This is a genomic window from Aliarcobacter vitoriensis (assembly GCF_003316695.1).
GTDB lineage: Bacteria > Campylobacterota > Campylobacteria > Campylobacterales > Arcobacteraceae > Aliarcobacter > Aliarcobacter vitoriensis.
Window position 1 is genome coordinate 1 of record NZ_PDKB01000007.1, and the last position, 115,343, is coordinate 115,343.

A 115,343-nucleotide genomic window follows, 5' to 3' on the forward strand; every position below is an offset into this window, starting at 1 on the left:
AACAAAATGCAATGGTAGCAAGTCAAACACATGATATTGCAATAGTAACAGATGAAATTGCAAAATTGATAGTAAGTGATGCTAATGAGAAAGAGTTTATTGGTAAAGATGAAGTTAAAGCTAAAAGATTAGAAAGTAATAAAGGAAATAATAAAATAGAAGAAACTTCGAAAGTAAAATCTATAAAAACTACTTCAAATACAAAATCAAAAATAGAAGTTGTAAAAGAAAGTAAAACTGATAAGTGGGAAAGCTTTTAGCTTTCTCACTTCATATTCTGAATATAGTAATAAATAGCCTCTATTTCTTCTTCAACCATAAAATATGTTGGCATAACATTTGCTTTATATATTAATTTATCGCAAACTTGATGTTTTTCAAATTTTAAATTCTCATTTTTCTTAGAATTAACCTTTTTTGAAAAATTGTTATATTCTATATATTTAATATCAGGTGCAATGATTGAACAAATATACTCTTCATCATTTTGAGTATGCTTAAAATCTACAATTTTTGCCCCTCTAGCATCATCTCCATGACAGTTGTTACATCCTATTCCTCTTGGATTATTGTATAACATTTTCCCATATTCATATTTGGTAATAAAAGAGTTATTTATATCTAAATCATCTTTTGTAATATTCTCATCAGCAAATAAACCTAAAGCAATAAATATAATAAAAAATCTCATTTAAAACCCAAAATTATTTTGATTTTTTAAAAACCAATAAAGACTAAAAATAAGTCCTGGCGTTTTTGCTTTATTCTCATCAAAAATAAACTCATCACATTTTTCAACAGGAAGGAAAAATAGTTCTATTTGTTCATCATTTACTCCTCCACCACTATGAATTTTTTGATTTTCATTTATATTCGCAAAAAACAAGTGCTGTTTTGCTCCACTTATACCTACATTTGTAAAAAAAGATGTGATTTTTTGTAAAGAATTTATATCAACTTTATATCCACACTCTTCATCTATTTCTTCAATTGCAATCTCTTCAATAGTTTTATCTTTATCGACAAGTCCAGCACAAAGCTCATAAGTATATTTAATACTATTGTCATTTAAATAAACAGGCATTCTAAACTGTTTTACAAGTAAAAAAGATTTTTTTTCTTCATGATATAACAAAATAGATACACTATCATGACTTCTTACTGCTTCCCAACTTTTTTTAATTCCATTTAAAGTAAACCTTACACTAATTGGTTTTATGTATCTAGTCTCTTTTAGCTCTTCAATTTTTAAATCTTCAATATTGTTTTTCATAAACTTCCTATTTGAAATTATCAAATACCAATGGAGCTTTTAAATCAAGACCTCTTAAATGCTTCATAACTATTTGTAAATCATCAATATTTTTACTAGTCAATCTTATAGTATCACCTTGATTCACAGCAGTTACTTTTAGTTTTAGATTTTTAATCTCTGTTTGAATTCTTTTTGCTTCATCTTTTTCTATACTATCAATAATTTTATAAATATATTTTCTATTTCCACCACTACTATCTTCTTTTTTTACTTCTTCAAGTGAATTTATAGATATTCCTCTTTTATTCATCTTTGAAATCATAATATCTAGCATTGCATCTATTTTATTATCACTCGAAGATACTAAAGTAATAGTTTTTGCACCAATATTTAAATCTATTTCTTTACTAATACCTTTAAAATCATATCTATTGTCTATCTCTTTTTGTGCTTGAATTACAGCATTCTTCATCTCTTGCATATCAAGTTTTGCTGAAATATCTAGTGAATGTTCTTTTACTGCCATTTTTTATCCTTTTTATTTTAATTACTTATTCTGATTTTAATATACCATAAGATAAAGTTAAATATCCAATTATAAGCAATGTTCCACCAATAGGAGTAATCGCTCCAAGAACTGGAATATTTAAAATTGTTAAAAAATATAAAGATATACTAAAAATTAATGTTCCAATAGTAATTAAATAAATTGATAATAAAATTTTTCTTGCATAAGGACGCAACATATACAAAAATGTTGCTATAAACAATCCAAATGTATTGTAAAATTGATAGGTAACTCCTGTATTATAAACCTTTAGCATATTTTCATCTAAAATAGATTTTAATCCATGAGCACCAAAAGCTCCCAAAGCTACTGCACTCGCTAATAAAAAACTAGCAAATGCTAAAAATCTTTTTGCTTTTATATCCATAACCATTTTAAACTCCTTTTATTTTATATCAACTTCCCAAAAAAATTCAATCCAACAATTAGCTTCTTTTACATAAAAATCTGGCTTTATTAAAGCACTTTTTTTATAAAACAAAGTTGCTAATTTAAACTCAATATTTGGGTATTTATTCTTTAAAATCTCCAAAATTAGCTTCATTGTATTTCCACTATCTATAATATCATCTATAATTAATACTTTTTTTGAATTACTTAAATCTGGAATATTAAAAACATCATGACTATTTTTTTGAGTCTTTCTATCATAAGATATTGAGTTTATTATAAATAGATTTCTTTGATTTAGTGCTTGAGCCATTAGATGAGAAAGAGTTAATCCACCTCTTGCAATACTTAAAAAAGTATCGGCTTCAAAATTCCTACATAAATTTACTAGATTTTGTGTATCTTCTTTAAAAATTTCATAGCTATAATATAATTTATTCAAAAATATCCTTAATTTAAAAAAGATATATTATCAAGTTATAGCTTATTTTGTTTTTTAATAGAAAAATTTGTAAGAAGTTAGTACTTCTTACAAACTATTTAATTATCTTGAAGTTAAAAGAATAGATAAATCTTCAGCACTTACTTGGTGGAAATTTAGATATTTATAAACTCCATCTTTATTGCTTTCATTGATTTTTTTAGCAACTATGTCTAAATATTCTTGAACAGATGGTAATCTTCCTAAAAGTGCAGCAACAGCGGCAACTTCAGCAGAACCTAAATAAACTTTAGAATTTTTACCAAGTCTATTATCAAAGTTTCTTGTACTTGTACTAAATACTGTTGAACCTTCACTAACTTGTGCTTGGTTACCCATACATAATGAACAACCTGGAATCTCTATTCTAGCACCTGCTGCTGCAAATGCTGCATAGTATCCCTCTTGTGTTAATTGAGCTTCATCCATTTTTGTTGGAGGAGCAATCCATAGTTTTGCTTTAGCAACACCCTCACCTTTTAATACTTCTCCTAAAGCTCTGAATAATCCTATATTTGTCATACAAGAACCTACGAATACTTCATCAATATTTTTTGGTCTATTGTCATCAGCTAAGATTTCACTTAATGTAGCAACATCATCTGGATCATTTGGACAAGCTAAAATTGGTTCTTTAATATCATCAAGGTTAATTTCAATTGTTGCTAAATATTCAGCATCAGCATCTGGCTCTAATAATTGAGGGTTTTTAATCCACTCTTTCATTTTATCAGCTCTTCTTTGTAAAGTTTTAGCGTCTTCATAACCTTCTTCAATCATTTTTTCAATTAAAGCAATGTTTGAAGATAAATATTCAATAATTGGTTCTTTATTTAATTGAACAGAACAAGCTGCAGCTGATCTTTCAGCAGATGCATCAGATAATTCAAATGCTTGCTCAACTTTTAAGTCTGGTAAACCTTGAATTTCAACGATTGTTCCAGCAAAAATATTCTTTTTATTTTTCTTAGGAACTGTTAATAATCCTTGTTTAATTGCATAATATGGAATTGCATTTACTAAATCTCTTAAAGTAATACCCGGTTGCATTTTTCCAGAGAATTTAACTAAAACAGATTCTGGCATAGTTAAAGGCATCATACCTGTAACACCTGCGAATGCTATAAGACCTGAACCAGCTGGGAACGAAATACCAATTGGGAATCTTGTATGAGAATCTCCACCAGTTCCTACTGTATCTGGTAAACATAATCTATTTAACCATGAGTGAATAACACCATCACCTGGCTTAAGTGTAACTCCACCTCTTGAGTTGATGAAGTCTGGTAAAGTGTGTCTTAATTTAATGTCTGCTGGTTTTGGATAAGCAGCTGTATGACAGAATGATTGCATAACCATATCAGCACCAAAAGATAATGCTGCAAGTTCTTTAATCTCATCTCTTGTCATTGGTCCAGTTGTATCTTGTGATCCAACAGTAGTTGCAATTGGTTCAACATACATACCAGGTTTAACACCTTCAACACCACAAGCTTTTCCAACCATTTTTTGTGCTTGAGTATAACCTTTACCATTGTTAGCTGGTTGTTCAGGAGCAATAAATATAGTTGAAGCACCTAATCCTAATGCTGCTCTAGCTTTTGCAGTTAAACCTTTTCCAATAATTAAAGGAATTCTTCCACCTGCTCTCATTTCATCTGTTAATGTGTTTGGAGCTAATTTAAATTCTGAAACAACTTTTCCATCTTTTTCAATAACACCAGCATACGGTTTTAACACAATTACATCACCAGTATCAATAGCATCAACATTTGCTTGAATTGGTAAACATCCTGAATCTTCAGCAGTGTTAAAGAAAATTGGAGCAATTATTGAACCTATTACAACACCACCTGTTCTTTTATTTGGAACACCAGGAATATCTCTTCCCATATGCCATTGAACAGAGTTAATTCCCGATTTTCTAGAACTTCCCGTTCCAACAACATCACCAATGTAAGCTAATGGATGACCTTTTTGTTTTAATTCAATCATTTTTTCTAATGGTTTTTCCATTCTTGATTGTAACATTGCAGTTGCATGTAATGGAATATCAGCTCTTGTAAATGCAACAGTTGCAGGAGATAAATCATCTGTATTTGTTTCACCAGGAATTTTATATACAGTTAATGTAATTTCTTCTTCAAGTGCAGGTTTATTTGTAAACCATTCAGCATTTGCCCAAGACTCAATAACTTCTTTAGCTTTAGCATTTCCAGAATCCATCAATGCTTTTACATCATTAAATGAGTTATAAACTAAGATTGTATTTTTTAATTGTTCTGCAGCCGCATCAGCAACTTCAGCAATTTTTAAAGCTTCAACTAATGGTGGTACATTGTATCCTCCCATCATAGTTCCTAAAATTTCAATAGCTTCAACTTTTGAAATCACAGAACATGCTACTTTACCTTGAACAACATCATTTAAAAATGCAGCTTTAACATAAGCAGCATCATCAACACCTGGATTAATTTTATTTTTAAATAGATTCAATGCATAATCAGCATCTTCAACTTTACTAGCCTTTAATAACTCTACTAAATCAGCAGTTTGTTGAGCTGTCAAAGCTAATGGTGGTAATCCACCTTGTGAAGCTCTTTCACTCTCGTGTGCTTTATAGTCTTGTAATAAACTCATATTATCTCCTATTAAATTTTAAGAATTTGGCTAAATTATATCACAAAGCTTTAAATAAATATGTACAATTATTGTTTATAGTTGTACAAATTTATTTTTTGTAAATAAAAGTTACACTATTTTTTAAATTTGGAATTTATTATTTAAGCAACATATAAATCATAAGTTAGTTTACAAATGAGATTTTAAATTAAAATTAAAAGGCAATATATACATTGTACAATTTTTGTACAAAACAGCTTTATTTTATCGTTTTTTATATATAGTTTTTGTTAGAATTTACATAAAAAATTAAAAAGGAAAAAGATGAATAAAACAAAAAGTATTATTTTGATAATTTTAACAGCTTTTCTATTTTCAGCTTGTACACATAAAGCTCCTTATACAAATCGTTCGCAGATGATATTTATGTCATCTTCAGAAGAGATGGCTTTAGGAGAAAAATCATATAAAGAAGCCTTAACTGATGTGAAAGTTATAAACAATACAAAAGATTCTCAAAGAGTTAAAAATATAGGGCAAAAAATTGCACAAGTTGCACAAAGAAATGATTTTAAATGGGAATTTAATTTAGTAGATGATAAACAAGCTAATGCTTTTTGTTTACCTGGAGGTAAAGTTGTAGTTTATACTGGAATTTTAAAATATGCTAAAAATGATGATCAACTTGCAACTGTAATATCTCATGAAATTGCTCATGCACTTGCGCGACATGGAGCAGAAAGAGTTAGCCATAATATGATTCAACAAGGTGTTGGAATAGTTGGAAATGTTGTTTTAGGAGCATCAGCTCCACAATATCAAAATGCATTTAATCAAGCTTATGGTCTTGGTACTAACTTGGGAGTTATGCTTCCTTATGGAAGAATGCAAGAGAGTGAAGCTGATGAAATAGGAATTTATCTAATGCACAAAGCTGGTTATAATGTATATGAAGCTATAAACTTTTGGCAAAATATGAGCGAAGGAAAAGAAGGTGGTAATGATTTCTTTTCAACACATCCAAGCTCGTCTAAAAGAGTGGAAGATATAAGAAAAACTATTGAAAAATTAGATTCTAAAAAATAGTTTACTAGGTAGATTATAAGTTTATTAGACTTAGAATCTATCTATTTTTTTTTAAATACATCTCTTTATCAGCTGTTTCAAGTAGAGTCTTAGCATCTTCTCCATCCTTTGGATATATACTTGTTCCAAAACTAAATGATAATTCAATAATTAAATCTTTATTATAGTGAAATGGCATTTTTCCAGAAACTTCTTGTATCCTAGAAATAGTTTTTTCTAAATATTCTACGGATTCTAAGCTTTCCAATAAAACAACAAATTCATCTCCACCGAGCCTTGCAACTGTATCTTCTTCTCTTACAGTATGTTTTAAAACTTCTCCAATATGTTTTAATAACATATCACCAACATGGTGTCCATAAGTATCATTTACTGCTTTAAATTTATTTAAATCAATAAAACATAAAGCAAAGAATAAATTATTCTCTATAGATTTTTCTATATTTTCATCTATTTTTTTAGTCAAATACAATCTATTTGGAAGTCCAGTTAAACTATCGTGATTAACTGCATATTCAAGTTCGCTCTCTATCTTTTTTAGATATGTAATATCTTGACAAACTATAATTTTGTCAGATGATATGTCATTATTAATATTTATAATCTCAGCATGAAAAAATATCTCTATATTATCTTTATTTTCTGCTCTTAAGATATTACTATGACTATTTAAGTCAATTTTTTTATTTCTTGAAAAAAAGTATTCTGAAAGATGTTTATTTATCAATTCTTTTTCTTCTAATCCTAGAAATGAAGTACAAGCACTATTTGCATTTTTTATAAATCCATCATTGTCTATTTGAAAGCTTATAAGTTTTTCATTGATTTTATTGAAAGTTTTTTTAGTATTATAATTGTGAAGATTTGTTTCATTCATTTTTTGAATATTTTTGAAATATTCCATAAGATTATTCTGCTGTTTCGTAAACATTGCTATAAAATATTTTTTATTTTCTATAAAACAAATTTCAACATTAATGTCATAATATATATTATTTCTAAATATCATGGGAAGATGTAAATACTCTTTTTTATCTTCATATAAGTCATTTAAACTATCTTCTAGTCCTACAAATTCCCAAAAAACTTCTCTTAAATCTGATTTCTCAGATATTTTTAAATCAGATTCAATAAAATCACTCATATTTTCAACAAAATCAATAATGGCTAAATCTTTATCAAAAAGAACATAAGCTATCTTATATTTACTACAAACTATTGGTAAAATTAAATCAGTTTTCATTTAATCAAATTTCCAACAACAGTAAAATTCAAAATTTCAAATATATCATTTACACAAGTTTCATCTTTTGCTGATGTTTTAAAAACTTTAATAACATTTGAAGATAAAGATTTTATACTATTCAAATCTATCTCTTCATGTTGCAAATCACTTTTATTTAAAGCAATAAAAATAGGAGCTGTTCCAACACTTTTTTGGCAAAGTAAAATATGTTCATTGATTGAATCAAGACTCTCTTTTCTTGTTACATCAGCAACTATAATAAAAGCTTTTGAACCCATAAGATGATGAGCAAAAATTGGTTGAAAATCAGTTTTTCCTTCAATATCCCAAATCATCATAATTGATTTATGTTCTATACTATTAATATTAGAAATTAGCTCTTTTTTCGATATAGCAACACCAATACTACTTTTGTACTCTTCACTAAAGCTATTGTCCACAAATCTTCTTATAAGACTTGTTTTTCCTGTACCATAATCTCCAACTAAAACTATTTTATAACTAAACATAAAAAACCTTTACTCTTTCCATTTGAAAATAACTCTTCTACCCTGCTCTTGATAATCTTCTTCTATTCCTTCTGGAATTTCATTACGACCTAAATTAACAAGTTTTTGAGATACATTTCCTTTTAGCTTCAAATATCTCATAACATTTAAAGCTCTTTGATTTACTAAAATTTCATTTCTTTCTATTGAACCTGTATGATCTCTAAATCCATAAACTTCTAAAACCAAATCATCATCTAATTTATGTAGTAAACTAATAATGTTTATAAGTTTATACTCTTGATTTGGTAAAATTTCAGAAGAGTTTAAATCAAAATGTATAACATCACTTATTTGTGGTGGGACTATTTTTATATCAAATTCCAACTTTTCTAAGCCCTCAACCAAAGAAAATTGACTTTCAACATATTTTTTCTCGTTTTTACTAATAACAGAACCTGTAACTTTAAGATTTGGATAATCATAAATATAGCCTATCTTATTACCATCTTTTTGATTCAATGCCATTCTTAAATATGTTATTTTGTCATAAATATCTTTTGGATTATTTATATAATCAATAACTTGAATATTATTTTCTAATTTATTTACATTTGGTAACTCTTTTAAAGAGTTAAAAGCAATATCTTTATAAAAAGTATTTGGAACAACACCATTTATAAAAATATCTCTATTTTTTACACTAACTTCTAATCTATAAATAGTAAGTTCTGGATTTTTATACAAAATATCATTTGCTTTTTTCTCTAAATTAGTATCAATAATGTATAAATATATAAAATATCCAATAGCTGATAGTATAGATAATGGAACAATATAAATTATAGGATGAATACTTTTGTGTTCTTCTATATACTCTTCATAATTCATTAATGGTAATAAAATTTCATTTATTTTATCTATTGGTAGATTGGCTAAATTTCCATCAAATTCTCTTATTTTTGAACCATATTTTGATACAACTAAAGCTAAAGATTCATCAAGTTTTCTATATACATCTTTTGTTACAACACCATCAACAATAGCTGCTAAATAGCAACTCGTACTACTTTCTATTACAATTTTACTTCCACCGTAATCAATAGTATTTAACTCTTTATTTTCATCATTTTTTTCAACCCAATCATTCACAAAACTTCTAATAGCTGTAAGCATAGAAGCAACCATTTCTGGTTCAGTTATATTGCTATTTTTGTTTTCCAAAGTTGTCAAAACAACTCCACTATTTTTGTCTATTAAAAAAAGTGTTTTTATATAGGCTTTTGTACTCTCTTTTATCAAAAGTTCAGTTTCACTAACACCTTTTGCTTTTGCTCGTATCTTTCTACTTATTGCTTTAAAAGAAAATCTATTTCTGATTTGATTATTGATAGAATTTATCATATCTTCAAAAGTTCTAGTTACATATTTCGTAAGCATATTTCCTATAATTGGATATAAACTATCTACAACATCATCTCTTGAAGATTTAATATTATCTTTTATGGCTGTTGTTACAACAGGAGATATTTTTTGTTTGATATGTTCACTACTATTTGATTCAAATTCAAGCTTCTCAATCTGTTTTTTAAGTTCATCAAAATCTTCAAGCTCTTTTTTTAATAAAAGCTCTTTCAATCGTTGTAGTTCATTCATATCTTAACTTATTCTTTTGGTTCTTCTATTAAGTTTAACTGGCTTTGAATGTTATTCCCTTTTATTCTTAAAGCTGCTTCCATCATAATTTCAGCAGCATCATCTCTTGAAAGTTTAATATTATTCATTTGAGCCAATTTATCTTCAATAAATTCAAAAACTTCAAGTTTCAAAAAGTTTAACTCTTCACTTAAAGATTTTTTACTATCGCTTTGGTCTTTTGTAAGTTGTTCTATTTTTACACCTATTTCTTCATTTAATAGATCTATATTGTGTTGAATTCTTTTTTCTTGTTTTAAATTACCATCTTTTATATCTGCAAACTCATCTTGCTGAGTTGTTGTTAGGTTTTTAATTCTTTTTGATATTAATTCAACTTCATTTTCAAGTTTTTGATTAAACTCTTTTTGGCTAAACTCAATTTTTGACTTTAAATCATCAAAAGATCTTTTAATATCAACTTCAAGCTTTTCAAATCTTTTATTTAGTTCTCTTGATTGAGAACCAAATAAAATTTCTCTTATTTGGTCAACATTTCCTAATTCACCAGTAGTTTCACCTATATTTTTTTGATTTTCATTCATTTTCATCTCCTAAAATAGCTTACGCAATATTTGTATAAACAGCTTGAACATCATCGTCATCTTCAAGTTTTTCTATTAGTTTTCCTATATCTTCTTGTTGTTCTTCACTAAACTCTTGAGGATTATTTGGAATTCTTTTTAATTCAGCTTTTGTTAAAGCAATACCAAGTTCTTCAAACTTATTATTCATATTTCCAAAGTCTGTATAGTTTGCATAAGCCAAACATAAACCATCTTCTTCTTCAAGCTCTTCAAGTCCAGCATCTATTAATTCCATTTCCAAATCTTCAAGCTCATAATTTTCTGGTTTATTAAACTCAAAAATAGCTTTTCTATCAAAGAAAAACTCTAAAGAACCAGTAGGTACAACTTGTCCTTGTGTTTTATTAAAATACATTTTTACATTTGCTACTGTTCTAGTATTATTATCTGTTGCTGTTTCAACAAAAATCAAAACTCCATGAGGACCTTTTCCTTCAAAGTTTACTTCACTAAAATTTGCTGCATCTTTTCCAGTTGCTCTTTTTATAGCTGCATCAATATTTGCTTTTGGCATATTTTCAGCTTTAGCATTTAAAATCGCTGTTCTTAAAGCTGAATTCATCTCTGGATCTGGAACTCCTGTTTTTGCTGCTACTTCTATTGCTCTTGCCAATTTTGGGAAAACTCTTGACATATTTCCCCATCTTTTCATTTTAGCTGCTTTTCTATACTCAAAGGCTCTACCCATAAATTACTCCAAAATCTATTTTTTAAAATTTAATTCTATTATATCTTTTTTAAAATTATTATATACTAAACCAGAGAAAAAAAAGCATCATTAAAGTTATCTTCTATTAAATTTCTATATAATATCGCTTTATTTTAAAGGATATGGTATGAAAAAACTAATTCTTATAATGTTTTTTACACTATTAAGTTTTGCAAATGAGCCAATAAACAATGATTTTCCAGAAGAATTTGATTCTGAATTTTCTTCAAAAACTGAAGATATTTTTGACCCATTAAGTGGTTATAATAGAACTATGACTTCTTTTAACGATGGATTTTACTCTTATGTTTTAACTCCTGTTTCAAAAGGTTACGCATATGTTGTACCAAAACCTGCAAGAACGGGTATAAACAACTTTTTTACAAATTTAATGTTCCCCGTAAGATTTATAAATAATCTTTTACAATTTAAATTTCAAAATGCTTCAGAAGAAATGGGAAGATTTTTTATAAATACAATTTGGGGAATTGGTGGATTTATGGACCCAGCAACAGATGTAATAGGTATGAAAATCCATAGAGAAGATTTTGGGCAAACACTTGGATATTGGGGGATCGGAGATGGCTTTCCAGTTGTTTTACCATTTATAGGTCCTTCAAATCTAAGAGATATGGTTGGATTAACAGGAGATTTTATAGTAGCACCTACAAGTCAACTAGGTCATAATACTTTAGATTATAAAATTCCACAAAACACTCTTCAAGAGTTAGGTATAGATACTGTTTATAAAGTAAATGAGTATTCATTTAACCCTAATTTTTATGAAATAATAAAAAAAGATGCTTTAGATTTATATCCATATTTAAGAGATGTTTATAAGCAAAAAAGAACTAAAGAGATAGAGGAATAGAATGATGAAAAAATATTTTTTGAAAATTGCACTTATAACAATAATTATATCTTCAAATGCTTTTGCATTAAAAAAAGATGATATACAAGAAGAGATGTCGAAAAAAATCGATAGTGTTTTAGTAGTATTAAAAAATAAAGATTTAAATTTTGAAGATAAAAAAACAGAAATTATAAATATAGTTGATGATGCTTTTGATTTTGAACTTATGGCAAAAATTGCATTAGGCAAAGATGCTTGGGAAAGTATAGATGAACAAAAACAAGATGCTTTTGTTAAAGTTTTTGAAGAAAAGCTAAAAAAATCTTATAGTGAAAAACTTGAACTTTACAATGACCAAAAAGTAAAAATCATATCTTTAGAACCATATAATAAGACGAGACTTCAATTAAAAACTCAGCTTGTTGGTAAAGATGGAAATTATGATGTAAATTACAATTTTTATGAAAAAGATAAAGAGTGGTATATTTATGACATTGACTTGGTTGGTGTAAGTATCATTCAAACTTATAGACAACAGTTTGCAGGATTGTTAAAAGAGAAATCTTTTGATGAAATGTTTGAACAATTTAAAAACCAATAGTTCTTATGGTAAAAAGGCTTTACGATACCTTTATTTTTAGGTATCCTTTTTTAGTTTTACTTCTTGTAGCTTCTTTTATTGCAACGTTAGGATACTATTCTAGTAAAGTACAAATAGATGCAAGTGCGGAAACACTTTTACTTGAAGATGATGAAGATTTAAGATTTTTTAGAGAAGTTTATAAAAAATATGAAAATTCAAATTTTCTAATAGTAACTTTCTCTCCAAACGATGACCTTTTAAGTGAAAAATCTTTAGATACTATTAAAAAAATATCTTCAGATTTTGAACAAGTTGATAATATTACAAAAGTTGATTCAATATTAACCGTTCCTCTTTTACAATCTCCAATTCGCCCTATTTCTGATTTAGTTGCTGGTGTTGATAACTTACAAACAGGAGAATTTGATAAAAATCTTGTAAAAAATGAGTTTTTAACTTCACCTTTATATAAAAATGCTCTTGTAAGTTCTGATTTTAAAACAACTGCAATTATTTTAAATCTAAAAGATGATAATAAATATTTTGAATTTTTAGATAAAAGAAATGCTCTTTTAGAGAAACAAAAAAATGGAACTATAACAAAAAATGAAGAAAAAGAGTTGGAAACAACTATTGTTGAATTCAAAAAATTTAGAGATATTTTAAGACAAAATGACAAAAAAAATATCGAACAAATAAGAGAAATTATTAAAAATTATGATAATGAAGCAAAAATATTCCTTGGTGGAGTAAATATGATATCTTCGGATGTTATAGGATTTGTTAAAAGTGATTTACTTATTTATGGTTTGAGCCTTATCATAATATTTATTTTTATTCTTTGGTATATTTTTAGAAGAGCAAGATGGGTTTTCATACCACTTTTAATATGTTTTATATCTATCATCTCAACTGGTGGTGTCTTAGGATTTTTTGATTGGGAAGTTACAGTAATATCTTCAAACTTTGTAGCACTTCAGCTAATAATTACTATGTCGATAGTTATTCATCTAATAGAAAGATATAGAGAGTTATTTTTCAAATATAAAAAAGCGAATCAATATAAACTTGTAATGAACACCGTTTTATCAAAATTAATTCCTTGTTCTTTAGCTATTATTACAACTGTTGTAGGTTTTGGTTCTCTTGTATTATCAAATATAGAACCAGTTATAAATCTTGGACTTATGATGAGCTTAGGGATAGTTATATCATTGATTATATCTTTTATTGTTTTTCCAATTATTTTAATTCTTATTGGTAAAAAAGATGAATTTGACAAATCTGATAGAAAATTCTCTTTTATAAATAAATGTTCAAAAATAGTTGAGAATAATGGAAAAGCTATCATAGTTGTAAGTATTATAACTGTTGTTTTTTCTATTGTAGGGGCTTCAAAACTTTTTATTGAAAATAGTTTTATAAACTACTTTAAAAAATCAACTGAAATTTATAAAGGAATGATAGTTATAGATGAAAATTTGGGCGGAACTACTCCACTTGATATAATTATCAAATTTAAAAATGATGAAATACAAGAAAAAATAATTGTTAATAATAGTGATTTTGATGACTTTGAAAATGAATTTATCTTATCAAAAGAGGATAAACAATACTGGTTTACTCAAGATAAAATGGAAACTATTATGGCTGTACATAACTATTTAGAATCAATTCCTGAAATAGGCAAAGTACAATCTTTAGCAACATTACTAAAAATTGGTAAAACTCTAAATAATAATCAAGATTTAGACGGTATAACTTTAGCTTTAATTTACAATCAACTTCCAGAAGAATATAAACAACTAATATTATCTCCTTATGTAAATATAGATGCAAACGAAGCAAGAGTTACGATGAGAATTATAGACTCAAATCCAGATCTAAGAAGAGATGAATTACTACATAAAATAAATAAAGATTTGGAAAATATAATAACAAATAAAGAAACGACATATAGATTATCAAATCTTATGGTTTTGTATAACAATATGTTACAATCACTTTTTGAGTCGCAAGCTTCAACTTTTGGTGCTTCACTATTTGTTTTATCAATTATGTTCTTTTTGATTTTTAGATTATCAAAAGTTGTTTTTATAGCAATAGTATCAAATCTTATACCTATTTCATTGGTTTTTGGTATTATGGGATGGCTAGGAATTCCTCTTGATATTATGACTATTACAATAGCAGCTATTGCTTTGGGAATAGCAGTTGATGATACAATTCACTTTATTCATCGATTTGAAGTTGAGTACAAATTTGACCATAACTATATGAACGCTATAAAAAGAGCTCATGAAGGAATTGGACATGCAATGTACTATACAACTATTATTATAGTAATAGGTTTTTCTATTTTAACACTTTCAAATCTTATTCCTACAATATACTTTGGTCTTCTAACAGGAATTGTAATGATTAGCGTTTTAGTTGCTGATTTATTGTTATTACCAAAAATGTTACTAATGTTAAAACCATATAATAAAAAGGAGAAAAAATAATGAATCTAGCAATTTATTGTGGTTCTGCATTTGGAAATAGCAAAATTTATGAAGAACAAGCTATTCTTCTTGCAAAAAAATTATCCAAAAATAATATTAATATTGTTTATGGTGGAAGTAAACAAGGAATTATGGGAATCATATCAAATGAATCTTTGAAACTAAATAATAATGTTATTGGCGTTATAACTTTTGATTTAGCATCAAAAGAGTTAGAAAATGAAAATTTATCAACTATTTTTAAAGTTGAAACAATAAATCAAAGAAAAGCAAAAATGGAAGAGTTAAGCGATGGATTTATAGCACTTCCAGGAGGATATGGAACTTTTGATGAAATATTCGATGTAATAAGTTCTGCACAAATTGGTTATCATAAAAAACCATGTGCATTTTTAAATATAAATGGTTATTATGACAAACTAAAAGAGTTTTTAGAAAATTGTGCAAAAGAAGGTTTTATCAAACAAGAACATGTTGATATGCTAATATTTAGTGATAATATTGATGATTTATTAAAACAAATTTTAGATTATAAAGCTCCAAAAGCAAAATGGGAAAAGTAAAATAGGATAAAAGTTATCTTATTTACTTTTTATTAATAGTTTATTTAGGAAGAGTTAATTGTGGATGGTTATAATTCTTTCATAAGTTAATAAATTTAACTTTTTTCTCCTCCTATAACAGAAAAAGGAAGCTTTTAAAGCTTCCTTTTTTTATACTCAAATTTATGGAAATTAGATGAAAAAATATATTCTTTTTGATAACGATGGTGTTTTAGTTGAAACAGAAAAATGGTATTTTGAAGCAAATAAAAAATCTCTTGCTATTTTAGGATTAAATCTTGAAATGGATTTTTATCAAGATATTATGACAAAAGGTGGAAGTGCTTTTGAATTAGCAAAACTTAACAATATTGATAAAGATACAATAGCAAAGCATAGAAACATAAGAGATAGATTCTATCAAGAATTTTTACAAACAAAAGATATTAAAATACCAAAAGTAAAAAGAACATTAAATAATCTATCAAAAAAATATAAAATGGCAATTATTACAACATCAAGAAGAGTTGATTTTGAACTAATTCACAAAAATAGTGGAATTGTAGATTTTATGGATTTTGTTCTTTGTGTAGAAGATTATAAAAAAGCAAAACCAAATCCAGAACCATATTTAAAAGGCTTAGAAAAATTTGCTGCTAAAGATTATGAAGCAATTGTAGTTGAAGATTCACAAAGAGGTTTACAAAGTGCTAAAGATGCAAATATAGACTGCATTATTGTAAAAAATGAATTCACAGCTTCTCAGGACTTTTCACAAGCAAAATATTTTATAAATACTTTAGAAGAAATAAAAAATATATTATAAGGTATCATTTACCAAATATTCGTTCATTAAAACCTTTTTTGAACTGAACTTTTTTATCTATATCTTCATCTTTTTTTTCTTCTGTTAAATAATATAAAAAATTTCCTTTTTGAACTTTTCCCAATAACATCAAGGAAGAGAATAAAACAAATAATATAGTCACAATAAATATAAAAAGTTTTTTACTTATACTATCTTTTTTTTCAATTTTAAAAAATATTTTATCTATTTGCATTTTTAAATCTTTGAGTATATTTTTTGGTAAATTATTTATATCAAAAAGTTCTACTCTTTCATCTGTTAAACTCTGTGCTTTATTTATATCATTTTCTTCTAAAATAGCAAAGAAATATGTCAAATCTATTCCATTAGGCAATAATAGACTATCTAATTCTTTCCAATTTATAATATCTAATCCGATTTTGTCCTTGCAATCTTTTATTATAGTTTGTAATGGAGTTGATTCTAATTCAACTTTTCCACCAACTGCATTGTATAAACCTTTTTGCCAATCTGGATTATTCTTTTTTAACAATAAAACTTTTTTACCATCAGTTATTATACCTACAACATATCTCATTTTATATTCATTTCTTATTGTTTTACAATAAAATAATTTTTTTAGATTATGCCATAATATATTTTAATTACTAAAATAATTAAGAATAGTAGTTTAATAATTGATTTTTTATTTGAAGTTTTTTATAAATTGAGAACTAAAATTTAGTTCTCAATTGCAATTTTTATATATTTTTCTAACTCTTCTTTTGGTGCATTTCCTATAAATTTATGCACAAATTTACCATCTTTTGAAAATAAAAACATCTCAGGAATTTTTCTAACATTTAACTCTTGAGCTAATTTATCATTTTCTTCACCCATTGTAATTGGATAATTTATTTGATACTCTTTTATAAATTCTTGTATCTCTTCAACTGTTTTTTCATCTTGAAATAAAACAGAAACTATTTCTAAGTCATCTTTATACTTCTCTTTAATTTCTCTAAGTTTTGGTATAGCTTCAATACAAGGAGGACACCAAGTTGCAAAAACATCTATAATAACAGCTTTTTTACCTTTAAACTCATCGAAATCAAGTCCATTTGCTGTACTTTTAAATCCAATAATTTTTTCATCAGTTGTTAATAAAAGAAAAGATTGAGAGATAAACTCTTTATTGTCCTCTTCAATTTTTTTCTTTGCTAATGATTTTGAATCAATTGTTGAACCACCATCACAACCAATAAATAAAAATGCTAAAACAGCAAATAAACTAACTAATACATTTTTCATTCTTGCTCCATTTTTGATAACTCTTCTAAAATAATTTTTACTTCATATTTTTCAAAAAAGATATTCATAGACAATTCTTGATTCACTTTCTTTAAAAACTCTATTTTATTTCTTGTTTGTAAATCTTTATCTTCATTATGTTCTTTTAAAATCTCTAAAAGAGCATTTTTATATTGATTTATTATATTTAACTTTGTTTGTGCTTTTTTTACTACATTTTTACTATTAAAATATATAAACAAAACAACTAAAATAGCAGTTAAAATAAAAGTAGCTAAAATTTCCATTATTTATAAATCTCTTTTTCAACTAAGTCAAAAAGTGCTTTATCCGATAATCTTTCTAATAAAACTCCATTTACATAAAGTGTTGGAGTTCCTCTTACACCTAAAGTTTCTGCATCTTTTCTATCTTGAGCAATAATTTCATCAATTTTTGGATTTTTCATATCCTCTTTTAATTTTTCAATATCTAAAGAAGGAATCTCTTTTAAAAATTGCCATAAAAGTTCTGGTTTATCAACACTTGAATAATGAGAAGCCCATAGTGGGTGTTTTTCAAACATCATATTTAAAACATCTTCATATTTTCCTTGAACTCTTGCGGCTTCAAGCATTTGTATAGTTAGTCTTGAATTTTTATGATTATCTAAATACTTTACAACAATTTGAATATCTTTGTAATACTCTCTATAAAGCTTTTTTACAACTTGACTATAAATAGCACACGACTCACACTCTGGATCTAAAAATTCAACAACACTAATATTTTTTGTATTATCACCCATTCTAAAAGAATAATCTCTTACAAGTAATGAATTCACATCTTCTACTTTTGCTGTTTGCTCACTTTTTTGTTCATTTTGATAAAAAAATGTAAACCCAATAAAAAGCACTAAAATCGCTAGTAAAGAACCAAAAACCAATTTTTTATTTTGCATCAAATTTCCTTTTCTAATTTTTTCAAAACTCTAACGAAAAAAAGATAACAAACAATTAAGAAACCCTTTTTTTATAGGCAACTAAAAGAATAAAGATTATGAAAAATGCAACAAAAGATAATAGTGGAATAGTTATAAATCCAAAATAGTTTAAATAATCAACACTACAAGGAACTCCACTAACACAAGGAGACAATGTTTCAGGAATTATTCCTACAATAAGTAAATTATGATAAATAGCTATTCCCATACCAACTATAACCAAAGGAAAACTATATTTAAATATATTATTGTCTGGATATAAAAGATTTAATAAAAATATTAAAACCAATGGATACATAAATATTCTTTGATACCAACACAAACTGCAAGGAACAAAATACATAATTTCCGAAAAAAACAAACTTCCTAAAGTTGCAACTAAAGAAGTTAAAAAAGCTAAAAAAATAAAATTCAAAACAATTCCTTCACAAAATTCTAATAAGTTTCATTGTAACAAAATAATGTTAATATTCCCATCATATTTCGTAGAAGGATTTTTTTTGAGATACATCATCTTAGGTCTTATAATGGCTGGACTTTTTCAAGTCTTTTTTTGGTTGTCAAGAGACAATTTAGTAACATTAAATGAAAGCTCTTTTGATAAGATTGAATCTTTATCATACTCACCTTTTGAAGGGTACGATAAAAAAATATTATCTAGTGAACAAATTTCTTATGATGTTAATATGCTAGAAAATTTTACAAATAAATTAAGAACTTATGGAACATTAGAAGCTTATAAAATTTTAGAATCTAGTAAAGATTCAAAATTACCTATTGATTTAGGACTTTGGATAGGAGGCGATTTAGAAGACAACAATCTTGAAATACAACGAGCAATAAAAATAATACAAGAGTATCCACATAGAATTGACTCTGTTATAGTAGGGAATGAGGTACTTCTGAGAAAAGATATAGAACCTTTAGAACTATACGCCTATATAGATTTTTTAAGAGATGTTACAGATAAACCAGTAACAACAGCCGAAACTTGGGATCAATGGGAAAAACATCCTGAACTTGCAAGTCATGTTGATTTTTTAACTATTCACATTTTACCTTATTGGGAAAAAGTGCCAATAGATAGATACAATGAATTTATAATTGAAAAATATAGTGTAGTTGAACAACTATTCCCAAATAGAAAAATAGTTATCGGGGAAACTGGTTGGCCAAGCCACGGGTACAACAACAATAGTGCTGTTCCAAATATTAAAAACCAAGCACAAGCAATTCGTGGATTTGTAAACTTAGCACACGAAAAAGGTTGGCACTACAATATTATCGAAGCATTTGATCAACCTTGGAAAGGATATGATGAAGGAAATGTTGGACAATATTGGGGAATTTTTACTACAAACCGTGCTTTAAAATTCCAATTATCTGGAGAAGTTGAATTAAATCAATATTGGTTATATCAGATGATTGCTGCTATTATAATCGGAGCTTTATTAACTATTTTTGGACTTAAAAACCAAAGAGTAAATATTAGTCATGCTTTTGCCTATGCTATTGCTGCTCAAGGTATGGCATTTGGTATTGTAATGGCTGCTATTTATCCATTTATCAACTATATGAATTTTGGTATGTGGGTCATGTGGGGAATGGGAACATTTTTGATGATTCCACTTGTGATTATAACTCTAGCAAAAGCAAATGAGCTATTTAGAAGTTCTATTGGTGTTCCACCATCAAGATTAGTTCCACTTGATCTAAAATCACAAAATGCACCTTTAGTATCTATTCACGTTCCAGCATACAAAGAAGAACCTCATGTTTTAGCTGAAACATTAACAAGTTTATCAAAACTTACATATCCAAATTATGAAGTTTTAGTTATCATAAACAATACTCCAGAAGATTATTACAAAGCACCTATCAAAGAATTGTGTGAAAAACTAGGAGAAAAATTTAAATATCTTGATATTACTTGTACTGGTTTCAAAGCAGGAGCACTAAACACTGCTTTAGAATATACAGATAAAAATGCTGAAATAGTAGCTGTTATTGATGCAGATTATAAAGTTGAATCTCCTTGGCTTGTTGATTTAGTACCACTTTTTGATGATCCAAAAGTTGCTATTGTTCAAGCACCTCAAGACCATAGAGATGGAAATGAAAGTATAATTAAAGCTGCTATGAATGCTGAATATGCAGGTTTCTTTGATATTGGAATGGTTGATAGAAATGAAGAAAATGCCATAGTTGTTCATGGAACAATGGTTATGGTAAGACTTAGTTCTATGATGGAAGTTGGTGGTTGGGGAACTGATACAATTGTTGAGGATAGTGAATTAGGTCTTAGACTATTTGAAGCTGGATATACAGCTCACTATACAAACAGAAGATATGGATATGGACTTCTTCCTGATACAGTTGAAGCATTTAAAACTCAAAGACATAGATGGGCTTATGGAGCTATACAAATTCTTAAAAAACACTGGCGAGAATTTAAACCTAGTTCAAAAAAATTGTCTCCAAGACAAAAAAATAAATTTGTTACTGGTTGGTTTTTCTGGTTAAGTGATGCTATGGGTCCAATAATGGCTATTATGAATATTATTTGGGTGCCAGTTATTATATTTGTTGGAGTTACTATTCCGACTATTCCTTTAACTATTCCTATTATTACAGCATTTATAGTAAATATTTTACATACATTTATATTGTATAGAACAAAAGTAAAAGCAACTTTTAAAGAAATTTTCTTAAGTTCTATTGCTTCTATGAGTTTACAACTAATAATATTTAAAGCTGTATTTGATGGATTTATAAAAGATGGTTTACCATTTAAAAGAACTCAAAAAGGTGGAAAAGCTAAAAAAGGTTCAAGCCCTATCAAATACGAAATGATTTTAGCAATTTTACTTACAACTGCATTTATATCTTTAATATATACAAATGATACTGGAATTATAGAAATTTATGTATTTGCAGCAACTATTTTTATTCAAACTATTCCTTATATCTCTGCTATTATTATGAGAATATTGGAACTTTACTCTCTAAAAAGTCAGAAATCTTAATAGATTTCTGATTTAACCTTAAGTTTTTACTAATCATTTTATGATTACAATTATAGATTTTAAAACTAAGATAAAGATAGATTAATCAAATGTTAAATTATTATAAAGAACTTTTGTTATATGTTAGAAATAAGGTTTCAGACAAAGACCTAGCACAAGATATAGTCCAAGAAACTTTTGAAAAAGCACTCATCATTCAAAATAGCCAAAAAGTAGATAATCCAAGAGCTTTATTGTATAGAGTATGTAAAAATATTATTGTTGATGCAGTAAGAAAAAATAAAGATTTTCAAGAAATAGAGTTTGATGAAGAGTTTATTGTCTTAGAACAAGAAACTCCAGAAGATATATTGATTGAACAAAACAATCAAGAAGTTCTAATGAAAGAGTTAAGAAAACTTCCACCAAAAATGAAAGAGGCTTTTGTACTTTATGTTTTAGAAGATTATACAAAACAAGAGATTGCAGAAATTATGAATATCTCTTTTGTAGCAGTAGAAAAACATTTGTCAAGAGCAAAATTTGAATTAAAAGAAAAATTAAGAAGAAAAGAAGAATACTAATGCCAAATGAAAGTATTGAAGATAAAGAACTAATAAGACAAGTAAAATCTCTACCTAAAGATTTTTTAGATGAATTAAGAAATGAAGTAAAACAAAATAGAGAACAAATAAATAAAAGAAAAAGATTTTTTAAAATAGTTACTCTACTAGCTGCTGCCTGTATCGTGGCTATATTTTATGTATCATTTTTTGTTGAATTTGCAAATTATTCAAAATTTTATCAAGCATCAAATAAAATCCAAAACAACATTTTACTTCCTGATAACTCTAAAATATCTTTAGATGCAAATACTTCAATAGATGTAAAGTATTACAAAACTAAAAGAGTAGTAGAATTATCGACAGGAAAAGCAATATTTGATGTAACTTCAAATAAAGAACAACCCTTTATAATAAATGCAAATAAAATAAATATCGAAGTTTTAGGTACAAAATTTGAAGTTATAAATTTTGATGAACAAATAGTAGTAAATGTTTTGGAAGGTAGAGTAAAAGTATCAGCAAAAGATGGTAAAGAAATATCTATTGTTACAACAAATCAGTCTTTAAATCTTGATAAACATGCAAATAAAATAAGCCTAAAAGATGAAAATATAAATGATAAACTACTATGGATACAAGGGAAATATAACTTTAATCAAACTAGATTAGATAAAGTTCTTGATGAATTCTCAAAACATTTGGATATAAATATAGTATTTGAATCACAAAAAGCAAAATATTATCCAATAAGTGGTAGTTTTGATGTAAAACATTTTGATAATTTTTTAAAAGTTTTACCTAAAATCCATAGAGTTAAAGTTGTAAAACAAGATAATATGATTGTTATAAAATAGTATAATTCTTAGATATTTATATACTAACAATAGTTTTATCATATTTTGAATAATATGTTATAATTTCCAAATATCTATAAAATTTATCCAAAAAATAGGAGTTCAAATGATTTCAATTCAGATAGAAGATAAACAAATAGAAAACCTTTTATATAAAGAATTCAAATCAACAGAAAATATAAAAGAGTATCTTTATAAATTGGTTCTTGAAGATTTAAAACCAAACAACTTTCCAGAACAACTTACTTTAACAAAAGAAGAAGCCAAGCAAAAAGTAGAAACAGCTATAAATAATATATCAAAAAATAATGGCTTAGATTTAGATAATGCATTTGAGAAAGTTTTTTTATGACGATGAAGAAACAAGAGATTTGATTTTTAAAGGATATACAATAGTTTTTAAAATAAACACTTCAACAATTTATATCTTAACAATTTTTAGACAAAGAAATCACTAATTTAACAAATTTCAAAATTTGATATGTTTTATTTGTGATATAATTTTTGAGTGGTAGTATTGTTATAAAATAAGAATTATTTATTATTTATTTGAGTTAAAATTTCAAATATTGTATTTTTAAAAACATTAAAATCTTCATCTAATGTATCCCACAAAATTTTATCATCAACTCCAAAGTAATGATGAGTTAAGATATCTCTCATTTTTGCTATTTCACTCCAAGGGATATCTGGATATTTTGATGTAACATCTTTAGGTATTTGTTTTACAGCTTCTCCAATATTTTCAAAAGCTTTTGCTACAGCATAAACTTTTTCTAAATTATTTGTAAACTCTTCATAAGTTACATTTAATATAAATTTTTCAATATTTAAACACTCTTTATAAATATCTTTAACATATAATGTCCAATCTCTATTAGTACTAAACATAAATTAAATCTTTTCTTATATATGGTTTCATATCATCTTTTATAGCTGCTTCTCTTACTAAATCAACTTTTATTTTAAGATTATCTTCTAAGTATTTATTTAATTTAAGATACTGAAACATTGAAAATTTTTTATCTTTCTCTACTTCAAAAAGAATATCTATATCACTTGAGTCCTTATTTTCATTCCTTGCAAAAGATCCAAAAAGTCCAATTTTATTTAGCCCAAAAGTATTAAATATATATTGTTTATGATTTTTAAGGTAATTCAATACTTGATCTTTATCCATAAATGCTCCTATAGATTGCATACAACTATTATATATGTAATTTATATATAAATAGATTAATAATTAAATTTTTGGATGTTTTTTATAAGCAAAAAAATTAAATTTTAACAAATTTCAAAATTTGATGTCAGGAATGTCAAACTTTTTCGTCTTCTTATATAGGGAATGTAATTCTCAAAATTAAACTTAAGAAAATGGAGAAAAAGATGTTTTACAAAAAAACAATAATCGCACCTAGTTTAGCCCTACTTTTGGCTACAAATCTTTATGCTGCTTCATATACAGTTGAAGATACAAATGCTATAAAAGCTATTGAGAAAATATCAAAGCTTTCAAACATACCTTTTATAGGGGATACAAGTATATTAAACAATATCAAAACAAACAAAATAGAAGATGTGGAAAATATAGATGAAGCTTTAAAACAAATGTTTGAAGGAACAGGAATTGAAGCAACGATTGAACACGAAACTATTATCATAAAAAAGTTATCTTCTGTAAAAGTGATAAATGGAACTTATATCTTAGATGATGTTTCGGTAAATACTGGTAGAAATGGAAGTGCAGAATCAGGCTACCTTGTAGAAGAAACAAAAGGAATAGGTATTTGGAATGAAAGAAAACTACAAGACACTCCATACTCAATGAGTATAATCTCAAAAGACTTAATTGAAAATGTTCAAGCAAAAGATATGAACCAGATTTTTAAAATGAACTCAACTACTCAAGAAACTGGACAAGCTCTTACTGGTTTAGGAGATGCTCAATGGGTAACTATTCGTGGATTTGAAGTAAATAATCCAATTATTAATGGTATTCCATATGCGACTAAATGGGCAAGTGCACCAATGATGCAAGATATAGAAAGGGTAGAAATTATAAATGGTGCAACAGGATTTTTATATGGTGGGGGAAGAGTTGGAGGAGCAGTTAATTATATAACAAAAAAACCAACAACAGAAGATTTAAGAAATATCTCAATAGGTAGTTATGGAAAAGAGTCTTATTATGGACATATTGACTTAGGTGGACAATTTAATGAAGATAATACTTTTGGATATAGAATAAATGGATTTTATCAAAATGGAGAACTTCCAAATGAATCTGATAAAGAAGAGAAAGCTATTAGTCTAGTTTTTGATTGGAAACCAACAGATAATTTTTATACAGATATAAAATACTCTTATAAAAATTCTTTAGAAAAAGCAGGAAATTTTTATTTTAATAATGTTTCAGACCGTAAAGCAATTGATAAAAGTAAAGGTTTTAGCCCAGATTGGATACAAGATGAATTAAAATTAAATAAAGTAGAGAATAATACAAATTGGAATATAAATGATACCTTTACATTGAGAACTAATTTAATGTATGAAAAATCAAAGTCAAGAGGAAGTGATATAACGGCTAGTGTTGAAGACAATACTGTTATATCTAGTTTATCAAGTTGGGATACATATATTTGGAAAGGAGCTTGGCAAGAAACAGAAAATTATGGTGGAAATATATTTTTAGATTCAAATTTTGATACTTTAAATATAAATCATAATTTAACTATTGGTTATTCTATGAATACAAGAAAACATTCTCTAAGAGCAGACCAAGGTCATTTTTATAGATTTGATGGAAATGTTTCTTTAAATAATATAAAAAATTTATCAGAACCTGATTGGAGTAGTTTTGGTACAATAGGAACAAAATCATTAAAACCTTCTACTAAATCTGAATATAAAAATATTTTAATTGGAGATGATATAACTTTTAATGATCAATGGAGTGCTTTAGTTGGAGTAAATTATGCAACAGTTATAAGCAAAACTTACTCTAATATTGCAGTTAATTCAACTAATACAAAATATGATGAATCAGAATTAACTCCTACTTTATCTCTTATATATAAACCATTTGAAAACATTACAACTTATGCTACATATATAGAAAGTTTAGAAGATGGAACAATAGTTGGAGATTATTATAAAAATGAAGGTGAAATTTTAAATCCATATAAAAGTAAACAATATGAGATTGGTGGAAAGTATAGTATGCTAGATGAAAAAGCACTTTTAACGGCTTCATTATTCCGAATAGAAAAGGCAAATCAATATGAAGATAAAACAACAACACCAAAACCAACTTTAACACAAGATGGAGAACAGATACATCAAGGAATAGAAGTTGGACTTACTGGAAAAGTTACAGATAATCTTACACTTATGGGTGGGGTAACATTTATGGATTTAAGTGTTGAAAAAGCAACAGATCCAACACTTGAAGGTAAAAAGCCTACAAATGCGACTACAAAAATGGCAAAAATTTTTGCAGAATATAATATTCCTTATGTAAATGGTTTATCTATAAATGCAGGAGCTTACTATACTGGTAAAAGCTATGCAAATGAAGCAAATACTGATAAAATACCATCATATACACTTTATGATGCTGGGCTTAGATATAAAACAAAACTAGATAAATACCCAACAACTTTTAATCTAAATATACAAAACCTAACTAATGAAGTTTACTGGACAAGAAGTAATATGTTAGGCGATCCAAGAGCTGTTGCATTTTCTATGAAAATGGAATTTTAAAATAAAGAGAGTTTTTACTCTCTTTGTACTTTTAGGTGTTGGTTTCAAAGTATTTATTTAATTTTGAGATTAAAATTTCGATAAAAAATATACTTTCCTTTTTACTTTGGAACTCATACTTAAGGGTATAAAACTACATTATGATACTTGTTATAGAAATCTAAATTTGTGTTATAATCTTATGATAATTTATAGGGAGATTATTATGAATTTAGTATTGGAAGATATAAATAGTAAGATTTATACTATTCGTGGATTACAAGTTATGCTAGATGAAGATTTAGCAAAACTATATGATGTTGAGACAAAAGTATTTAACCAAGCAGTAAAAAGAAATATTGAGAGATTTCCTGATAATTTTCGTTTTCAATTAACTAAAATTGAGTATGAAAACTTGAGGTCACAATTTGTGACCTCAAGACAACACGGTGGTAGAAGAATACAACCTTATGCTTTTACAGAACAAGGTGTTTCTATGCTAAGTGCTATTTTGAAAAGCGATACAGCCATACAAACAAGCATTATGATAATAAATAGTTTTGTAAAAATGAGAAAGTTTTTACTGGATAATGCTTCTATTTTTCAAAGATTTACTCAAATTGAACAAAAATTAACAACTCACGATGAGAATTTTAATAAGCTATTTAGTGCTTTAGAAGATAAAAATTTGAAACCATCAGAAGGTATATTTTATGATGGACAAATATATGACTCTTACAGTTTTATAAATGATTTACTAAAGTTACCAAAAAACGAAATAATTTTAATAGATAACTATATAGATGATACAGTTTTTACTCTTTTTAGTAAATATCCAAATATAAACTTTACTATTTATACAAACAATATTTCAAAACAACTAAATTTAGATTTTGAGAAATATCAAAAACAATATAAAAATATATCTTTGAAAACTTTTAAAAATTCACATGATAGATTTTTAATACTTGATAAAAAAGAGATATATCATTTGGGTGCTAGTTTGAAGGATTTGGGTAAAAAATGGTTCGCTTTTTCTAAAATAAACTTGAATATAGATGAGATTTTAAGATTGTTATCATAGGGATATAAAATGGAAGAATTATCAAATTTAGTAGTTTACAATGATGGTGAACTAGAACTAAAAGTTTCAGTAGATAGCCAAACAGTTTGGCTAAGTGCAGATGAAATTGCATATATTTTCAATGTAAATAGACCAGCTATTGTAAAACACATTGGCAATATTTATAAAGATGAAGAATTGGATCAAAATTCAACTTGTTCCATTTTGGAACGGGTTGCAAAAGATGGAAAGCTAAGAAAAATAAATTTTTATAATCTTGATATAATAATCTCTGTTGGATATAGGGTGAATTCTAAAAAAGCTACCAAGTTTAGAAAATGGGCTACAACAATACTCAAAGATTATATAAATGATGGATATGTTTTAAATGTACATAAATTAACTGAACAAAGATTATTATCATTAGAAAATGATGTAAAGATTTTAAAATCTAAGATAAAAGAAAATAAACTAGAAACTAATCAAGGAATATTTTATGATGGACAAATATATGATTCATACAAATTTATAAATGATTTACTAAAGTTACCAAAAAACGAAATAATTTTAATAGATAACTATATAGATGATACAGTTTTTACTCTTTTTAGTAAATATCCAAATATAAACTTTACTATTTACACAAACAACATTTCAAAACAACTAAATTTAGATTTTGAAAAGTATCAAAAACAATATAAAAATATAACACTAAAAACTTTTAAAAATTCACATGATAGATTTTTAATACTTGATAAAAAAGAGATATATCATTTGGGTGCAAGTCTGAAGGATTTGGGTAAAAAATGGTTTGCCTTTTCTAAAATGAGTTTAGATATAGATGAGATTTTAGAAAAATTAGAATAGTGTTAAAAATTTAATCTAAAATAAAAATAAGCTAAACATAAAGATAACTTAATCTCTCTTTATATTTAACTAAAAAAATTTATTCTCTTACATATTTAAAAATCTTACCTTTATAAGGTTCATCTAAATAGTCAGTGTTTTCTGGTTCAAAAGAGATACAAGAAAAACCATATTCTTGCATTTTAGCAGTAAATTTTGCTTGATGTCCTCTATTTGGATTAACCAAAATAACTTTACAATTTGAATTTGCATGAGCATTTATAAAAGAAGATAGTAATTCAACATGACCTCTTTCATATAATAGATCACTTCCAATTATTAAATCAAATTTCCCAAGTTTTTCAGAGTATATTTTATTCCAATCTACTCTTACAAAAGGTATTTCTTCATCGTTATTAAGTCCAGTATTTACATCTAAAAAGTTTTCAGCTTCAGGGTGATAATCTGTTGCAGTTATATCTGCATGTAATTTGTTTAAAATAAGGCTAGAAAGTCCAATTCCACATCCAACTTCTAGTATTCTTTTATTTTTAAAGTCATAATCTTGAATATAGTTTGCCAATACTTCAGCTGAAGGCCAAACTACTCCAAATAAAGGCCAAGTAGCACTAGATATTCCTAAGTTTTCTGCTACATTATCGGTATCACTAAATTGTTGAGTATCTTTTAGTGTTCTAATATGGATATCTTCTTCCCCAAACTCTATGGTTTGATATTTAAATCTAATACCTTTCATAACGCTGGTAAAGTTCCAATATTTTTTCTAAATTTAACCATTTAGTAGGTGCTGTATTTTGATTTGTCATCACAATTCCTTAGATTATTTTGGCAGAGTATAAAGTAAATTATTGTAGTAGTAAATAAGATAAAATAATATATTGTAGACCTTTATATCGCCTTTAAATTCATTCTATCTAAAAAAAGATATTAAAGCAAACTTATCTTGAGATATTATTTTTTGAAATAAGAAGAACAATATAAAGAGAGAAAACTCCCTTTGTATGTAAATTATTTAGTACTTAAATATTTTTTAGCAAATTCTACAGATAATCCTGATTTTGAACTTGCATCAATTATATTTTCTCCACTATCTAAAAGTTTTATTAAAACTAATTGTTTTATTTTTGTACTAATATACGTTATCGACATTTATATCCTTACTTATTCTATTTTGTTAGATAGCACTAACATTTTTTGCTTGAGGACCTTTATCGTTTTTACCAATTTCAAAAGATACCTTTTGACCATCACTTAATGATGATCTTCCATAACCTGAAGAGTTAATTTCACTATGATGAACAAAAAACTCATCTGTTGAATTTTCTAATTGGATAAATCCAAAACCTTTGTCAGTGTTGAACCATTTTACTGTTCCGATATTTTGATTTGCCATAGCAATTCCTTAATTAAATTATTTACTTCAATTGAAGTATTTTATAAAGTGTAATATTGAGTTATTATTTTATTAGGTGTTAGTATTAATTTTGTGAGTATCAATAAAAGCAAACTAAAGATGTGATTAAACTCTAAATCATCTTTAACGAGTACATTCTATCTTAAAAAATATATAATAGCAAGGATATGTTACAAAAATACTTTCCTTATAAAAATATAACACTAAAAACTTTTAAAAATTCACATGATAGATTTTTGATTTTGGATAAAAAAGAGATATATCATTTGGGAGCTAGTTTGAAGGATTTGGGTAAAAAATGGTTTGCTTTTTCTAAAATAAACTTGAATATAAATGAGATTTTAGAAAAATTAGAATAGTGTTAAAAATTTAAAATAAAATAAAAATAAGCTAAATATGTTACAAATATACACTCTCAATTGAAAATTTCTAAATTTTTTGATATTTATTGTCAGTTTTTTTATATTTTTCCGTCTTATATATAGAGGGTAATTTTTAAAACAAAGGATTAAGAGTAATATGGCAAAAAAATATTTAAAAAATAAAAAGAAATTTGGGTTTTTAATTGGCTTGATTTTTATATCTTTTTTAATTTGGTTTAATTTTTTTCGTGCAGTTGAAGAAATTAAAAGTGAAGAGATAAAAAAAGGTGATATACAAAATGTTGTATCTTCTTTGGGAGTTTTACAACCACATAATTATGTTGATATTGGCGCACAAGTTTCAGGACAAATCGAAAAAATTTATGTAAAAGCTGGAGATACTGTAAAAAAAGGGGATTTGTTGGTTGAAATAGACCCAAGCTTACAAAGTGCAACAGTAGAAGAAAACCGAGCAACTTTAGAAAACTTAAATGCACAGCTAATAGAACAAGAAGCATCTTTAGAACTATCTAATTTTCAAGCTTTAAGACAAGAACAACTTTTTAAAAATAATGCTACAAAACTTGAAGATGTACAAATAGCTCAAGCAAATTTCAAAATGGCAAAAGCAAAGATAAAAAGTTTAAAAGCACAAATAAAAGGTGCAAAATCAAATCTACAAGGGAATGAAGCACTTTTAGGATATACAAAAATATATGCTTCTATGGATGGAACTGTTGTATCACTAAATGCAAAAGAGGGACAAACTTTAAATGCCACTTATGAAACGCCAAAGCTTTTAAGAATAGCTGACCTATCAAAAATGACTGTTTGGACGGAAGTTTCTGAAGCTGATGTGGGAAAACTTAAAGTTGGAATGGATTTATATTTTACAACTTTAGGACTAAGAGATACAAATGGAGAACTTCGTAAGTGGGAAGCAAAATTACAACAAATCTTACCTGCACCTGTAAATCAAGAGGATGAAGTAAAAGCATCTAGTACAAAAGCCGTAGCTTATACAGCACTTTTTGATATAGAAAATAACGACAATGTTTTAATGAGTCAAATGTCTGCACAGGTATTTTTTATAGAATCTTTTGCAAAAAATGTAGTTGTTGTACCACTTTATACATTAGATATACAAGAAAATGGAACTTATTTAGCAAAAGTTTTAGTTGATGATAAAATTGAAGATAGAGTTGTAAAAATAGGAATGAAAGATAGGATTTTTGGTGAAGTTATAGATGGGTTAAAGGAAGGTGAACAAATCATAACAAAGATTGAAAACAATAAAGATTCTAAGAGATTACAATGGTAGAAACTCCACTAATTGAACTTAAAAATATTTATAAATCTTATGGTGGGAAAGATGGAGCACCTATTCATACAGTTTTACATGGTATTGATTTATCTATTTATACTGGTGAATTTGTAGCAATAGTTGGAGCTTCTGGTTCTGGAAAATCTACTTTAATGAATATCTTGGGTTGTTTAGATAAATCAAGTAGTGGAGAATACCTTTTTGCTGGGAAAGATATATCAAATTTTAATGCAGATGAGTTAGCATATTTAAGAAGAGAAGCTTTTGGATTTGTATTTCAAGGGTATCACCTCATCCCTACTTTAGATACAAATCACAATATTCAAGTTCCTTCTATTTATAAAGGAACTGATTTTGAAGATAGAGAAAACAGAACGAATGAGTTATTAAATCGTTTAGGTTTAGAAACAAAAAAAGATTATTATCCAAACCAACTTTCAGGTGGACAACAACAAAGAGTTTCTATTGCAAGAGCTTTGATGAATGGTGGATATATTATATTAGCTGATGAACCAACTGGGGCTTTAGATAGTAAAAGTGGTATTGAAGTTATGAAACTACTAAAAGAGTTAGCAACAATTGGTCATACTATAATATTAATTACTCATGATTTAGAAGTAGCTTCTCAAGCACAAAGAGTAGTTCGTATCAGTGATGGGCTTATAATAGAAGATAGTAAAAATAGCACTTATAAGGAAATAAATTCTAAAAACTCTTTTGAAAATATAGACTTTATAGGTCAAATGAAAATAGGAATAAAACAAGATAGTTCAATAATTGAAGATATAAGTGAAGCATTTTCTACTGCTTGGAAAACACTTTGGGTAAATAGATTTAGAACTTTACTTACACTTTTAGGAATTATTATAGGAGTTTCTGCTGTAATTGTTCTTATGGGAGTAGGACTTGCTACAAGTGAAAAAGCTTTAAAACAAATGGAAGTTTTTGGTGGAGTCAATCGTGTTTCTATTTGGCCAAAGCATGATGATATTACTAAATATATGGGAACCCTTAATTCTAAAGATATTGAAATAATAGAACAATTGGATAATATCGAACTTATAACTCCTACACAAGGAACTGATGTAGCTGTAAAATATGGCAATCAAAGTATAGGTGCTTTTATTTTAATGACTAATGAACTTGGTTTAAAGATTTTTAACTGGGAAATAGAAAATGGAGAATTTTTCACTAAAGAAGATGAAGAAAATTTGGAAAGAGTAGCTGTTTTAGGAAAAGTTATAAAAGATAAGCTTTTTGAAAATGAATCTTCAATAGGTAAATATATTTTAATAGAAAACATACCATTTAGGGTTATTGGTGAGTTGTCTGATATGTCAGTTTATAGTGGAGATAAGGATGATGATCAAATGGTAGTTTTACCTTTTACTGTTGGAGCTACACAACTACTAAATACTTTAGATTCTGAAGCTATTCAAACATATCTACAAGATTATAATATTGCAGAAGAAACTGTAGAAAATATGACAAATACTCTAAAAAACAGTAGAGATACTGATGATTTTCGTATATATAATAATCCTTCAAGGATTCAAGCACAAAAACAAGCAAATCAAGACCAAAGTATAATGATAGCTTTGATTGGTGGTATTTCTTTAGTAGTTGGTGGTATAGGTATTATGAATATAATGCTTATGGCTGTAAAAGAAAGAACAAAAGAGATAGGTATTCGTATGGCAACTGGAGCTAGACAAAGTGATATAAAAAGACAGTTTTTAACAGAAGCTATCTTGGTTTCTTTTATAGGTGGGATTGCAGGAGTAATAGTTGCAATATTGATAGGTTCTATTTTAATATATTTCAATATAGAGTTGATTTTTTCAATCAAAGCTATTCTTATAGCATTTTCTAGTGCTGTTATTACTGGGCTTATTTTTGGATATATTCCAGCAAGTAAAGCTTCAAAACTAGATCCTGTTGTAGCACTAAATGGAGAGTAATAAAATGAAAAAATATTTTTATATAACAATTTTGCCTTTTTTAATTTTTGGTTGTAGTTCTAAAGATGATTTAATAGTAAAAAAAGAGATTGAATTACCACAGAATTGGGATAATAACTTTGAAAATAATAAAGAAGAGATTAATCAAAATTGGTGGGAAAGTTTTGGAAGCCATGAATTAAATGGTTTAATAACACAGGCAAAGAATGATAGTTTAGATTTAAAAGTAGCAATAAATAAAGTACTTCAAGCAAAAGCAAATGCAAAAATATCTGGAGCAGATTTATATCCACAAATAAGTGCAGGATTAAATGCTTCAAGAGATGGAAGATTAAATCACAATGGAAATACAAATAGTTATAGTTCAGCTTTAAATATAAGCTATGAGATAGATTTTTGGGGTAAAAACAGAGCTTTTTATGAAAGTGCTAAAGAAAATCTAAAAGCTACAATATTTCAAAAAGATGCAGTAGAATTAACTATTGTTTCAAATGTTGCAAAAGTATATTTAAATATCTTATCACTAAATGATAAAATAGAAATAGCAAAACAAAATTTAAAAATTGCAAAAGAGTTATTTGAACTTATAAATACAAAATACAATCTTGGAGCAACAACAAAACTAGAACTCACTCAGCAAGAGATAATACTTTTACAACAAGAAAGAGTTTTAATAGAGTTAGAAAAAGATTTGAAACAAGAAAACAAAACACTAAGTATTCTTTTAGCAAAAACTGAAAATTTAGATTTTAAACAAATATCTTTAAATGATATAGAGATTCCTAAAATATCTTTAGTAATTCCATCTGAATTGTTATTAAGACGTCCAGATATTGCACAAGCTGAAGCTTTAATGAAAAGTGCAAATGCAAATATACAAGTTGCAAGAGCTAATTTTTTACCTAGTTTTAATTTAGGGGCTAGTTTAGGTACAAGTACAGAAAAATTCTCAAATATATTTGATAAACCAATATATACATTGCTATCAGCTTTAAGTATTCCTATTTTTTATGGTGGTAAACTTGATGCAAACTATGATTTGACAAAAGCTAGATATGAAGAAATGTTGATAAACTATCATCAAACAATCATAAATGCTTTTTGGGAAGTACAAATAGCTTTAAATAATATAGAAAATATCGACAAACAAATAAGCTTACAAAATAAAGAATTAGAACAATCTCAACTAGCATTTAATCTAGCAAAATCTCAATATGAAGCTGGTGCAAAGACACTATCTGATTTACTTGATACGCAAAGAGATTTATATAGTGCAAAAGATATATCTATTCAATTCAAATATGCAAGATTACTTTTGAGTATTGAACTTTATAAAGCTTTAGGTGGAGGGTGGAAAATATAATAGAAGATTATTTGTAGTACAATCATAAATCAAAATTATAAAGGATTTTTATGGATATTTTATCAAATAAATCAAATTTAAAGAAAGCTTTAAAGCAACAACAAAATGAGATAAATGATTATACTATTTATAAATCTTTAGCATTTCATCAAAAAGATGAGAATAACAAAAAAATATTTGAAAAAATTGCCAATGAAGAGAAAAATCATTATGATTTTTGGGTAAAAATCACAAATCAACAATTAAAAGCACAAAAGTTTATTGTGCTTTTTTATATATTTCTTGTAAAAATATTTGGAACTTCTTTTGCTTTAAAAACCCTAGAAAAAAGAGAAGCTGGAGCAGAAGAGTTTTATAAAGAACTTTTTGACATTTATCCAGAATCAAAAAATATTTATAAGCAAGAAACAGAACATGAATTTATTTTGATTGATATGTTACACGATAAAAAACTTATTTATGCAGGAGCAATAGTTTTAGGTATGAATGATGCTTTAGTAGAACTAACTGGAACTTTAAGTGGTCTTGCATTTGCTTTTGATAAAAGTATAGTTGTTGGGATTACTGGGCTTATTATGGGTATTGCAGCATCACTATCAATGGCTGGTTCAGCATATCTTGAAGCTAAAGAAAATCCTAGTGAACTTATCAAACCTTTGACATACTCTACTTATACTGGTATTGCTTATATACTTACAACTGCTATTTTAGTATCACCATTTTTTATTTTTGATTCTATTATAGAATCAATTATTTTGATGTTTATTTGTGCATTTATAGCTATTGTTTCATATAATTTTTATATAAGTGTTGCAAAAGATTTAAGTTTTACAAAAAGAGTTTTACAAATGTCAGCTATAACTTTTGGAGTTGCTATAATATCTTTTTTAATCGGCTATTTAGTAAAACACTATTTTGGAATAGATATATAATCAGAAATCTTAAATGATCTCTGATTTATATTTAATCCACAGGTATAACTGGATTTAAGCTAGAAGTATTATTTAAAAAGTGTCTATGCTTTTCAAATTGATCTATAATATCTGTAATTATTGCATCTACATCATATCCATAAATATCATAAGCTTTATTTCCATCTTGTAAAAACACTTCAGCTCTAGCATACTTTTTTTGTTCTTTTGTAGGATTTACACTATCTGGATAGGCATAAGGTGGTGTGTCGTAATTTCTTGCACGAACTTCATATATAAAATCAAAGTCATTTGAGTGCTCAACTCTTAGCTTTGATATAGCTTTTTCTTTATCATTTGAAACTTCAACTACCCAAGAGTATTTTTCAAGTTCTGTTTCAACTGTATTCATAGCTTCTATTATGTCTTCATTTATAAACCTTTTTGTTTCAGCAACTTTTGGAAACTCTATAATTCTACTAAGTCTTGAATTCCAAGTTCCACTTATTTTCCCATGTCTTCCTGCATTCATATGGTGCTTTAAGCTTTCACTTCTAATAAGTTCCAAATTCAAAGCTTTAAAAACTCCCCAACAAGAAACAAGCATAACAAGAGCAAAAGGTAAAGCTATAATAATAGAAGCGGATTGTAAAGCTTCCAATCCACCAGCAAGAAGCATTGCAATTGCAACAACTCCTTGTGAAATTGCCCAAAATACTCTTTGCCAAACTGGATTATTTATTTTTCCTCCACTTGAAATTGTATCAACTACTAAAGAACCACTATCTGAAGATGTTATAAAAAATACAGCAACTAAAACTATTGCAAAAATAGATGTTATTGTAGAAAAAGGATATAGTTCTAAAAACTTAAAAAGCGCAATAGAAACATCATTTGAAACAGCTGTTGCCAAAATAGTATATCCTTCATTTAAAATAGAATATAAAGCACTATTTCCAAAAACAGTCATCCACAAAAAAGTAAATCCAGCAGGTAAAAATAAAACTCCAATGATAAACTCTCTTATAGTCCTTCCTCTTGAAACTCTAGCTATAAACATTCCTACAAATGGTGCCCAAGATATCCACCAAGCCCAATAAAATAGTGTCCAAGAACTCATCCACGATGATTTTTCTTCATAAGTATATAAATTGAAAGTTTTTTCAACAATACTTGATAAGTATGTTCCAATATTTTGAATAAAAGCATCAAAAAGATAAAATGTAGGACCAGCAACAAATACAAATAAAAGTAAAAATCCAGCTAAATATACATTTAAAATAGATAGTTTTTTTATTCCACTATCAAGCCCAGATATAACTGAAGCTAAAGCTATTGCACAAATAAGAACAATTAAAATAATTTGTGTATTTATTCCAACTTCTACATCAAAAACATAGTTTAATCCAGAGTTTATTTGTAAAACTCCAAATCCTAAAGTTGTAGCAACACCAAAAATTGTTCCTAAAACTGCAATAGTATCAACACTATGACCTATTTTTCCATATATTTTATCTCCAATTAGTGGATAAAGTGCTGATCGAATAGTCAAAGGTAAGCCATGTCTAAATGAAAAATATGCTAAAACCAATCCAACTATTGCATATATTGACCAAGCGTTTAATCCCCAGTGAAAAAAGACTATTCCCATAGCATCTTTTGCAGATTGAATACTTTGTTCTCCAATAGGAGGATTTGCATAATGAACAATAGGTTCAGCAACTCCCCAGAACATTATTCCTATACCCATTCCAGCAGAAAATAGCATAGAAAACCAAGAAAAATTTGAATAGTCAGGTTTTGATTGATCTGGACCTAATTTGAATTTACCATAAGGAGAAAAAGCTAAAAAAAGAGCAAAGATAGTAAAAATAGAAACACTTAACATATAAAGCCAACCAAATTTATCAGCTATAAAATTTTTGGTGGTAGTGAAAATATCCTTGGATAGAGCAGGATTAATAAAAGTAAATATCACCAATAAGGTAATAAAGACGACCGCAGGTATAAAAACAGGCTTTAGAACTGTTGATTTCATAGTTTTCCTTTTGTATAAGATGTGTACTAAAATAACAAAGCTTTTCTTAATAATGAGTTATGAAAGAGTACAAATATAGTCTTTAATACGTTCAAAACACTTACTTCATAATGCTTTTGCAAATTTAAGAATTTAATTATAAGATGAAATATATTTACTATTTACATTTTTAGAATAAAAGGATATTCTAATAAATCTAATTAATAAAGAAAATATATGCTACTAAAATCAAAATATAATGTTGTAATACTAATCACTGTTTTACTAATATTTTTTTCTATCGTTCTTTCTATTATCAACTATGTTGTATCTTTAAATACTGCACAAAATCAGTTAAAAGAACAAGCTTTACCACTCTCTTTGGATAATATTTATACGGATATTCAAAAAGGTATTATTGAACCTTATTTAGTATCTTCAATGATGGCGAATGATACTTTTGTACAAGATTGGCTTGTGAATGAAGAAATAAATGATAAAAAGATAATAAGATATCTTGAAGCAATTAAAAATAAATATGATATGTTCAACACTTTTTTAGTATCTGATACAACAAAGAATTACTATACACAAAATGGATTTATAGAGAAAATAGATGAAAATAATGAAGAAAATAAGTGGTATTTTAATTTTAAAAATATCCAAAATAAACATGAAATAAATTTAGATTTCAATGAACATTTATCAAATAATATGATTATGTTTATAAACTACAAAATTTTTGACAAAGATTACCATTTTTTAGGAGCTACTGGAGTTGCTATAAAAATTTCATATATTGGTGATTTATTACAATCTTTTAGATTAAAACACAAATTTATTGTTACTTTTTTCAATAAAGATGGAAAAGTTATCCTATCAGAAAGGCAAATAAACTCAAAAACAAGTTTAGATGAATATCAAATTTTGAAAAATTATAAGGATTTGATTTTATCAAAAAAAACAAATACAATCGAATATAATTCAAAGAATGGGGATAAACATATATTAAACACAAAATATATTCCTGAACTTGACTTATATTTAACGATTGAAGCAAATTTAAACGATTTTACAAAAGATGTACATAATATATTTTATCTCAACTTGATTCTTTCAATTTTTGTTACTTTTATTATCTCAATTTTGGTATTTCTAATAATAAAAAATTATAGTAAAAAATTGGAATATCTTCTAGTTTTTGATGCTTTAACAGATATACCAAATAGAAGAGATTTTGAAGAAAAATTAAAAAATCATATATTATTAAAAAGAAGAAAAGATATTCAACTAAGTCTTATATTCTTAGATGTAGATGACTTTAAAAGTATAAATGACAAATTAGGTCATCAAAAAGGGGATTTAGTTTTAAAAAGAGTTGCTAGTATCTTAGAATCTGGGATTAGACAAACTGATTTAATTGCAAGATGGGGAGGAGAAGAGTTTATCATAGCTTTAATAGATTCTTCTTTGGAAAATTCTAAAATAATTTGTGAAAACTTAAGAAAGAGTATTGAACAAGATATACAATTAGAAGAAATTTGTTCATATAATGTTACAGCTAGTTTTGGTTTGACTATGATACAAGAATTAGAGACTAAAGAGAGTGCTTTATTAAGAGTTGATGAAGCAATGTATCTGTCAAAAAATAGTGGGAAAAACAGAATAACTATTCTTTAAAAACCTATTCTATTTCCAACTCAAAGTTGGAAATAGATAATAAATTAATCATATTTATATGATTTTATATCACAACTATTTGTTGCTTCTTCAACAAGTGATTTTCCTATTTGAGCATAGGCGTGTATAAATTTTTTTATTTTTAGATCACTTAAAAGTTGTTTCTCGTCCAAAGATTCATATTTTAAAATAATATTTGCAGTTGGACAATATTTCATTATTGCATCACAAATAAGTATTTTATCTTGAGTTTCATTTATAGTCATAATAATACTTGAAGATTTTTCAACTTTTAAAGCCTCTAAAACTGACTCTTTTTCTAAATTCCCAAAAAATGCTTTATATCCTAGTTTTGTAGCTAATTGAACTTGTCTTAAGTCATTTGAAACAATAACAAAAGTAAGTTTTCTATCTTCCAAATCTTTTGCTACAACTCTACCTAAAATTGAAAATCCACAAACAATAATATGGTTTTTATCATTGATGGTTTCTATTTTATCACTTTCATATAAATCTTTTGCCAAAGCTCCTGATATTTTATATATATTGTTCAAGAAAAATGGAGTTAAAATCATAGACATTACAGATATTAAAACTAAGAAATTAGCTGTTTCTTGTGGTATTACACCTTGATTTGAAGCCAAAGTAAATATAGCAAAAGAGAACTCCCCTACTTGACAAAGAGCAATCGCTGTTTTTATAGCTGTATTTTTATCTGATTTTCTTCTAATTATCATATATACAGCTATTGCTTTTAATAACATTACAAGTAAAAACAGACCAATTACAATATGTATATTTTGTAAAAAATATACAATATCTATTTTTACTCCAACAGTAAAAAAGAATGTACCTAAAAGTAAATCTTTCAAATTTACGATATCTGATTCAACTTTAATTCTAAATTTTGTATCAGCTATTATCATTCCAGCTAAAAAAGCCCCCAAAGAGTAAGTAAATCCCAAATATTCAGCTAAAAGAGATGCACCTATAACTATCGATAAAACTGCACCTATAAAAAGTTCTTCCATTCTAGTATCTGCTGAAAATCTAAGCAACCAAGTGATTATTTTTTTACCAAAAATAAACATAAAAAATAAAATTATAGCTGCACTAATAGCAGTTTTTATAAGAACTTCTGAAATTGACAAAGTATCATTTGTCAAAAAAGATATTAAAAGTAAAATAGGAATTACAGCTAAATCTTGAAAAATCAATATAGCTGTACTTCTTTCGCCATAAGGTGTATAAATATCTCTTGATTGTTTTAAATATGGTAGAACAATAGCTGTTGAAGACAATGAAAAAGCTAATGCAACTATTAAAGATATTTCAATACTCAAATGAAAAATAAGATATGCCACAAAAAATATTAAAATAGCACTTATTGCAACTTGTAAAAAACCATTTAAAAGTAAAATTTCTTTCATCTTTTTTATTTTTTCAATACTTATTTCAAGTCCAATAGTAAACATTAAAAATACAATACCAAATTCAGCTATAGCATCAAGAGAGTCCATATTTGCACCCTTGAAATGAAAACCATAAGATATGATAATACCAGTTAAAATATAACCTATAATTTGAGATATACCAAATTTTTTTAAAATTATATTTAAAACTGTTGCTAGAAAAATAGCTAAAAATAGCGTTGTTAAGAAGTGTTCCATGATAATTCTTTTTTGTAAAATGCGGGATTATATCAATATTTTTTTAAAAAAACTAAACTTTTTAAAGAATTTTCTTCATTATTTGTTATAAATTCAAAAGAATTTTCCAACTTTTCTACAAACTGAAAATCTTTTGCATTGATTTTAAATAGCTCAATCAAAAAATCACTACTTAAAAATGGATCATTTAAACAAGCAAGTACAATAGAGCCTTTTTTTGTAAGTAAGTCTAACTTTTTTATGATTTTCTCATAATCTTTTGAAGCTACAAATGAGTTTTTTTGAAAAGAAGGTGGATCAATAATAACTATATCAAATGGTGAATCTTTTCTAATTGTAGAGATAGATTTTAATATGTTATATGGTAGAAATTTTACCTTTTTTGTATCAAGATTATTTATTCTATGATTTTCTCTTCCCATACTCAAACTTGGTTTTGACATATCTACATTTATAACCGTTGAAGCTCCTCCAGCTATTGCAGATACACTAAAAGCACAAGTATATGAAAATAGATTCAATACACTTTTATCTTTTGATATAGATTTTATATATTCTCTTCCTTTTTTCATATCAAAAAATAGTCCAATATTTCTATTTTTAAAGTTGATTTTATATTTTAAACCATTTTCAATAGCTGTAAAATCATCTAAAATTCCACCAAATATTACCTCATAAAAATCATCTGATTTATATTTTCTTTGTACTATAAAATTTGAAAAATTATTGTTTTTTGCAGTATCCTCTAAAATTAAAATAATATTTTTCTCTTTTTGGTTACTTTCATAAAAACTAGCAAATAATGTATCATTTATGCTATCAACTGTCAAATGAGAAAAATCTTCATAAAAATTCCCACGACCATGAAAAACTCTTTTTATCTCTTCATTTTTATCTTTTAAATTGTCTAATATTATATTTTTTAAATCATTTTCATTCATAAGGCGAATTATACACAATTTTTTTACAATCATTACACGATTATTATATAAATTTCCACGATTTTTTCACATTTAAAAAAGGTTTTCACAGTGCTTTTTAATTCATATGAATTTTTATTTATATTTTTACCATTAACTTTAATTTTATATTTTTATTTAAATTCATTAAAATTGATCACTTTGAGTAAAACAATGCTTGTATTTGCTAGTTTATTTTTCTACTCTTGGTGGAATATCATATATCTTCCTTTGATTTTAGGAAGTATGATTTTCAATTTTTACATAGGGAAATCTTTAGGAAAAAAAGCAAACAAATCTATGCTAACTTTTGGAATTGTAGGAAATGTTGCACTTTTAGGATATTTTAAATATGCTGATTTTTTCATTGAAAATTTTAACTGGGCATTTAACTCTCAAACTCCCCTACTTCATTTAGCTCTACCTTTAGCAATCAGCTATTTTACTTTTCAACAAATTGCATTTTTAGTTGATAATTATAAAGGTGAAGTAAAAGAGTTTAGCTTTTTAAATTACTCACTTTTTATCACATTTTTTCCACAACTTTTAATGGGTCCAATTGTTCATCACAAAGAGATGATGCCACAATTTGCTCTAAAATGGAGAAGTTATATAAGATGGGAAAATATATCTTTAGGACTTTTTATATTTGCAATAGGACTTGCAAAGAAGTGTTTAATAGGTGACCCTCTCACAGATTATGCCCAATATGGCTTTGATAATGCTCAAAAACTCACAATGATAGAAGCTTGGTATGCTTCAACTTCTTATGTTTTATCATACTATTTTGACCTATCAGGATATGCTGATATGGCTATTGGAATAGCAAAAATGTTTAATATCGATTTACCAAAAAATTTTAATAGTCCATATAAAGCTAGAAATTTCGCTGATTATTGGAGAAGATGGCATATAACTTTGAGTAGATTTTTAGGTGATTATATATATAAAAGTTTAGGTGGAAATAAAAATGTAGTTTGGATTATTTATCTAAATATTATGATTACTTTTTTTGTATCTGGATTTTGGCATGGTGCAGGATGGACTTTTATAGTTTGGGGACTTTTAAATGGACTTTTTGTAGTTTTTGCACATATGATGAAAAAAGCAAATTTAGAAATGAATTTTTATCTAGCTTGGTTTTTAATGTTTATTGGATTAATCATCACTAGAACACTATTTGTAGCAAACGATTTTAGTGATGCTTGGTATGTAACTTATACTTTATTTAATATTACAAATCTAAAATTTCAAGAGTTATATCATATAGATGCAGTTTTCCAAAGCTTTTACATAGTTTTAGCTCTTGTTTTAGCTCTTGGATTTAAAAATAGTGGTGAAATAGCTCTTAATTTCAAACCAAATTTAAAATATTCTTTATATACGGCTATTTTAATATCAGCTTCTTTATTCACTTTTTCAAGTGCAAAAGAGTTTTTATATTTCCAATTTTAAGGTAAAAAATGAAAAAACAAAAAAAATTTATACTTTTAACTCTACTTTTTATTTTTATTTTTTTCTCTATTGGAGTATTTATAAGATATATTATAGACCCAGTTGGAATAAATAACAAATTTGATATAGGACTTAGAAAAGATACAGCTTTAGCATATAGAACACAAAAATATGTAGAATTAAATGAACTACAACCAAATACAATTCTTTTAGGTGGAAGTAGAGTTCACTATTTAAACCCAAAAGACATAGAAAAATATACAAACGACAAGGTTTATAATCTTGGTCTTCAATTTGCAACTTTGGAAGAGCAATACTATTTTTTAAAACACTCACTAGAAAATTTAAAAATAAATACTGTTATTATAGGGCTTAATTTCTATACATTTAATGACAATTTAAAAGAGAATAGCAGTGATTTTAATAAAAATATTTTTGATTATGGATTTAATCTATTTTACCAAGTAAAACACTATTTGGAAGTACCTATATTTAAATATTTAAAATATGTTATTCCAAACAATGATAGAAATCTTTTTTATGAAAATGGTGCAATAACTCTATATCATCAAGAAAAAGTTATAAAAAATAACAACAAAGAACATATGTGGCAAGGAACACTAAACTACTATCAAAAAGTATATAAAGATTTTAATATTTTAGGAGAAAAAAACTTTGATTATTACAAAAAAATGGTAGATTTATGTAAACAACATAATGTTAAATTAAAAGTATTTACAACAGCAATTCATACTTCACAATTAAAGCTTATAGAAGAAGAAAATAAACTAGATATTTTTGATAGATGGAAAAATGAAATAGCTCAAATATTTCCTTATTGGGATTTTATGAATGAAAATAGCATAACTGAAGATGAAGAAAATTTTATAGACTCTTCACATATCAAACAAGATTTTGGTTATTTGTACTTTGCAAAAATATTTGAAGATTTTGATATAGATATTCCAGAAGATTTTGGAATTTTTATAGAGTAATTAGGGCAAAAGCCCTAATATTATTTTGCTAGTTTATCTACAAATTTACTAACAGGAGTTACAAGTCTTTGTAACAACATACTTACTAAAATAAATGCTATAAGCCATGCAATAACAGCAGCCCAAGCAGGTAAATAAACAAAGAAAATATCATATTTTGCCATAAGTGGCCAGTGGATTAAGTAAACTTCGTAAGAGTAAACTCCATAAATAGTTAAAAATTTACTTTCAACTTTTTTAAGTACAAATATCACAATAAATGCCAACATTATAACAATTGACATAACTTGCTCTACAAAGAAACCTTGCCCTAAAATATCTTTTAAAGTTGGCCAAGAGTTTGCTCCAGTTCTTTGAGATACATAAAAAACTATAACAAACATAATAGCCATAACAATGTATTTCATATCTTTTGAATTATCTCTAAAGTTTTTTACATAACTAACAAATTTGTTTTCTTGACCATCTTTTATTTGAACCAACCAAGCTGCAATAATCCCTAAAGAAAATGCTACTGTGTGAAGTCTATGAAGCCAATTACTTCCTAAATCAAAAATATTAAATGTACCAATAATTGTAGCAATAACAGCTAGTATAATTGCAGTTAGCCAAGGTTTATTTTTGAAAAATACTAAAGGAAATAACAGATAAAACATTATCATCCATGTAATATACCAAAATGGAGAGTTTACATCACCAAATCCATCTGCTGTTGGGAAAAAACCTAACATCGATTTTATCATATATCCAATAGAGTAAGTTTTATCCATAAATACAGCATCGGCTATAAACATTATAATCAAAGCTATCCAAAATGGAATAAATATTTTTATAACTCTTTTTTTATAGAAATCAGCAACTTTCATCGGTTTTTTTAGTATTCCAACAGTTAAACCAAATCCTGACATAAATAAAAACAGATCAACCCCAACTCCAGCAATTATAGAAAGTGGAAATAAAAATTCACTATTTGTAACTTTCATATATGCAAAGTGAGCAAAAACAACAGTTAAAATACCTAAACCTTTTAGCTCATTTGTAACAGGTATTGGAAAAACATCTGTGTGATTTGAATCTTTTAAAGTTGTAAATAAAACTAATATCGCAAAAGCAATAACAACAAAAGTAGATAGTTGAAGACTTGTAAAAGTAACAATATCATTTGTAAGTGTAATAGGACCTATACTCAAGCAAATACCCCTAAAATTTAAATTAAACTCTTTAAGTTTGGGCGATTTTATCTAAAAATTAATTAATAAAAAGTTAATAATATTTAATAATTTTATCTAACACAAAGATTTTTTATGTTATTTTTTTGAAATTTTATCTTAGGAATATATAATGAAAAAATTATTTATTATTTTATTTATGTTTTCAACAATGCTTTTCGCAAATATAGGAACTATAACTTTACTTGAAGGAGAGGCATACGTTCAAAGAAAAGCTGATACATTTAAGTTAAATTTTGGGGATAAAATAAACGAAAAAGATAGAATAGAGACAAAAGTAAACTCTAAAATTCAAATAACCTTTATAGATAATACTATTATTACAATTGGAAAAGAGTCAAGTTTAGATGTAGAAGAGTACCTATTTTCAAATAATCAAAATGCAAGTAGCAACTTTAGCGTTACAAAAGGTGCATTCCATGTAATAACAGGGCAAATAGGAAAGGTAAATCCATCTAAATTTAAACTAAAAACAAAAAATGCCTCTATTGGTATTAGAGGAACAGAGTTTTTAGGAGATCAAACTAGAGTATTTTGTGCAAGTGGAGCAATTTTTGTAGAGTCTTTTGGTGAAATAAGAGAGGTAACAAATGGGAACTATATAAATACTTTTGAAAATCAAATTCCTAGCCAATCAATGCCAACTGATACAAAAGAGTTTGAAGAGGTAGACTCTCAATTAAACACAAACTCTTTGAGTAATAATCAAACTCCAAACTTTAATACAGACCAAAGTAGCCCATTAGCTTTAAATAATAATCCAGCAAATAACGATAATCCTATTTTAGTAAATATAGATAGCCATGAAACTTGGGGATATTGGAATAATTCTATTAGTGATGAAAAAAATCTTGCAACTTTAGATAAAGGTATAGTTGAAAAAATTTCTAAAAATAATAGTAGTTCAGATCCAAATCCATCAGATCCAAATCCATCAGATCCATCAGATCCATCAGATCCAAATCCATCAGATCCAAATCCATCAGATCCAAATCCATCAGATCCAAATCCATCAGATCCAAATCCATCAGATCCAAATCCATCAGATCCAAATCCATCAGATCCAAATCCATCAGATCCAGCAAGTACATTAACAGATTTAACATATATACAAAATTTACTAAATGGTAGCTCTACTACTACCTTAAATTATCTAGGAAGTTTCTTTGGAGAGAATATAACTAATGTTGGTTCTATTGAATTATATTTCGATATAGGTGGGCACACAAACTTTTTATATGGAAGTTATAGTTTTGAACATAGTAACAACGAATATAATGGAGAAATTTTTAATAGTGGTAGTGCATTAAATTTAGATAGTAGAGATAATACAATGTTCTTTGAGTCTATGAGTGGAGATACAAGAGTTTATGGACAATTTTATGGTTCCAATATGGATAGTGTAAAAGGGAATATTAGTAATTTTGATCCAACTAATATTTATGAATCTGTTAATTTTAGTGCGAACAAACAGCCATAAGGACAAAAATGAAAAAATCTATTATATTATCAACTCTATTATTTTCAAACATAGCTTTTGCAAATCAAAACTATTCAAATGAACACTTTTCTAAAGCTATTGAAAGTTACAATAATAGAATATTTCAAGATAGTTATATACTTCTTCAAAAATATGTGAAAGAGAATAAATTAAATAAGGATACAACTTTTGTTCTGGCACGAAGTGCCTATGAGATAGGTAGATTTGATGAAGCTTTGGTTTTATACCAAAATATTTTAAAAAATGATCCAAATAACAATAGAGTAAAACTAGAACTTGCTCAAACTTATTTTCAAATAAAAGATTTTGATCAAGCAAGAGTTTTATACAATGAAGTTTTACAAGATAATAAACTTCCAATAAATGTAAGAAAAAATATAGAACTAACTTTAAACTCTTTAGATAAAAAATCTCAAAGAAACTTTTTAAAAACAACTTTGAGTCTTGGTTATGGATATGATTCAAATACGGACAATAACTCAAATGATGATTTTGTAAATTGGGGAAATATACCTTTATCTATTCCAGATAAAAGAAGTGACCATGTTGCAGAGTATATTTTAGCTTTAAATCATACTTTTAAAATCAAAGATAATTTAACTATGGATAATAAATTTGTAGGATATATGCAAAAATATAATCACGACCAGGATAATGACCTAAGCCTTGCAGTTTTTGGAACTGGACTTTCATACTATACTTTAAAATCAAAACTATCTTTAGCTTTTGATTATAACTATGTTTGGCTAGATGATAATACATATTTATTTAACTATATTTTAACTCCTACTTTTGAGTATCAAATAGATAAAAATATTATCTATAAATCAAGATTAAAACTTATAAAAAAAGATTTTAAACAACAAGAATATGGGTATAGAGACTCTATGTATTATGAATTATCAAATAGTTTAGTTTTATTGACTGAAAATTTTGGTATGAATACTTTTTCTATTCTTTTTGGAACTGATAATAAAGATAAAGGTGAAGCTTGGAATGTAGATTACAATTTCGCAAGTATAAGATATGAAAATTTATATCCACTTACAGAATCAACTATTCTTACAAGTGGAGTTGAACTATATTCAGATAGATATAAAAAAGAGGAAAAAGTTTTATATAATAACAAAAAAAGAGATGATAAAATTATTTTTGATCTAGGTATTTTGCAATCTCTAAATAAAAACTTATCTTTAGGTGCAACTTTTAGATATATAAACAATGACTCAAATCAGAATATCTATGAATACGATAAATATATAGTAAAATCAAATATTTACTACTCTTTTTAACCTTTTGTCATATGCTCATAAACACCATCAAAATCTTTTGGTGGTGTTTGTATAAACTCTTTACATCTAGCTATATACATCTTGTAAATATTTTTATTGGTTTTATTTACATCATTTTCTAAATCTTCAAATATCTCTAAAGCCGTCTCAAAATCACTATTTTTATAAAATTCTATTGCTTTATTATAAGAATTTAACTCTTCTTTTAAACTCTCTTTTGCTTCACCTTTTCCTATAACTTGCCAAATTTCAACTGGTTCATTTTTTCCTTTTACTTTTACTAAATCTAAAAACCTAAATATATAATCATCTTTTAACTTCTCTTTTGTATAGTTTGTAATATTTAACTTTGAACCATAAAATTTACATAAACTTTCAACTCTTGAACCGAGATTTATTGTATCTCCAATAACTGTATAATCACTTCTTAAACTACTTCCCATCTCTCCAACGATAACAGTTCCTGTATTTAAACCTATTCCAATATCTATTTTAGGTAAATTTTCTTTTTCAAGTTCAATATTTAATTTTTCTAATACTTCAAGTTGTTCAAGACTTGCTTTTAAAGCCAAATCACTATGATTTTTTATATCAATTGGAGCATTCCAATAAGCCATAATCGCATCACCAATAAATTTATCAATAGTTCCTTGATATTTAATAATAATCTCACTCATAGGTTCCATATATCTATTTAAAAAACTTATTAGCTCTTTTGCATCAAGTTTTTCTGAAATATTTGTAAATCCTCTAATATCACTAAAAAATATAGTTACTTCTTTGCTCTTTGCACTAAATTCATCTTTATCTATATTTTTCAAAATATCATCCATAACATTTTTTGAAACTTTTGAAGCAAATTTTACTTTTATAGCTTTTTCACTTCTAATATTATAGAAATAGTCAAAAATTAAAGATAAAACAGAAGCTAAAACTATTGTTAAAAGAGGAAAAACTATATTCAGAATAACTCCAAAATCAAAAAGAAGCTTATAACTCAATATAATAAAAGATAATATAAAAATAAAAAAAATAATAGGCTTTAAATAAAAATGGCTATAAGTTATTAATATAACAACAATAAAAGACAATAAAGATATAATAATAATATTTAAACCATCTAAATATGAAGCTTTGTGTATAAAATCACCATCCAAAATATTATCTATAATATTTGCATGTACTTCAACACCGGGGAAAACAGAATCAAATGGAGTAGCTCTTAAATCAAACAATCCAGCAGCACTTGTACCAAAAAGTACTATTTTTTCTTTAACATCTTCAATTTGAAAATTATTTTCATATACATCTTTTGCACTAATATATTTGAAACTTTTTTCTGCTCCACGATAATTTATAAACATTCTTCCAAATCTATCAGTAGGAATTATAATATCATCAATGACAATATTTGAAATACCAGTTTCATCATAGTTTATAAAAACTCTTTGAGTATCATTTAAAACTCTAATCATCTCTAATGCTAAAGATGGATATAAAATATCATCAAAAGAGATAAAAAGTGGAACACTTCGTATAATTCCACTTTCATCTGGAATAATATTAAAAAAACCACTAGAATATGAACTATTTTGTAAAATTGGAAGATTTAAAACTGTTCCTTTAGCTTCTATCATAAAGTTTTGATTATTTTGTTTATTCTTCTCAACAAAAACTGCTGGAATAGATGGAGTTTCTTTACTGCTATTATCATTTGATAAATCAAAACTATATCCTAAAATTACTGGAGAATTTTCAATAATTGTTGCAAATTCTAAATCATAATCTTCTAAATTACCTTTAATATTTAATTTCTTAGCTATCTGTTTTGGTGAAGTTCTATCCTCTTCTGCAAAAACAATATCCATTCCAACAACAGCAACATTTGCTAATGTTAAATTTTCAATAATTTTTGATAGTTTATCTCTACTCCAAGGCCATTGCCCAAAATTCTTTATCGAAGCTTCATCTATATCTACTATTATAACATTTTGACTTGTAGGTATCTCTCCTCTAAATAAAAAATATGAATCTCTTATTCTATTATCAAAAGAATCCAATAAATTTGGGAAATATATATAAATAAAAGTTAGAAAAATAGATATAAAAATAGATAAAGAAGTGTAGATGAAAGATTTTTTAATATTTCTTTTAAACATCTAACTGCTCTGGCAAAAGTTCAACTTTGCAGTACTCTTTTAAAGCATCACTGTTTTTAAAAAACTCCAATAAATTTCCATCAATTTCTCCATCCCTTACCATAAAATCTAATATTTTAAATACTTCTGAAAGTTTTTTTGTTTGTTTGTATGGTCTATCATTTGATGTTAAGGCTTCAAAAATATCTGCCAAAATCATAATTCTATCTTCTAAAACTAAATCTTTTTCACTTAGTCCTCTTGGATAACCTTTTCCATTTAGTTTTTCATGATGATTTACTGCTATATGCATTACATTTTCATATTTTTTAGGGAAAGGTAGAACTGATAACATATCGTAAGATAATTGTGCATGAGAATTCATCTTATCTTTTTCTTCATTCGTTAAAGTACCTTTTTGAATAGATAAATTATATTTTTCTCTATCATCTATTAAAGAAGTTAAGTTACCATTTTTATAATATTTATAATTAGATATTCTTTCAATTCTTTCAATATCTTCTTTTTTCATAAATTCTGAGCCAATATTTGCTTTCTCAATAAATCTAAAATCATCTTCTAAATTAGATATTTTAGTTTTATATTCCTCTTGTGTAATAATATTTTTCAAATACTCTATTTCAAAATCTCTTTTTAGAATTTCCACTTTCTCTTTTATTATTTCTATTCCATCAACCATATGTTGTAGTTTTGTAGCTTTATCTATAATCCACTCTGGCATTGAAATTTTTCCAATATCATGAAGTTTTGCTGCTAATTCTATCTCTTTTAAATTATTTTTTGAGTACTTTATATCTTTATAAATAGTTTCATCTTGAGAGATTGATTGAGCAATTAATGGTGCTAATCTTGACATTTTTGTAATATGATTTAAAGTATGTTTTGATTTTGCATCTATTGCACTTGCTATTGTAGAGACAAAAGATTCTAAAAACTTCTCTAAACTAAGTATTAATTGACTATTTGTTAAAGCCATAGCTGCTTGAGAAGATAAAGCTTTTATAATTTTTTCATCATATTCATTATAAGATACTGTTTCTATACGACTTATATTTTTATTTATTAGTTGAATTACTCCTATTACATCTTTTTCATGATTTATTAAAGGGATAACCAACATCGATTTTGAACAATAGCCAGTTGATTTATCAAAACTTTTTGTTCCTTCAAAATTATAGTTTTCACACTCATAAACATCTGGAATGTTAATAATTCTATTTTCCAAGGCAGAAACAACTGCAACCATAGATTTATTTTCTTCACCATTTTCTAAATATAATGGTAAAGAGTTCCAAGAGATTTTTTCTTTTCCTCCCAAATATATATTTAAACTATCATTTTGAACTATTTTAAAATCTAAATATTTTTTATCATCAGATTTTATATATAAAGTTCCTCCATCACTATGAGTTAATTCTCTTGTTAAAGTTAAAATCATCTCATACAACTTATCTTTATCTAATTGACTTGATAACTGTAAGTTTATATCCATTATTCTTTCAAATATTTTATGATCAAGTAATTCGTAATCTACTTTTCCACTATTGATATGAATAATATCTCCATCTTCAAGTATCTTACCACCATTATTAAATACTTTAATTTCGTCTAACTGTGTTCTCATCTCATCTAAGTAAATATGTTTAATATGATAAATAAATACTTGTATATCTCTATTTAACTTATCTATCATCATCTTTAGTGTTTTTGGAGTTAGATGTTTACTATCAAAGGCTAATTTTTCTAATTTATTTGGAAAAGAACATTCAATAAATAGTAATTTTATCTTATCATTTTTATTTATTTCTTCAACTATTTTATCATTTATATATGTATCACCACTTATGATATAAGATTCTTCTTGATTTTTTGTTATAACAAATCCAAATGAACCTTCTATGTGTAAAGCACCTATAACTTTGATTGAATAATTATCTATTATTATTTCTTCATTTTCATATATTTCTTTAAAAGCTAGAGACTTTTTATCACTTCCTATTAAATTTATTTGTGAAAAATCTGGCCAAATTTTACCATTAAAAACATTCTCTTTTAAAATTTCAATAGTTTGCTTTGAAGCATAAATAGTAAGTGTTTCTTTTCTTCTTTCAAAATAACCATCTATTAAAAAAGGTAAATCTACAATATGATCTGAATGAGAATGAGTTAAAAATATATCATTTATTAATGCTGATTTATCACCCAAAATATTTATAATATTTCCAGCATCGATAACGATATTTTTTGATATTTGAAAAGAAGTTGTACCGCTAGTTTTAGATTTACTACCACTACTTCCCAGTACTTTAATGTAGTTCATAAGAAATTTCCTTATTGTGTTATTAAAAAATAATAACACAATAAAGCTGTAAGTTCATAAAATTATTTTTCTACAAACTCTTTAATTCTATTTATTCCATCTACAATTGCTTCCATGCTTGTAGCAAAAGACAATCTTACATATCCTTCCATACCAAAAGCAAGTCCTGGAACAAGTGCAACACCAGTTTGTTCCATTAAATCAGCACAAAATTTCATAGAGTCATTGCTAAATTTTTTAATATTTATAAATAGATAAAAAGCACCATCAGGGTCATAACAAGATAGATTTTTTATCTCATTTATAGTTTTTACTGCATAATCTTTTCTTTTTTCAAATTCAACTCTCATCATCTCAATATCTTTATTGGCTTCACCTTCTAAAGCTGGTATTGCTGCATATTGAGTTATAGAATTGATATTTGAAGTTGCTTGTCCTTGAAGTTTTGACATAGCTTTTGCAAGTTTTGAATCAGGACAAGCAACATAACCAAATCTCCATCCAGTCATAGCTACTGCTTTACTCAAACCATTTATTGTTACAGTTCTATTGTACATATCAGGACTCACAGAAGCCGTTGCTGTAAATTTTTTACCTTTATAGATAAGTTTTTCATACATCTCATCAGATAAAACTACAATATCAGTACCTTTTAAAACTTCCCCTATTTCCAATAACTCTTCTTTTGAATAAATTGAACCAGTTGGATTTGATGGAGAGTTCAACATCAAAATTTTTGTTTTTGGTGTAATTGCATCTTTTAACTGTTTTGCTGTTATTTTAAATTCTGTTGCTTCATCTGTTTCTATAAAAATAGGTTTTCCACCACTATAAATAACTAATTCTGGATAAGTAACCCAATATGGAGAAGGTATTATAACCTCATCACCATCATCAATTAAAGCTTGACAAAGATTAAAAAGTGAATGTTTTGCTCCATTACTTATAACAATCCCATCTAGCTTATAATCCAAATCATGGTCTTTTTTCAACTTATTAATAATTGCTTGTTTAGTAGGTTTTATACCCTCAACAGCGGTATATTTTGTTTTTCCTTCATTTATTGCCTTAATAGCTGCATCTTTTACAACTTTTGGCGTATCAAAATCAGGTTCACCTGCACTAAAACTTAATATATCTTTACCTTGTGCTTTTAGTTCATTTGCTAAAGCTGTTATTGACAAAGTAAGTGAAGGAGATAGTTTCTCCATTCTATTTGCAATTTTCATAATAGTTTTCCTAGAATTTTATTATCATTATACTTGTGGTATAATCCGTGGATTTTATCGAATATTTACTTAAAGGTTTTGATTGAATTTTGAAATAGAGTTAAATAACACAATCATAAAAGTTGAGCTAGAAAACAGAAAAAACATAAAGCACTGTTACTTAAGAATTTTAAAACAAAATCTTATACAAATTAGAGCAAATAGATATTTTACTATAAATGATGCAAAAATATTGATACAAAATAGAAAAAAATGGCTAGAAGAGAATATACAAAAAGTTAAAGAAAAAGCTTTAAATGAAGATGAGTTTTTATTATTTGGAAGAAAAGAAAATATAAGTGAATTTAATATTAAAAATCTTGATAATTTTTATAAAAATGAGATAAAAAAATATATTCCAGATTTGGTTGAAAAATACTCAAATCTTATGAAATTATATCCTACAAAAATATCTTATAGAAAAAATAAAAGAACATGGGGTTCTTGTAACTACAAAAATGAATTAAATTTTAATATATTACTTATGAAATATCCTCTTTTCATAGCTGAATATATAGTTGTTCACGAACTTGCACATATTAAACATAAAAATCACTCAAAAGATTTTTGGAATTTAGTAGAAAAATACTCTCCAAACTATAAAGAAATAGAAAAAATATTTAAGAGCCTTTTATAATTGCTCTGATATCTTCAAATTTTTTAAAAAGTTTTTCATCTTTTACCCTATTTTCAAATATTCCATAAGCTCTTTCATCATATTTTTCAACACTTTCTTCAGTTCCTTTTTTAACTCTTTCTACACTGTTTGATACAAAAAAAGATAGTTTAGTAATATTTTTAAAATTTGAACTCTTTATTAAAGCCAAAATATCGTTTTTTGCATACTCAAACTCAACTTTATATATTTGATGAATTAGTACAAAAACTAAGGTATCGTTTTTTAAATATGCAAATTTTATTCCACTTTTTAATTTTAAAGGTAGTATATTTACAAATCTTTTTATTTCTAAAAAGGTGTTAATTTTATCAAAACTAGGAGTATTTTGGATATGAGTAAGTATTTCATTAATTTTTTTCATTCGCTTATTATAGCAGGTGTTTTATTTAGTTTTAATGGTTGCGGGTATAAAGCTGATCCAGTTTATTCTCCAAATGATAAACAAGAAACAAAACAACAATGATTTATGACTATATTATAATAGGAGCTGGAATTGCTGGTTTAAATGCTGCAAGATTAATACCAAAAGACAAAAGAGTATTAATTCTTTGCAAAATGTCCACTTGGAATTCAAATACATTTTGGGCACAAGGTGGAATAGCTAGTGCTGTTGATGAAAATGATATACCTCTACATATAAAAGATACACTCGAAGCTGGTGCAAACTACAATGACAAAAGTGCTGTTGAACTTTTAAGTCGTACATCAATTCCAGCAATAAAAGAGCTTATAAATGCTGGTATGAAATTTGATTTGAACAAAGATGGTTCTTTAGCATACACAAAAGAAGCAGCTCATAGCAGAAATAGAATATTACACTCTTGTGGAGATGCAACAGGAAGAGAAATACATCTTTTTTTACTTGAACATTGCCCTCATGAAATTATAACTTCTGCTGTTGCTTGTGATTTATTGATAAAAGATAATATTTGCTATGGAGTTCAATACTTTATAAAAAATGAACAAAAAGCACTATTTGCACATAATATCATAATTGCAAGTGGTGGATTTGGTTCAATTTATAAATATCACACAAATTCAACTGCAAATGCAGGTGAAATGCAAGGCTTAGCTGTACTTAAAAATCTTCCATTGAAAGATATGGAGATGACACAATTTCACCCAACAGTTTTAAAGGGTACAACATTTGCTAGAAAACCACTTTTAAGTGAGGCTTTAAGAGGTGAAGGTGCTTTTATAGTTGATGAAAACAATAAAAGATTTTTATTTGATTATCATAAAGATGGAGAACTTGCTCCTAGAGATATTGTAAGCCGTTCGATATTTGATTATCATAAAAAAACTGGTTTACAAGTATATTTATCTTTTGAAAATTTTGAGAAAAAAGCTTTTAAACAAAGATTTCCAAATATTTATGAAAATATAAAAGATTTAGGATACGATTTGCCTTTTGAAAATGTTCCTATAAGTCCAGCATTTCACTATGCTATGGGTGGAATACAAACAGAACAAAATGGATTAGTAAAAGGTTTTAAGAATCTTTATGCAATAGGTGAAGTTGCTTGTACAGGAGTTCATGGAGCAAATAGACTAGCTTCAAATTCACTTTTAGAAGGCTTGGTTTTTTCAAAAATTGCAGTTGAAACATCTTTAGAAAACAACTTTAAAATAGATATAAAAAATTATGATAAAGAGATTTTAAACTATACAAGAACTACTGAAATTGATAAAGAGATTAAAGATGGTTTAAGAAGAGTTATGTGGAACAGTGCTGGAATTGTACGAGAAAAATCTGAATTAAAAAAAGCTTTAGAGCAAATTGATGAATTTTTAAAAAAAGATATTGGAAGGCTTGTATATTTAAGACTTTTATGTGCAAAAGAGGTTTTAAAATCTGCATTAAAAAGAGAAAAATCATTAGGTGCACATTTTATAAAAGAAGATTAAAAAGAGTTTTTAGATAAAATGCACCATTAAAAAGTGTAAAAGAAAGGTTAAATTTATATGAAACATGTACCAATAGTAGTGTTAGATTTTGGTAGTCAATACACACAAATTATTGCTAGAAAACTAAGAGAAAGTGGAGTTTATTCTGAAATAGTTCCTTATAGCGAACCAATTGGTGAGATTATGGCAAGAACTCCAAAAGGAATTATCCTTTCAGGTGGACCTGCATCTGTTTATGCTGTTGATTCTTATCATCCTGATACTACAATTTTTGATTTAGGTTTACCAATTTTGGGAATTTGTTATGGAATGCAACTAATTGCTCAACACTTTGGTGGAAGTGTAATTCCAGCATCAAGCCACGAATATGGAAAAGCTAAATTAGATTTTGTAGAAGAAAACCCAATATTTAAAGATACTCCTAATGGACAAATTGTTTGGATGAGCCACGGAGATAGAGTTGAATCAATTCCTCAAGGTTTTGAAAAAATAGCAACAAGTGAAAACTCTCCATATGCAGCTATAGCTGATACAAATAGAAATATTTATGCATTCCAATTTCATCCTGAAGTTTATCATTCACAAGAAGGAAGCAAACTTCTTAAAAACTTTGCAAAACATATTTGTGGTTGTGAAAGTACATGGAATATGGGAAGTTTTGCAAAAGAGCAAATAAAACAAATCCAAGATAAAGTTGGAAATAAAAAAGTTTTATGTGCAGTTTCAGGAGGAGTTGATAGTTCAGTTGTTGCAACACTTTTATCTGAGGCTATTGGAAATCAAGTAATCCCAGTATTTGTTGATAACGGTCTTTTAAGAGCAAATGAAAGAGAACAAGTTGAAACTATCTTTAAATCAAGAGGAATAGATTTAATAACTGTTGATGCCAGTGAAACTTTCTTATCAAAACTTGCTGGCGTTACAGACCCAGAGAAAAAAAGAAAAATTATAGGTGAAACATTTATAGAAGTATTTGATGTAGAATCTAAAAAACACTCTGGAATTGAGTTTTTAGCACAAGGAACTTTATATACAGATGTTATTGAATCAGTTTCAGTTAAAGGTCCAAGTAAAACTATCAAATCTCACCACAATGTTGGTGGACTTCCTGATTGGATGAAGTTTGAACTAATTGAACCTTTAAGAGAGATTTTTAAAGATGAAGTTAGAGCTTTAGGATTAGAACTTGGACTTCCAAAAAATATGATAAACAGACATCCATTTCCTGGTCCTGGACTTGCAATAAGAGTTATGGGAGATGTAAATAAACCTGATTTAGAACTTCTTAGAAAAGCTGATGTTATTTTACTCGATGTTTTACACTCAACTGGTTACTATGAAAAAACTTGGCAAGCATTTACAGTTTTATTAAATGTAAAATCTGTTGGTGTTATGGGTGATAATAGAACTTATGATAATACAGTTTGTGTAAGAATAGTAGATGCAACAGATGGTATGACAGCAACTTTTGCACATATTCCACATGAAATACTTGAAACTATCTCAAGAAGAATTATCAATGAAGTTGATGGAATCAATAGAGTAGTTTATGATATTTCATCAAAACCACCAGCAACTATTGAGTGGGAATAATAGAAAAAGATTATCTTTTTCAAATCTAATTGTTGTACTCAAAATTTACTCAGTCACTTATGACTGAGTAAGCTCCTTTCGTAAATTTTTATTCTACCTTGATAATCTAACTTTTTATTTTTTGTATTAAGATTCTTTCTTGTAGAATTAAATAAATTTTATATAAAGATTAATATTATGGCAAATAATTGGAATATTCCTTTATGGTTAGAGGAAGAAGTACGACAAAGAGATATAATTTGTGTTTATTGTAGTGTAAAATTTACTTCTACAAAAGTTTCAAAAAAAACTGCTGCAAGTTGGGAACATATAATTAATGATGCAAAAATTATAACACGAGAAAATATCGCTTTGTGTTGTTGTGGTTGTAATGCAAGTAAAGGACAAAAGCAACTTTCAATTTGGCTTCAATCAAAATATTGTAAAGAAAAAAATATTACTTTTGAAAATGTAGCAGAAATTATAAAAAATGCTATCAAAAATGGGCAATGAAAAAGTATTAATTTTTCATTACCACTACTTGATTTTATAATTTAATCTCTTCTACGATGAACAACTCACATGCGATATACCAGCTATTCCAAAAAAATCTGTTGGTTTTTTTGTATAGTATTTCTCTTCTATCTCTTTTGTTTGTTCTTCGTATGGTTTTGTCATTATCTCTTGCAGTTCATTTACTGGTAGATAATTTCCATTTTGTGCTTCTTGATAAGCCCAAACTAGATGCCACTCTCTTAAAGTATATCTTGGATTAGTTAGTTTCATTTGCTTTGAAAGTTTTTGCTTAGATTCTTCATCATTTACATTTATTTGTAATTTCCAATTTTCAAGCCAACTATTCCATCTTAATTTGATATTTTCATCTTTCAAATTTCCATAAAAACTTTTTTCAAGACTACTCATATCATCAGGGATATTTGATAATTCTCTAAAAAATATTGTATAGTCAACTTTAGTATCTATCATAAGATTTATAAGATTTTCAAACAACTCAACATCAAACTTTTCAATTCCTAGTTTTTTAGCCCACATATTTTCCATCTTTTCTTGCATAACTTTACTAAAATTATTTTCTATCTTTTCAAGTTCTTCTAAAGCTTCTTTATTTGAACTAAGTAGAGGTTTTAAAGCACTACAAAATGATTTAAAGTTTTTTTGTGCTGCAACTGGTTGATTGAAAAATGAAAAATGCATTCCTCCACCAGTCCAAGATTGATATTTTGGGTCAAACATTTCTATAAATCCAAATGGTCCATAATCAAGTGTAAAACCACCAACTGCACAGTTATCACTGTTGAAATTTCCTTGACAATATCCAACTCTTATCCAGTTAGCTACTAATGAAGTAAGACGATTTTGAAACTCATTTGCTAGTAATATTATCTTTTCTTCTAAACTCAAATCTTGATTGATTACTTCACTATATTCTCTATCAATCAAGTGTAAAACAATCATTTCTAACTCTTTTAAAGCATTTTCATGTTCATTTTTTCTAGCTCGTCTTCCAAAAAGTTCTATTTGTCCAACACGCAAAAATGAAGATGCAACTCGTGTAGTAATAGCAACATCTTCTTCAATCATAACTTCAGGCTCTGTTGAATATGAATTATCTTTAAACCAAGGTCTAGTTACTTGCTCTTTTTTAGATGTAAACAAAGTTAAAGACCTTGAAGTAGCAATTCCAAGTGAGTGCATATGTTCTTGAGCTAAAAATTCTCTTATACTTGACCTTAAAACTGCTCTTCCATCAGCACCTCTGCAATATGGCGTTCTTCCTGCACCTTTTAGTTGAAACTCCCATCTTTTACCATTTATAACTGCTTCAAAAACTGAAATAGCTCTACCATCACCATATCCATTTCCTGTTTGAAAAGGACATTGAGCATAATATTCTGTACCGTAAATAGATAGTGCATATCCAGTTGCCCAACCTATATTTTGCTTTAAATTAGAAATATTTTCCATATCTCCTGAAAATAGTTTGATAAAATCATCAGAGTTTATTAGAGTTTCACTAAAGCCTAACTCTTTAAAAAAGTTTTTGCTATGAGAAATATATATTGGATCTTTTATAGCAGTTGGACTTACAGGAACATAATGTCCGCTAAAAACTTCTCTTGGAAATTTATTATCACCATTGTATTTTGCATCAGGGTCACTATTTAGATTTTCTATAAAAGAGTAATCACTTAAACTACTGAGTTCATCAAATGTTTCTATATTTTTTTTATTATTTTCATTCATTATTATATTTATCCATATTTTTATTTATTTTAGATTTTAATATAGTAAATTTATACTTAAATATAACATTAATTCATATCTAAAAACTATTTAGATATTATACAAACCATTTTTTAATAATTTTAAAACTTTAGGAGAGATATGAAGTTTTTTACTCTTATTCTATTTTTAATAACATCTATTTATGCAAACACAAACAAAGATTTTACCATTTATAAAAAAGAAGGTAATGAAAAAAGTCATACACTTTTAGTTATTGGTGGAATACATGGAGATGAACCTGGAGGTTATTTTGCACCAGCCTTTTTAGAAAAATATTATAAAATCAAAAAAGGTTCACTTTGGATAGCACCTAGTGTGAATATCGATAGTATGATTGCAAATCAAAGAGGTATTTATAAAGATATGAATAGAAAATTTAGCAATATAGACAAATCTGATCCAGACTATAAAAATGTTCAAAAGATAAAAGAGATAATCCTAGATAAAAAAGTAGATTTAGTATTAAATCTACATGATGGGCATGGATTTTATAGGCAAACTTATGAAAATGCCATCTTCAATCCAAGAGCATGGGGACAAGCAACAATCATTGACCAAGAGAAAATACACTCTTTAGATAAATTTGGAAATTTGGATGAAATAGCTTCAATGGTAAGAGATAATTTGAATAAAAATATGCTTTTCAAAGATTATCACTCTTTTGGAGTAAAAAATACTGAAACGCAATATAAAGATGAACAACAACAATTATCGCTTACTTTTTTTGCAGTTACAAACGATAAACCAGCTTTTGCGATAGAAACAAGTAAAAATATCTCTGATTTAACAGAAAAAGTTGTATATCAACTAAAATCTATTGAAGAATTTATGAAAATTATGGATATAGAGTTTGAAAGAGATTTTGATATAAATAGCTATGAAGATGTAAAAAAACTTGTTTTTGATTTTGGAACAGTTAGCATAAATAACAATATAAAACTTGATTTAAGTGATATTAGAAAAGTTTTAAGATTTGTTCCTATGCAAAAAGATAACAATGATTTTACATTCAATCACACTTTAGCAAATATGAAATATGTAAATGGTTCATACCAAATATATGTTGGAAATATACTAGTCACTACACTTTTTCCACAATATTTTGATATAAAAAATTCAACTGAAACTATAAAAATAGAAGTTGATAATAACAAAGCGATCGATACAACTTTTGGAAATATTGTAGAAGTTACAGATAGCTTTAAAATATTAAAAAGTGATTTTAGAGTAAATGTTATCGGATTTAGCAAAACTGGAGTTGATAGCGAAGATGGAATATTACTTAAAAAATCTGATATGGTAGATAGCTTTTCAATAGACAACAACAAACAATACTATAGAGTTGAATTTTACAAAGACAATAACTTCTATGGAATGATAACTATAAAATTCAAAAAGTAAGAAAACTTACTTTTGAATTTTTGGTGTACATTTTTTACTAATAATACAAACTGGACAAAAATCAACTAATCCCACAAGCAGTGGAATAATCCCTAAATAAAACCATACAATACCTGTAAATATTCCTATTGCTATTAAAATAATCCCTATAACTATTCTAAATGGTCTACAAAATGCTCTTATTTTATCAAATGTATTCATTTTAAACTCCTTTTTGAAATTATTATATAAGATAACTTAATTTAATATAAATAAGCATAACTTATTATATTCCGTAATATATCTTTCTAAGATGAGTTTATATAAAATAATTGTTTATAATAAGGAGATTATATGAAAAAGGAAAAGATATATTTTATTCCAGGGCTTATGACAGATATTAGACTTTGGAAAAAAGTAATACCACTTTTAGAAAATAGATTTGAAATAATCCACACTCCAATACCAAATTCTACAAATTTTGATGAAATTGTAGAGATATTAAGCAACAACTTCAAAGAAGAGAAAATAAATATTTTAGGATTTTCATTAGGCGGTTATATAGCCTCTTATTTTACTTGTAAATTTCCACAAAAAGTAAAAAAACTTTTTACAGTTTCAGCAACTCCAGGAACGACTTCAAAAGAAGAGTTAGCAAGAAGAGAGTTAAAAATAGAAGCTTTTAAAAACTCTCATGAGTTTGGCTTAGATAGAGAAAAAGCTATTAGTCTAGTAGAAGTTCAAAATCAAAATGATGATGATTTAATTCAAACTATCATGGATATGTTCAATGAACTTGGAAGGGATGTATTTTTAACTCAATTAACAAGTACTTTTAATAGAATTGATTTATTTGAAAGCCTTAATAAACTTAATATTCCTATATATATGTTCTACAGTAGTGAAGATAGACTTTTAGATAAAGATAGTTTAAACAAGCTAGAAAATGAAAATCATAATATCAAATTATTTAAAAGAATAGGAACAAGTCATAATATACCTTTAGAGTTTCCAAAAGATCTAGTAAAACATATAGAAAATTGGATAAAAGAATAAGTATTAATTTTATAAAGCTTTTGATAAAATATAGTTTTAAATTAAATAAAGGATAAATTATGAAATATGATGTGATTATTATAGGGGCTGGTGCAGCTGGATTTGGTTGTGCTTTAAACTTAGGAAGTGCAAATGATAAGTTTGATTGGGCGAAAGATAAAAAATATTTAATGCTTGATGACAATAAGAGTGATTTAAATGTTGGAAGATATTGCAATGTTGCTGGTGTTGAATTTGGTATAAATGGTGTTGATTTATTGGTAAAAATGAAAAATCAAATAAAAAACTATCCTGCAATTGAGTTAAAAGAAGAAAAGGCTACAAAAATAGAAAAAATTGGAAATACTTTCAAAGTAACAACTGAAAATAGTACATTTGAATCTGAGATAGTGGTTCTTGCTACTGGATTACATAAATTTGATATAGAAGTTGATGGTGTTGTAGTAAAAGATAATATTTTTGTTCCAAAACCAAATCTTATTTATTTAGAAAATAAAAATAATGTGATTGCACCAAATTTATATGTAGCTGGACTTGCTAGTGGAGTTCCTACAATGTTTGCTTGTGCAAGTGGTGATGGAACTAAAGTTGCTTGCGATATTTTTACTCAATGGAGTGGAAAAGTTGCTGTTGTTCACGACGTTAAAGCATAAAATACTGTAAGATTGAGATTTTTCTCAATCTCACTTTGATTACTCTTGTTCAGTTTTTTCTGATTTTGGGTTTTTTAAAGATTCTATTTTAGCATCTATTAAAGCTAAAGTTCGCTCTTGAGTTTTATATGAAATTTCAGGAAGTTCTCCACCAAACATTTTTTCTGCCTCTTCAAAACCTTTTACGATTCCTTCTCTAACTTTTGCAAGATTATCTAAATTATCTCCAGCTATACCAATAGAAAACCCAGCAACTCTATCTGAAGTCTGTTTTATACCAAAGAAACCATTTTCACCAACCAAATTAGTTGCTTCTTCTTTAGTCAATTCTAAAATAGGTTTTCCTTTATATCCAATATCTGATAAGCTCATATTGTCTATTTTACCAGTTCCACCTAAAAAATCTAAAACTCCTTGTTGAGCTTTTGTTGCTGTTAATTGTCCAAAAGCATTATCTTTTGTCATTTTAGATGCATTCATCTCAAATAAAATATATTGAGCATTCATAGATATAGCAACTTTTGCTGCTGAATTATTGATGATTTCATCTACTGATTTTTCTTGTTCATTTTGTTTTTGAACTTGACTATTTTGCGTATTTTCGACCTTTGAACTTGCATTTTGTTGAAAAGCGTTTAGAGCTTGGTTTGTACTACTTGAAATTTGCATAATAACTCCTTGTTTATTTACAGTAATTATACATTTCTTAAAATTAATTTAAACTAAAATTAATTTCTAAGAATTCAATTTATGATCAAATTCTGGAACAATCTCTTTTAATTTTACTATTTTATCTTCACAAATAAGAAGTTCTTCTATTTTTTTATTTAATTCATTTATATCAAATTTTGTTGAACTTGCAACTGTAATAGACTCATATTGTGTTTTTGTATCGCTATCATTTATAAGTAGTTCTTCATATAGTTTTTCCCCTATTCTTAATCCACAAAATTCTATTTGAATCTCATTTCTTCCACTTAATTCAATCATTTTTTTAGCTAAATCGACTATTTTGATAGGTTCACCCATATCTAGAATAAATATCTCCCCTCCTTTGCCAATACTTGCAGCTTGAAGCACAAGTTCACAAGCTTCTGGAATAAGCATAAAATATCTTGTTATATCAGGATGAGTTACTGTGATATTTTTTCCAGCTTCTATTTGTGATTTAAATTTAGGAATTACACTTCCACTACTTCCTAAAACATTTCCAAATCTAACAGCTATTATTTCTGTATTTTTTGCTTCTACATTTTGTGCATAAAGTTCACAAATTCGTTTTGTTGTACCCATAACATTTGTTGGACGAACCGCTTTATCTGTTGATATAAGAACAAACTTTTCTACACCATATTGTATAGATAAATCTATACAATTTTTTGTTCCAATTATATTATTTGTAATACCTTCTAAAATATTGTGTTCAACTAAAGGTACATGTTTATAAGCAGCTGCATGAATAACAATTTCTGGATTATATTTTTCAAAAGTTTTTTCTAAAGTTTTTAGATCTCTTACACTTTGCATAATAGGGACTACATTTTTATCTCTTAATTCTTCTAAAATTGAGTAAAGATTAAATTCACTATGATCAAGTAATATAAGCTGTTTTGCTCCATAAACTTTACATTGTCTTGCTATTTCACTTCCTATACTTCCACCAGCTCCAGTTATAAGAACTATTTTATCTTTTATAAAATTTTGAATGGCATTTTTATCTAAATCTTTAGGTTTTCTAGCAAGTAAATCTTCTACTCCGATATCTTTAAGTTGTTTAGAAAACTCCTCTTTTTTTAGAATATTATTCATAGAAGGTAGAATTTTTATTTTATCAAATTTATCTTGCATAGATTCATATATAGTTTTAATCTGTTCTTGCGAAGCTGATGGCATAGCAATTACTATCAAATCAAATTTTTCTTTTTCAAAATAATCGTTATATTTTTCTTTTGAATAAATAGAAATACCATCTATACTTCTGTGATGTAAAATTTCATCATCATCTATAAAACAAATAAGTTTGTATTCACTACTTAAGAACTCTCTTTGAAGCTGAAGCCCAGCTTTTCCCGCTCCATATATTACTAAATTTTTTGTCTTCTTATTTTTTCCAACAGAGTGATAATATTTATAGACATAAACCAAAATATTTATAATAAATGTGTAAAAAATCAAATCAATAAATAAAAGATTAAAAGAAATATGATAAAAATAATACAAAATAGGTGTATACACAATAAAACTAATCAATGCAAGTATAATTTTCATCAATCCTGTTTTTGTAGAAGCTTTTGACCAAGATAGTTTATAGTCATCAAAAAGTAAAAATGAAAACAGTATTCTAGTTGAAATTATGCTACTTAAAGCAAGTAATGAAAACTCTTTATGTATTAAAAAAGTCACTAAATAAAAAGTAAATATAGATACGATAATATTTACTATAATCCCTAAAAATCGTTTATCCCCTATATAACTCATTTGTTTTACCTTCTAATAATAATTTTTATTGTACATAAATGGTGATTTTGTATCTTTAAAAGCTAATAAATTTTTATCAGCTTCAGAAACAATGACTGATTTTTTTTTTATTTTCCAATCAATATTCAAATTTTCATCATCATATCTTACACCAATGCTCTCGCCTTGTGCAAAATATCTATCAATTTTTATCATAACCAAAGCATCTTCACTTAAAACTGAAAATCCATGCAAAAAACCTCTAGGAACAAAAAGTTGTTTATTTTCTTCACTATTTAACTCTATACTTATAGATTTACCAAAAGTTGGACTTCCTACTCTAAAATCAACTGCAACATCTAAAATTTTACCTTTTAATACACTTACTAACTTTGACTGTGCATAATCTAAGCTGTTTGTGTGAAGTCCCCTTATAACTCCATATTTACTATATGAAATATTATCTTGACAAAAATCAACATTAAATCCTAAGAAGTTATCAAAACTCTCTTTTTTAAATGATTCAAAAACAAATCCACGATTATCTTTATGAAAAGTTGGCTCACAAAGTATTAACTCAGGTATTTCAAGTCTTTTATAGTTCATTATTCAAATCTTTTTTTATTATCTACAAATTTCATACTTAAAACTAAAATTATCAAAGCTATCATAAAAGCTACAAAAATATTTGGTATAAAATAAACTATAATAAATAAAACTAAATTTAATCCTATAGAATAATTTGTAACTTTATAATGACTCCATCCTGATTGAGTTAATCTTTGATAAGCATGTTTTTTATGTGCTTGAGATAGCTTTTCTTTATTTAATTTTCTTCGTATTAAAGTCAAAGTTGCATCAAACCAATAAACACTAAATAATATAATCCATATCCAAAAATTGGCTGATTCTTGATTTGAATAATATATAGTAAAAATAGCTACATTATATCCTAAAAGTGTACTTCCTACATCTCCCATAAATATCTTAGCTTTATTCCAATTCCAATATAAAAATCCTAAAACTGCCACAAGTAAAACTAAAAAATGATTCCCACTAAATAAAATAAATCCAGCAAAACTTAAAAAAACTGCTTCACTTCCTGCATAGCCATTTATACCATCTAAAAAGTTATAAAGATTTATAAACCAAATAATCATAAAAAAAGCAAAAATATTTGTAAAAATAGGATTTTGTATATCAAAAATACCAAAAGTTAAAGTTTCAAATCCACCTAAAAAATACAATCCTCCAATAGCAACAATAGCTTGAACTATAAGTCTTAATTTCGGGCTTAGTTCATAAATATCATCAAAAAAACTAACTACTGAAATAACTGCTCCAAAAAGTAAAGCATAAAATAGATTTAGATCTATTTGATTTGAAAAATAAAGATAAAATAATCCTATAAACCAAGTAATGGCAAGTGCTATTCCTCCACCATGAGGAGTTGGAACTGTATGAGAACTTCTTTCATTTACACTTGCCACAAATGATTTTTTTATCATATAATTTTTTATAAAATATGTAATGGAAAAAGATATAAAAAATAAAAGTATATAAATCAAAGTTAAATCCTTTCAAATCTCTGACAAAGTATTTGTAAAATCTTTTCTTGTGTTTTAATACTTGAGATTGAAGCTAGTTTTTTTATAAGTCTATTTTTAGAAATAGTTCTTATTTGTTGGCATAAAAGTATTGAAGATTTTTCTAACTCTTTTTTTAATAAAAATTCATTTGGATATATTTTTCTTTCATCTTTTAAAGAAGTTATAGGAATAATTGTAATAACATCTAAAATATTTTCATAATCATTTGATATTACTAAAACTGGTCTAGTTCCCGATTGTTCTCTTCCAACAATTGGGTTTAAATCTGCTAAATAAATATCATACTGATTCATCTATTTCTCTTCAAAATCAGCATATTTAAAATCATTTGTAATATCTTCCATATCTTGAATATAAAGCTTATCTTTTGAAGCTTCTATCATCGCTTTTTTATATTGCTCTTTTTTATTTTTTTCTATTAATAACTCTAAAGCATTTGATACTAATTCTGAAAAAGAACTATATTGTTTTGTTATATTAGTTGATTTTAATACATCATATAATGAGTCATTTATTGTTACTGTTTTTCTTAACATAAATCTCCTTTATCTTACTACTATTCATACTTTATATCATACTATAATTTGACTTTTATTATATTTTTTCTTCTTTTATCGTCAGTTTTATTCCATATTATACACTATATGGATTTTTTAGATTTAGTTTTTCTTTTGTGAGAGTATTATCTACCTCTAAACTTCCATAAAGTCGCTTATAAAACGACCGTTTTACTAGCTTTAATAAACTTTCAGAAAATGGAATTTTTTCAAAGGTATATTTATTTTTGTACTGATTTAAAAAACTACTTCCTAAATATCCATTTGAAACTGTAATTAGTATTTTATTCATTAATATTACCCTTAAATATAGTTTTTATCCAATTTTCCAATGAATACTTCTGATAAATATCTATATCTATATCTTCATAATTTTCTATTAAAAAATCTGGACAAATTTTAGGTTTATTTCTATCAAATACAAATATATTGTTTTTATTATAAAAATCATATTTTTCAATTTCTTTATTTGTAGTTAAAAGTTTTTTCTTTGCTCCAAGTATTTCAATTGTTCTCATAGTTAAACCAGTTTGATTTGGATGTTGTATATCTATAATACATTTTGATTTTTTAATTATATCAATAACATCTGATTTAGATAGTGGTTTAAATGAAACTTCACTCCATTTAATATTTCTAAAATCTTTTTTTAATAATTTCTGAAAAAAGAAAAGAATTTTACTAGGAGAATAAAAATAAAAAGATGTATTTATATTTGTTCCTTTTAACTGTTTTCCTAGCTCTTTTATAATTTTATACCTATCACTATGAACTGTACCAATAAAACAAATATCATAAACCAATTCATTTTTTGTATCTGCTATATTTTCATAATTTTTTATATAAAATAGTGGTAAGAATTTAATTTTTTTATCAATATTTGTATCACTAGAATCAAATGTAAAATATTTATCTGAAATATCTAAATAGTCTAAAGATGTTTTTTTATTTTTAATAGAATCCCAAAAATATGAAAATATTTTTATATTTTGATGTATAGATTTTATTTCTACAATAGTTTTAATACTTATAGTCTCTGGTGCAATTAAAAATAAATAATCAATATTTTCATATTTTGTAGCTTCAACTATATTTTTATAATAATCTTCTATTCTTTTTGAGATAATACTTTTTAAATTTAATCTTATAAATGCTTTTGTAAAAAAATCATTCTTTGGTCTTTCATCAAAATATATAACTTTTGCACCAAAATTTTCTAACTTTTTTTTTATCTCTATTTCATATCCAAAAAAATTTGGAGCTAAAAATAAAACTGTTTTTTCTTTTAATTTGATATTCATTTTAAATTATATTATCTTGAACATATTTATATAGTTTACTTAAATTTATATCGCTAATATATGATACCATCTACATAACCTTCTCATTAATTTATTTTTATTTTAATTAATTATAATTTTTCTAATACTATTTTCAAAAATCCTCATCTATTTCATCATTATATACTTTTGTATCTAATAAAATTAACTTTTCCAACTTATTTATCAAATCAATATAACTATTTTTAGTATTTTCACTCAAGCATTTATATTTATTATCAAAGACAATAAAAGATAATAAATAGCTTCTATATCCTTTAATTTTATTTTCTAGCTGACTACTACAATATCTTAGCTTATATTTTCTAAAATCTTTAGGAAATAGCTTTTTTAAAATATCTTTTGCACTCTTTTTTTGAATATTTTTCATATAAATTAGTTTTTTTATTTTTAATAATTTCTTATTTGAAATTCTAAACTCTTTTTTTGAACTATCTATTGTATATCCATTAAGAGAAATAGTATGTTTAGCTTTTATAGTTTTTTTACTATTGAGTTGAAAATTCATTTGATTCAATATAAAACTAATTTGTTCTATAAAACTATCTGTGTGAATATATGTTAAATCCTTTTTAGAAGAAAATAGCATATCATCTACATATCTTGTGTATGTTATACCATTTTTTATACAAAGTTTTTGAATTTGAATATCTAAAGATCTAAATACTATATTTGAAATTTTTGGAGAAGTTTTAAATCCCATAGGAAGTACTCGTTTATTTATAAATTTTTTATTTTCACTAATATCTGGTATTTTATAAGTAGTAAAAAATAAAAAAAATGATAATAATGGATATTTTTTATCAAGTTCTATAGTATCTTTATCAAAATATGCCTTAGCTGCATTTGCTATATCTTTAATATTTATAGAATGAAAAAATGATTTTATATCCAATCTTATAAAATTATAATTTTTTATATGTGGTTCAAAAAAATCAAGATAAGATTTATCTGTTATAAAAGCTTTAGAGGAGTTATTTATTTCAATTTTATCTAGGAGATAATTGTTTAACCAATCATGAAATTTAATTATTTCTATATTATCTATTTTATAAAAAAAGTTTTTACCTATTTTAAATTCTTCTACTTCTAAGTTATTAATTCGATTATTTGAATTTAAAAGTAGTTTTATTTGTTGAAATAATTGTTTTTTATTTATTTTCATCGAAAAGCTACCATACCTGATACAAATTACAATATTTCACAAAGTGGACTAAAGATTTATCTAAAATGCTGTAAATCAATAGTACTTTTTGGGCTAGATACGTCAAGCATATATTTAAAAAATTCATTTTAAATCCCTTATCTATCAGATAGAGACTTTTCGACAAGTGTTATTATATCAAAAAGCTCCCCAAATTTTTGTTTAAATATATTTCTAAACTCTTCATCTTTTTCTTTTGAATCATTCTTTTTACATTCTTTTTCTATTGTATTTAAAGAATAATTTAAGAATTTTGTTGTCCAACCTGAAGTTTTATTTTGTTTAGAAATATATTTATTCAAACTTTTTAAAAGAAATTTAGCCTTAAAATTAGTTTTACTATTAATTAGAATTTTATAGTCAATTTGAGTTTCAAATTTGCCATCAAATAAAATCCTAAAATATAAAACTAAAAGTTCATCAGTTATATATCTTCTATTTTTTAGTGTTTTTAAATATAAAAAACTTTTAGGCAAGATAGAGTACTCCAACTTAATCCATTCAAAAAATAAAGAACTACTATGATTATTAATTAAACTACCTTCAATTGTAGTATTTACAAAAAACACTCTATGTAAAATTAGATATTTTTTTATCGCTTTAACATTATCATGAAAATTTATATCAGATATACTAAAATAAAAATTATTAAAATTATACTTTTTACCATGGAACAATTCAATAGTATTAAGATATTTATTGTATTTTTTTAATAAATTAATACTATGTCCATATCTAATTGCTTTTGATTCTTTTCTAAATTGTTCAATTGAACAATCTTTACTATCTGGTAAAGTATACAAAAACTTATTTTTATTTTGAAGTATAATTCCTCTTTTCTTACCATCTCTTTTAAAATTATAAATCTTATCCGCATCATATAAATATAAATAAGGGATAGAACTATTATTATAAGATGGATTTAAACTAGAACTTAAAACATTACTACTAGATTTATAAACATCTATCCTTTTTAGAACGGGGAAAAATTCTTTTAGTTTTTGATTAGCAAATATCTCTAATTCTGTTTCACCTTCTACAAAAAGTATAAATCTACTAAAAAACAGTCTAGCTTCATTATCTCCAAAGATATTTAAAAATCTTTCATCTTCAAATTTAGAATTCATCTTATTTATCATAGTATGTTCTTTTTTATCTTTAGAAAAATGTAAAATCTGATGTTTATCTTTAAATAGTTTTATTACTTGCTTAACAATACTAGGAGAGTGTGTCGCTATAAAAATATTTGGATATGGTCTATTGTAAGTATGAATACTAAATAAATCATAAATCTTTTCTATAAACTCTTCGCTTCTTTTAGGATGAAACCCTATTTCAGGTTCATCGATATAAACAATAGGTGATATATAAGATTTTTTAGTCAAAACTATCATTAAACTTAAAAAAGCTTCAAGAAATTTATAAGTATTAGTTCCATCGGATTGAGTATCTATACTTTTACTATCTATTAAAAATCTTTCTCCTCTTAATCCAGATTTTACAAAATTCAACACCTTATCACTATGTTTATATCTATCTATTTCTAAATATTTTTCTATATCTCCTATATAATTTGAATAAGTTTTATAATTTTGATTTGAGTTTATTTCCGTATCAAAAAACTCTTTTACTCTATCTATTTTTATTTTATGTGGATTAAAAGGTTTTAATCTAGAAATTAAATGCCATAACTTACTCCAATCCTTTGGTTCTATGTATCTAGATGGTAAGTCAAAAAAAGGGAAAATATCTACAATAATATTTCTTAGTTCTTTATCTTCTATATTCCATCTTATAGAATCATCAGAATTTATAAAAAGTTCTAAAATTAAAATATCATCTTCTGAATATTTAATTAATTTTTCTTTTATCTTTTGAAAATATCCAATATTTATATTTTTTGTAGCACTAACTACCCTTGATAAAAAACTTGTATCATACTCAATAGAAATCATTCCAAAACTACTATAATTTGAATTTAATTCTAGTGGTAAAACCCTTTCATTTGTTAATTTCTGATAAAAATATCTTATAACTTTTAATAAATTTGATTTACCTACATTATTTCTACCTATAATACAATTTATCTCTTCAAATCTATCAACATATAAATCTTCAAATGATAGTATATTTTTTATTTTTATGGATTTTATAGGCATATTATTATTCTACAAACTCTCCATATTTATCTGTTTTTCTCCAATCGCCACTTTTTTCATCATATCTTTTCACTATTTTTGCAGGAACTCCAACAATCACACAATAAGGAGGAAAATGCCCACGAACCACTGCATTTGCACCAACAATACACTGTTTACCCAAAATTGTTCCTGCTTGAATAACTGCCCCATATCCTATAAAACAATTTTCACCTATTTGAGTTTTACTAAATATCAGTTTTTGTTCCATAATATGTATGTTAATATCTTGATACTCATGGTCTATATTTGTAATAAATACATTTGCTGAAAAAGTTGTATTTTTACCTATTATCAATTCTTGATTTCCACCCGAAATAATATGTAAGTTTTGTGCTATAGAAATATTGTCTTCAAATACAATAGAAGAATTTTTATCTATTACTTCTATTCTAGCATTTGGCATAATACGAACTTTTTTTCCTATAAAAATTCTTTTAAAATTTCCTATAAATACAGGTTTTCCTATGTATGAAGGTAGCCCAAATTTTCCTAAAAATAGCTTATAGAATAGTCCTCTTAAAATCCAAAATATTTTAAATATCATTTTAATCAACCTTCTTTATCAAAAATAGCAATTAACCAATTTCTTATATAGTATTTATCATATATTTCTTTATCAACTTCAATATATGGTTTTTCTATAAAATCTTTATCGATAATAGGGTTATTTCTGTCTATAACAAAAATATTATTTGAATGATAAAAATCATATTTTTTTATACTTTTGTTAGTAGTAACTAATTTCTTTTTTGCTCCAAGCATTTCTATCGTTCTCATAGTTAATCCAGTTTGCGTTGGATGCTCAATATCAATTATAATATTTGATTTAGAAATATAATCTACAACTTGAACTTGAGATAATGACTCAAAACTAAACTCTTTATAAGATGCCTTTTTCATTCTTTTATCAAATATTTTTCTAAATAAATATGTTAGTTTTGAGCCTAAATAAAAAAAGGTAAAAAAAATATTATCTTTACCTAAACTTTTTTTTATTTTTTTTATTAATAAATAACGGTCACTATGTCCAGAACCAATAAAACACATATCATATTTTATAGAATTATTTTTAATATTTTTATAAATATCTATATAGAATAATGGTAATAATTTAAAATTATCATACTTTTGTGCATCTTCCGAATCAAAAGTAAATTTTTTATCAAATAAATTAAATGCTTTAGTATCTGGCTTATAATTTTTTACAGAATCCCATTTATATAAAATAAAAAAGGAGCTATTATGTATATTTTTTATTTTACTTAAAATATCATAATTGATACTTTCAAGTTTATTAATAAAAATATAATCATATTTTATATCTCTAGTTTTATTTATAATACAATTGTAATATGTATTAATATATCCATTTAATAAGTTTTTTAAGTTTAATTTTAGAGTTAATTTATACCAAAACTTATTACTTGGTCTTTCATCAAAGAAGTCAACAGTAGCCTCTAATTTTTGTAAATTATTAATTATTTCTTGTTCATAGCCAAAAAATTTTTGCCCTATATATAAAATTTTTTTATTTTTCAAATCTAAGTTCAATATTTCCTCCAATTATATTTTTGATTTAATATTTTAGCAGTAATAATAATAAGCCATACAAAAACAATTACAGAAATAATAAGAGTTGGATATAAAAAAGTTGCAATTGTACCACTTAATGGTAATTTAATACAAAAATAAGCATAAAGTCCTATAAATATTGGTGTTTTTTTATTTTTTAATAGAAATATATGAAGTATTTGGACAAAAAAACCAACATATAATGGAGCCAATAATACTCCTAAAAAACCAAAAAGCATCCATGCTTCTGCATTAAAGAGTCCAACAATATATCCTGCTGTTCCTATTTCAACAGCTCTAGGATTATATATTTCAAATAATATTCTTCCAGAAATTTTTAAATCTTCTCCACTTAAAGAAGCAAATAATTTAGATATTCCAGACCAACCCAAAAATTCATGTACATTTGGAAAATATTCAAATCCTTGAAAAATAGCAACACTTTGTCCTACTAAAACACGAAACAAAAGTGCTTTTAAAATATCTTCTCCAACAAAAAATGATAAAAATAATGCTACTCCAATCATCATAATTAGTGCTGTAAATATTAATTTCCCAATACTAACATACCCATAAAATATTATTCTAACAATTAGTAATCCAAATATATAAAAGAATATTGGACTTTTTTCAAGATTATAAGTTAATGCTAATATTACAAGAATAAAAGAATAATAAAACAATAATTTGAATTTACCCTTTTTATAATATAGCTTATACGCATATAATATAAGAGATAATAAAAGAGTAAAATTAATTGCTATAATATCTCTAATAGCAACTATACCAGAAAATCCTATTTTCGCATCACCTCTTAGCTGCCCTAAAAACAATGCATCAGCTCCACTAAATAAATACAATATTGGTATTTTACCAATCATTGCAAATACATATAATATAGCAAGAGTAGATACTATCAATGCACAAACTAATACAAAAAAGATAGAACTTTCTTTAAGCGATATAAAAGGTAAAGTAGGAGAAAAAAAATACTTTTTTATATCTTTTTTTATATCAAATTTTCGTAAAAAAATAAAATTTGCTAATATCATCCCTATTGGAAATACTAAAAATGTATACATAGTAGATAACCAACCATAATACCTTGATTGTTCACTTACATGTCCTGTAATCCCCCAAAAATATTCATTTGAATAAATATCAAATGATGTAGCAATGAGTAGTACACCAAAAAAGGTCATCAATACAAAATCTTTATAAAATATAATTGAAACTAAATTCATTCGTTTAAAATCTAAAGTTCCAGCCGACATTTTAAAAAGAATTGCTGATAAAACTAATACAAATAAAGAAATTAAATATATCATAAATTACAAACTATTTTAAAAAATTCTAATCTTTTTTTTTCAAGAATTGCTGTATCTATAAATCGTATTTCATCATGAGATATTATTACATTTTTATTTTTTTCAATAAATTTTCTTATACTATCAAAATCTAATGGCTTTTGGGTATCTATTTTAAGTATCCAGTTTGGTAAAGACTTATCTATAAAAGCAGTATCATCATATCCTAATATCATAGGATATCCATAAGCAAGATACTCTCTAGCCTTTAAAGGACAAGCTTCTGTTATATTTTTTTCATATGTGGCTAAACTACTTATACAAATATCACAACTTTTTAATACTTCCATATACTGTTCCATATTCATATATCCATGCCAATAAAGATTAGAGCTATTATTTCCATCTATTCCTACAATATGAAAATCATACTCAGGCAAATTTTTTGCTAAATTAATAATATGTCGAACTCCATGACATTCGAATCCAGGAGAGCCTATAAAAAATAGTCCTACTCTTCTATCTTGTAAATTTGTTTTAATAGATTTAAAAGTACTAAAGATTTTTAAATCTATTGCATTTGGAATATAAGTAGCTGGTTTATTGTATTTAGTATAATCTTTATGTTCTGCTATCTCTTTAGTCACTCCTATTATGCCATTTACTTTACCAAGAAATAAGCCTCTCATAAACTTATATCCTATATATCTTAAAAAAGCTTTTAGTGTTTTTTCTTTTTTAAGAAATAATAAGTACTCTCCTAAATCATATGTATTTAGTTCAACTACAGATTTATATTTAGTCGTCAATAAACTCCATGTTCTACTCCAAGTATTGTATCTGAAGTACACCAGATCAGGGTTAAAATTATCAATGTCTTGTAACATATCATTTTGTACTTGAAATCTTAGTTTAAAAGGAGATTTTGAAATATATTGTTTAGATGGTAAGATTGAGTCACCTTTTTCAATCATTGTTGTATAAAGTTCAACTTTATGCCCACTATTTTCCCATTCAGTTTTTTGTCCAAGTATTTTCTTTGTTATTCCATCATTTGTTTTAATATCATGAATTAACACATAAGCTATTTTCATTTTATATTCCCCATATGTAATAAATTATTTCCCATATCCAATTCTTTTTTTCACCTTCAGTAAATTTCTTAAATCCAATCCTTCTAATCCCATTATTTTTTTATTATCTTCTATATCTATTGTAATAACTGAACCAATTCCTATAACTACGCTGTTCCCAATTTTTACTTTTTGGATAATACTACAATTTGGTCCTATCCAACAATTTTGACCAATAGTTACAGAACCACTTATTTCTACACAAGCAGTAATGATAGTATTTTTACCTATTTTGCAATTATGGGCTATATGAACCTGATCATCTATTTTTACATTATCTTCAATAATTGTCTTATCTAAAGTAGCTCTAGCAATAGTATTTTTAGCTCCTATTTCAACATTATTTCCAATTACTACATTTCCCATATGTGGAATTCTAATAGGAGTTCTATCTTCTTCAAAATCAAATCCAAAACCATCTTCACCTATAATAGTCCCTGATTTTATATAGCAATTTTCTCCAATGGTAGTATTATCATAAATTACTACATGATTATTAATTATTGTTCCCTTTCTTATTCTTACATTATCTCCTATTACACAATTTGAACCTATAGAGACATTTTTTTCTATACAACAATTTTTTCCAATTTTTGTAGTTAAATCTATATCTTCTTCTACTTTTTTTATAAAAAATTGATTAACGACTTTTGCAAAAGCAAGTCTAGGATTATCCACACAAATATAAGAAAAAGATACATTTTCAAAAATTACATTTTTTGGCAAAAGAACAAGAACCTTTTTATCAATATTTATATCTTTTGATTTAGAAAAAGTAAAAGAATTACTTACTAAGCCATTTAAAGGCTTTACTACATTAACAATAATATTTTCACCAAATAATTCTTCTTTTAAAAAATTGGCTATTTCTTGTGCTCTTACTCCATAACCCATCTTATTACCTCAAAACTTTCTGCATATTGTGTACCTATTTGAACTCCTCTTGTTTTAGAAAGAGAGAATATAAACTCTTCACTCATATAATCTCTAATACCTTGAGATTTATATTCTTTCAGAGCATCACATTTTGCTTGAATATGTTTTTTATCAAGTTTTATAAAAGATGTTGTATTGAAAGTAAGATTATTCCAAATAAGTTCATATCCCAATATTGTAGTATTTTTAAATGCTCGAAGTCCTTCTTGAGCAATAGTACTATGATCTTGATGTATATCATTTAATGATGGCATCATTACCAAATCAGGTTTTAACTCTTTTCTACGTTGTATAAGATCTTCTAATATTTCTTGTCTAGCATAATTCAGTTTTCTTACTTCATAATTATAAATTATTACATTTTCTTTTTTTATTCCTAATTTAGAAGTCGCATTTATAACTTCCTTTTTAAGTATATCTTTGGGAAAACCATCAGGAACTGACTGTTCTGCTGTAGAAAATGCAAAATAGTATATATTTGCCCCAGATTCAACTAATTTATTTATCATTCCTCCTGCACCCAATTCTCCATCATCTGTATGTGGTGCTAAAATATATACATTTTTAAATTTGCTAAGCATTTAATCTTTTCTCCTACTATTTATTAATGGTATATAAATTTTCTACATTACTAAAATAATTTCATCTTTAATACTCATTTAATGATTTCTAATTATATCCCAATTCTACTTATAATTTTAATGATAATATATAAATAAACTAAATATACTATATAGGAAATAATCACATAACAAATAAGAAATGTATCTAAATTAAATTGCATATAAAATGCTATAGTAAAAAAGCAAATACTTGTCATTAAATAACAATATTGCCAATTTGCTAAAATTTTAAGTTCTTCATAAACTACTAAAGATATACTAATTGGAGATACAATAAATTTAATTAAAAATATTAATGAAAGATATTTTGCTATTTCTCCTGATATAAGCCAATCTTTACCAAAAATTATTTCAAATAAATAGGGGGCAAATATATATATAAAAATACTTATTGGTAGTGCAATTATAAACAATTTTTTAATAGTAGTTTTTAATAAAGGCATACTATTTTTTTTATTCTTCCTATTTTCAGAAATTTCTTGAAAAAAAACTTGAGATATTGAATTTGCTATTAGAGAGCTTGGTAAATCTATTAATTTTTGAGCAAGAGAAAAATGCCCACTTACTGATATATTAAATATCTTTGGGATAAGAATAAAAGGCAATTGCAAAGTCAATATATTAGATAAAGAAGAAATTAAATTATACCTTGGAAATCTACTATATTTCTTTCCCAAGGCTACTATCTTTATTTTTGATATTTTTGATATTAATACTTTATTCTTTAAAATATTTTTTAAAAGTTTTATATTTGCAAACATATTTGATAAAATTTGTCCACTTATAAGTCCATCTACTCCTTGCTTAATAAAACCTATACTTAACTGCACTATTGCTAAAACTAATGATTTTAAAATAGTTGCATTTCTTAAATCTTTGTAATTCTTTTTCCTATTGTTAAAATAATTTAATATATTAAATAATCCTATAAAAAAAACTGTTATTGGTATAAAATATAACCAAAAACTTATTTCTTTATTTCCTAATAACATGGTAAAGTAATCATTGAATACTATAACTAAGATTAGAAGTATCAAAGATATAAAACAAGTTATTATAAATCCAAGTGCAAATATATTTATAGCATTTTCATCTTTCCTTGGAAGCATTATAGCCAATTCATATCTTCCATTTGCAATACTTCCAAGTATAGCTGTAATAGCTACAAAAAGTGCAAATACCCCAAAATCTTCAGGAGTATATATTCTTGTAAGTATTGGGCTAATTGCTATGGGTATAGCTTGAGCTATAGTTGTTCCTGTCATAAGAGTAAGAACATTTTTGCTAAATTCTGATTTTGGTTTAAATTTATTTATCATTTATTTCTTTTATTAAATTTTTAATTAGATATAGGTTTCCACAATTCTTGAGTTTCATTTCTTGATTTCAAAAACAAAGTTCCAATTTTAACATAATTTTTTGGAAAACTTAAATTTAATTTATTTAATAAATTTATATCTAATGATCTTCTTCCTTTTGGAGCAACTAAAATCCAAGAATTTTTAAGTTTTTCACTAGGAACATTACTTAAAATTTTATAAGCTGACTCATTACTACCTTTATATCCACCTAACAACCATGGAGCACCCACATATTTAGCTTCTAAAAAAATATTTGCACCTGAAGTTGCTCCAGTCATATCTAACAAATATACTATGTTATTTTGTATTTTTATTTCCAATAATTTATCTATATAATTTTTCAAATCTTTATCTACTTTTACTCCACCTAAAATATCTACTTTTTCTGTTTGATACTTTACACTAGTATTTAGCCTATATGGATTTTGATATGCTTTTTCAATAATATTTAAAGTTAAAATAGATATTAATATACTTAAAAAAATATTAATTTTAATAAATACTTGCTTATTATCATTTATATATATTAATGTCATTATACCACCTATAGAAAAAATGAAAGACATATTCATATGTGGTATCATACTATTATTTGTACCAAAAGAGAATGTAAAACTAAGTAGTATTAATATGACTACTAAAGGAATAGTTTTAAATAATTCTTTTATCTTAATATACTTAGAATCTTCAAAATAATAAATAAAACCATAAATCATATAAATATTAATTGTAAATATTATAAATATAAACCATAATGATTCATAATTATATTTGATTATCAGTATATAAAATACTATAAATAAAATAGAAACTAAACTAAAATAGATAATTTTAATATTTATTTTAGTTTTTAAAAAAAATATTATGCAAAAAGAAAATAATAAAAATGGTATAGACAATGAAATCATTTTATACTTAAATATATAATAATAAAAATCAATAAAAAATTGAAAAAAGTTTTCTTTTAAATTGTATCCACTGTCAATAGTATTTATTATATCTAAACTAATTTTTACTTTATCAATATATTCAAATATGCTACCATTAATAAATATAATTTGAAAATATAAAATAAGTATAGATAATACTATAATCATAGTAACAGTTTTTTTATCAATTCTACTATAGTTATATATGTATATAAATATCGACACAATTGCCATAATAACTGCCGTTATAGGTTTTATTAAAAAAGATGTACAATAAAAAAAACTCAATAAAATATACTCTAACTTAAAAAATCCACTCTCTATATTTTTATAATTATTAATTATAATTAATAAAAAACTAATTATAAAATTAATACTTACAATTTGCAATAAATTATATGAAGGAGTAAATAACCAATGCTGATAATAAATTAAAGAAGACATAGTTATTGTAATAACAAATAAATATTTTTCTGTATTACTAGTTTTAAGATTAAATTTAGTAGTTATAAATTTTAATAAATTTACTGAGAACATAAAAGAGGACAATAACAATAAAAAAATTCCTATACCTCTAACATATTTTATATTCCAATTAGTTAGTTTATATATAAATTGAGTATAATATCCCTCATTCATAGGGGATAAATACCAATTTTCTAGATACTTAGCTACTAGAATATAATAACTTTCATCAGTTGTATCAAGTCCTCTATCCAGATTTGATATTATAATAAATAGTATATATGAAAATAAACTCATAACAAAAAATAAAGTAAATTTATTGAAATTAATATATTGCATTATTTTACATCTCTCTCATTAAAAATTTTCTTATTTAATATATAACTAACTATAGTATAAATTATCATAGAAAATATTATTCCAAGAAATTTTTCTAGTAACAAAATTTCTACAAGAATATATAATATTAAATAACTAAAAATATAAGATATAAAGAAAACTAGTGTAAATCCTATAAAATCTTTTCTCCAATAATTTTTACTCTTAAATGTAAAAACTTTATTCATTACAAAACTATTTAAAAATGCTATCAAATAACCAAATGAATATGCTAAGTTATATGAAAAATCTAGCCATTTATAAAAAACAACTATTAGAACAAAAGATATCAAAGTATTTATAATACCAACTATTAAATATCTATAAATCATCTACAATATTCTTATCTCTTAATACTGAACTATTTGATTCTTTTTTAATATAATATAATGGTCTATTCTTACTTTCAACTAAAATCCTACTTATGTATTCGGAAATAACTGCTAAGAATATAAATAACATTGAAAATAAAAATGTTATCAGTACTATTGTCGAAGCCCATCCCGAAGCTATACTATTTGTTGAATCTAATAATTTATATATAAAAACTCCTCCTGATGTTAAAAAAAGTAAAAAGCTTATAAGAACACTTAATAAAGAAACTATCCTAAGTGGCATGCTAGAAAAACTTATTATTGCATCTAAAGATGCATTTATTAATTTAAAATAATTATATTTAGTTGTCCCTGCAAATCTCTTTTCTCTATTAAAAGGTATACTTCCTACGGAAAATCCAACATATGCATATAACATTTTCATATATCTATTTGATTCTTTTAGTTGAATCAAAGAATTAACAGCTTTTCTATTAAATACTCTAAAATCACCCGCATCATCTGGTATTTTTAAACCTGTTAATTTTGTTGTTATCCTATAAAATAATTTAGAAGAAATTTTTTTAAGGAAACTTTCTCCATCTCTTGATGTACGAGCAGCATAAACAATATCATATTTTTCTTCTATTGCTTTATTTATCAAAGAAGGTATTAAACTTGGAGAGTCTTGTAAATCTGAGTCCATCATAACAACATAATCTCCTATACAACTATCCAATCCAGCAGTCATAGCAATCTCTCTTCCATAATTTCTAGATAAAGAGATTAATCTAATATTTTTTTCATTAAGTAATATTTTTTCAATAATTTTTGTAGTATTATCAATAGAACCGTCATCTATTAAAAGAAGTTCATAGTTCAAATAATTTAACTTTAAAACTTTAATTGTTTCATCAATATACTTTTTAATACAATCTTCCTCATTAAAAACTGGAGCAACAACACTTACCAAAATATCATTATTCATATATTTCCTTTAAATAATTCTCTAAATCATATATATTATCAATTTTTGAACCTAAAATTGAATATATGTTTGGTTTGTTATTATGTTTTTTTATAACAATAGGTCTTCCATCATTATCTTCATTTCTAGAAACTATTGTTTTAATTGTATATAAAGATTTAATATATTCAGCTTTATCTATTATAGGAACATATCTACTTGCATCTTTTATCATATACAGAGATTTTGTTTGAGGTTTTATTTTTAAAAGTTCATAAGGATTAATACATTTTTCTTTCTCAAACCAAGAATAATGTGGAGTATATCTAACATGACTCAAAGAATGACAATTATAAGTAGGGAAAGGCATACTTGACCAATATTCACCATCCATTATAGTGATACCTAAAGTTTTTAACTCTTTAGGAGGTTTAATCAAAGCTATTTCTGCAAATTCTAATTTAAAATCTAATAATGAGAAATTACTATTTTGTAATAAGTTATTAATACTAGCATATGTAATGTTAAATAAATTATCTGTTGAATAAATTTCTCCAGTTTGAGTAAGAACTAAAGCTTTTTCTTTTTTTTCAATTTTATTTACAGAAGTATTATACTTTATTTCAACATTAGAAAATTTAGACAATTCTTGTAATAATATTTCCTTAATAATATAAGCATTAAAGGCTACTTCTTTAGTTAAATAAACATTTTCTATTAAATTTCTATTAAATAATCCCTTAATATCTGAGGTAGCTTCTTTCAAAGGAATTTGAATTTTATTACAAAAATTCTCAAATTGATTAGCATTTATATATGAATTTTTTTGAGCTATTGCATAAATTTTTTTAAATTCTCCACTGATTGCAGTTTTATATTCTTCACAAAATATTTCATAATGATTATGAGAACTTAACGCTGTAGGGTAACTTCTTGGATAATGGTATCCATTATGTACTCTGGCTTGATTTATTAAAGATGCATTTTGAAATGCTTTTGAATTAGACTCTAATATTAAAACTTTTTTATTTATTTTTGCAAAAAAAAGAGCTGTTCTTAATCCAAAAAAACCAGCTCCTATAACAATAACATCATAAAAATTCATCTTAAATATTGTCCACCATTTATATCAATAACACATCCTGTCATAAATTTTGCATGTTTTTCTATGATAAATAAAATTAATTCTGCAATATCTTCAGGTTGAGCTGCACAATTTAAAGGTACTTTTTGAATATTTTGTTCATATAAACCATCAACTAAATTATTTGTCATTCCAGTATTATCAGTTATACCTGGTGCAATTCCTACAACTCTTACATTTGGAGCAAATTTTAAAGAAACAGATTTTACCAGACTATGTATAGCTCCTTTTGAAGCTGAATAAGGATCATCATAACTACCTTTTTGAGCAGAGATAGAACCTAACAAAACAATAACTGCATTTTTATTTAATTTTAATTGAATACTTTTTATTATTAACATTGGAGAAAGTACATTTATATCAAATAATTCTTTTAAACCATTATAATCTTGTTCAAAAATAGATTTTCCAGGTAATATTCCTGCAAAATTTATAAAAGCATCAAATTTTATATTAATTTTTGAAAATATTTCTTCTATATTCTGTGGTTTACTAAAATCTACTTCAATTATATTTTGGTAATAAAAATCTAAATTTTTATTACTTTTTTTTCTCAAGAGAGGATAAATATTATACTTATTTTTATCAAGAAGTTCACAAAAAACTAATCCCATTCCAGAAGTAACACCAGAAACTAGTATATTTTTTTTAATATAACTCAATTTCTATTCCTTATTATAAATTCTTTACGATATACTCAATTTCCTCATCAGTAATATAAGGATTCATAGGCAAGCTCATAATTTCTTCTGATACTACTTCAGAGATAGGAAAATCACCTTTATTATATCCAAGATATTTAAAACACTCTTGTAAATGTAAAGGCATAGGATAATGAACTGCTGTTGGAATTCCAACTTTTTTTAATTTATTTTGAATTTCATCTCTATTTTTTACTCTTATTGAGTATTGAGCCCAAGCTGATGTTGATTTAGTATCCACATAAGGAAGTATTAGATTAGATTTGTTTTCTAAAGCTTTTGTGTATTTAGAAGCAACTTCAGCTCTTTTTGCCAAATCTTTTTTATAATACTTTAGTTTCACATTTAAAACTGCTGCTTGTATAGTGTCAAGTCTTCCACCTATACCAATATATTGATGATGATATCTTTTTGATTGTCCATGAAGTCTTAAAGATTTCATTTTAATAGCTAATTTTTCATCATTAGTAAAAACTGCTCCACCATCTCCATAGCATCCAAGTGGTTTTGCAGGGAAAAATGAAGTTGTTGAAATATCACCTAGTGTAGAATCAGAGATACCATTGAAAGTAGAACCAAAACTTTGAGCACCATCTATAATTACTTTAAGATTATATTTTTTAGATATTTGGTTTATTTTATTCATATCTGAAGGTTGCCCATAAAGAGATACTGGAATAATAGCTTTTGTTTTAGAAGTTATTTTTTCTTCTATTAAATCTGGATTTATATTATAAGTTTTTTCATCAATATCTACAAATACAGGGATAGCACCTAAAAATGCTATCATTTCAGCTGTTGCTATAAAAGTAAATGGAGTAGTTATAACTTCATCTCCTGGTTTTATATCAAGTGCCATCATAGCAAGAAGTAGTGCATCTGTACCATTACTACAAGTTATTGCATATTTTGCATCCGTAAACTCTTCTAAACTTTTCTCTAGTTCAGTAACTTCATTTCCCATGATAAAGTTACAATTTCTAGCTACTTTTAGTATAGATTCTTCTATCTCTTCTTTATAAAGATTATGTTGGTATTGTAAATTTGCAAAATCTATCTTCATTTTTACTCTTTTATTAAAATTAAATTATCATTTTCTATTTTATATCTACTATTATCAAAGCTATCAATAGCGATATTATTCTCATCAAATTTTAGTGTATTTCCAGCTTTTGAAACCCATCCGATTTGTTTTGCAGGTACTCCTACCATAAGAGCATATGGTTTTACATCTTTATTTACTACTGCGCCACTTCCAATAAGTGCATATTTTCCAATAGTTACTCCACAAACAACAGTAGCGTTTGCTCCAATACTACAGCCTTTTTTAAGAATTGTTTTTTTAAACTCTTCTTTCCGTACTATAAAAGCTCTTGGATTTATAACATTTGTAAATACAATAGAAGGTCCTAAAAAAACATCATCTTCTACTTCAACACCTTCATATATAGAAATATTATTTTGAACTTTTACACCATTTCCAATATTTACTTTTGGACCAACTACACAGTTTTGCCCAAATGAACAATTGCTCCCAATATGTGAACCATTTAATATATGTGAAAAATGCCAAATTTTAGTATCATCCCCTATAATTACATTTTCATCAATATAACTCGACTCATGTGCAAAATAAGAAGCCATATATTATCCTAAAACTTTTTTACAAAATGGATGAGATTTTTCATCTAAATTAGTTATTTGCATTTTTCTAATATCAGAGACTATCACTATTGAATTTTTTGCATCATCAAGACCAAATCCACCACCATTTAAAATATCTTTATATGATTTTGTATGTAAATCTGTAAAACCTTCACTAAATTCAAACTCTTCTCCATCAACAGTTATACTTCTAAATGTAGTTTTCCCTGTAGCTTTTATCTCTTCTGGAATATAATCATAATTTACAGATAAAAACCATCTAACATTTGCATTTTTTAGTTTCATATATCCAGCATTTACATCAGGATTTTTTATATATACAATATTTTCTTGTAGTTCTCCAAAAATCCAAGATAACATATCAAAAAAGTGGACTCCAATATTTGAAGCTATTCCACCTGATTTTTTTTCATCACCTTTCCAAGATTCAAAGTACCATTTACCACGACTTGTTAAATATGTTAAATCAATATCATAAACCTTAGATGGATTTTTTTCTAACTCTTTTGATATTCTTTCTTTTAAAGCAATTATAGAATCATGAAGTCTTAATTGTAGTATTGTATATACTTTTTTCCCACTCTCTTTTTCTACTATTTTTAAATCATCTATTTGATTTGGGTTTAAAACTAAAGGTTTTTCACAAATAGCATTTGCACCACTTTTTAAAGCAAATCTAATATGACTATCATGTAAATAATTTGGTGTAGTAATAGCCATATAATCTATATTTTCACCACTTCGTTTAAAATTATCAACAAATGAACTAAATCTTTCGAATTCTGTAAAAAAATCCGCTTGTGGAAAATTGCTATCCATTATCCCAATACCATCATAAGTATCCATAGCAACCACAAGCTCATTTTCTGTCTCTTTTATAGCTTTCATATGTCTTGGTGCTATATATCCACTAGCTCCAATAAGTGCAAAATTTATTTTTTTCATTTTATAATCTCCATGTAGGTTCTTCTACTATACCTTTTACATCTATTACAATAGGTATACCTTTTGACATTCCTTTATAATCATTTGTAGAGATATTTTTAAACTTATCATGATTTACTGCAACTATAATAGCATCATATCTTTCACTATTAAGTGGTAATTCTTCTAAAAAATTAAGAGGTTTTATATTTTTATCACTTTCATCTATCCAATAATCATAAACTTCAATATTACATTTAAACTCTTCAAGTTCTTTTATAATATCAAGAACTTTTGAATTTCTCATATCAGGACAATTTTCTTTAAATGTAGCTCCAAGAACCAATATATTTGAACCATTTAATTTTTTATTTTCACTAACAATTAATTTTAAAGTCTTATCAGCTATATATTTACTAATACCATTATTAATTTGTCTTGCACCTAAAATTAAGTTTGGCATATATCCTAAACTTTGAGCTTTATGTGTAAGGTAGTATGGATCAACACCTATACAATGTCCTCCAACAAGTCCTGGGAAAAGTTTGATAAAATTCCATTTTGTAGCAGCTGCTTCTATAACATCTTGTGTATTTATATCCATTAAATCAAAAATCATAGCAAGTTCATTTATAAGTGCAATATTAACATCTCTTTGTGTATTTTCTATAACTTTTGCAGCTTCAGCAACTTTGATAGTTGGTGCAAGATGAGTTCCTGCTGTTATGATACTTTTATATAATTCATCCACTTTTTTAGAAATTTCTGGTGTTGAACCAGATGTTATCTTAAGTATTTTTGTAACAGTATGCTCTTTATCTCCTGGATTTATTCTCTCGGGAGAGTATCCACAGAAAAAATCTTTATTGAACTTAAATCCACTAAACTCTTCTAAAATAGGAACACAAATCTCTTCAGTAACACCTGGATAAACTGTACTTTCATATATTACAATATCATTTCTCTTTAATACTTTTGCTACAGTTTCAGTTGATTTTATAATAGGAGTTAAATCTGGTTCATTATTATCTTTTATTGGAGTGGGAACAGTAACTATATAAATATTAGAGTCTTTTATATCTTCAATATTCATAGTAAATTTCATACCATTTTTAATAGCATCTTTCATCTGACTTTCATCTAATTCTAAGGTTCTATCAAAAGCTCTTTTTAACTCTTCTATTCTTGAATTATCTATATCAAAACCAACAACTTCATATTTTTCACTAAAAGCATGAGCTAAAGGAAGCCCTACATATCCTAACCCAACTATACATATACTATTCTCCATAAAGTTAACCTTTTGCATTATATTTTCCTAAATACCAGCTAATAGTTTTCACTATTCCTGTGTCAAAGTTCTCATCTGCTTTCCAACCAAGTTCATTTTCAAGCTTTGTAGCATCTATTGCATATCTTCTATCATGTCCTGCTCTATCTTCTACAAATGTTATTAATTCTTTATAAGATTTTGGAAACTGAACTTTAGTCCAGCCCATAGGAACTGAAGTCCCTGTTACAAGTGGTAATTTTTCATCAAGTATTTCACAAATTCTATTTACTATTTGTAGATTTGTTCTTTCATTTCTTCCACCAATATTATATGTTTCTCCAGTCTTTCCATTATGATAACAAAGGTCTATTCCTTTACAGTGGTCAAGTACATACAACCAATCTCTTATATTTTTTCCATCACCATAAATAGGAATTGGATTTTGTTTTAAAGCATTTCTTATAATAGTTGGGATTAATTTTTCATCATGTTGTTTTGGTCCATAGTTATTCGAACAGTTTGTAATAACTGTATTTAGACCATAAGTTTCGTTATATGCTCTTATTATCATATCACTACTAGCTTTAGAAGCTGAATATGGAGAGTTTGGAGCATAGGGAGTCTTTTCGGTAAATAAATCATTTGGATCTTCTGATAGTGTTCCATACACTTCATCTGTCGATATATGATGAAATCTACAATCTTGGTAATTTGATTTATAAACAAATGGTTTATCCATCCAATATTTATATGCTACATCTATCAAAGTAAAAGTTCCATTTACATTTGTTTGCACGAAAACTCCTGGATTTTTGATACTATTATCAACATGAGATTCAGCTGCAAAGTGAATAACACCTTTTATATCAAACTCATTAAAAATAAACTCTATCAGTTCACGATTACAAATATCACCTTTAATAAATTTATATCTAGGATTATTTTCACACTCTTTTAAATTTTCCAAATCTCCTGCATAAGTTAAAAGATCTAGATTCACTAAATTATAGTTAGGATATTTATCTAAAAAATATGGTACAAAGTTACTTCCTATAAATCCTGCACATCCTGTTACAAGTATTGTTTTATTATTGTTATTTAACATTTGAACTCCTATAATAATCTAAATATGTATTGAAAAGTTTTTGTTTAAATTCAAAATTATTTATTATATAATTAACATTTTGAATATTTTTTTTAAATTCTTTTATTATATCTACAACTTCACCAAGTGTTGTTATATAGACTTTCTCTGGTTCAATATATAAATCATTTTGTAAACCATTTTGAATAGTAAAAATAAATTCATCTACTATATCTTGAACATAAACATAGTGCATTTCAATATTTCTATCAAAACAATTTATTTCTATATTATTTATACTATTATAAATCCAAGTAGAAATAACTGAATTATAATTTGCTTTGCACCCTTCTCCAAAAACATGTGGCAATCTATATATAGAACAATTAGTATTTATATATTTTGAATATTCTTCTATTAAAACTTCTGCTTCTCGTTTTGTTTTACCATATTCATTTTTAAGAAGCTTAGCATGTATTGTTGAAGCCATCAAAATAGGTATTTTTTTATCCTGTTTTTTAAGAATATTTATAATATTTTGAGTAAGCAAAGTATTTGAAGTTTTAAAATCATCTCCTGAACTATTTGGTCTAACTTCTCCTGCAAGATGAATTATAAAATCACTTTGAATAATATGTTTTTCTAATATATCTAATGAATCATTTCTATTAAATTCTAAGATATTAAAATCATCAATATTTAATTTTTTTAACAAATTTTTACCTATAAAACCATTTGAACCAGTTATTAAAATATTGTAAGATTTTGAATTAAACATAATAATTTACTCCAAATTCAAACAAATCTTTTGTTTCATTAAGTTTTGGTTGTTTTGTATCTTTTAAAGATAGATTTAACTCTTCTTTATTCAAAATCCAATCTATATTTAAACTATCATCATCAAAAGCAATTCCTCTATCACATTCAGGACTATAATAGTTATCTACTTTATAAGCGAACACTGTATTATCTTCAAGAACTACAAATCCATGTGCAAAACCTCTTGGAACTAGTAATTGTCTTTTATTTTCACTAGACAGTTCAACTGCTACATATTGTCCAAAAGTTGGAGATTTTTTTCTTATATCAACTGCAACATCTAATACTCTTCCTTGTATAACTCTTACAAGTTTTGTTTGTGCAAATGGTGGAACTTGATAATGTAAACCTCTTAATACACCTTTAGAAGATTTTGATTCATTATCTTGGCAAAAATCTATTTTATATCCCAAAAACTCTTCAAGTTTATCAGCTCGAAATGTCTCTACAAAGTATCCTCTACTATCACCATAAACTTTTGGTTCAATTATTACTACATCAGGAATATTAGTTCTTTGAAATTGCATATAATTTCCCTTGTTGTGCTCTTCTTATTAAATATTGTCCATATTGATTTTTATTTAAAGGTTCAGCTAATTCTAGTAATTTTTCTTTAGAAATATATCCCATTTCATAAGCTATCTCCTCAAGACAAGCTACTTTTAGACTTTGTCTATTTTCAATAGTTTGAATAAAACTTGAAGCTTCTAGTAAACTTTCATGAGTTCCAGTATCAAGCCAAGCGTAGCCTCTTCCCATAAGTTCTACTTTTAATCTATCTTCATTTAGGTATTCTTGATTTAAAGTTGTAATTTCTAATTCTCCTCGATCACTTGGTTTTACATTCTTTGCTTTTTTCACTACATCATTTGGGTAAAAATACAATCCAACAACAGCATAGTTTGATTTTGGATTATTTGGTTTTTCTTCAATTGAGATTACATCACCATTATCATTAAATTCAGCAACTCCATATCTTTCAGGATCTTTTACATAATATCCAAAAACAGTTGCTTTGTTTTCATCATTTATATTTTTTATACTTTGTGCTAGAAGTTGAGTTAAACCATGTCCATAAAAAATATTATCCCCCAAAACCAAACAAGCATCATCTCCATTTAAAAACTCTTCTCCTAAGATAAATGCCTGTGCTAAACCATCTGGACGTGGTTGAACTACATATTCAAATCTCATTCCCAAATCTTTTCCATCTCCTAGAAGATTTATAAAACTTTGTTGGTCTTGTGGAGTTGTTATAATCAAAACTTCTTTAATTCCAGCTAACATTAAAACTGAAAGTGGATAATATATCATTGGTTTATCATATATTGGAACTAATTGCTTACTTACACCCTTTGTAATTGGATATAATCTTGTTCCACTTCCACCTGCTAATATTATGCCTTTCATTTTAATTTTCTTCTCTTTTCATACTATTCACAAACTGCATAAAAAATACAAAAAATATAGACAAGATAAATCCAGTTACAAAAGCAACTGCAACTATAAGAGGTTTTTTAGGTTTTACAGGATATTCATTTACCAAAATACTCCCTACAACTTCACTATTTTTTAGATTATGAGGAAAAGAAAGAGTTTCAAGTATCTTCTTTCTATCTAATAATTTATTTATTTCAACATTTATTAGATTTTCTTTTTTTTCTATGAGGTCATATAAATTTGATTTATTTGAAATAATAGCATTAGATATATCTCTTTTTTCCATAAGTTTAAGAGCAGAGATAGATGGATCTAACTTATTTATATTTTTTAGAGTTTCTGTTACTGAATTCATTTGTTCTTCTAAATTTAAAATATTTTGATTATATAACTCAATTTTTTTCTCTATATTTACAAGTTTATCATCTTCAATATTTTTTATAGTTAAAGCAATATTTTTCAAATCAAATTCATTTTTTTCTTTTACATCATCTAGTAATTTTGTATGTTCACTTCTTATATATTCGATTACTTCATTCAGCCCTTCTATAGCATCAGTATTTGATGAAGCTTCACTAGAAATCTCTATAAAATTTTTCATACCTTTTAAAGTAGTTATTTTAGTAATTTCAAACTCTTTATCTACAATATTTTTTCTTAAATCTATAAAAATAGTAGATAGTTTTTTTGATAAATTATCAACATTATCTATTGTTATATCTTGATTTGCTTCAGTCTTATACGTACCTATTTCAACTAAAGCCGTTACTTCATATATTGGTGTTTTTAAACTTACATAAATTATCGATAATATCGTGATAATTGATGTAAATATAACTATAAAAATCTTTTTATTCCAAATAGTTTTAAATAATTCTATTAAATCTATCTCATCTTCTTGTATATACTTTTCATTTTGCACAAATTTCCCCTTGAGTTATTTCTAATATTTTAATTTGGCGACCCCAGCAAGATTCGAACTTGCGTGTTTAGGAGGAAATCCTAACGTCCTTGGCCACTAGACGACGGGGTCAAAGTAGGTATTATATTTTATTTTTTGTTTTATTTTACTTAAAATGATAATAAAAAATCATCTACCTAATTTTTTTTAATTTCTTATTTTTTAACATATATATTTTAGAAGCTGTTGTTTCAAAAAAACCAAAATTATTTTCTACTATAACATCTGTATTTAAAAATGCAAACTCATACTCAAAATTACAAGAAGTTTTATTTGCTGAAGTCGAATACAATATATCAAATTTATCTATAAAATCATAAAATTTTGAGACTTTATCAACAACTCTAAATGATTTTAAATTCGAATATATAAAAGTAGTTTTTTTACTATTTCTTACAAATTTTCTATGATATTTTGGAACTCTTGTAAAGTTATTTAATGTTTTAAAAGAGTTCACAGTATGTAAAATTTTTTTTGATTTTTCTCTTTGTTTTAGCTTTGTTAGTTTTTCATCATTTGAAGATGAAAAACCAACTGTTGTATCTGTTTGTACTAGATAAACTAAGCTAGAGTTCATTAATAGTTTAAGAACTCTTGAATAGATTTTGGAGTCGAAACATCTTTAGTTTTCAGCTCTTTTATTGCTTCAGTTGCAGCATTTGCAGCAGCTACAGTTGTAAAATATGGAACATTCATTCTTAGAACCGCTCTTCTTATATCTTTACCATCATCTTTTGATGATTCTTGCTCTCCACTTGTATTAATAGCCATTGCAATATCACCATTTGTTAGTAAATCAGTGATATTTGGTCTTCCTTCACTCACCTTCAATACTTTTTCACAAGGTATACCAGCTTCAGATATAATTTTTTCTGTTCCGCCAGTTGCACATATACTAAATCCACTATCGTTTAGTTCTTTTGCAATACTAGAAGCAAACTCTTTATCCAAATCACATAAAGAGATAAATACTTTTCCAGATTTTGGAAGTGAGTTTTTAGCAGCACTTTGAGATTTTGCAAATGCCATAGCAAAATTATCAGCAATTCCCATAACCTCACCAGTAGATTTCATCTCTGGACTTAAAAGTAAATCAGCACCTACAAGTTTATTAAATGGGAAAACAGACTCTTTTACTGCAACATGATTTTTAAGTTTTGGTTTTAAAACACCATTATCTTCATAAACAATATCTCTATCATAAACTTTTAAAGCATCTCGTAAACTATGTCCCCACATAACTCTCGTTGCTACTTTTGCAAGTGGAATTCCTGTTGCTTTAGATACAAATGGAACTGTTCTACTCGCTCTTGGATTCACTTCAATTAAATATATTTCACCTTTGTGAATTGCATATTGAACATTCATCAATCCTACAACTCCAAGTCCTAAAGCCATAGCTTTTGTTTTTACTTCAAGTTCTTTGATTAATTTGTCTTCTATGCTAATTGGTGGTAATGAACAAGCTGAATCTCCTGAGTGAATACCTGCTTCTTCAATATGTTGCATAATTCCACCAATATATGCCTCTTTACCATCACAAATACAATCAACATCTAGTTCAATTGCTCTATCTAAGAATTTATCAATTAATACTGGTGCATCATTTGAAACTGAAACTGCTTCATCCATATATTGTTTTAGCTCTTCAGTTGAATAAACGATTTTCATCCCTCTTCCACCAAGAACAAAAGATGGTCTAACCAATACTGGATAACCTATTTTTTCAGCTATTTGTATTGCTTCATCAATCTTTACAGCTGTTCCATTTTCTGGTTGTAAAAGTCCTATTTTTTCAACAAATGCAGAGAATTTTTTTCTATCTTCAGCTAAATCAATAACTTCAGCTGTTGTTCCTATAATTTTTGCTCCAATATTTGTTAAAGCATTTGCTAGTTTTAATGGAGTTTGCCCACCAAAATGTACTATAACACCATCTGGCTGCTCTTTTTCAACAACACTTCTTACGTGTTCAAAATCAATTGGTTCAAAATATAATACATCAGATGTATCATAATCTGTTGAAACAGTTTCAGGGTTGCAGTTATACATAATTGTTTTTACACCCATTTCAGTTAAAGCAAAACTTGCGTGTACACAACAATAATCAAACTCTATTCCTTGCCCAATTCTATTAGGACCTCCTCCAATAATCATAACTTTTTTATCACTTGATTTTGGCTTTTCTATTTTTGGAATTTTTGTAACATTTGTAGTTGAATATAAATATTGATTTAAAGCTTTAAATTCTCCAGCACAAGTATCAACTTCATTATATTCGAAATCTATATCTAAAGTTTTTCTGGCTGTATATACATCTTCTTCAGTTTTTCCAATAATATCTGCAATAAACTTATCGCTAAATCCATTTGATTTAACAGTTCTTAAAAGTTCTTCATCTTTTAAAATAGCTGGTGTCATAGCAAGTTCAAGTTCATAAAGTTCTCTAAACTTAGCTAAAAACCAAGGATCAATTTTTGATAATTCAAAAATTTCATCATTCGTTAAGCCTTCTCTCATACCTTGCATTAAGTATTGAAGTCTTTTATCATTTGGTCTATTTATTTCTCTTTTTATAGTTTCTAAATCTGCTTCAATTTTATCAAACCCACTCAAACCTGTTTCTAAAGAACAATAAGCTTTTTGGATACATTCATTAAAATTTCTTCCAATAGACATAACTTCACCAACAGATTTCATAGATGTTGTTAAAGTTGAGTTTGCTTTTGGGAACTTTTCAAATGTAAATCTTGGAACTTTTGAAACTATATAATCAACTGCTGGTTCAAAACTAGCTAGTGTTCCAGTCATATCATTTACAATCTCATCTAAAGTAAATCCAACCGCTAAAAGTGTAGAAACTTTTGCTATTGGATAACCAGTTGCTTTTGAAGCAAGTGCAGAACTTCTTGAAACTCTAGGATTCATCTCAATTACAATCATTCTTCCAGTTTTTGGGCACATAGAAAATTGTACATTTGAACCACCACTATTTACTCCAATTTCTCTTAGAATAGCAAAAGAAGCTTCTCTCATAACTGCATACTCTTTATCTGTAAGAGTTAAAGCTGGTGCTATTGTTACAGAATCTCCTGTATGAACTCCCATTGGATCAAGATTTTCAATAGAACAAACTACAATACAATTGTCATTTGTATCTCTGATAATCTCCATTTCATACTCTTTCCAACCTAAAACTGATTCCATAATCTCAATTTCATTGATTGGTGAAGCATCAAGCCCAGCTTGTGCTAAAGCTTTAAACTCTTCCATATTATAAGCAACTCCACTTCCACCACCTGCTAGTGTAAATGCCGCTCTACTGATTACAGGAAAACCTATCTCTTTTGCAACTTTAACTGCCTCTTCCAAGGTATAAGCATTTTCACTTCTTGGTAAATCTAGTCCTATCTTTCTCATACATTCAGAGAAAAGATGTCTATCTTCTCCTCGTTTGATAGCTTCTGGATGAACTCCTAAAAAATTTATACCTTCTAAAAGACCTTTTTCATACATTGATGTCGCAACATTTAATGCTGTTTGACCACCCATAGTAGGTAAAATAGCATCAATGTTCTCTTTTTTAATTATATTTAAAACAACCTCTTCCGTGATTGGTTCAATATATGTCTTATCAGCAAATTCTGGATCTGTCATGATAGTTGCTGGATTTGAGTTAATCAAAATAACTCTATAACCAAGCTCTTTTAAAGTTTTAGTAGCTTGTGTTCCTGAATAGTCAAACTCACACGCTTGTCCTATAACAATTGGTCCTGAACCTATAAGTAAAATATTTTTTATATCTTCTCTTTTTGGCATAAACTTTCCTTTCGCTGATTTAAAATTTGGCAAGTTTATCGAAAAAGTGCTTAAGTTTTTGTTACATTTATAGTAGTTTTTGAGTAAAATTTGAATAATTTAAAATATAAAAGCTACTTGCTTTTATATTTTAATCTATGTTTAAGAATAATTAAAGTTACACCTATCAAAGTAGCAGCAAAAGATGCTAAGAAAATTCCTATTTTTATTGCAGAGATTATAACTTCATCTGTAAATGCTAAGTTTGCTATGAAAATTGACATTGTAAATCCAATTCCAGCTATAAATCCAACAGATAAAATCTCAAACCAAGAGATATTTGCAGGTTTTTTGATAAGTTTAAATTTTGTTGCAATATAAACAAAAGAAAAAATTCCTAAAGGTTTTCCAATTAAAAGCCCCAAAGCAACTCCTAAAACAACCATCAAATGTTGTGTTACTGCTGTAAAATCCAATAAAACTCCTGCATTTGAAAAAGCAAATATTGGCATAACAAAGAATGCTGAAAAACCATGTAAGTTGTGTTCTAATCTTATAAGTGGATTTTGAACTTTATCATATCCATAAGCAATTCCTTCTAAAGCATTTATTTGTCTATTATTCAAAATTGGATTTTCATCTTTATTTTTTTCAAACTCATCAAGACTAGATTTTGTTGTATCTATAAAATCTTTTTCGTCCATTTTAGAACTAATTGGAATAGCAAAAGCCAACAAAACTCCAGCAATAGTTGCATGAACTCCTGTTTCGTGGATAAACACCCATAAAAATGCACCTAAAATCAAATATGGTAAAAGTTTTTTAACATCAAAATAATTTAACAACCAAATTAAAGAATAAACTACTGAAACATGAATAAAATATTCTAAATGTAACTCGCTTGTATAAACTAAAGCAACAACCAAAATTGCTCCTAAATCATCAATTACAGCAAGAGCAACTAAAAAAAGTTTAACTAAAGGATTTACTCTTTTTCCTAAAAGCATCAAAATAGCTATAGCAAAAGCCGTATCAGTACCCATAGGAATCCCAAATCCTATCATATTATCTGGATTAAAATATATATAAACTAAAGCTGGGACTATCATACCACCCAATGATGCTACAAATGGAAATAACGCTTTTGTTGCTCCTGCTAATTCACCTATTAAAAACTCTCGTTTTATCTCTAAACTAACCATTAAAAAGAATAGTGCCATCAAACCATCATTTATCCAAAGTCTTATTGGCATAGTTATAGTTTGACTTCCTAAAGCTAAACCAAAATCTTTATCCCAAAAATCAAAATACATAGATCCTAAATTTGAATTTGCTATAAATATTGCAAAAACTGTAACAAATATCAGTAAAAGCCCACTTAAAGCCTCTTTTGATATAAAAGTATCTATTACCCTACTTCTTTTTTGAATTTTACCACCTATTTCAATCATCTTTATTCACCGTATTAAAGATTAATTTTGCCTCATCCAAAAGTTTTTGTGCATTTTCTAGCTGATTAAGCCCATCTTTATAAAGTTTTAATGAATCACTAAGCGTGATTTGTGGGTTTGAAAGTTTTTCTAAAATCTCTTTTGCTTGTAATATTTTATCTTCAAAATTTATATTTTTTTCTTCCATTTAATGCTCCTTTAAAATATCTCTTATATATTCTTCAAATTTATCGACTTCAACTAAAAAAGAGTCATGTCCACTAGAACTATCAACTAGCTTAAAAGTCACTTGCTCTTTTTTTCCTATTTTTATCATAATATCTCTTATCTCTTCCATCTCTTTTGCAAAAAACAACATATCATCACTAAATGCTATTAAGTGCAAATTTCCTTCTATTTTTAAAAAACTATCCTCTAATTTATCTTTATTTCTTCCCGCATCAAAAATATTTATTGTTTTACAAATGTATAAATACGATAATGGATCAAAAAATTTTGGAAAACTATACGAATTATATTCAAGATATTTTTCTATTTCAAATCTTCCAAAAAGTTCATACAATCCATCTGTTTGAACATAATCTCTTCCAAATTTTTTATTAAAAAGTTCAGGGCTTAAATATGCTATAAGACCAGCCATTCTTCCAACTGCAAGACCAGGTAAACCTAAGGCTTGTAAATCATCTTGTTCATAATTTCCATTTTTAAACTTTGGGTCATGTCTTATAGCCTCAAGTGCAATCTTATTTATAGCAATAACCCAAGGTCTTGTATATGCTGTTGTTGCCATTGCAATATAATGTTTTGCAAAGGTTGGTTGTTCTATTGCATAACAAAGTACTTGCATACCTCCCATACTTCCACCAATAACTGCAATTGCATTTTTTATACCTAACTTTTCATAAAGTTTCATTTGTGCTTTTACAATATCCGAAATTGTCAAAACAGGAAATTTTAATCTATACTCTTTTTTTGTAGCTGGGTCAATACTCATAGGACTTGTAGAGCCATAAGAACTTCCAATATTGTTTGAACAAATTACAAAATATTTTCTTGTATCTATAACTTTTCCATCTCCAATAAACTTATCCCACCAACCAGCTTTTGGTTCATTCTCATAACGTCCTGCTGCATGATGGCTTCCAGAAAGTGCATGACAAATAATAATTACATTTGATTTATCTTCATTTAATGTTCCATAAGTCTCATAAATAATCTCAAATTTCTCTAAAAGTCGTCCACTTTCAAGATATAATGGTTCATTAAATTTCTCTATTTTTGTCTCTATCTTCAAATTTTATTCCAAATTTATTAGTTTTTTTAGTTTAGAGTTTATCAAAACTAATATAAAAAAGCCTTTTAGTAACAAAAAGTATATAAATTAATAAATATTTAAGAGAAATATCTATAAATATAAGTTAATTTTTATAAAATTATCATAAATTAAGGAAAGGCTATATATGAGTAAAATAAAAGAACTTGAAAATATTTTAAAAGATGATGTACTAATTGAAGTAAATGATGAGATAAAAGCAATAGAAAATATGCTACAAAAGAAACAGGATAAAGATTTAGAAATAGAACTTGAATATTATAAAGATATAAAAAAATTCTATGATGAAGCTTTAAATCAAATATCTAGAAATGAGTTAAGTGAGGAAGAAGCAAATAATATCTTACTAGATTTAGAAGATATGAGAGCTGATGAGGATGAAATATAATGTTTGAAGATTTTGAAACTTATGAAATTGTCAATATTTTAGGTCTAATTTTAGGACTTTTATTTGGTGCAATTGCACAAAAAAATCAATTTTGTTTTAGCGGTTCTATAAAAGATTATATTTTAGTAAAATCAACAAAAAGAGCTGCTTCAGTTCTAATGGCAATGATTGTTGCAATTATATCTACAACTATTGTAGTAAATATTTTTGATATTGATGTTACACAAAGTGCTTATTTCAAATCAAATATCAACTATTTTGCTATTATTTTGGGTGGATTACTTTTTGGTAGTGGAATGATGATTGCTGATGGTTGTAGTAGTAGAAGCATTGTAAAATTTGGACAAGGTGATTCAAATGCAATAATTACTCTTTTGTTTATAGCAATTTTTGCTTATGCTACAACAAAAGGACTTTTATATGGTATTTTCAATCCATTTATAAATAATGAATTTTTAATAGAAATTTCAAAAAATATAGAAAATTTTCAAGTAAATATTTTTGCTGTTTTAGCTGTTTTGATATTTATTTTAGCAATATTAATAAAAAAAGTAAAAAGAGTTTTTTCATTATATGATGGAGTATTAATAGGGTTATTAGTAAGTTTTGCTTGGTTCATAACTGGTTATATAGGAAGTGAAAGTTTTGAAAGAACAATAGAACTTACTAGTATTAGCTTTGTATATCCTAGTGCAAAAACCTTAGAATTATTTACATATTATGAAGTAAATGAACTGTCTTTTGGTGTTTGCATAGTTATTGGGGCATTGATAGGAACTTATGTTTCATCTTTTTTTAATAAAAAATATAGCTTTGGTTGTACAGCAAATAAAAATTTAAATAAAGTAAAATATAATATGATTGGTGGAAGTCTAATGGGAATTGGTGGAATAATGGCAATTGGTTGTACGGTAGGACAAGGACTTAGTGGTCTATCAACTTTAGCATTTAGTTCATTTTTAGCAATTATTTCTATATTTATTTCAGGATATTTTACAGGGAAAATATTACATAAATACGATAAGCTTCCAATGTGTTTTATATTTGAATGGAATGATAAAGAAAAAGAAAAACCTATAAATTATGATATATAACTAAGGATTTAACTCCTTAGTTAAGAGAATATTCTACAGTATAACCTCTCATAAGAGGTGGAGTATCAAGAGTGCTTTCTGTTGATTCAACTTTAGCTGTTTCTAACTCTTCTTCGCCATCTTCTATATCTTCATCTTTGTTTTCATTTTTTGATTCAAATCCAGTTGCTATAATAGTAATTTTAACTTCATCTCTATCAAAAGTTGTATCTGTTGTAGTTCCAAAGATAATTTGTGCATTTATATCAACTCTATTATTAATTCTTGTCATAATATCTTCAATAGCAAATAAAGATATTTCAGGATTTATAGTAAAGTGTATTAAGATACCTTTTGCTCCATCTAAAGGAACTTTTTCAAGTAATGGAGAATTTATAGCATTTTCCAATGCTCTTATAGTTGCATCTTCTCCTTTTGCTTTACCAATTCCCATTAAAGCAATACCTCTATGCTTCATAATAGTTTTAACATCAGCAAAGTCGGCATTTATATCTGCTCCACTTCCTGGATTTAAAATAACCTGACTCATTCCATTTACAGCTTGATATAAAATATTATCAACTATTTTAAAAGCATTTCTTATACCAAAAGTTTCATCAACTGCTTCTTTTAGCTTATCATTTGCTATAACTATCAAAGAATCACTAACTTTTTTTAGTTCTTCAAGCCCTAAGTTTGCTAAACCAGCTCTCATTCGACCTTCAAAACTAAAAGGTTTTGTAACAACTGATACAGTTAAAGCTCCAACTTCTCTAGCAGCTTTTGCTATTATTGGAGCAGCACCCGTTCCAGTTCCTCCTCCAAGACCAGCAGCAACAAAAACAATATCTGCACCTTTTAAAGTCTCTTTTATCTCTTCATAACTTTCTAATGCTGAATTTCTACCAACTTCAGGATCCATTCCAGCACCAAAACCATTATTTATACTATGACCTAATTCTATCTTTTTAGGAGCTTTTGAAACATGAAGTACTTTTAAATCTGTATTTGCAACAATCAAATCAATCATATGAGTACCTTCATCAATCATATGATTAATCATATTACAACCACCTCCACCAACTCCAATAACTGCAATTTTTGGAAGGTTATTTGACAATGCTTTTGTAGGCATCTTTTCTGTTACAGTGATATCATCTATTCTAAATAAATTGTTATTTTCCATTAAAACCACTCCGATAATTTATTCCAAACACTAGATATACCTTTTTTCTTATTTTTTTCCAAAGGCTCTAAAATTGTTGTTTCGTTACTTCTTATTCTCATATCAGGAGAATGATTTCCTTGATTAGATTGGTTGTTTATAGTAGAAATTGATATTTTTTCTATAGTTTTACCTTTTCTAATAGGACGAATAAGCTTTTTACTTGAATCTAATTGATAACCTCTGTTTATTCCTAAAGCAAACATAATAAGTCCAACAACAGTTGATTGACTTGGTTCATCGAAACTAATTCTAAAAGAATTTGGAAGATTTTTAGGAGTTGCAACAGATACTGGAATTCCTTCAAAAATCTTTTTAGTAAGATCTTTTATTCCACCAAGTTCACTCATTCCTCCAGTTAATACTATTCCAGAACCAATATTATCTAGTAAAGCATTCTTTTTTAACTGATTTTTTACTAAAACTATTATCTCTTCAACTCTTGCATGAATTATAGTTTGAATATAATCAAGTGCAACTTCAGAAAAATTTTCTTCATCATCAATTCTAGGAATTGTAACTTTAGATGGTCCTAAATCTCCATTACCAGAATAATCTTTTACCAAAGACCCATAATCAATTTTTATCTTTTCAGCAGAAGTTATAGGAGTGTGTAACATAACAGATAAGTCATTTGTAATATTTTTTGAACCAACAGGAATAAAACCATTATAAATAATAGAATTCCCTTTAAAATATACAAATTCTGTTGTTGTAGCACCAATATTTATAACAACTGCACCTATTTTCTTTTGTTGGTCATCTAAAACAGCCAAAGATGAAGCATAAGAGTCTAAAACAAATCTTACATCATCTATTCCAAAAACTTTTAAAGCTGATTTTATATTTATAAGTGCATTTCTTTTTGCAGTTACTATATAAACTGCAACTTCCAATCTACTTCCATTCATAGAAATTGGATTATCAACCTCTTCTTCATCAACCCTAAAAAACAATGGAATTACATGTACAACTTCGTATTCAGGAAGAATTATAGAGTTTGATAATGCCATTTGCATAGCTTGATTAATATCTGATTCTGTTACAAGTCCATTTGGAATATTAACTGCTCCACTTCCTTTTATACCTTTTGTATAGTTACCCGAAATTGATACAACAGTTGTTCCTATTGCTTCTGTTACACTCTCTTTTGCTTTTAAAATAGCATCTTTAATAGTTCTTGAAGCATCTTCAATATTTGTTATTAAACCTTTATTCACTCCTGTACTTTCTTGAGTACCAAAACCCAAGATATCAACACTATTATCTAAATCATATTTCGGTTTAGAAATAACTGCTGTTGTAGCACTAGAACCAATATTTATTGTTAAAAATATATCATTTATATTATTCAATTGCTACTCCTTTGTAGTTTCTATAGATGTTTTTATCTTAAAGCTATTTTCAAGTTTTTTAAGAAGATTTGACATTAAATCACCTTCTTGAATTTGTCTTATTTCATCTTTTATAAAATTATCTTTTGATTTATCATAATCTACCATTTTTGAGCTATTTACTCTATATAAAATAGCTTTTGAACCAACTCTAATAACAGACTCTTTTTGTGCACTAGCAAATAATTGATTTAAAAACTCAATAGACTCTTTTTCGTTTAATCCTTGAATTTTAGAAGCACTAGAACGGTTAATTCCAGATACATCAGTACCTTTAAAATCTTTTAATTGGTTTTGTGCAGTTTCATCAAGTTTTTTAGATTTTAAATCTTTTGTTAAATCAATTAATAATTTGTCTTTTGCATCTTCATAAGATAAAACAGAAGATGGATTAATTTTTGCTAATTTTACTATATAAAATTTATCATTTTCAAAAAATGGTTTTATAATTTCTGTATTTTTTGCTTCTTTAATTCTTTCTATATTTTCAGCTATAAAAGGTAATTTACTATCTTCAACAGTTATTTTTTTATCAAAATTATCTTCACCTTTTTTAAGATTTAAGTATAAAGTCAAAGCTTCTCTTTTTGTAAAGTTCTCATCTAAATCTTTAATTACTTGTGCTTTAGCTTCTTCAAAAGATTTCAATTTTCCATCTTCAAATTTATAATCACTCTTAAACTTTTCATAATGAGTTTGTATCTCTTCTTCAGTAGAATTTGCTGATTTTAAAGCCAACTCTTTTATCTCTAAATCATAAGATATTTCGCTTTTATAAAAGTTTTTATTCTCTTCATAAAACTTTTTTGTATCATCTTCATTTGCAATTACTTGCATATCATCTAAATTTAAAATTTTATAAGTTATATCATCTTCAATAAATAATAACTTACTAATATTTTCAACTTCATTAGCTGTTGGCTCGATATTAAATAGTGCTTGAATCTTTTGAAATAGAATAGAACTTTTTAAACTCTCTTCGAAATCTTTTGGATTCATTCTATTTTGGTTTAAAAGTTTTATATATTTATCTTTATCAAATCTTCCATCTGTTTTAAACTCTTCATAGTTTATTAGTTCTCTTGCTATCTCTTCTTGAGTCACAATCAAACCTAAATCGCTTCCATAAGCAATAATCAAGTTTTTTTGTAAAAGTTGAGAAAATGCAACATCACTTAATCTTAATTGTTCTGCCAACTCTTTATTAAATGAATTTCCAAAAAGTTGTGCATATTGAGAATATAGTTTTGAATACTCTTGATTATATTCATCTATTGTAACCTCTTTATCTCCTACAACTGCAACTACTCCACCTTTTGAACCATAATCATAAGAGCCCCAACCAACAAATCCAGCTCCAACAAATGCTATCGTACTAATCCAAATAGTAATAACTAACCACTTTTTATGCCTTTGCATCCAAGTTATCATAAAATTAAATCCTCTAAATTTTTTTTAGATTAGATGATACAAAAAAGTTGCTTTTATGTTATTTAAACGATTATCGTTTCTACATTTTTTGAATTAGTTATCTTACTATTTTTACTCAATAAATCATTTATAATAGATTCTCGTATTGTAACTTCTATTTTTTTACAAGCACTTTTAAATGCTTCATCTTCTCCAACTATAAAACACATCTTTTTTGCTCTTGTAATTGCAGTATAAAGTAGCTTTGTATTGTGCATAATATAGTGCGAAAAACTCATAGGAATAAGTGCATTTTCATACTCCATTCCTTGTGTTTTATGTATAGTTAAACAATATGCTAAAGATAAAAGATTTTGAATATAATCAAAGTCATAAAACACTACCATATCATCATTTGGATATAAAACTATACATTTTTGTTCATCAAAATCAAGTTTTATTATAAGCCCTAATTGTCCATTGTAAACACGTCTTTCCATATATTCACTAGAGTTACTTTTATACATACTCATAGTTTGTGCTTTCATATTTTCATTTTTAGTATGAATTACTTTATCAGTTAGTTTGTATTCAAACTCTTTTATCTTTAAGCTTTTTGATTTAGTATGATTAAATAATCTTTGAAGTTCAATATTCAGATTTTCAACTCCTAACATTCCACCTTTCATAGGTGTAATAACTTGAAACAAAGTTAAAGCTTTGGATATATCTTTATTTTTTATATGTTCATAATATTGTTGTATATAATCACTTGAAATATTTAAAATATTATTCAAAATATATTCACTATTTTCACCTCTAATATTTGAAAATTCATTTGAGCTTAAAGAATTTTTTCGTGAATAATAGTTTGAAATAGAGACATCAACAAATCTGAAATCTTCATATTCATCTTTATAATTTGGCAATTCGCCTTTTCTTATATCGTTTGCAATAACAGCAATTGCTTGATTTTCATTTTGTCTATAAATTTTTGTAAGTTTACAAATAGGTGCAAGTTCATATTTTATAGCATCTGCTAGTATATTTCCTGCTCCAATAGCAGGAAGTTGCCCATCATCTCCAACAATGATAAAAATTGTATCATCATCTATTTTTGAAATAATTTGATAAAAAGTAACTGAATTTACCATAGAAGCTTCATCAAGTAAAATGGCTTTATATGGAAAAAAATCTTTCTCTTTATGCTTAACTAATAAACTTTGAATAGTTGAAGAGTTATATCCTGTTGTATCGCTTATTCTTTGACTTGCAATTCCACTTAAAGCAATAGTCATAATGTCATCATAACTCATGATCTCTTCAAGAAGTTCAAGGATTGCTCTACTTGAAGTTGATTTTCCTGTTCCTGCATAACCTATTAAAAATAGAGTTTTTTCACCACTATTTATAAGTTCAACCGCTTTTTTTTGCTCTTCACTCAAAGAAAATCCCAAAGTATTCTCTTTTTTTGCTAAATAATCATCAAAATGTTCTATTATTTTTCTATTTTTTTCATCTTTTCTTCTATTAAAAAAATCTAAAATATTTTTTTCAGCAAAATATAGCATTGAAGGGGCTAGTCTATTCTCTTTTGTTGTATATACTTCCTCTTTTGAAAGCATTTCAATTATAACTTCTTCATACAAATGCTCTTCATTTATAAATCTTAAATTGTCATCTAAAAGCTTATATAAGTGAAATTTATCTATTGATGAATTTCCATTGTTATCACAAAACTCTCTTAGAGTGTAGTTTACACATGCTCTTATTCTAAAAGGAGATTTTGGATCAATTCCCAAAGCTTTTGCTATCTCATCTGCTCTTTTAAACCCTATTCCTTTTATATTTATCAAAATATATGGATTATTTTTTATTTTTTCTATTAGATTATCAACTTCACTAAATGTTGCATAAACTTTAGTAATTAGGTTTGAAGTTACTCCAAATTTTCCTAAAAAACTTCCTAACTCTCTTAAGTGCTTAAATTTATGCCAAGAATCGACAATATTTTTTAATTTCTTCTCTTTTATACCTTTAAATTTGAGTAATTCATTTGGATTTTTTTCTAAAATTTCTATCAAACCATCTTCATTATATTTATCCAAAATCTCATTTGCTGCTTTTTTTGTAAAACCTTTCACAATTTTTGTTAAAAAGAAAAAAAGTTCATGCTCTTTTACTTGCAAAGTATCAAACTCAAATTGAACACCATATTTATTATGTGTTGCCCAGTTTCCACTTAAAAGTATCTCTTCTCCTACAATTTTTTCAATATCAGCATCAAAATATGTTCCACAAATCTTTTGATTGTTCTCTAAAACTGCTATTATATACTTTGTTTCATCATTCTTGTAAAGAACTTTTTTTAAAACTCCACTTAAATTGTATTTTTTCTCTTCTTTAATATCCATCATCAAATCTATCTTTTCTGTGTTTATCTTTTTTATATCGGCTTTTATTTTTCTCTTTTTGTAGTAAATTTGCATCTTTTAAAAGTGTTGCTCTTTCATCTTCAAAATTATCACTTGGGTTTTTTACAAAATTCATACTCTTTTCTATAAAAAGATTAAGAGTTATATAATAATCAGTATATAGCTCCACTTTGGGAGTTTTAGTCATATCTTCATAGTTTTTAAAAGTTCTTTTGATGAATACATCTTTATCAAAATTTTCAAGTTTCAATAAAGTAATTGTCCTAGTAAAAAATTTCTCAACAACTCTTATATATCGTATTCTTAACTGCTTTTCATTTAGCTCAAAATTCATTCAATAGCTCTTTTAAGTTCTCTATTGGTCTTGCAATAACTGCTTTTTGCCCTTTTATGATAATTGGGCGTTGAATTAAAATAGGATTTTGAACCATTATATCGATAAGTTTTTCTTCATCATTTTCATTTTCTAAATCCAAAGTTACATATAATTCTTCATTATCTCTGATTAACTCTTTTGCTTTTATATTTAACTTTTTTAAAACATCTTTTAGTTCAGCTTTTGTTGGAGAATCTTCTAAATAATTTCTAACTTTTGCTTTAATATCTTTCATATCTAATAATGCCATAGCATCTTGAGATTTTGAACAGTTTTGATTGTGCCAAATTTGAATATCTTGCATAAAATACCTTTTTCATAAAGTTTTTTATTATATCCAAATATTTTTTATAGTAAATAAAATATTACAAATTGTAATATTTTGTTTATTTCTACTTTAAAGAAAAAATAAATTTCTCAAAACTCAATACTTCAATGTCATCTATACTCTCGTTTATATTATAAGTAATCAATAAATTTCTATATCTATTTTCTTTATTAAAATATGAAAAAGCATTCAGTTCTCTTTGCTTTGTTTTAGCTTCACTTATATCATAAGATACTTGATATAATTTATTTGTATCAAAAAAATCTATCTCTTGTAAGTCTTTTAAATAATATAAATTTTCAACTCTTTGATTTAAAACTATAAAAACCATATTTTCTAAACTCATTCCAAAATTTGTAGAAAATTTTGGTGCAATTTGTAAAAAACCATTATCTAATGAATATATTTTTTTAAAAGATTTTACAATCTCTTTTTGTTTATTATGAAATTTATCCAATCTTTTTAGTAAAAAAGTATCTTCAAAATAATTTATATACTCTTTTATAGTTTTATCACTAATATCAAAAGTTTGAGATAAAGTAGTGTAATTTATCAAATTTGTAGAATTTGATAAAAGATAAAAAAATAGCCTCTCTAAAATTTGTGAATTTCTTATTCCATATCTTGGAACAATATCTTGATATATAATATTTTTTACATAATTTAGCAAAATCTCTTTTTTTATTAACTCATCTTCTACATCAAAAACCTCATAAAATCCACCCCATTTTAGATACATTTCTTTTGCTCTTTGGATTTCTATATGATTTGATATTTGTTCAAATTCATTTGAATATTTTATATTTTTATAATCCAAAAACTCTTTGAAACTAAATGTATTTAGATGAATATTTAAGCTTCTCCCACTCAAAAGAGTATTAAGTTCATTTGAAAGCATAGAAGAATTTGAACCAGTTATGATATATTTAATATCACTTGTTTCATATTTACTTTTTATATAAACTTGCCAATTTTCAAAATACTGTATTTCATCAAATATACAATATACTTTTCCTTTCGGATTGATAAGCTTTAAATACTCTTCATATATCACACCTAAAAATGAGGCATCATTTTTATACTCCAAAAACATAGGATTCTCTAAATTTATAAAAAATATATTTTGTGCATTTACTCCACTATTTATTAAGTGATTGATAGCTTGTTTAGATAAAGTACTTTTACCACATCTTCTAATACCAGTTATTGTAATAATCTGTTTTAATGGTAAATATGAGATTAATTTATCTAAGGCTTCTCTTCTTACACTTTTATAAACTTTATTTTGCCAATGCGGATTTTGTTCTATTAATATATTTTTCATTATACTTCCTAATTATTTCAGATTATTAAGTAGTATAGTACTGAAAAATTATAAATTATTCAATAGTATAGTTTTATTATCAGAATTTTAATCTCAAAATTAAATAAATACTTTGAAACCCTTGCTTAAAGATATTATGGAACTGGGACTTTTATTTTGGAAATTGGACTTTAGTCCAATCACTATAAAATATCTGGGACTAAAGTCCCAGTTCCGAAAATCTAAAACTCCATTTTAATAGAAAATGCAACAGCTCTTGGATCACCTAATTGTTGAGCATTAGTCCAATAAACTTTATCTGTTAAATTTTGTACATTTAAGTTAAAAGTTGTAGGATATTTATCTAATTTAGTTTGATATCTCAGTCCTGCATCATATAAAGTATATGAAGGCAAAACATCAGTATTTGAACTGTTTGCATAGCTTTTACCCGTATAGTATGCTCCAGCATTTATAGATAAACCATTTATATATGGAATATTATACTCAGCAAATAATTTTGCCATTTTTGTAGCAGCTTGAGTTGGTTTTTTACCTTCGAGAGATTTATCACTATGTTTTTCTACACTTAAATCCATCAAAGTTCCACCACCCATAAGTGTTAGATTATCCGTAACTTTTCCTGTAACTCCAATTTCTATACCTTGATGTATAGCTTCTCCATCTTGAGTTAAAGTAGGAAGTGGTGTTGTAGGGATTTCATAAGAGTTTGCCTTTTCTATTCTAAATAATGAAGCTGTTAAAAGTGCTTTTTCATCTAGCATACTATATTTTGCACCTATCTCATATTGAGTACTTTTATATGGATCTAAAACTTCATTTACATTTTGATACCAATCTTCAACAATCTCTCCAGCTTCTAAACTTTCCATATAAGTGGCATAAGTTGTAAGATTTTCAAATGGCTTATATATCAAAGATAATGTAGGAGTAAGTTCAGATACATCATATTTTGAACTTTGTACACCACTTCTATAACTTGTATCTATAACAGTTGTATAATTTGCTCCAACCAAAGCACTCCAATTATCATTAAATACAATATCATCTCCTATTAATATATTTTTATATTCAGTTCTCCAACCAAGCTTTCGTGGTTGTGTTCCTGAAATACCATTATCAGACCAAAAAGAATTGTCAGGCTTAGCAAAATTTTTTAAATCACTTAAACGTATATCATTAGTAAAATTATAGTGATTTCTAAGGTCTGATGAAAAATAACTTTTTGTTGAATTTAAAGAGTGACCAATTGTTAAAGTGTGACTAATATTTCCTGTATCAAACTTTGAATCTAAAAATAGATTTAACCCATAGTTTTCAATTTTTGCCCAAGACCCTTTAACAAGATAAGAGTTATTTACCATTGCATAACCATTTTGTACAAATAGGACTGCACTATTTTGTTTGGATTTTGTTTCTTCATAAAATAAATTTGTTCTTAAAGTAAAAATATCATTGATATCATATCTTATACTATTTTCTATCTTATTTGATCTAAATTCACTTTCTATCCAATCAGGACTATAACTTTGGCTTTTATTAATACTTGCTCTATCAAAACCTGATGATGGGTTAAAACTATTATCCGATCCTTTTGTTAAAATATCTTTATATGAATATTTTATATCTGTATAAAAATTATCAGTTGGCTTCCAATCAAACACAAAACTTATAGCTTTTTGTTCTTTTGTAGATGTATCAGATAATTCTCCGTCTTGATATAAACCGTTTATTCTATATCCAAAAGTATTATCTTCATCAAACTGTCCACCTAAATCAATATGTCCATAATATGACTCTTTTCCATAACTACCTATTGAGATATTTCTTAAATCTTTTGTTGTTGGTTTTTTAGTTATATAATTGACTGCTCCTCCAACTCTTCCACCACCATATAAAAATCCTGTTGCACCACTTATAATTTCTACTCTTTCTATATCTTGCATCATTGGTGTGCTTGCACTTTGATGTGCAGAAGGTATTCCATTAATAATGGGATTATAAACAGCAAATCCTCTCATAGTTGGAAAAGAGCTATCACCATTACCATTTAGTGCTCTAGATAATTGTTGAGTTGTTGGATTCATTTTAAAGATTTGTCGCATATCTTTTGCTTGTACATTTTCGATTAAGTCTTTTGAGATTATATTCATTGAGTATGGAGTGTCTTGTAATTTTCTTTCATTCCAAATACCAATTCCAGATGTTTCATCTACTAAATATCCACTTTCAGCAGAACCATTTTTATAATTAGAACTAGAAACAGATATTTCATCTAAAACAGTAGTATTACCAAAGTTTTGATATTTTGGTTTTTCTATTATATATATTACACCATCTTCTTGAATAGCTTTTAATTCATTTGGATTTAGTACACTATTTAAACTATCTAATACCGTACCCCCCCCCGAAACTTAACTTTTCTGAATCTACTATTTTATTCTTCAAATCTTTTGATTTTGAAATATATGTTACATTATATTTCTTTACTATATTCTCTACTGCTTCTTGCAAACTTATCTCTTTTGCATTTAACATTGTTCCACTTAACATCATTGATGTTAAAACTGAAATGAAAACTCTTCTTTTCATCTTAAATCCTTTGTATTAATTTTGAGAATTTGTTTCTCTATATAGTAAGACGATTTAAATGAAAAAAATGGACAAATTTACAGAAAGAATTTTCAAATTTGTTAGTTGGAGTTACTTTTTGTAACAAAAATGAGACTATATTTAATGAAAGTATTAAATATTACAATTTATATTTGATAGCAAAACTTTAAATTTCTATACTATAAGAACAATAAAATTCTTCATCTTTTTGTAAAGATAAAATTCCTTTTTTATCTTCTATTTTTTGATTTGTATTTTTTTCATCAGCTATTCCAAACCAAGGTTCTATACAAACAAAAGGAGCATCATTTGGTTTTGACCAAACACCTAAATAAGGAAAGCTATCAAATTTTACTTTTACCATACTTTTATTTTCTGCATTTTTTAAAGTAACTTGATTGATACCAAAATCATTAAAAACTAAAGCATCATCTTTAAATAAATCTTTATCCAAATACAACTTACTATTTTCAAGGTTCAAATCTTGATTTTTATAAATCAAACCTTTCTCATCTAAAAAGTACCTTTTTGTACTTTTTATATTTTCAAACTCCAAAAAATGACCAATTTGAGTATTAAAAGCAGGATGAGCACCTATTGAAAAGTACATCCTATCATCGCTTTTATTTTTCACTTTATATGAGATAATCAAACTATTTTTATCTAGTTTATAACTAATATTTAACTCAAAAAAGAAAGGATAAATCTCCAAACTTTTTTCATCATTTTTCAGTTTAAACTCTATAAAATCACCTTCATTTTGTATAACTTCAAACTCTTTATCTCTGGCAATTCCATGTTGAGAAAGAGTGAATTTTTTATTTTTATAAAAATAACTATCCTCTTTTAGTCTTCCAACTATTGGAAAAAGTATAGGCGAGTGCCTAGCCCAATATTTACTGTTCGCTTGCCAAATATACTCAAAGTTTTCATCACACTTTTTTAAACTATTTAATTCTGCTCCAAAAGATTTGATTTGTGCTTTTATAAAACTATTTTTTATTTCATAGTTCAATCTATAATCCCTTTTATTTTTAAAGCTTCCAAAGTTATAGCTTTTCTTTTTGCTAAATCTTCTTTTGTTTTTGTGTCGATATTTAAAGCAAAAAACCAAATATCAGTTTTTGTTTCAACATAGCCAACATACCAACCATATTTTCCTTCCCAACCAGTTTTTGCAAATATTTTATAATTCAAATTACTCTCATCAAGCATTATCTCTTTTGCAATATTTATATCATCTTTTTTAAATGGTAAATCATTTTTATAAAACTTCTTTAAAAAATCTATTTGCCCAAAAGCTGTTATTTTTAAACTCTCATCTAACCAAAAATCAGCTACATCATCACCTATTATTCTATTTCCATAATCAAGTTCTTTTAAATAATACTTATACTTTTCAACTCCTATTTTTGAAGCAAACTCTTTATAGCACCAAACACAAGAACTTTTAAAAGCTGATTGCAAAGTTTGGTTTTTATTCCAAGAGTCAAATTCTCTTATTTTTTTATCCCAAATAATCAAAGAATCTTTATTTACAACACCTTCATTTAAAGCTACCAATGTATTTGGAATTTTGAAAGTTGAAGCAGGTGAAAACTCTGTATTTGCTCGTTTATCATTGTAAATATCTATTTTCTTTGTGTTTAACGACTCTATTATTATTGTTCCATCAACACCATATTTTTTAAATATTTTTTCAAGTTCTATATCATTTGCCAGTAAATTTACTGAAAATAATAAAACTATAACTAATTTTACAAATTGCATTTTATATCCTTTTTATCACTATTTTTGGAATTCTAACAAAATATTATTCAATTAATATAAATCAAATAATTCTTAAAACTTATTTTAAATATTATATATAAAACTTTAAAGTCTATTTTAAACTTTTATGTTAATATATAAAAAACATTTAAAGGTATTTTATGATTAGATATATTCAAAATAAACAAATCCGAAATATTACTGCTGTAAATTTAGACTTTATAAGAGAACAATATCTTTTAAAACTTACTTCAAAAAATAGACTTGTAGGACTTATTGGACAAAGAGGAGTAGGGAAAACTACTCTTTTACTTCAATATTTAAAACAAAACTTTAAACCTTTTGAATATCTATATTTTAGTGCAGATGATGTTTATATTATCAATAGTTCTATTTATGATATAGCTGATGAATTTGTAAAGATTGGCGGAAAAATCATCGTAATCGATGAAATACATAAATACCAAAATTGGGCAAATGAGATAAAAACTATATATGATAGTTTTCCTGAACTTATCATCCGATTTAGTGGCTCTTCAATGCTAAATATCTTAAATGAAAAATTTGATTTAAGTAGAAGATGTGTGATAAGTTATGTAAAACCTCTAAGTTTTAGGGAATTTTTAAATCTAAGCGAAAATATCAATATTCCTCAACTATCTTTTGAAGATATTTTAAACAATCATAATGAATTAAGTAGCACATTAGCCCTAGAAAATCCAACTTTATATAAAAGTTTTTTGAAATACCTACAAATTGGTTTTTATCCATTTTTTATAGAAGATGAAGAGGAATATAAAAATAAACTTTTTAATG

111 protein-coding genes, 1 tRNA gene and 1 pseudogene (1 of these 113 running past the window's edge) are annotated in these 115,343 nt (G+C 26.2%); 34 read left to right on the forward strand and 79 right to left on the reverse strand.

All coding sequences use genetic code 11. The features are described from left to right. Positions 1-260 (forward strand): annotated as a pseudogene (locus CRU91_RS04890) (methyl-accepting chemotaxis protein); the annotation flags it as partial. 5 nt (positions 261-265) lie between these two features. Here CRU91_RS04890 and CRU91_RS04895 read toward each other — a convergent pair. The 6 genes from CRU91_RS04895 to CRU91_RS04920 form a co-directional block, all read right to left on the reverse strand. After that, positions 266-691 carry a c-type cytochrome gene (locus CRU91_RS04895; protein ID WP_113893975.1) on the reverse strand — a complete coding sequence of 142 codons (426 nt, stop codon included), beginning with the start codon at positions 689-691 and terminating at the stop codon, positions 266-268. Further along, positions 692-1,273 carry an NUDIX domain-containing protein gene (locus tag CRU91_RS04900; RefSeq protein WP_113893977.1) on the reverse strand — a complete coding sequence of 194 codons (582 nt, stop codon included), beginning with the start codon at positions 1,271-1,273 and terminating at the stop codon, positions 692-694. It lies immediately after the preceding gene. Positions 1,274-1,280: 7 nt separating this feature from the next. Next, entirely contained in the window at positions 1,281-1,781 is a 501-nt protein-coding gene (locus tag CRU91_RS04905; protein ID WP_113893979.1) for a YajQ family cyclic di-GMP-binding protein, read from the reverse strand. Between the two features lie 25 nt (positions 1,782-1,806). Continuing rightward, entirely contained in the window at positions 1,807-2,196 is a 390-nt protein-coding gene (locus CRU91_RS04910; protein ID WP_113893981.1) for a DUF423 domain-containing protein, read from the reverse strand. A gap of 12 nt (positions 2,197-2,208) precedes the next feature. Further along, a complete protein-coding gene (locus tag CRU91_RS04915; protein WP_113893983.1) occupies positions 2,209-2,655 on the reverse strand; it encodes a phosphoribosyltransferase in 447 nt (148 codons plus the stop codon). A gap of 102 nt (positions 2,656-2,757) precedes the next feature. Further along, the gene (locus CRU91_RS04920; protein ID WP_113893985.1) at positions 2,758-5,334 is read right to left on the reverse strand and encodes a bifunctional aconitate hydratase 2/2-methylisocitrate dehydratase; all 2,577 of its coding nucleotides are present in this window, start codon (positions 5,332-5,334) and stop codon (positions 2,758-2,760) included. A gap of 306 nt (positions 5,335-5,640) precedes the next feature. Between CRU91_RS04920 and CRU91_RS04925 the strand changes: the two genes are divergently transcribed. Further along, positions 5,641-6,402 (forward strand): M48 family metallopeptidase, encoded by a 762-nt coding sequence (locus CRU91_RS04925; protein WP_113893987.1) that lies wholly within the window; start codon positions 5,641-5,643, stop codon positions 6,400-6,402. A 37-nt stretch (positions 6,403-6,439) separates the two neighbouring features. On the opposite strand, the gene CRU91_RS04930 is transcribed toward CRU91_RS04925, so the two are convergent. The 5 genes from CRU91_RS04930 to CRU91_RS04950 are packed head-to-tail and all read right to left on the reverse strand — an operon-like array spanning position 6,440 to position 11,106. Further along, positions 6,440-7,645 (reverse strand): GGDEF domain-containing protein, encoded by a 1,206-nt coding sequence (locus CRU91_RS04930; protein ID WP_113893989.1) that lies wholly within the window; start codon positions 7,643-7,645, stop codon positions 6,440-6,442. Continuing rightward, positions 7,642-8,157, reverse strand: coding sequence for a Rab family GTPase (locus CRU91_RS04935; protein WP_113893991.1), 516 nt, complete (start codon positions 8,155-8,157; stop codon positions 7,642-7,644). The genes CRU91_RS04930 and CRU91_RS04935 overlap by 4 nt, the downstream gene beginning before the upstream one ends. A 9-nt stretch (positions 8,158-8,166) precedes the next feature. Continuing rightward, positions 8,167-9,792 carry an OmpA family protein gene (locus CRU91_RS04940; protein ID WP_113893993.1) on the reverse strand — a complete coding sequence of 542 codons (1,626 nt, stop codon included), beginning with the start codon at positions 9,790-9,792 and terminating at the stop codon, positions 8,167-8,169. Positions 9,793-9,800: 8 nt separating this feature from the next. Next, positions 9,801-10,376: a hypothetical protein gene (locus CRU91_RS04945; protein ID WP_113893995.1), complete on the reverse strand. Its 576-nt coding sequence runs from the start codon at positions 10,374-10,376 to the stop codon at positions 9,801-9,803. Positions 10,377-10,395: 19 nt separating this feature from the next. Further along, the gene (locus CRU91_RS04950; protein WP_113893997.1) at positions 10,396-11,106 is read right to left on the reverse strand and encodes a YebC/PmpR family DNA-binding transcriptional regulator; all 711 of its coding nucleotides are present in this window, start codon (positions 11,104-11,106) and stop codon (positions 10,396-10,398) included. A 148-nt stretch (positions 11,107-11,254) separates the two neighbouring features. On the opposite strand from CRU91_RS04950, the gene CRU91_RS04955 reads away from it, so the two are divergent. From CRU91_RS04955 to CRU91_RS04975, 5 genes are all read left to right on the forward strand, one after another. After that, on the forward strand, positions 11,255-11,998 hold the full coding sequence (locus CRU91_RS04955; protein ID WP_113893999.1) for an MlaA family lipoprotein: 744 nt from the start codon (positions 11,255-11,257) through the stop codon (positions 11,996-11,998). A 4-nt stretch (positions 11,999-12,002) separates the two neighbouring features. Then, positions 12,003-12,581, forward strand: a complete 579-nt coding sequence (locus CRU91_RS04960) for a Tgt2/MlaC family protein (protein ID WP_235826952.1) — start codon at positions 12,003-12,005, stop codon at positions 12,579-12,581. Positions 12,582-12,586: 5 nt separating this feature from the next. Continuing rightward, positions 12,587-15,067: an efflux RND transporter permease subunit gene (locus CRU91_RS04965; RefSeq protein ID WP_113894003.1), complete on the forward strand. Its 2,481-nt coding sequence runs from the start codon at positions 12,587-12,589 to the stop codon at positions 15,065-15,067. After that, on the forward strand, positions 15,067-15,630 hold the full coding sequence (locus CRU91_RS04970) for an LOG family protein (RefSeq protein WP_113894005.1): 564 nt from the start codon (positions 15,067-15,069) through the stop codon (positions 15,628-15,630). The genes CRU91_RS04965 and CRU91_RS04970 overlap by 1 nt, the downstream gene beginning before the upstream one ends. A gap of 175 nt (positions 15,631-15,805) precedes the next feature. Next, positions 15,806-16,435: an HAD family hydrolase gene (locus tag CRU91_RS04975; protein ID WP_113894007.1), complete on the forward strand. Its 630-nt coding sequence runs from the start codon at positions 15,806-15,808 to the stop codon at positions 16,433-16,435. Positions 16,436-16,439: 4 nt separating this feature from the next. Here the strand turns inward: CRU91_RS04975 and CRU91_RS04980 are convergent, their stop codons facing one another. From CRU91_RS04980 to CRU91_RS05000, 5 genes are all read right to left on the reverse strand, one after another. After that, positions 16,440-17,015: an NUDIX domain-containing protein gene (locus tag CRU91_RS04980; protein WP_113894009.1), complete on the reverse strand. Its 576-nt coding sequence runs from the start codon at positions 17,013-17,015 to the stop codon at positions 16,440-16,442. 143 nt (positions 17,016-17,158) lie between these two features. After that, a complete protein-coding gene (locus tag CRU91_RS04985; protein WP_113894011.1) occupies positions 17,159-17,728 on the reverse strand; it encodes a TlpA family protein disulfide reductase in 570 nt (189 codons plus the stop codon). Next, a complete protein-coding gene (locus CRU91_RS04990; RefSeq protein WP_113894013.1) occupies positions 17,725-18,015 on the reverse strand; it encodes a hypothetical protein in 291 nt (96 codons plus the stop codon). Before CRU91_RS04990 ends, CRU91_RS04985 begins: the two co-directional genes overlap by 4 nt. Further along, positions 18,015-18,668, reverse strand: a complete 654-nt coding sequence (locus CRU91_RS04995) for a DsbA family protein (protein WP_113894014.1) — start codon at positions 18,666-18,668, stop codon at positions 18,015-18,017. Before CRU91_RS04995 ends, CRU91_RS04990 begins: the two co-directional genes overlap by 1 nt. Before the next feature lie 55 nt (positions 18,669-18,723). Beyond that, positions 18,724-19,125: a disulfide oxidoreductase gene (locus CRU91_RS05000; protein ID WP_113894016.1), complete on the reverse strand. Its 402-nt coding sequence runs from the start codon at positions 19,123-19,125 to the stop codon at positions 18,724-18,726. Between the two features lie 85 nt (positions 19,126-19,210). Here CRU91_RS05000 and CRU91_RS05005 point away from each other — a divergent pair, with 85 nt between their 5' ends. The 4 genes from CRU91_RS05005 to CRU91_RS05020 all read left to right on the forward strand — a co-directional run bounded on the left by CRU91_RS05005 (position 19,211) and on the right by CRU91_RS05020 (position 23,487). After that, positions 19,211-21,736: a glycosyltransferase family 2 protein gene (locus CRU91_RS05005; RefSeq protein ID WP_113894018.1), complete on the forward strand. Its 2,526-nt coding sequence runs from the start codon at positions 19,211-19,213 to the stop codon at positions 21,734-21,736. An 89-nt stretch (positions 21,737-21,825) separates the two neighbouring features. Beyond that, a complete protein-coding gene (locus CRU91_RS05010; protein ID WP_113894020.1) occupies positions 21,826-22,299 on the forward strand; it encodes an RNA polymerase sigma factor in 474 nt (157 codons plus the stop codon). After that, on the forward strand, positions 22,299-23,135 hold the full coding sequence (locus tag CRU91_RS05015; protein WP_113894022.1) for a FecR family protein: 837 nt from the start codon (positions 22,299-22,301) through the stop codon (positions 23,133-23,135). The genes CRU91_RS05010 and CRU91_RS05015 overlap by 1 nt, the downstream gene beginning before the upstream one ends. Before the next feature lie 106 nt (positions 23,136-23,241). Then, a complete protein-coding gene (locus tag CRU91_RS05020; protein WP_113894024.1) occupies positions 23,242-23,487 on the forward strand; it encodes a hypothetical protein in 246 nt (81 codons plus the stop codon). 182 nt (positions 23,488-23,669) lie between these two features. On the opposite strand, the gene CRU91_RS05025 is transcribed toward CRU91_RS05020, so the two are convergent. Both CRU91_RS05025 and CRU91_RS05030 read right to left on the reverse strand, forming a co-directional pair. After that, on the reverse strand, positions 23,670-24,026 hold the full coding sequence (locus CRU91_RS05025; RefSeq protein WP_113894026.1) for a HepT-like ribonuclease domain-containing protein: 357 nt from the start codon (positions 24,024-24,026) through the stop codon (positions 23,670-23,672). Further along, positions 24,019-24,315: a nucleotidyltransferase family protein gene (locus CRU91_RS05030; RefSeq protein ID WP_222718398.1), complete on the reverse strand. Its 297-nt coding sequence runs from the start codon at positions 24,313-24,315 to the stop codon at positions 24,019-24,021. The genes CRU91_RS05025 and CRU91_RS05030 overlap by 8 nt, the downstream gene beginning before the upstream one ends. A gap of 206 nt (positions 24,316-24,521) precedes the next feature. On the opposite strand from CRU91_RS05030, the gene CRU91_RS05035 reads away from it, so the two are divergent. From CRU91_RS05035 to rhuM, 3 genes are all read left to right on the forward strand, one after another. Further along, a complete protein-coding gene (locus CRU91_RS05035) occupies positions 24,522-26,900 on the forward strand; it encodes a TonB-dependent siderophore receptor (protein WP_113894030.1) in 2,379 nt (792 codons plus the stop codon). A 205-nt stretch (positions 26,901-27,105) separates the two neighbouring features. Further along, complete coding sequence (locus CRU91_RS05040; RefSeq protein WP_113894032.1) at positions 27,106-27,963, forward strand: ORF6N domain-containing protein; 858 nt, start codon at positions 27,106-27,108, stop codon at positions 27,961-27,963. Positions 27,964-27,972: 9 nt separating this feature from the next. After that, positions 27,973-28,809 (forward strand): RhuM family protein, encoded by an 837-nt coding sequence (gene rhuM / locus CRU91_RS05045; protein WP_113894034.1) that lies wholly within the window; start codon positions 27,973-27,975, stop codon positions 28,807-28,809. 79 nt (positions 28,810-28,888) lie between these two features. On the opposite strand, the gene CRU91_RS05050 is transcribed toward rhuM, so the two are convergent. From CRU91_RS05050 to CRU91_RS05055, 3 genes are all read right to left on the reverse strand, one after another. After that, positions 28,889-29,545: a class I SAM-dependent methyltransferase gene (locus tag CRU91_RS05050; RefSeq protein WP_113894036.1), complete on the reverse strand. Its 657-nt coding sequence runs from the start codon at positions 29,543-29,545 to the stop codon at positions 28,889-28,891. Positions 29,546-29,817: 272 nt separating this feature from the next. Further along, positions 29,818-29,958 (reverse strand): hypothetical protein, encoded by a 141-nt coding sequence (locus CRU91_RS12225; protein WP_222718400.1) that lies wholly within the window; start codon positions 29,956-29,958, stop codon positions 29,818-29,820. A gap of 25 nt (positions 29,959-29,983) precedes the next feature. Continuing rightward, entirely contained in the window at positions 29,984-30,202 is a 219-nt protein-coding gene (locus CRU91_RS05055; RefSeq protein ID WP_113894038.1) for a cold-shock protein, read from the reverse strand. A gap of 188 nt (positions 30,203-30,390) precedes the next feature. On the opposite strand from CRU91_RS05055, the gene CRU91_RS05060 reads away from it, so the two are divergent. The 5 genes from CRU91_RS05060 to CRU91_RS05080 all read left to right on the forward strand — a co-directional run bounded on the left by CRU91_RS05060 (position 30,391) and on the right by CRU91_RS05080 (position 36,165). Continuing rightward, positions 30,391-30,582 (forward strand): hypothetical protein, encoded by a 192-nt coding sequence (locus CRU91_RS05060; protein ID WP_257118834.1) that lies wholly within the window; start codon positions 30,391-30,393, stop codon positions 30,580-30,582. Positions 30,583-30,742: 160 nt separating this feature from the next. Next, positions 30,743-31,906, forward strand: coding sequence for an efflux RND transporter periplasmic adaptor subunit (locus CRU91_RS05065; protein ID WP_113894040.1), 1,164 nt, complete (start codon positions 30,743-30,745; stop codon positions 31,904-31,906). Beyond that, complete coding sequence (locus CRU91_RS05070; RefSeq protein WP_113894042.1) at positions 31,900-33,870, forward strand: ABC transporter permease; 1,971 nt, start codon at positions 31,900-31,902, stop codon at positions 33,868-33,870. The genes CRU91_RS05065 and CRU91_RS05070 overlap by 7 nt, the downstream gene beginning before the upstream one ends. A gap of 4 nt (positions 33,871-33,874) precedes the next feature. Continuing rightward, complete coding sequence (locus tag CRU91_RS05075; RefSeq protein WP_222718402.1) at positions 33,875-35,233, forward strand: efflux transporter outer membrane subunit; 1,359 nt, start codon at positions 33,875-33,877, stop codon at positions 35,231-35,233. A 50-nt stretch (positions 35,234-35,283) separates the two neighbouring features. Then, complete coding sequence (locus CRU91_RS05080; protein WP_113894059.1) at positions 35,284-36,165, forward strand: VIT1/CCC1 transporter family protein; 882 nt, start codon at positions 35,284-35,286, stop codon at positions 36,163-36,165. Positions 36,166-36,196: 31 nt separating this feature from the next. On the opposite strand, the gene CRU91_RS05085 is transcribed toward CRU91_RS05080, so the two are convergent. Next, on the reverse strand, positions 36,197-38,182 hold the full coding sequence (locus CRU91_RS05085) for a BCCT family transporter (protein WP_113894061.1): 1,986 nt from the start codon (positions 38,180-38,182) through the stop codon (positions 36,197-36,199). A gap of 216 nt (positions 38,183-38,398) precedes the next feature. On the opposite strand from CRU91_RS05085, the gene CRU91_RS05090 reads away from it, so the two are divergent. After that, positions 38,399-39,841 (forward strand): sensor domain-containing diguanylate cyclase, encoded by a 1,443-nt coding sequence (locus CRU91_RS05090; RefSeq protein ID WP_113894063.1) that lies wholly within the window; start codon positions 38,399-38,401, stop codon positions 39,839-39,841. A 44-nt stretch (positions 39,842-39,885) separates the two neighbouring features. On the opposite strand, the gene CRU91_RS05095 is transcribed toward CRU91_RS05090, so the two are convergent. Both CRU91_RS05095 and CRU91_RS05100 read right to left on the reverse strand, forming a co-directional pair. Further along, positions 39,886-41,511: a cation:proton antiporter gene (locus tag CRU91_RS05095; RefSeq protein ID WP_113894065.1), complete on the reverse strand. Its 1,626-nt coding sequence runs from the start codon at positions 41,509-41,511 to the stop codon at positions 39,886-39,888. Between the two features lie 32 nt (positions 41,512-41,543). Continuing rightward, entirely contained in the window at positions 41,544-42,452 is a 909-nt protein-coding gene (locus CRU91_RS05100) for a class I SAM-dependent methyltransferase (protein ID WP_113894067.1), read from the reverse strand. Between the two features lie 90 nt (positions 42,453-42,542). On the opposite strand from CRU91_RS05100, the gene CRU91_RS05105 reads away from it, so the two are divergent. After that, positions 42,543-43,925 (forward strand): MBOAT family O-acyltransferase, encoded by a 1,383-nt coding sequence (locus CRU91_RS05105; protein ID WP_113894069.1) that lies wholly within the window; start codon positions 42,543-42,545, stop codon positions 43,923-43,925. Between the two features lie 8 nt (positions 43,926-43,933). Continuing rightward, positions 43,934-44,920 (forward strand): hypothetical protein, encoded by a 987-nt coding sequence (locus CRU91_RS05110; RefSeq protein WP_113894071.1) that lies wholly within the window; start codon positions 43,934-43,936, stop codon positions 44,918-44,920. A 20-nt stretch (positions 44,921-44,940) separates the two neighbouring features. On the opposite strand, the gene CRU91_RS05115 is transcribed toward CRU91_RS05110, so the two are convergent. After that, positions 44,941-46,110, reverse strand: a complete 1,170-nt coding sequence (locus tag CRU91_RS05115; protein WP_235826953.1) for an acyltransferase family protein — start codon at positions 46,108-46,110, stop codon at positions 44,941-44,943. Between the two features lie 151 nt (positions 46,111-46,261). On the opposite strand from CRU91_RS05115, the gene CRU91_RS05120 reads away from it, so the two are divergent. Both CRU91_RS05120 and CRU91_RS05125 read left to right on the forward strand, forming a co-directional pair. Continuing rightward, positions 46,262-47,629 carry a FecR family protein gene (locus CRU91_RS05120; protein WP_113894073.1) on the forward strand — a complete coding sequence of 456 codons (1,368 nt, stop codon included), beginning with the start codon at positions 46,262-46,264 and terminating at the stop codon, positions 47,627-47,629. Positions 47,630-47,637: 8 nt separating this feature from the next. Continuing rightward, positions 47,638-48,942 (forward strand): tetratricopeptide repeat protein, encoded by a 1,305-nt coding sequence (locus CRU91_RS05125; protein WP_222718404.1) that lies wholly within the window; start codon positions 47,638-47,640, stop codon positions 48,940-48,942. Here the strand turns inward: CRU91_RS05125 and CRU91_RS05130 are convergent. From CRU91_RS05130 to CRU91_RS05140, 3 genes are all read right to left on the reverse strand, one after another. Continuing rightward, on the reverse strand, positions 48,939-51,101 hold the full coding sequence (locus tag CRU91_RS05130) for a CHASE2 domain-containing protein (protein ID WP_113894077.1): 2,163 nt from the start codon (positions 51,099-51,101) through the stop codon (positions 48,939-48,941). The two genes, CRU91_RS05125 and CRU91_RS05130, sit on opposite strands and share 4 nt — an antisense overlap. After that, positions 51,094-53,421: an HD domain-containing phosphohydrolase gene (locus CRU91_RS05135; RefSeq protein WP_113894079.1), complete on the reverse strand. Its 2,328-nt coding sequence runs from the start codon at positions 53,419-53,421 to the stop codon at positions 51,094-51,096. The genes CRU91_RS05130 and CRU91_RS05135 overlap by 8 nt, the downstream gene beginning before the upstream one ends. 62 nt (positions 53,422-53,483) lie before the next feature. Beyond that, entirely contained in the window at positions 53,484-54,650 is a 1,167-nt protein-coding gene (locus tag CRU91_RS05140; protein ID WP_113894081.1) for a pyridoxal phosphate-dependent aminotransferase, read from the reverse strand. Between the two features lie 82 nt (positions 54,651-54,732). Here CRU91_RS05140 and CRU91_RS05145 point away from each other — a divergent pair, with 82 nt between their 5' ends. Further along, the gene (locus CRU91_RS05145; protein WP_113894083.1) at positions 54,733-55,326 is read left to right on the forward strand and encodes a M48 family metallopeptidase; all 594 of its coding nucleotides are present in this window, start codon (positions 54,733-54,735) and stop codon (positions 55,324-55,326) included. Here CRU91_RS05145 and CRU91_RS05150 read toward each other — a convergent pair. Beyond that, positions 55,310-55,729 (reverse strand): DUF721 domain-containing protein, encoded by a 420-nt coding sequence (locus CRU91_RS05150; protein ID WP_113894085.1) that lies wholly within the window; start codon positions 55,727-55,729, stop codon positions 55,310-55,312. The two genes, CRU91_RS05145 and CRU91_RS05150, sit on opposite strands and share 17 nt — an antisense overlap. 98 nt (positions 55,730-55,827) lie before the next feature. On the opposite strand from CRU91_RS05150, the gene nadB reads away from it, so the two are divergent. From nadB to CRU91_RS05165, 3 genes are all read left to right on the forward strand, one after another. After that, positions 55,828-57,276, forward strand: a complete 1,449-nt coding sequence (gene nadB, locus CRU91_RS05155) for an L-aspartate oxidase (protein WP_113894087.1) — start codon at positions 55,828-55,830, stop codon at positions 57,274-57,276. 57 nt (positions 57,277-57,333) lie between these two features. After that, positions 57,334-58,869, forward strand: coding sequence for a glutamine-hydrolyzing GMP synthase (guaA, locus tag CRU91_RS05160; protein ID WP_113894089.1), 1,536 nt, complete (start codon positions 57,334-57,336; stop codon positions 58,867-58,869). A 177-nt stretch (positions 58,870-59,046) separates the two neighbouring features. Further along, entirely contained in the window at positions 59,047-59,361 is a 315-nt protein-coding gene (locus CRU91_RS05165; protein WP_113894091.1) for an HNH endonuclease, read from the forward strand. Positions 59,362-59,412: 51 nt separating this feature from the next. On the opposite strand, the gene CRU91_RS05170 is transcribed toward CRU91_RS05165, so the two are convergent. After that, positions 59,413-61,113, reverse strand: a complete 1,701-nt coding sequence (locus tag CRU91_RS05170; protein WP_235826954.1) for a protein adenylyltransferase SelO — start codon at positions 61,111-61,113, stop codon at positions 59,413-59,415. 141 nt (positions 61,114-61,254) lie between these two features. Here CRU91_RS05170 and CRU91_RS05175 point away from each other — a divergent pair, with 141 nt between their 5' ends. Further along, positions 61,255-62,556: a M99 family carboxypeptidase catalytic domain-containing protein gene (locus CRU91_RS05175; protein ID WP_113894095.1), complete on the forward strand. Its 1,302-nt coding sequence runs from the start codon at positions 61,255-61,257 to the stop codon at positions 62,554-62,556. A gap of 6 nt (positions 62,557-62,562) precedes the next feature. Here CRU91_RS05175 and CRU91_RS05180 read toward each other — a convergent pair whose 3' ends face one another. Next, complete coding sequence (locus CRU91_RS05180) at positions 62,563-62,757, reverse strand: YgaP-like transmembrane domain (RefSeq protein WP_113894097.1); 195 nt, start codon at positions 62,755-62,757, stop codon at positions 62,563-62,565. A gap of 132 nt (positions 62,758-62,889) precedes the next feature. Here CRU91_RS05180 and CRU91_RS05185 point away from each other — a divergent pair, with 132 nt between their 5' ends. Together CRU91_RS05185 and CRU91_RS05190 are read left to right on the forward strand one after the other, a co-directional pair. Next, positions 62,890-63,591, forward strand: coding sequence for an alpha/beta fold hydrolase (locus tag CRU91_RS05185; protein WP_113894099.1), 702 nt, complete (start codon positions 62,890-62,892; stop codon positions 63,589-63,591). Positions 63,592-63,650: 59 nt separating this feature from the next. Then, on the forward strand, positions 63,651-64,244 hold the full coding sequence (locus CRU91_RS05190) for an FAD-dependent oxidoreductase (RefSeq protein WP_113894101.1): 594 nt from the start codon (positions 63,651-63,653) through the stop codon (positions 64,242-64,244). A 39-nt stretch (positions 64,245-64,283) separates the two neighbouring features. Here the strand turns inward: CRU91_RS05190 and CRU91_RS05195 are convergent, their stop codons facing one another. The 37 genes from CRU91_RS05195 to metX form a co-directional block, all read right to left on the reverse strand. Beyond that, positions 64,284-64,913, reverse strand: coding sequence for a hypothetical protein (locus CRU91_RS05195; RefSeq protein WP_113894103.1), 630 nt, complete (start codon positions 64,911-64,913; stop codon positions 64,284-64,286). A gap of 66 nt (positions 64,914-64,979) precedes the next feature. Beyond that, positions 64,980-66,722: a UDP-N-acetylglucosamine 4,6-dehydratase (configuration-retaining) gene (gene pglF / locus CRU91_RS05200; RefSeq protein WP_113894104.1), complete on the reverse strand. Its 1,743-nt coding sequence runs from the start codon at positions 66,720-66,722 to the stop codon at positions 64,980-64,982. A gap of 12 nt (positions 66,723-66,734) precedes the next feature. Next, positions 66,735-67,307: a dTDP-4-dehydrorhamnose 3,5-epimerase gene (gene rfbC / locus CRU91_RS05205; protein ID WP_113894106.1), complete on the reverse strand. Its 573-nt coding sequence runs from the start codon at positions 67,305-67,307 to the stop codon at positions 66,735-66,737. Further along, positions 67,307-68,209: an MraY family glycosyltransferase gene (locus CRU91_RS05210; protein WP_371317910.1), complete on the reverse strand. Its 903-nt coding sequence runs from the start codon at positions 68,207-68,209 to the stop codon at positions 67,307-67,309. The genes rfbC (CRU91_RS05205) and CRU91_RS05210 overlap by 1 nt, the downstream gene beginning before the upstream one ends. Before the next feature lie 62 nt (positions 68,210-68,271). Continuing rightward, positions 68,272-68,604 carry a type II toxin-antitoxin system PemK/MazF family toxin gene (locus CRU91_RS05215; protein WP_113894110.1) on the reverse strand — a complete coding sequence of 111 codons (333 nt, stop codon included), beginning with the start codon at positions 68,602-68,604 and terminating at the stop codon, positions 68,272-68,274. After that, complete coding sequence (locus CRU91_RS05220; RefSeq protein ID WP_113894112.1) at positions 68,605-68,847, reverse strand: hypothetical protein; 243 nt, start codon at positions 68,845-68,847, stop codon at positions 68,605-68,607. Positions 68,848-68,944: 97 nt separating this feature from the next. Next, positions 68,945-69,160, reverse strand: coding sequence for a hypothetical protein (locus tag CRU91_RS12375; RefSeq protein WP_235826955.1), 216 nt, complete (start codon positions 69,158-69,160; stop codon positions 68,945-68,947). Further along, positions 69,153-70,169: a lipopolysaccharide biosynthesis protein gene (locus CRU91_RS05230; RefSeq protein ID WP_113894114.1), complete on the reverse strand. Its 1,017-nt coding sequence runs from the start codon at positions 70,167-70,169 to the stop codon at positions 69,153-69,155. The genes CRU91_RS12375 and CRU91_RS05230 overlap by 8 nt, the downstream gene beginning before the upstream one ends. A gap of 133 nt (positions 70,170-70,302) precedes the next feature. Continuing rightward, entirely contained in the window at positions 70,303-71,373 is a 1,071-nt protein-coding gene (locus CRU91_RS05235; protein WP_113894116.1) for a reverse transcriptase family protein, read from the reverse strand. 137 nt (positions 71,374-71,510) lie between these two features. Further along, complete coding sequence (locus CRU91_RS05240) at positions 71,511-73,571, reverse strand: retron Eco8 family effector endonuclease (RefSeq protein ID WP_113894118.1); 2,061 nt, start codon at positions 73,569-73,571, stop codon at positions 71,511-71,513. A 4-nt stretch (positions 73,572-73,575) separates the two neighbouring features. After that, positions 73,576-74,157, reverse strand: coding sequence for an acyltransferase (locus CRU91_RS05245; protein WP_222718406.1), 582 nt, complete (start codon positions 74,155-74,157; stop codon positions 73,576-73,578). A gap of 5 nt (positions 74,158-74,162) precedes the next feature. Then, on the reverse strand, positions 74,163-75,164 hold the full coding sequence (locus tag CRU91_RS05250; protein ID WP_113894120.1) for a hypothetical protein: 1,002 nt from the start codon (positions 75,162-75,164) through the stop codon (positions 74,163-74,165). Then, positions 75,161-76,513, reverse strand: a complete 1,353-nt coding sequence (locus tag CRU91_RS05255; protein WP_113894122.1) for an O-antigen polymerase — start codon at positions 76,511-76,513, stop codon at positions 75,161-75,163. The genes CRU91_RS05250 and CRU91_RS05255 overlap by 4 nt, the downstream gene beginning before the upstream one ends. Further along, the gene (locus CRU91_RS05260) at positions 76,510-77,586 is read right to left on the reverse strand and encodes a glycosyltransferase family protein (protein WP_113894124.1); all 1,077 of its coding nucleotides are present in this window, start codon (positions 77,584-77,586) and stop codon (positions 76,510-76,512) included. The genes CRU91_RS05255 and CRU91_RS05260 overlap by 4 nt, the downstream gene beginning before the upstream one ends. A 24-nt stretch (positions 77,587-77,610) precedes the next feature. Next, positions 77,611-78,519 (reverse strand): UDP-3-O-(3-hydroxymyristoyl)glucosamine N-acyltransferase, encoded by a 909-nt coding sequence (locus CRU91_RS05265; RefSeq protein ID WP_113894126.1) that lies wholly within the window; start codon positions 78,517-78,519, stop codon positions 77,611-77,613. Beyond that, complete coding sequence (locus CRU91_RS05270; RefSeq protein ID WP_113894128.1) at positions 78,504-79,142, reverse strand: PIG-L deacetylase family protein; 639 nt, start codon at positions 79,140-79,142, stop codon at positions 78,504-78,506. Before CRU91_RS05270 ends, CRU91_RS05265 begins: the two co-directional genes overlap by 16 nt. A gap of 92 nt (positions 79,143-79,234) precedes the next feature. Continuing rightward, entirely contained in the window at positions 79,235-80,503 is a 1,269-nt protein-coding gene (locus CRU91_RS05275) for a lipopolysaccharide biosynthesis protein (protein WP_113894130.1), read from the reverse strand. 20 nt (positions 80,504-80,523) lie between these two features. Next, entirely contained in the window at positions 80,524-81,081 is a 558-nt protein-coding gene (locus tag CRU91_RS12160) for a hypothetical protein (RefSeq protein ID WP_146951593.1), read from the reverse strand. A gap of 1,196 nt (positions 81,082-82,277) precedes the next feature. Next, a complete protein-coding gene (locus tag CRU91_RS05285; RefSeq protein ID WP_113894134.1) occupies positions 82,278-82,649 on the reverse strand; it encodes a GtrA family protein in 372 nt (123 codons plus the stop codon). Beyond that, entirely contained in the window at positions 82,639-83,619 is a 981-nt protein-coding gene (locus tag CRU91_RS05290) for a glycosyltransferase family 2 protein (protein WP_113894136.1), read from the reverse strand. Before CRU91_RS05290 ends, CRU91_RS05285 begins: the two co-directional genes overlap by 11 nt. Continuing rightward, positions 83,612-84,703 carry an FAD-dependent oxidoreductase gene (locus CRU91_RS05295; RefSeq protein ID WP_113894138.1) on the reverse strand — a complete coding sequence of 364 codons (1,092 nt, stop codon included), beginning with the start codon at positions 84,701-84,703 and terminating at the stop codon, positions 83,612-83,614. Before CRU91_RS05295 ends, CRU91_RS05290 begins: the two co-directional genes overlap by 8 nt. Further along, on the reverse strand, positions 84,700-85,404 hold the full coding sequence (locus tag CRU91_RS05300) for an SDR family NAD(P)-dependent oxidoreductase (RefSeq protein ID WP_113894140.1): 705 nt from the start codon (positions 85,402-85,404) through the stop codon (positions 84,700-84,702). The genes CRU91_RS05295 and CRU91_RS05300 overlap by 4 nt, the downstream gene beginning before the upstream one ends. Before the next feature lie 13 nt (positions 85,405-85,417). Continuing rightward, positions 85,418-86,506, reverse strand: coding sequence for a DegT/DnrJ/EryC1/StrS family aminotransferase (locus tag CRU91_RS05305; protein WP_113894142.1), 1,089 nt, complete (start codon positions 86,504-86,506; stop codon positions 85,418-85,420). A 2-nt stretch (positions 86,507-86,508) separates the two neighbouring features. Further along, entirely contained in the window at positions 86,509-87,087 is a 579-nt protein-coding gene (locus CRU91_RS05310) for an acyltransferase (RefSeq protein WP_113894144.1), read from the reverse strand. 3 nt (positions 87,088-87,090) lie between these two features. Next, positions 87,091-88,053: a Gfo/Idh/MocA family oxidoreductase gene (locus CRU91_RS05315; RefSeq protein WP_113894146.1), complete on the reverse strand. Its 963-nt coding sequence runs from the start codon at positions 88,051-88,053 to the stop codon at positions 87,091-87,093. Between the two features lies 1 nt (position 88,054). Next, positions 88,055-89,323, reverse strand: a complete 1,269-nt coding sequence (locus tag CRU91_RS05320) for a nucleotide sugar dehydrogenase (protein ID WP_113894219.1) — start codon at positions 89,321-89,323, stop codon at positions 88,055-88,057. A 4-nt stretch (positions 89,324-89,327) separates the two neighbouring features. Then, entirely contained in the window at positions 89,328-90,410 is a 1,083-nt protein-coding gene (rfbB, locus tag CRU91_RS05325) for a dTDP-glucose 4,6-dehydratase (protein ID WP_113894148.1), read from the reverse strand. Beyond that, positions 90,400-91,167: an NAD-dependent epimerase/dehydratase family protein gene (locus tag CRU91_RS05330; protein WP_113894151.1), complete on the reverse strand. Its 768-nt coding sequence runs from the start codon at positions 91,165-91,167 to the stop codon at positions 90,400-90,402. The genes rfbB and CRU91_RS05330 overlap by 11 nt, the downstream gene beginning before the upstream one ends. After that, the gene (rfbC, locus tag CRU91_RS05335) at positions 91,160-91,735 is read right to left on the reverse strand and encodes a dTDP-4-dehydrorhamnose 3,5-epimerase (RefSeq protein ID WP_113894153.1); all 576 of its coding nucleotides are present in this window, start codon (positions 91,733-91,735) and stop codon (positions 91,160-91,162) included. Before rfbC (CRU91_RS05335) ends, CRU91_RS05330 begins: the two co-directional genes overlap by 8 nt. Beyond that, positions 91,716-92,618, reverse strand: a complete 903-nt coding sequence (gene rfbA, locus CRU91_RS05340) for a glucose-1-phosphate thymidylyltransferase RfbA (RefSeq protein ID WP_113894155.1) — start codon at positions 92,616-92,618, stop codon at positions 91,716-91,718. The genes rfbC (CRU91_RS05335) and rfbA overlap by 20 nt, the downstream gene beginning before the upstream one ends. 1 nt (position 92,619) lies before the next feature. Continuing rightward, entirely contained in the window at positions 92,620-93,570 is a 951-nt protein-coding gene (locus CRU91_RS05345) for a Wzz/FepE/Etk N-terminal domain-containing protein (protein ID WP_113894157.1), read from the reverse strand. Positions 93,571-93,605: 35 nt separating this feature from the next. Beyond that, positions 93,606-93,681: transfer RNA gene (locus CRU91_RS05350), tRNA-Glu, on the reverse strand. 61 nt (positions 93,682-93,742) lie between these two features. Next, the gene (locus CRU91_RS05355) at positions 93,743-94,186 is read right to left on the reverse strand and encodes a Sua5 YciO YrdC YwlC family protein (protein WP_113894159.1); all 444 of its coding nucleotides are present in this window, start codon (positions 94,184-94,186) and stop codon (positions 93,743-93,745) included. After that, positions 94,186-97,428, reverse strand: coding sequence for a carbamoyl-phosphate synthase large subunit (gene carB / locus CRU91_RS05360; protein ID WP_113894161.1), 3,243 nt, complete (start codon positions 97,426-97,428; stop codon positions 94,186-94,188). The genes CRU91_RS05355 and carB overlap by 1 nt, the downstream gene beginning before the upstream one ends. Positions 97,429-97,541: 113 nt before the next feature. Next, positions 97,542-98,858, reverse strand: a complete 1,317-nt coding sequence (nhaA, locus tag CRU91_RS05365) for a Na+/H+ antiporter NhaA (RefSeq protein ID WP_235826956.1) — start codon at positions 98,856-98,858, stop codon at positions 97,542-97,544. Next, positions 98,851-99,045, reverse strand: a complete 195-nt coding sequence (gene xseB / locus CRU91_RS05370; protein ID WP_113894163.1) for an exodeoxyribonuclease VII small subunit — start codon at positions 99,043-99,045, stop codon at positions 98,851-98,853. Before xseB ends, nhaA begins: the two co-directional genes overlap by 8 nt. Continuing rightward, positions 99,046-100,152, reverse strand: a complete 1,107-nt coding sequence (gene metX / locus CRU91_RS05375) for a homoserine O-acetyltransferase MetX (protein WP_113894164.1) — start codon at positions 100,150-100,152, stop codon at positions 99,046-99,048. Between the two features lie 166 nt (positions 100,153-100,318). Here metX and CRU91_RS05380 point away from each other — a divergent pair, with 166 nt between their 5' ends. Together CRU91_RS05380 and CRU91_RS05385 are read left to right on the forward strand one after the other, a co-directional pair. Further along, positions 100,319-100,579: a hypothetical protein gene (locus CRU91_RS05380; protein WP_113894167.1), complete on the forward strand. Its 261-nt coding sequence runs from the start codon at positions 100,319-100,321 to the stop codon at positions 100,577-100,579. Beyond that, positions 100,579-101,673: a YeeE/YedE family protein gene (locus tag CRU91_RS05385; protein ID WP_113894169.1), complete on the forward strand. Its 1,095-nt coding sequence runs from the start codon at positions 100,579-100,581 to the stop codon at positions 101,671-101,673. The genes CRU91_RS05380 and CRU91_RS05385 overlap by 1 nt, the downstream gene beginning before the upstream one ends. Positions 101,674-101,689: 16 nt before the next feature. On the opposite strand, the gene ftsZ is transcribed toward CRU91_RS05385, so the two are convergent. The 11 genes from ftsZ to blaOXA all read right to left on the reverse strand — a co-directional run bounded on the left by ftsZ (position 101,690) and on the right by blaOXA (position 114,527). Continuing rightward, positions 101,690-102,838: a cell division protein FtsZ gene (gene ftsZ, locus CRU91_RS05390; RefSeq protein WP_113894171.1), complete on the reverse strand. Its 1,149-nt coding sequence runs from the start codon at positions 102,836-102,838 to the stop codon at positions 101,690-101,692. Continuing rightward, on the reverse strand, positions 102,838-104,232 hold the full coding sequence (gene ftsA / locus CRU91_RS05395; protein ID WP_113894173.1) for a cell division protein FtsA: 1,395 nt from the start codon (positions 104,230-104,232) through the stop codon (positions 102,838-102,840). The genes ftsZ and ftsA overlap by 1 nt, the downstream gene beginning before the upstream one ends. Before the next feature lie 3 nt (positions 104,233-104,235). After that, positions 104,236-105,702 carry a peptidylprolyl isomerase gene (locus CRU91_RS05400; protein ID WP_113894176.1) on the reverse strand — a complete coding sequence of 489 codons (1,467 nt, stop codon included), beginning with the start codon at positions 105,700-105,702 and terminating at the stop codon, positions 104,236-104,238. Between the two features lie 62 nt (positions 105,703-105,764). Beyond that, on the reverse strand, positions 105,765-108,098 hold the full coding sequence (locus CRU91_RS05405) for an AAA family ATPase (protein ID WP_235826957.1): 2,334 nt from the start codon (positions 108,096-108,098) through the stop codon (positions 105,765-105,767). Beyond that, positions 108,085-108,450 (reverse strand): hypothetical protein, encoded by a 366-nt coding sequence (locus CRU91_RS05410; RefSeq protein WP_113894178.1) that lies wholly within the window; start codon positions 108,448-108,450, stop codon positions 108,085-108,087. The genes CRU91_RS05405 and CRU91_RS05410 overlap by 14 nt, the downstream gene beginning before the upstream one ends. After that, positions 108,440-108,796: an arsenate reductase (glutaredoxin) gene (gene arsC / locus CRU91_RS05415; RefSeq protein ID WP_113894180.1), complete on the reverse strand. Its 357-nt coding sequence runs from the start codon at positions 108,794-108,796 to the stop codon at positions 108,440-108,442. Before arsC ends, CRU91_RS05410 begins: the two co-directional genes overlap by 11 nt. A gap of 88 nt (positions 108,797-108,884) precedes the next feature. Next, complete coding sequence (locus tag CRU91_RS05420; RefSeq protein WP_113894182.1) at positions 108,885-110,144, reverse strand: ATP-binding protein; 1,260 nt, start codon at positions 110,142-110,144, stop codon at positions 108,885-108,887. Between the two features lie 221 nt (positions 110,145-110,365). Then, positions 110,366-112,297: a TonB-dependent siderophore receptor gene (locus CRU91_RS05425; RefSeq protein ID WP_235826958.1), complete on the reverse strand. Its 1,932-nt coding sequence runs from the start codon at positions 112,295-112,297 to the stop codon at positions 110,366-110,368. Between the two features lie 232 nt (positions 112,298-112,529). After that, complete coding sequence (locus tag CRU91_RS05430; protein WP_113894186.1) at positions 112,530-112,736, reverse strand: hypothetical protein; 207 nt, start codon at positions 112,734-112,736, stop codon at positions 112,530-112,532. Positions 112,737-112,923: 187 nt separating this feature from the next. Then, complete coding sequence (locus tag CRU91_RS05435) at positions 112,924-113,772, reverse strand: aldose 1-epimerase family protein (RefSeq protein WP_113894188.1); 849 nt, start codon at positions 113,770-113,772, stop codon at positions 112,924-112,926. Beyond that, positions 113,769-114,527 carry a class D beta-lactamase gene (gene blaOXA, locus CRU91_RS05440; protein WP_113894190.1) on the reverse strand — a complete coding sequence of 253 codons (759 nt, stop codon included), beginning with the start codon at positions 114,525-114,527 and terminating at the stop codon, positions 113,769-113,771. Before blaOXA ends, CRU91_RS05435 begins: the two co-directional genes overlap by 4 nt. Before the next feature lie 161 nt (positions 114,528-114,688). Between blaOXA and CRU91_RS05445 the strand changes: the two genes are divergently transcribed. Next, positions 114,689-115,343: the 5' portion of an ATP-binding protein gene (locus tag CRU91_RS05445; protein WP_113894192.1), read on the forward strand. The gene runs 539 nt beyond the window's last position; only the first 655 of its 1,194 coding nucleotides appear in the window; its start codon is at positions 114,689-114,691; its stop codon lies off the right edge, out of view.

Coding starts and splice junctions, on each gene's coding strand:
- CRU91_RS04895 (WP_113893975.1), bottom strand. CDS start 691: ATGAGATTTTTTATTATATTTATTGCTTTAGGTTTATTTGCTGATGAG.
- CRU91_RS04900 (WP_113893977.1), bottom strand. CDS start 1,273: ATGAAAAACAATATTGAAGATTTAAAAATTGAAGAGCTAAAAGAGACT.
- CRU91_RS04905 (WP_113893979.1), bottom strand. CDS start 1,781: ATGGCAGTAAAAGAACATTCACTAGATATTTCAGCAAAACTTGATATG.
- CRU91_RS04910 (WP_113893981.1), bottom strand. CDS start 2,196: ATGGTTATGGATATAAAAGCAAAAAGATTTTTAGCATTTGCTAGTTTT.
- CRU91_RS04920 (WP_113893985.1), bottom strand. CDS start 5,334: ATGAGTTTATTACAAGACTATAAAGCACACGAGAGTGAAAGAGCTTCA.
- CRU91_RS04925 (WP_113893987.1), top strand. CDS start 5,641: ATGAATAAAACAAAAAGTATTATTTTGATAATTTTAACAGCTTTTCTA.
- CRU91_RS04930 (WP_113893989.1), bottom strand. CDS start 7,645: ATGAAAACTGATTTAATTTTACCAATAGTTTGTAGTAAATATAAGATA.
- CRU91_RS04935 (WP_113893991.1), bottom strand. CDS start 8,157: ATGTTTAGTTATAAAATAGTTTTAGTTGGAGATTATGGTACAGGAAAA.
- CRU91_RS04940 (WP_113893993.1), bottom strand. CDS start 9,792: ATGAATGAACTACAACGATTGAAAGAGCTTTTATTAAAAAAAGAGCTT.
- CRU91_RS04945 (WP_113893995.1), bottom strand. CDS start 10,376: ATGAATGAAAATCAAAAAAATATAGGTGAAACTACTGGTGAATTAGGA.
- CRU91_RS04950 (WP_113893997.1), bottom strand. CDS start 11,106: ATGGGTAGAGCCTTTGAGTATAGAAAAGCAGCTAAAATGAAAAGATGG.
- CRU91_RS04955 (WP_113893999.1), top strand. CDS start 11,255: ATGAAAAAACTAATTCTTATAATGTTTTTTACACTATTAAGTTTTGCA.
- CRU91_RS04960 (WP_235826952.1), top strand. CDS start 12,003: ATGAAAAAATATTTTTTGAAAATTGCACTTATAACAATAATTATATCT.
- CRU91_RS04965 (WP_113894003.1), top strand. CDS start 12,587: ATGGTAAAAAGGCTTTACGATACCTTTATTTTTAGGTATCCTTTTTTA.
- CRU91_RS04970 (WP_113894005.1), top strand. CDS start 15,067: ATGAATCTAGCAATTTATTGTGGTTCTGCATTTGGAAATAGCAAAATT.
- CRU91_RS04975 (WP_113894007.1), top strand. CDS start 15,806: ATGAAAAAATATATTCTTTTTGATAACGATGGTGTTTTAGTTGAAACA.
- CRU91_RS04980 (WP_113894009.1), bottom strand. CDS start 17,015: ATGAGATATGTTGTAGGTATAATAACTGATGGTAAAAAAGTTTTATTG.
- CRU91_RS04985 (WP_113894011.1), bottom strand. CDS start 17,728: ATGAAAAATGTATTAGTTAGTTTATTTGCTGTTTTAGCATTTTTATTT.
- CRU91_RS04990 (WP_113894013.1), bottom strand. CDS start 18,015: ATGGAAATTTTAGCTACTTTTATTTTAACTGCTATTTTAGTTGTTTTG.
- CRU91_RS04995 (WP_113894014.1), bottom strand. CDS start 18,668: ATGCAAAATAAAAAATTGGTTTTTGGTTCTTTACTAGCGATTTTAGTG.
- CRU91_RS05010 (WP_113894020.1), top strand. CDS start 21,826: ATGTTAAATTATTATAAAGAACTTTTGTTATATGTTAGAAATAAGGTT.
- CRU91_RS05015 (WP_113894022.1), top strand. CDS start 22,299: ATGCCAAATGAAAGTATTGAAGATAAAGAACTAATAAGACAAGTAAAA.
- CRU91_RS05020 (WP_113894024.1), top strand. CDS start 23,242: ATGATTTCAATTCAGATAGAAGATAAACAAATAGAAAACCTTTTATAT.
- CRU91_RS05025 (WP_113894026.1), bottom strand. CDS start 24,026: ATGTTTAGTACTAATAGAGATTGGACATTATATGTTAAAGATATTTAT.
- CRU91_RS05030 (WP_222718398.1), bottom strand. CDS start 24,315: ATGGATAAAGATCAAGTATTGAATTACCTTAAAAATCATAAACAATAT.
- CRU91_RS05035 (WP_113894030.1), top strand. CDS start 24,522: ATGTTTTACAAAAAAACAATAATCGCACCTAGTTTAGCCCTACTTTTG.
- CRU91_RS05040 (WP_113894032.1), top strand. CDS start 27,106: ATGAATTTAGTATTGGAAGATATAAATAGTAAGATTTATACTATTCGT.
- rhuM (WP_113894034.1), top strand. CDS start 27,973: ATGGAAGAATTATCAAATTTAGTAGTTTACAATGATGGTGAACTAGAA.
- CRU91_RS05050 (WP_113894036.1), bottom strand. CDS start 29,545: ATGAAAGGTATTAGATTTAAATATCAAACCATAGAGTTTGGGGAAGAA.
- CRU91_RS12225 (WP_222718400.1), bottom strand. CDS start 29,958: ATGTCGATAACGTATATTAGTACAAAAATAAAACAATTAGTTTTAATA.
- CRU91_RS05055 (WP_113894038.1), bottom strand. CDS start 30,202: ATGGCAAATCAAAATATCGGAACAGTAAAATGGTTCAACACTGACAAA.
- CRU91_RS05060 (WP_257118834.1), top strand. CDS start 30,391: ATGTTACAAAAATACTTTCCTTATAAAAATATAACACTAAAAACTTTT.
- CRU91_RS05065 (WP_113894040.1), top strand. CDS start 30,743: ATGGCAAAAAAATATTTAAAAAATAAAAAGAAATTTGGGTTTTTAATT.
- CRU91_RS05070 (WP_113894042.1), top strand. CDS start 31,900: ATGGTAGAAACTCCACTAATTGAACTTAAAAATATTTATAAATCTTAT.
- CRU91_RS05075 (WP_222718402.1), top strand. CDS start 33,875: ATGAAAAAATATTTTTATATAACAATTTTGCCTTTTTTAATTTTTGGT.
- CRU91_RS05080 (WP_113894059.1), top strand. CDS start 35,284: ATGGATATTTTATCAAATAAATCAAATTTAAAGAAAGCTTTAAAGCAA.
- CRU91_RS05085 (WP_113894061.1), bottom strand. CDS start 38,182: ATGAAATCAACAGTTCTAAAGCCTGTTTTTATACCTGCGGTCGTCTTT.
- CRU91_RS05090 (WP_113894063.1), top strand. CDS start 38,399: ATGCTACTAAAATCAAAATATAATGTTGTAATACTAATCACTGTTTTA.
- CRU91_RS05095 (WP_113894065.1), bottom strand. CDS start 41,511: ATGGAACACTTCTTAACAACGCTATTTTTAGCTATTTTTCTAGCAACA.
- CRU91_RS05100 (WP_113894067.1), bottom strand. CDS start 42,452: ATGAATGAAAATGATTTAAAAAATATAATATTAGACAATTTAAAAGAT.
- CRU91_RS05110 (WP_113894071.1), top strand. CDS start 43,934: ATGAAAAAACAAAAAAAATTTATACTTTTAACTCTACTTTTTATTTTT.
- CRU91_RS05120 (WP_113894073.1), top strand. CDS start 46,262: ATGAAAAAATTATTTATTATTTTATTTATGTTTTCAACAATGCTTTTC.
- CRU91_RS05125 (WP_222718404.1), top strand. CDS start 47,638: ATGAAAAAATCTATTATATTATCAACTCTATTATTTTCAAACATAGCT.
- CRU91_RS05130 (WP_113894077.1), bottom strand. CDS start 51,101: ATGTTTAAAAGAAATATTAAAAAATCTTTCATCTACACTTCTTTATCT.
- CRU91_RS05135 (WP_113894079.1), bottom strand. CDS start 53,421: ATGAACTACATTAAAGTACTGGGAAGTAGTGGTAGTAAATCTAAAACT.
- CRU91_RS05140 (WP_113894081.1), bottom strand. CDS start 54,650: ATGAAAATTGCAAATAGAATGGAGAAACTATCTCCTTCACTTACTTTG.
- CRU91_RS05150 (WP_113894085.1), bottom strand. CDS start 55,729: ATGAAAAAAATTAATGAAATACTTACTCATATCCAAAATACTCCTAGT.
- nadB (WP_113894087.1), top strand. CDS start 55,828: ATGATTTATGACTATATTATAATAGGAGCTGGAATTGCTGGTTTAAAT.
- guaA (WP_113894089.1), top strand. CDS start 57,334: ATGAAACATGTACCAATAGTAGTGTTAGATTTTGGTAGTCAATACACA.
- CRU91_RS05165 (WP_113894091.1), top strand. CDS start 59,047: ATGGCAAATAATTGGAATATTCCTTTATGGTTAGAGGAAGAAGTACGA.
- CRU91_RS05170 (WP_235826954.1), bottom strand. CDS start 61,113: ATGAATGAAAATAATAAAAAAAATATAGAAACATTTGATGAACTCAGT.
- CRU91_RS05175 (WP_113894095.1), top strand. CDS start 61,255: ATGAAGTTTTTTACTCTTATTCTATTTTTAATAACATCTATTTATGCA.
- CRU91_RS05180 (WP_113894097.1), bottom strand. CDS start 62,757: ATGAATACATTTGATAAAATAAGAGCATTTTGTAGACCATTTAGAATA.
- CRU91_RS05185 (WP_113894099.1), top strand. CDS start 62,890: ATGAAAAAGGAAAAGATATATTTTATTCCAGGGCTTATGACAGATATT.
- CRU91_RS05190 (WP_113894101.1), top strand. CDS start 63,651: ATGAAATATGATGTGATTATTATAGGGGCTGGTGCAGCTGGATTTGGT.
- CRU91_RS05195 (WP_113894103.1), bottom strand. CDS start 64,913: ATGCAAATTTCAAGTAGTACAAACCAAGCTCTAAACGCTTTTCAACAA.
- pglF (WP_113894104.1), bottom strand. CDS start 66,722: ATGAGTTATATAGGGGATAAACGATTTTTAGGGATTATAGTAAATATT.
- rfbC (WP_113894106.1), bottom strand. CDS start 67,307: ATGAACTATAAAAGACTTGAAATACCTGAGTTAATACTTTGTGAGCCA.
- CRU91_RS05210 (WP_371317910.1), bottom strand. CDS start 68,209: ATGATAAAAAAATCATTTGTGGCAAGTGTAAATGAAAGAAGTTCTCAT.
- CRU91_RS05215 (WP_113894110.1), bottom strand. CDS start 68,604: ATGAATCAGTATGATATTTATTTAGCAGATTTAAACCCAATTGTTGGA.
- CRU91_RS05220 (WP_113894112.1), bottom strand. CDS start 68,847: ATGTTAAGAAAAACAGTAACAATAAATGACTCATTATATGATGTATTA.
- CRU91_RS12375 (WP_235826955.1), bottom strand. CDS start 69,160: ATGAATAAAATACTAATTACAGTTTCAAATGGATATTTAGGAAGTAGT.
- CRU91_RS05230 (WP_113894114.1), bottom strand. CDS start 70,169: ATGAATATCAAATTAAAAGAAAAAACAGTTTTATTTTTAGCTCCAAAT.
- CRU91_RS05235 (WP_113894116.1), bottom strand. CDS start 71,373: ATGAAAATAAATAAAAAACAATTATTTCAACAAATAAAACTACTTTTA.
- CRU91_RS05240 (WP_113894118.1), bottom strand. CDS start 73,571: ATGCCTATAAAATCCATAAAAATAAAAAATATACTATCATTTGAAGAT.
- CRU91_RS05245 (WP_222718406.1), bottom strand. CDS start 74,157: ATGATATTTAAAATATTTTGGATTTTAAGAGGACTATTCTATAAGCTA.
- CRU91_RS05255 (WP_113894122.1), bottom strand. CDS start 76,513: ATGATATATTTAATTTCTTTATTTGTATTAGTTTTATCAGCAATTCTT.
- CRU91_RS05260 (WP_113894124.1), bottom strand. CDS start 77,586: ATGAAAATAGCTTATGTGTTAATTCATGATATTAAAACAAATGATGGA.
- CRU91_RS05265 (WP_113894126.1), bottom strand. CDS start 78,519: ATGGGTTATGGAGTAAGAGCACAAGAAATAGCCAATTTTTTAAAAGAA.
- CRU91_RS05270 (WP_113894128.1), bottom strand. CDS start 79,142: ATGCTTAGCAAATTTAAAAATGTATATATTTTAGCACCACATACAGAT.
- CRU91_RS05275 (WP_113894130.1), bottom strand. CDS start 80,503: ATGATAAATAAATTTAAACCAAAATCAGAATTTAGCAAAAATGTTCTT.
- CRU91_RS12160 (WP_146951593.1), bottom strand. CDS start 81,081: ATGACATTAATATATATAAATGATAATAAGCAAGTATTTATTAAAATT.
- CRU91_RS05285 (WP_113894134.1), bottom strand. CDS start 82,649: ATGATTTATAGATATTTAATAGTTGGTATTATAAATACTTTGATATCT.
- CRU91_RS05290 (WP_113894136.1), bottom strand. CDS start 83,619: ATGAATAATGATATTTTGGTAAGTGTTGTTGCTCCAGTTTTTAATGAG.
- CRU91_RS05295 (WP_113894138.1), bottom strand. CDS start 84,703: ATGAATTTTTATGATGTTATTGTTATAGGAGCTGGTTTTTTTGGATTA.
- CRU91_RS05305 (WP_113894142.1), bottom strand. CDS start 86,506: ATGAAGATAGATTTTGCAAATTTACAATACCAACATAATCTTTATAAA.
- CRU91_RS05310 (WP_113894144.1), bottom strand. CDS start 87,087: ATGGCTTCTTATTTTGCACATGAGTCGAGTTATATTGATGAAAATGTA.
- CRU91_RS05315 (WP_113894146.1), bottom strand. CDS start 88,053: ATGAAAAAAATAAATTTTGCACTTATTGGAGCTAGTGGATATATAGCA.
- CRU91_RS05320 (WP_113894219.1), bottom strand. CDS start 89,323: ATGGAGAATAGTATATGTATAGTTGGGTTAGGATATGTAGGGCTTCCT.
- rfbB (WP_113894148.1), bottom strand. CDS start 90,410: ATGTTAAATAACAATAATAAAACAATACTTGTAACAGGATGTGCAGGA.
- CRU91_RS05330 (WP_113894151.1), bottom strand. CDS start 91,167: ATGTTTAATTCAAAATCTTACAATATTTTAATAACTGGTTCAAATGGT.
- rfbC (WP_113894153.1), bottom strand. CDS start 91,735: ATGCAATTTCAAAGAACTAATATTCCTGATGTAGTAATAATTGAACCA.
- rfbA (WP_113894155.1), bottom strand. CDS start 92,618: ATGAAAGGCATAATATTAGCAGGTGGAAGTGGAACAAGATTATATCCA.
- CRU91_RS05355 (WP_113894159.1), bottom strand. CDS start 94,186: ATGAACTCTAGCTTAGTTTATCTAGTACAAACAGATACAACAGTTGGT.
- carB (WP_113894161.1), bottom strand. CDS start 97,428: ATGCCAAAAAGAGAAGATATAAAAAATATTTTACTTATAGGTTCAGGA.
- nhaA (WP_235826956.1), bottom strand. CDS start 98,858: ATGATTGAAATAGGTGGTAAAATTCAAAAAAGAAGTAGGGTAATAGAT.
- xseB (WP_113894163.1), bottom strand. CDS start 99,045: ATGGAAGAAAAAAATATAAATTTTGAAGATAAAATATTACAAGCAAAA.
- CRU91_RS05380 (WP_113894167.1), top strand. CDS start 100,319: ATGAGTAAAATAAAAGAACTTGAAAATATTTTAAAAGATGATGTACTA.
- CRU91_RS05385 (WP_113894169.1), top strand. CDS start 100,579: ATGTTTGAAGATTTTGAAACTTATGAAATTGTCAATATTTTAGGTCTA.
- ftsZ (WP_113894171.1), bottom strand. CDS start 102,838: ATGGAAAATAACAATTTATTTAGAATAGATGATATCACTGTAACAGAA.
- CRU91_RS05400 (WP_113894176.1), bottom strand. CDS start 105,702: ATGATAACTTGGATGCAAAGGCATAAAAAGTGGTTAGTTATTACTATT.
- CRU91_RS05405 (WP_235826957.1), bottom strand. CDS start 108,098: ATGATGGATATTAAAGAAGAGAAAAAATACAATTTAAGTGGAGTTTTA.
- CRU91_RS05410 (WP_113894178.1), bottom strand. CDS start 108,450: ATGAATTTTGAGCTAAATGAAAAGCAGTTAAGAATACGATATATAAGA.
- arsC (WP_113894180.1), bottom strand. CDS start 108,796: ATGCAAGATATTCAAATTTGGCACAATCAAAACTGTTCAAAATCTCAA.
- CRU91_RS05420 (WP_113894182.1), bottom strand. CDS start 110,144: ATGAAAAATATATTAATAGAACAAAATCCGCATTGGCAAAATAAAGTT.
- CRU91_RS05425 (WP_235826958.1), bottom strand. CDS start 112,297: ATGAATATAATCTCAAAAGACTTAATCGAAAATGTACAAGCAAAAGAT.
- CRU91_RS05430 (WP_113894186.1), bottom strand. CDS start 112,736: ATGAAAAGAAGAGTTTTCATTTCAGTTTTAACATCAATGATGTTAAGT.
- blaOXA (WP_113894190.1), bottom strand. CDS start 114,527: ATGCAATTTGTAAAATTAGTTATAGTTTTATTATTTTCAGTAAATTTA.